Origin of the sequence: Microbacterium sp. TWP3-1-2b2 (genome assembly GCF_049896145.1) — a bacterium.
GTDB lineage: Bacteria > Actinomycetota > Actinomycetes > Actinomycetales > Microbacteriaceae > Microbacterium.
Window position 1 is genome coordinate 2397713 of record NZ_JAFCTS010000001.1, and the last position, 111612, is coordinate 2509324.

Genomic DNA, 111612 nt, shown 5'->3' on the forward strand with positions numbered 1-111612 from the left:
TCCTGGTGCGCCGCCCGAGCTGATCGAGAGGAGTCGTCTACGCGTTACGAGGTCGAGCACATGCTGCGCGGAATGCAGGGCCCCGCATCGGCAGTTTCGCCAACGGTCCGAGCAGGCAGAAATCGAACACAGCTGACGCGAGGAAGAGCAGCCCCGGGGCAAGCAGGAGCAGCCACCACTGGCCCGCGATCACACCGACCGCGCCCAGAGCAACGCCGAGGATGCCCCGCACCCAGCGGCCAGCGGTCGATCCAAGAAAAGCGATAACAGGCATGAGACGACTCCGATTCCATACCCCCGTGGGTATACAGCTGAGAGTAGCGCACATCATGAACCGCAGGGTGGCAACTTCTGTCGAGAATCTGCAGCAGGGATCACCGCGCGGTCGACACGACAGGGATCAGCGATGATCCGCCGCCTGACTTGGACCTGCGTAGCAGTAGCCGCAGTGCTGGTGTTGACGGGATGCACGAGCGAGCCGCTGGGAGCGTCCGCCGGGAAGGTCTCGGCCGCGAGTGACACCGTCGTCTTCGATCGGTCCCCCACCCGGTTCGGCGATGGCCTTGTGGCCGTCCGCTATCCGAGCGCACAGTCAGCGGAACTCACCTTCGTCGTGACAGACGGAGAACAGCAGTGGGAAGCACGCACGAATCCTGCCTGCACGGGGTTCGCTGTCACGCGAGTCGATGGGGAAGACCTGCTCGTCATCCTCGATTCCGACGCAGCCTTGCACGACGGTGTCATCGCCACAGAGACCACGGCGACTGCGTTTCGCGACGACGGGGCCGTGGCGTGGGGGCCGGTGAGCGTGAACGGCGGGATGTCCGACCTCGGCCTGATCACAGTCGAGATGCTGGGCGGCGCTCTGACCGATGAGCCGGCATCGGGGACGGCGCTCTCACCGCGCACAGGCGAGGCGATTGACCTGCCCGACACCGAACGACCGGCGTACGCGCACGGCGGGCTCCTGGCCTCGGACACGCCGACCGGGGTGACCGTGCGGGATGCGGCAGCTGACGGGGCTCCTCTGCTGTGGAAGTCCGAGCCCGAAGCGCCACCCGGGGCAAGCGGTCCGGCGCGCGTCGCGGCAGACTCGACGATCCCTGCGGGGGACGTGCTCGTCCTCGAGTGGCCGACGGCCGACGGCGTTCAGTTCTCGGTCCACCGCTTCGACGACGGCACGCTCCTTGCGACTCTCCCTGGCACACCTGCTGCGAGAACCCTCTCTACGCCAGCTGAGGACACGGTTTTCTTCACCACAGACACACCAGCCGGGCGGACTGTGATCGCAGTCTCTCCGTCTCTGGGAGAGCTCTGGCAGGACGAGGTTCCGTCAGCCAGTCAGCCCGTGTCGGCCACCACGGACAGCGTCTGGTTCACCGCCTCGAGCGGATACATCAGACGGGATGTCGATGCCGCAGCCTTCGTCGATGACCCCGGCCCCGCACCCACACTCGCGCTGCGCTCGGGTGCCGTTCTCATGGCGACGACGCAGGCGACCGAGTTCACGCTCGCACCGCCGCCTTGACATGCATACCCCTGGGGGTATGCTGGTGTGAGGTTTTCGAAGGGAATGTCATGCTGTTGGAACGCTTCTATGATGAGGATCTCGCTCAGGCCAGCTATCTGATCGGCTGCCAGGCCACGGGGGAAGCCGTCGTGGTCGATCCGCGACGGGATATCGGGATCTATCTCGATGCGGTGAAGAAGCACGGGCTGCGCATCACAGCCGTGACGGAAACCCACATTCACGCGGACTACCTCTCCGGCACGCGCGAACTGGCGCACGCAACCGGCGCTGATATCTTCGTCTCCGGCGAGGGTGGGGCCGACTGGGAGTATGGCTTCCCCGCGAACCGCCTGCACGACGAAGACATCATCACGGTGGGGAACATCCGGGTGCAGGCACGGCATACGCCCGGGCACACCCCTGAACACCTTGTCTTCCTGGTCACCGACGGTGCGTTCGCTGACGAGCCGGGATATGTGCTGTCCGGTGACTTCGTCTTCGTCGGTGATCTCGGGCGACCCGATCTCCTGGACGAAGCCGCCGGCGGGGTGGACACCCGATTCCAGGGTGCGCTGGATCTGTTCGACAGCCTGCGCACGGTCTTCCTCGCACTTCCTGATCACGTGCAGGTTCATCCTGCGCACGGTGCGGGAAGTGCGTGCGGAAAGGCGCTCGGCGCCATTGCGTCGACGACCGTGGGCTACGAACGGCTTCACGCCTGGTGGGGGCCGTATCTTGCCGCCGGCGACAGGGACGGATTCGTCGCAGAGCTTCTGGACGGGCAGCCTGATGCGCACGCATACTTCGCGCGGATGAAGCGGGAGAATCGGGATGGCCCCTCGGTCCTCGGACCGCTCTCCGACCTGGTCGAACTCGACGCGAACCGCACGGCGGGTGCCGTCGATGCCGATGAAGTCGTATTCGTCGACACCCGCACCCCTGACGCCGTGAGGGCGGGCTCCGTTCCCGGCGCATTGGCGATCCCGGCCGTGGGTAAGACGGCGGCATGGGGCGCGTGGGCGGTGGATCCCGAACGCGAAAAGCGCCCACTGCTGCTCTTCGTCCACGACGGGCCGCAGGCCATCGAAGTCCGCGATCACCTCATCCGGGTCGGGATCGACTCGTACGCGGGGTTCGTCACCTCGCTCGGCGACCTTCCCACGGTGCCCTCGGACACGATCGCTCCAGAGTCGGTGGCGAACCTCGAGGACGCGTTTGTTCTCGATGTCCGACAGGCGAGCGAGTATGCCGACGGGCATGTCCCCGGTGCGACCCGGATCGGCGCCGGGCGGGTGCTGTGGGACAGTGATGAGCTTCCCGCGGATCGGACGATCGTCACCTATTGTCAGAGCGGTGCCCGCAACATCGTCGCCAGTCAGGCGCTGCGTCGAGCGGGGATCCCGGTCGTCGAGCTCGAAGGCAGCTACCTCGGGTGGGTGCGCGCCGGCCAGCCGGTGGAGACACCCGTAGCCTCCTGATCCTCCATCAGTCGTGAAAGAAGCGTGGACATGAACGAGATCTCTGTAGACGAGCTTGCCACCATCCCTTCCGCAGTCATCATCGATGTGCGCGAACCGGATGAGTACGGGGACGGCCACGTGCCGGGTGCCCGCAACATCCCTCTCGGCGAGGTGAGAGATCACAGTGCCGAGATAGACACGACGGGTGCCGTCTACGTGATCTGCCAATCCGGGCGTCGAAGCGCCAGAGCGTGTGAGGCGCTGGCGTCCGCCGGCATCCGGGCAGTGAACGTCACTGGGGGCACGTCGGCCTGGATCGAGTCGGGCCGGCCGGTGCAATCGTGAGCGAGCAGCACATGCTTCTGATCCACGCCTTCGGCTCTGACCCCGCGGTGATCACCGGCGCACTGCGAGTCGCTCGCAATGCGAGCCACGGGCTTCCGGAAGCACGCATCCGCGTGGTGGTGCAGGGGCCGGCCGTAGCGGGACTTGTCAGCGGCGCAGGTTTCGACGAGGACCTCGCCGACACTCTCCGAGGCATGATCGACGTCGCGGCATGCGGCAACAGCATGGAACGTGAACGTATCGAGCAGGACCAGCTGACGGAGGGCGTCACCGTCGTGCCATCGGCCGTCATCCACCTTGCGGAGCAGCAGTGGGCGGGCGCCGCCTACGTGCGCGTCTGAGGTGATCTTCCTCGTCATCGCCCTCGGCGTCGTCGTGGGCGCCGTCATGGGACTGGTCGGCGCCGGCGGCGGAATCATCTCCGTGCCCGTGCTCGTCGGCCTGGTCGGAGTCCCGGTCGCGGACGCCATGACCGCATCTCTCGTCATGGCGATCGCCTCCGCATCCACCGCAGTAGTGCCGCGCCTTCGCGGCGGCGTTGATTGGCCGGTCGCGGCGGCCGTGAGCGCGGCGGGCATTCCGGCAGCACTCGTGGGTACCGCCGTGAACGCCCTGCTCTCGCAATCGCTGCTCTTGATCGGATTCGGCGCGCTCATGCTCGTCGCGGGCGTGCGGATGCTCCGACCGATCGCCGACAATGCATCCCGGGGAGAGCGGCACCCGCGCTGGCTCATCCACGCGATCCTGATCGGTCTGGGCGTGGGCATGCTCACGGGTCTGTTGGGCGTCGGCGGGGGGTTCGTCATCGTTCCCGCCCTGGCCCTCCTCCTGCGCCTCCCGATGAAACTCGCGATCGGCACCTCGCTTGTCGTGACGGTCGCGAACTCGCTGGCCGGTGCCGCCGCACACGCAAGCATCGGCGGCATCGACGTTCCCCTCACCGTGGCCTTCACCATCCCCGCGATGATCGCATCGCTCTTGGGTGCACGTCTGGCGGCCAAGCTCCCGGGCAAGGGACTGCAGATCGGCTTCGCCGTGCTCGTGCTCGTCATCGCGGTCGTCACCCTCGTGGCGACCATCATCCCTCTGACCTGAATGCCGTCAGTCCTTCAGCACTGAATGCTTCGAGCCCCGCGGCGGGGGCGTGTAGGTGCACGTATCCCCGGCGCACAGCTCCGGCTTGCGGCGTGAAAAGCGTCGCGCCAGAGCGCACCCCGCGCAGAACCCGAACGCCGTCTCCAGATACAGAAGAAGCAGGCATCCGCCACAGATCGCCTGAGCGACCACCGCGGGAAGCCCGAGCCAGCCGAGACTGACGCATCCCACCAATGCCATACCCAATCCGAGGCTCCACGCCAGCACCTTCGAGCGAGCCTCAACCCATTCCGGACGTTGCGCACGGGTGAGCAGAGTGCCCAGCAGCAGAGTCGGGGTGTATGCCGTTCCGACGACGAGCCGGATCAGCATCTCCACCGCGAAGACCATGCCGAAGGCGCGCATCGGCTGCAAGTCCCCGGTCGCCAACGCCCACATCCACGCAGCAAAGCCACCAAGGAACAGGATGCCGGCCGATGCTCGGACGGCACGCTCGTTCACAACCGGCACATCCACTCCGGTCACCCACTGTCCGATCGTCGGGCGTTCAGGCATCTCAGAGGAGGAGGGCATGAAGACATAATACCCTGGGGGGTATAGTACGATTGTCGATGATCCCGAAAGAAGGAGACAGAGATGTGCGCGAGAGTGACGTGCGACGTGTGCGGCAAGGCCACATGGGAGGGCTGCGGGCAGCACGTGGAAGAAGCGCTCCACGGGGTTCCCGTGGAACAGCGCTGCCCCGGTCACCTCGACACGGCAGCGTGACCGAATGAGCACCACAACGGTGACCGGCACTGCACTGCGCGAAGTGATCGAGGGCACCGATATCGTGATTCTCGACTTCTGGGCCGCCTGGTGCGGCCCGTGCCGCGCCTTCGCGCCCGTGTTCGAATCCGCATCGAGCGCGCACCCGGACATCACGTTCGGCAAGGTGGATACCGAAGCCGAACAGGAGCTCGCAGCCGCGTTCAACATCCGCTCGATTCCTACCCTGATGGTGTTCCGCAGCGGGATCATCGTTTTCTCGCAACCAGGGGCGCTCAACGAGGCTCAACTCGACCAGGTCATCACTGCCGTCCGCGGGCTGGATATGGATGATGTGCGTCGGCAGCTGGACGAGTCCTCCGCGGGCGGATCGGAATGACAGTCCTCACCGACCCGCTTCCGGCCGGCAGAGCGGACTCTGGCGCTCAGCGGCGCGTGGTGCACCGCTTGCGACGCGCGCGGGGGCAACTGGACGCGGTGATCGCCGCGGTCGAAGCCGACGCGGGGTGTCGGGATGTCGTCATCCAGCTGGCAGCGGTGACGAGCGCCTTGAACCGTGCGGGCTTCGTGATCGTCGCCGACGCTTTGAAAGAGTGCCTCTCCGTGGATGACGCGGACAAGGAACCGACCGATATGACCACGGAAGAGATCGAAAAGCTCTTCCTGATGCTCTCGTAACAACGATTGAAGGAGACCCCATGTGCTACCAAGTGACCTGCAAGAAGTGCGGCAAGGCGACGTGGAAGGGGTGCGGCCAGCACGTCGATCAGGTGATGCGCGGCATCCCTCGGTCGCAGCGCTGCGACGGACACGCCAACGAACCGTCCACGGGGTTCTTCGCCCGACTGTTCAACCGGTAGGCGCGGTCATTCACGCGAGGGTGAGGAACAGCTTCTCCAACTCGTCCGGTGTCAGCGACTCACTCTCCGGGTCGGCCACGCAATTGCGCATCGCGGATGCGACGATCGCATACCCGGCACGATCCAGCGCCTTCGATACTGCGGCGAGCTGAATGACGACATCGCGGCATTCACCGCCGGACTCCACGGCGGTGATCACCGCAGCGAGCTGCCCCTGAGCACGACGCAGACGGTTGACGATTTTCCGCTGCTGCGCAGCTCGAGCGGCTCCGGCCTCCTCGGACATGACGGTGTCCTCGGAAACGCTGGATTCCATGGTCTCGATCATTCGGGCACCCCTTGCTTCTCACGTCCCTGATGGACGACGCCCTTTCAGTATCCCACGAGTCCGCATACCCAGGTGGGTATGCGGACTCCCTGGGACTATAGTTGCGCGGTGTGCGCATGAGTATCCCCAGCCCTGATCCGAACTGGGCCCAGTTCGCCATCGGCCCCCTCACCATCCACACCTATGCCCTGTGCATCATCACGGGAATGATCGTGGCGGTGATCCTCACCCAGCGTCGACTCGCCCGTCGAGGCGCGGAGCCGGGCGTGGTCATCGATATCGCCTTGTGGGCGGTGCCGCTGGGCATCATCGGCGCCCGGTTCTACCATGTCTTCACCCACGTCGGCGACTACTTCTATCCCGGTGCGAATCTCGCAGACATCTTCGCGATCTGGGATGGTGGCAACGCCCTCTACGGGTCCTTGATCGGCGGCGCGCTCGGCGCGTGGATCGGCTGCCGACGAGCCGGAATCCGCCTCTGGTCGTTCGCCGACGCACTGGCGCCCGGCCTGCTCATCGCTCAAGCGATCGGCCGTATCGGCAACTACTTCAACCACGAACTCTTCGGCCTACCGACAACGCTGCCCTGGGGACTCGAGATCGAATCCACGAACGCGAAGTTCCCCGACGGTCTCGCCGACGGAGCTCTCTTCCATCCGCTGTTCCTCTACGAGATCCTCTGGAACCTCGCCGGTGTCGCGATCATCCTGCTCCTCGAGCGCAGAATCGCCCTCCGATGGGGTCGCACGTTCGCGCTCTATCTCATCTGGTACGGCCTCGGCCGCAGCTGGTTGGAAGCCATCCGCATCGACCCGACCAGCGACGGCTTCTGGGGCATTCCCGCCAACGTCTGGGCGTCGTTCGTTGCCGTCGCACTCGGCGTGGCGCTGTTCGTGATCCAGTCGATCCGTCATCGCGAGCCTGAGACGAGCATCTACCGACTTGCGCGAGAAACCGATTCCGGCGAATCGACTCCGTCACCTCGCCGGTCAGTCAGCAACGCGAGCGTGGAGGAACGCGAAGCCAGCCGACCAACGATTCTGGGCCACTCCCAAGGACCATCGTCCCGCTCGGCGGCACCGTGAGCGTGGCCTACTGGCGCTGTTGTTCACCAGGTGCCGTGGTGGCGAACTCCGCCGCCTCCGGGTGGTTCAGGTCGAAAGCGGGCCGCTCGCTGCGGATGCGCGGGATCGACGTGAAGTTGTGACGCGGCGGCGGGCACGATGTCGCCCACTCCAGCGATGAACCGTAACCCCACGGGTCGTTCACCGTGACCTTCGGTGCCCGGCGGGCCGTGATCCACACGTTCAGGAAGAACGGGATCATCGACGCCCCCAGGATCATCGCGCCAATAGTGGAGACCTGGTTCTGCCAGGTCCAGCCGTCTGCGGCGGAGTAGTCCGCGTAGCGTCGCACCATGCCGTCGACGCCCAGCCAGTGCTGGATGAGGAACGTCATGTGGAAGCCGATGAACAGCATCCAGAAGTGCACGTATCCGAGACGCTCGTTGAGCATGCGTCCCGTCCACTTCGGCCACCAGAAGTAGAAGCCGGCGAACATCGCAAAGACGACGGTGCCGAAGACCACGTAGTGGAAGTGCGCGACCACGAAGTAGGTGTCAGAGACGTGGAAATCGAGCGGCGGGGCCGCCAGAATGACACCCGTCAGACCACCGAAGACGAAAGAGACCAAGAAGCCGAGCGCGAACACCATCGGCGTCTCGAACGTCACGGAACCTCGCCACATCGTTCCGATCCAGTTGAAGATCTTCACACCCGTCGGCACTGCGATGAGCATCGACATGAGTGCGAAGAAGGGCAGCAGCACGGATCCGGTGACGTACATGTGGTGCGCCCACACCGCGACGGACAGGGCCGCGATCGCGATCGTCGCATAGACCAAGGTCTTGTACCCGAAGATGGGCTTACGGCTGAACACCGGGAAGATCTCGGACACGACGCCGAAGAACGGCAACGCGATGATGTACACCTCGGGGTGACCGAAGAACCAGAACAGGTGCTGCCACAGCAGGACCCCACCGTTCGCCGGGTCGAAGATGTGCGCACCGAGGACTCGATCGGCCGCTGCGGCGGACAGGGCGGCCGCGATCACCGGGAACGCGACCAGAATGAGGAGGCTCGTGATGAGGGTGTTCCAGGTGAAGATCGGCATGCGCCACATCGTCATGCCCGGCGCGCGCATCGTGATGATCGTCGTAATGAAGTTCACTGCGCCAAGAATTGTGCCGAAGCCACTCAGCACGAGCCCCAGCATCCAGAGGTTACCCCCGACGCCTGGCGAGAAGCTGGCGCCAGCGAGTGGTTGATAGGCGAACCAGCCGAATGAGGCCGCTCCCTGAGGGGTGAGGAATCCTGCGATGACCATGGTTCCGCCGAAGAGGAAGAGCCAGAACGCGAATGCGTTGAGTCGGGGGAACGCCACATCAGGGGCGCCGATCTGCAGAGGAAGGAGCGCGTTGGCGAACCCGGCGAAAAGAGGTGTCGCGAACAGAAGCAACATCACGGTGCCGTGCACCGTGAACAGCTGGTTGTACTGCTCCTTCGTCGGAATGATTTGCATCCCCGGAGCGAACAGCTCAGCGCGGATAACGAGGGCCATCACGCCACCGAGGAGGAAGAACATCATCGACGCGATCAGATACATGTACCCGATCGTCTTGTGATCAGTGGAGGTGATCCACTTCACGAAGACGTTGCCCTTCTGCTCGACACGGGAATGGCTCATCAGAGCCGCCTGGCGAGTGGGAAGCTCGGTCGGACGTGCGCCCACCGGTGGGATATTCGTCGTGGTCATCTGCTCTGCTCCGAATCCTCATAGAGGCCCACCCGACGCTCAACCGAGTCGGCAACATCGACGAACAAGTACATGATGGCCAGCACCACGAAGCTGCCGAAGAACACCACCACACCGGAGACCACGGAGAACCCCCACGCCCGCGTGGCCATCAAGGTGACTGCCGCGAAGAACATGCCAGCCAGAGGCGGCAATATCACCAGCGGGCGTAGCAGGCCGTCAACCGAATGATGGGACATACCGAGAATACCCCTACCCGTATCGATGGTTCGAGGGGTTGACATCCCCGTCCATCCTCGACAGTTGCCGTCGCCGAGCGGTCGATCAGGCCGAGGCGGCGAGCGGTGCTACACCTTGGCGACCGCGGAGCTTCCGGCCAGATCGCCGATACCACTGGGCGCAGAGAATAGTGATGATCGCGACGTCCACGACGTCGCCGGCGTAATACATCAGCATCGTGCCTGCCTGCGCGTCCAGCCCGTCCACCCCGACCGGCGGGTGAGCGTAGAGCGTCTTTGCGAGGATGCCGTGGGCGGCGAGGGCAAGGACGACGACAGCGGTTCGGAGCGGGAATCCGGCACGATGCGGCGCGGGATCGATCGGGATGATCGCCGCTGTGAACAGGTATCCGGCGAGTAGGAAGTGGGTCATCACGATCAAATGGACGAGGAAGCTCGCTCGCATCGCGTCGTAGAGAGGTGTGGAGTACAGCACCCACATCCCGCCGACGTTGAGGATAGAGGCCACGACCGGAGCGGTGAGGAACCGGGCGGGCCAGCTGCTCAGAACATGGGACAACCGACGCGCGGAACCAACGTGCATCGAACGCAGCGCCAGTGTGACGGGGGCGCCGAGAACCAGCAACAGCGGCCCCAGCATTCCGACGAGCAGATGCGACCACATGTGTGCGACGAAGTCTTGGTGGGCGGCTGCCGCAAGTGGCCCGACGAATCCTGCTGCGGCTGCGATGACGCCGACTGTCCAGGAGGCGCTGCGGTACCAGGGCCAGGGCTGGCCGCACCGCCACTGGATGATCGCGCAGCCGCCGTAGAAGGCGAGTGCGAACGCGAACGGAAGGGCAATGATGAGATCGGGACTGATCCCCGATCCGGAGGTGTGATCGTGCACCGGCTCACCCGGCTGGAATGCCACTGCGCCGGGTGCGGACAGTGAGGATGACTCCGGCGACGATGAGCAGGACGGCGATGATGTTCCAGGTGAGGTCATACGGGAGCACATTCTCCACATAACGGATCTGGTGAATTCCCCACCACTTGTGCTGCACCGTGCCGTCGTACAGCTGGAAGCTCCCCGCGCCAAGGAGAACTCCGCCCCACCACCGCATCTGCCAGAATGCGGCGCGCCTGCGCAGATCCGCGAGCAGGAAAAGGCCGCCGATTGTGGCTGCCCAGCTCAGGGCGTGGAAGAAACCATCCGACACCAGTCCGATATCAGGCGTTGCCAGATCGTAGAAGTGATGCCAGTGCAGCAACTGGTGGAAGACGGTCTCATCGATGAAGGCCACCAGGCCCACACCGAAGAGGATGCCCGACCACAAGTTGCGCTTCGAAAACGTGGCCCTCGCTCGGTAGTCGATTCGCGTCGATGATGAATCCGTGATGGTAGCCATTCGTGTCGCTCCCTCGTCATCGCAACCGCTCGGTAGACGCAGGACAATAGAAAGGAAGCGTCCGCGGCGCGACGGGCTTGACATGTGAGCTCGCCCGTGGTCCAGGACCGTGACAAAGGTGTGGGCGCATTCCCCACCGAAACGTCCAACGACCGCAGTTGCGGTGCACTTTTTTGGACTTCGACACAGCTGGGCGTGGATCGCTGCGCCGGAACCATCACTTTCGGCATGCCCTTCGTTGCGCGCGTGAGGCCTCGAACCAGGTCGATCCGTCGCTCTAGAGCTGTCCGAGCAGTTGCACGAACTCGTCGGCCATGGCGAGCTGCTCCGTGAGCTTCTGACGGCGCTGGTCGGCGCCGTCGCGGATGTCGTCGATCCGGGCGCGCAGCGCGACATCGCTCGGGTCGACGGTGAGGGCATCGACGACGTCGAGAAGTTCGCGCATCTCGTCGAGGGTGTATCCCAGCGGCTTCATCCTGCGGATGATGAGGATGCGTTCGACGTCCTTCTCGGTGTAGAGCCGGAACCCGCCCTCCGTGCGTGCGGACGGCTGCACGAGCCCCACGTCGTCCCAGTGTCGAAGCGAGCGGAATGAGAGCGCTGTGCGCTCGGCCACCTCGCCTATCCGCATCGTCGCGACGCTCGCGTGTTCGTCTTCCATTGCTTTCCCCACAACACTCACGTTACGTTAGAGTCTAGATCGGCGCGGTTCTCGCGCCTGCTCCCCTCATCTTCCCGTGTCGGCCTGACCGACGCCTGCGCACTGCTGCGCTCCTCATCGTTTCCCGCGCTCTCACGAGAGAGCCCAACACCCCGGAGGGCACATGACTGCCGTCACCCCCACCCGCGACTCCGCGTCGCGTCACCGTATCGAACCCACCGTCATGCAGGCGCTGCGCAGCCCGCGCCTGCTCACCCGGGAAGTCCTCGCCGGCCTCGTCGTCGCACTCGCCTTGATTCCCGAGGCGATCGCGTTCTCGATCATCGCTGGCGTCGACCCGCGCGTCGGCCTGTTCTCATCCTTCATCATGGCCGTCGCGATCGCCTTCCTCGGCGGACGCCCCGCCATGATCACCGCCGCCACCGGAGCGATCGCGCTCGTCATCGCACCGGTGGCCCGCGAGTACGGCATGGACTACTTCATCGCCACCGTGCTCCTCGGCGGTCTCATCCAGATCGTGCTGGCTCTGCTCGGTGTCGCGAAGCTCATGCGGTTCATCCCACGCTCGGTGATGGTCGGATTCGTGAACGCTCTGGCGATCCTGATCTTCACCTCGCAGTTCCCGCAGTTGATCGGGGTTCCTTGGCTCGTCTACCCGCTCGTCGCGGTGGGTCTGCTGGTGATGTATCTCATGCCGCGGATCACGAAGGTCATCCCGGCACCACTGGTCGCCATCGTGCTGCTCACCGCCGCAGTCGTGGTCTTCGCCTGGAACGTCCCGAACGTCGGCGACCAGGGAGAACTCCCCGAGAGCCTCCCAGCGCTGTTCATCCCGAATGTGCCGCTCACCTTCGAGACGCTGCAGATCATCGCCCCCTATGCTCTAGCGATGGCCGTGGTCGGCCTGCTCGAGTCGCTGATGACCGCGAAACTCGTCGACGACATCACCGACACCCACTCCCGCAAGACCCGCGAGGCTCTCGGACAGGGCGCCGCGAACGTTCTCTCCGGCGCGTTCGGCGGCATGGGCGGCTGCGCGATGATCGGCCAGACCATGATCAACGTCAAGGCCTCCGGCGCACGCACGCGTATCTCGACGTTCCTCGCCGGTGTCTTCCTGCTCGTCCTTGTGCTCGCGCTCGGCGACGTGGTGGCGATCATCCCCATGGCGGCGCTCGTCGCCGTGATGATCCTCGTCTCGATCGCGACCTTCGACTGGCACAGCATCCGTTGGAACACCCTCACGCGGATGCCGAAGAGTGAGACGGCCGTCATGCTCATCACCGTCATCGCCACCGTCTGGACCCACAACCTCGCAGTCGGCGTCATCCTCGGAGTCATCGCCGCGATGATCATGTTCGCTCGACGGGTCGCACACTTCGTGAGCGTCACCCGCACCGTCAACCCCTACAGCGCGACGGCGCACTACGCCGTCGACGGGGAACTCTTCTTCGCCTCCAGCAACGACCTCACCACACAGTTCGAGTATGTCGACGACCCCGACACCGTGATCATCGACATGAGCCGGTCGCACGTCTGGGACGCCTCCACCGTGGCCGCCCTCGACGCCATCGTCACCAAGTACGAAAACCACGGAAAGACCGTCACCATCCAGGGCCTGAACGACACAGCGGCAGCATTCCATGGCCGCCTCACCGGAAACCTCGGTGCCGGCCACTGACCCACGATCACGCACGAGCGAGGGGCGGCCTTAAGGCCGCCCCTTTTCTTCCGCTATCCACTGAAGTGCCGCCGGGACCGTCTATCGAAACTAGCTTCCGGTGCACGCTTGCGGCACCACCAGTAGAACCGAATGCGAAACCACGCCCCAACCGATCGTGTACGGCGGGCGGCACCGAACCGTGAGGTTGCTCAACATTTTCTTGCGAGAGGCGAGGGGAAGTCTGCAATGTCGGACATATGAGGGATCGTGGTGACTATGAGCTGACCAGGATCGTGAGGGAACGCTATGACCGGTAACGACGAGCCCGAAGGGCATTCGTCCCCCGATGGCGTTCCTACTCTCAGCGCGTGGGCAACGGATCAGGCCTGGCTGGCCGAGGCAGACCGCGATCGCGCCGAGGAACGTTTCGACCGGCTCGCTGGAGACCGCGAACTCGCGACCGCACTCCAGGCCAGCGGATACCGTGGCCGGAACTACGATCTGTTCGCGAATGAGATCGCGAAGTACGGGTGGGCTGTCATCCGCGGGTGGATCTACAAAGGGCAGATTCGTGGCGAGGTGAAGCGAAAGGGCTTCGGTGCACTGGAGCCTGAGCCCCGCCCGGGATCGATGATCGAAGAGGCCGAGAGCCTGGCGGATGAGACGATCGTGCTGGCCCTCACCGCGTTTCGAGACAAGGTGCTCGTCCCGGGCAAGTGGGACCCCGCCAAGGGCGCGTCCCTGCGCACTTTTTTCGTGGGCCAGTGCCTGCTGCAGTTCAGCAACGTCTACAAGCGTTGGCGTCGAGAAGAGTTGCGTTCTTATGCGGAGCCGCAGACTCCGCCGCCCGCAGCGGCCTGGGCCGATGACTTCGAGGAGGGTCCGTCGACGTCGGCGGCTCCCGACGCGAGCGAGGCGGCGCACATCAAGGACGAGCTGCGCCGTGCATTCGGGAGCATCAAGGACGAGCGTGTCCGCTCAGCCTTTTATCTGAACGTGACGCATGGCTTCACGCACGCGGAGATCGGCGAGAAGCTTGGCATGACCGCGAAAGCGGTGGAGTCGGCGATCGCGCGCGCACGTCAGCAAGTACGACAGAACCGGGAGTCCGCATGAGCAGTGAATTTCGAGGCAAGATCGAGCGCTCGTCCTTCGGGACCCAGAACGCGAAGGCGGCACGCCGAACCGTTTCCGCCAACAAAGCGCAGTCGCTCGTCTCGCGATCGATGACGGGCAAGACTCAATCGAAGCAGTTGAGAGGCCGCGAGGGGAAGTGACCAGCGGCGGACATATACCGAGATGTCGGGATCACAACGGAAAAGAGCCGCCCCGCGGTAACGGGACGGCTCACAAGCCCTGAGAAGGTCAGGTCTCATCCAGAGCACTGACTGTACCGGAGTTGGCAGCCGCAGACTAGCGGCGCTCCATCTCATGGCACCCCCGGCACCAATCAGTGAAGGAGTTCCCATGGGAACCGTTCGTCGCTCTGCATCCACCGGTCGTTTCGTCTCCAAGGCCGCTGCGGCCCGCTGGCCCGGAAAGACCACCACCGAACGTGTCGGTTCCGGCACGAGCAACTCGGCCACGGTGCACCGCTCCGCGTCGTCGGGCCGGTTCGTCACCGAATCGACCGCCAACCGCAACCCGGGCGGCACGATCAGCCAGCGCGTCTAATCGAACCTGAGGGCCTGCACGTGCACACGTGCAGGCCCTCGTTGTGTAAGTCGAGGGCCTCCAGAACCCCGTCGGTGGCGGTCAGTAGTTCACCTTGTCGATGACGAGGTTCCCGTCGAGCATCTCGTGCGGGACGGGTCCTGCACTGGGGGAGCGGGATGGTCAGTCTCGCGAGGTCGGCGTCCGCAACGGTGTCCGCGGACGCCAAGGCGTGAGCGCCCGGGACGGCAACGCCGACCGGCATCTCAATGTCTGCCGCAGCGCCGGAGCCGGCAACGTTCACCCGGAACCCGGCGGCGAGTACTGTTCACCCGAAGGCTAGTGGGGGAGCTTTCCCATCGTTTGTTCAAGTCTGGCCTTGCGTTGCCTAGACCTTGCGACGGAAGCCGGTGGAGTCCCGAGTGACATCGGGCGCCCAACGATGCGGTTCTCGCTTCACGTCGGGCCACTCGTGATCAGATCGAACGATATCCGGTCCGCGCCGGTGTGTCGGAAGCCCGTCGAAGCCGACCGGGCTGATCCTGGGCGCAGGCGACGAAGATGTGCCTACCGGCACTCCGCCTCCCTCCGGGAGTGATGATGAAGCCAGCTGAGATCGCACGGATGATCGCTCGTCGACGGTTCTCGAAAGAGTCGGAGCTGCACTGGGTGCCGCGTGATCATCGTTCGGAGACTGGCTATGCGAACAACACCTCGTTCGCACCGGTCGACCGAAGTCTCGGCCGTTTGGATTGGTCGGTCATCGACCCCATGAAGGTTCGAGTATCGAAGGGCGCCAGCCACTTCTTCACGGGATCTGAGTACTTCTGGAGCCGCACCCGCAGTCACGTCTGGTGCGAGTCTCAGTTCGAGCGCGACGAACTGATGTGGCTCGATTTTGGCGGACAGGTCGAAAGGGTGTGGTCGCAGCCGTTTGGCGTGGTGTTCGGCGTCCGCTCGCCGATGGCCGGTCATTGGCATGTGCCGGATTTCCTGTTGCAGATGTCGGACGGCTCTTACGCCGTTCGGGACGTGAGGCCAGAGGAACTCATCGACGAGTATGCGCAACTGCAGTTCGATGAGACGGCGCGAGCGTCGGCAACGCTCGGCTGGCACTATCAGGTGCTTTCCGGCCACAGCCTTCATGCGACCCGCGTGGTCGAATGGTTGTCGGCGTCGCGTCATGACCGCTGCAGGCCGCCCGCTGCCGTCGAGGACAGGATCCTCGAGGCGGCAACTCTCGGCAAGACTCGCCGGGAGCTATGCGAGCTGGCATCACCAGATTGCCCACCTCTTGCTTGCGCTTGGATTGACAACCTCGCCTGGCGCAGGCTGCTCGAGGTCGATCTGTCGGCGGTCTTCAACAGCAACACGCTACTGACTACCGCCCATCGGGAGAGAACGGACGCGATCGGTGTCTGACGAGAAGAAGCTGAAGCTCGGAGACACTTTCGACATTGACGGCGAGAGCTGGGTCTGGGTCCACATCATCCCTGGCCTAGAGGTGAAGCTCCGATCTGAGACCGCACCCCACCGACACCTGATCATGTCCGTAGACGAGTTCCTGCTCCAGGCCGGAACAGCCCAACGGGATCGCATCGTATCTCTTCGGCCGGACGGGGATGCATGGCCGACCGACGTATGCGATATGGAAGCCCATCTCCTTGAGGCCTTCACTGGCAAGCCGATGGATCCGTTGGCCTCCGCTCCTCGGGCACAATATGACCCTGCGCTGACAACTCAGAACGCACGTATTGACGCGAAGCTGCTCGAGCTAAAAGGCACTTCACTTGGGCGAGCGCGCAGCACCTTTCACCTCCTGTGGAAGACGTACCAGCAAGGCGGTGCAGCCGGACTGAATGCCCGCATGCATCGCAAGGGCGAGCAGCGACTCGCCATCAGCCGAGCAGACCCACGGCTGGTGACGATCATCGATCGATTCCTCGATCGTCAGACGGACAAGTCTACGAGCAGCAAACGCCGGTGCGCTGTCTTGGTGAGGCGAGCGCTCGAGACCACCTACCCCGGCGATCCTTTATGTGAGATCAAGGCTCGCACCCTCCAGGGCTACATCAACGAGCGGGCTGCCGGCCGTTACAGCTTCGACAAAGCGACCACCCGGCGAAACACCGACAACAGCCCCAAGCGTCAGTACTACTCCGGGGCTGCCTATCAACTTGGGGAGCGATGCGAGATCGATTCAACGAAACTCGACGTTCTCGTCTGGGATGAGAACAGTGAGTTCCGGCCGACACTCACCGTGCTTCTCGATGTCGCAAGCCGGGTACCGCTCGCTTGGGCGATTCACGCGGACAGCCCCGGCGGATTCGACCATGCGCTCCTGCTCGCCCGGGCTGTCATCGGACGCAAAGCCGTACCTGGTTCAGGAGCAGCCACCCTCGCAGGGTCAGCCACGTTGCCGTCCAACCTGATGAAGCAGGTGAACCCCTTCCTCACCGACGATTCTCTGGCCGTCCCATGGATCTTCCCGCGATCGATCACTATCGATGGTGGAGCAGATTTTCGGTCCCGCACGTTCAGAGACGCCTGCAGTGCGTACGGAATCCACAGGGAACTTGCCCCCTCCAGAACACCGACGGTAAAACCACACGTTGAACGCAACTTCGGCACGCTCTCGACAGACTTCGCCGCATGGCTGGCTGGATTCGTGGGGAACTCCGTCGCCCATAGGGCCGCCAAAGACGACCCCACGCTCACCCTGGACTCGCTTCGCCTCATCCTCGACAGCTGGATAACGAATATCTACCTGAACAGGCCTCACCGTGGCTTGAGATCGATGAGGCATCCAGGGCGCATCTTCACCCCGAATCAGATGTACGCCGAACTGTTCGCTGTAGGACCCGGCGTTCCGGTGCCTTTCGGAGTTGAGGAGTACCTCGCACTCTTGCCCACCGAACGACGCATGATCGGCCGTGCAGGGATCGAACTCCACAATCGCCGCTACGACTCACCCCATCTGGAAGATCTGCGCAATCGCTCCCTCACGGGCGCTGAACCGGGATCCGCGAAAGCCAGGAAATTCCCAGTGAGCTTCGACCCCTACAACGCCAATGCCGTCTGGGTGCGTCACCCAGAAACCGGTATGTGGATCGAGTGCTGGGACATCGCTCTGCGGGAAAAGACAGCACCGATGGTCGCCGAGATAGACATGAAACTCCTTGCCCGATACCCCGACGCCGCGATCGACGATCCCGACCGCCGTCGCGAGTGGATTGATCGTGTCGAGAGTCGGGAACGAGGAGACAAACGGAAACGCACCCAGCACAAGCGAGAGCAACAGCGCCTCAAGGTCGAAGCTCAACGCGAGTCAGGCCCCTCGACAACGACGCCGATCCCATTACGGCAATGGGCCAAACCCGTCGACATCAGCACCATCGATTGGACGTCCCCCGACATACATCTCGCGCAAGCAGAGGAGCTTGATTCATGAAGATCACCCCACTCGTCCTCCACCATGACCGCAAGACCAGCCTTGCAGGGCTTCGAGAAGCATTCGACGCCGAGCCCGCATCCCCGCCGAAGATCACCTTCCGGCAGTACACAGATCTGGACAGTGAAGCCCGAGAGCTATACGACCAAGCTCGCGAAGACTTTCTCCGGCTGACGTTGAGGGTGAAGACACGCGAGCAAGCGGTCTGCGCTCGCATTCTGGAGGACCTCATCCGAATCAACCCTCGGCTGAAGAACTCGCGGCGCGGGCTGATGATATCCGCGCCGATGTTCTCCGGCAAGACAGAGCTCGCTCTCCTGTTGGCCCGATCCGTAGAACGCAGACACGCAGCCCAATACCCCGACTACCTCAGAGACGGAGACGCACCGGTCGTCTGGGTGGAGATGACCGAACACTCGACCGGAAAAGCTCTCCTTGCCCAGATCATGGAGTTTCTCGCCCCCACGATCGTTCTCCCCAAACAGATTGCCACCGACCGGCTGCGGAAGCTTGCCGTCGAAGCCCTCCATCGACATGGCACGAAGCTGCTGGTGATCGACGAAGCGCACAAGCTTGGCGGGACCGAACCCTCCAGTGTCATCAAGGCTCTCCAGAACGAGTCCTGTGCGACCGTCGTCCTGGTTGGAATCAATCTCGACCAAGCATTCAAGACGGGCGACGGCCTGCAAGTCAGCGCACGCTGCGACTTCGTCACACTCGACAAGATCGACCCCGCCGTCCAAGAGGACTTCGAACAATGGATCAAATGGGTCGCCACCTTCGACAGCTTCCTACCACTATGCGGGCACGTCCACGGCCTTCTCACCCGCAACGCCGGCACGCTAGTCCACGCCGCCGACGGGAAACTCGCCGTTCTCGCGATGATCGTGGACCGCCTAGTCGCGTCCATCTTGCGCGACGAATCGCGCACCTCGGAGACCGTAACCCGCGAGCGACTCTTCGGGGTTCTCGACACTCTCCGGCGCACCACGCTCAACACACACAACGTCACCCTGGACGACTTGGTGGACGCCGCATGATCAGCACGCAGGCGTGGGCGAAACGACCCAAATGGCATCATCTTGAGACGCCACGCTCCTACGCGCAGCGGCAATGCCACGCCGCAGGAGTGCCGTTCGATTTCGCCGAGAGGGCACTGACCAGCCGAGCGCAACCGAACATCCACCGTGTCTGGATCGACGACGAAACCGCCGCTCGGGTGGTCGAGGCGACGGCAGGGCGCCCGGCCGGCCACTACCTCCGTATGAAACGTCTAGCGCAACCGGACTCCACGCGGGCCTACCCGCAGCGCTTCCTGTGCCGCCTATGCAGTGCCGGGGAGACGATCGAGCAGATTCCCCACGATCGGGAAAACTTCTGTCTCCGACACCCGGGGCAGATGGTGTGGGTCGGTCCCGGAACCGAACCCGATACCCAGGTGATCGTTCCCTTCGGCCCCGCTCTCCGGAACGCGGAACTCTCCTTCCGTCGACTCGTCGCGACAGGGCGAGTCACCACGCAACTGCACGGACAAGTGTGGGCCATGGTGCGCGACAACGACACGCTCTCCGCCCAGAACGGAGAGACCGCGCAGAATCCGTCCTTGATGAGCGCGGTACGCGAGATCGATCGCCGCGCACATCTGTACCGCTCGACGGTGCGCGTTCTGCAGATCTTGTCCAATCGTTCGCACTGCGCACGCTGGCGCACTCAGTCGGCGGCAGATCTACGACTCGACATCAACACAACGTTGGGCCTCGCCAACAGCGACATCCTCGTCGAACGGGTGATTCTCTGGCTCCGCCCCCTCCGCCGCCACACCATCCCCACGAAGTTCCGCCCCCTGGAAGCCGCCCTCGACACCGTCGACGTCCCCCGCATCCTCGACGCCACCGCCAACTACCCGCTATGGATCCTCCGACACCCGAAAGCCATCTCCGAATGGGACTGGGATCGCAACCCGCCCACCCGAGACCCCTGGTCGGGAGTCGATGTCTCCCACAAAGCCTGGTGGTTATGCGAAGAGGGGCACTCCTGGGAAGCCAGCCCCCACGTGCGAGGCTTTGCAGAGACGAACTGCTCCTACTGCATCGGCATGGACTTCTGGCCTGGACATACCGACCTCGGCACCCTGCGGCCAGACATTGCCGCGGAATGGGACACCACCCCAGGAGCCAACCGCGGGGACCCCCATCACGTCAGCGTCACCTCCGCCCGAAAAATCAACTGGCGGTGTGCGGCTCGGGAGCACACTTGGCCTGCCCAGGTGCGCTCCCGCACCACGTTAGAAAGCGGCTGCCCCTATTGCGCCGGTAGCCGGGCGATACCGGGTGAAACAGACTTAGCCACTCTTCACCCAGGCCTTGCATCAGAGTGGGACTACCAACGCAACGACAGTTCCATCACTCCGGAGACAGTCACCCCCGGATCAGACCGTGTCGTCTGGTGGCACGGCCCCTGCGACCATAGCTGGGACGCGGCTGTCGGCAACCGCTGCTCAGGACACGGGTGCCCGTACTGCTCCAACCAACGCACCCTCGCCGGCTTCAACGACCTCGCCACCACCCACCCTCAACTCGCCGAACAGTGGGACCACGTGAACTCCAAGACTCCTTGCGAGGTCACCGCGGGTTCGGATTTCCCCGCAGTATGGCGTTGCGCGCTGGGTCACACGTGGGAACTCCCCGTCTGGGGCCGCACGACGGACAAGACGGGCTGCCCCGTGTGCGCGAATCGCGTCGTCTTGGCAGGATTCAATGACCTGGGAACTCTCGACCCTCACTTGGCTTCGGAATGGGACCACAAACCAGGCGCGAACGACCGGACACCGTCCGAAGTGACCGTCAGCAGCCAATACGAAGCCCGATGGAGCTGCGTGAAGGGTCACACCTGGCCAGCGACAGTCGCCAACCGACACGCCGGCTCAGGTTGCCCCTCATGCTCCGGCCGCGTTGCCATCCCGGGTACAACCGACCTCGCAACGCTTCGGCCAGACATCGCCGCTCAATGGGATCCCAGCAACGACTGCTCACCGAATCAGGTCACAGTCTCATCCCACGTGAAGGTGTCATGGATCTGCCATCGCAACCACTCGTGGCCGGCGACCGTCAAGAATCGAACGTGCGGCCACGGCTGCCCCTACTGCGCAGGAAAGCTGCCCATCCCTGGCGAGAACGACCTTGCGACTCTGCGCCCCGACCTCGCCAAGCAATGGGACCCAGCGAACACCCTCTCTCCTACCGAGGTCACCGTCGGGTCGGGTCGAAAAGTCATGTGGATCTGTGCGTGCGGATATTCGTGGCCGTCCAAGATTCAGACCAGAACCCGCAGACCTCACGCCCACTGCCCCGAATGTCGCAAGTAGCAACAGGACCCGATGCGAACCTCGTCTGGGCTTATTGACCTGTGGCGCTGAGTCCTCCTCGAACACAGCGCTAGCTCACAGTCTGGCGCTGACGCTGACGCGAGCGAATCGGGATAGATCGAGAGACTCGAGCTCCCGATTCGATCACTGACGAAAGCACCCCGGATCGGCGAGCACGTTCCCCTCGTTAGACGAGCTCACTCACCAGCTGCTCGATTCGCGCCTTGATGTCGTCACGGATGGGGCGCACAGCGTCGATGCCCTGGCCGGCGGGGTCGTCGAGCTTCCAGTCCTCGTAGCGCTTGCCGGGGAAGAACGGGCAAGCGTCGCCGCATCCCATCGTGATGACGACGTCGGAGGCCTGCACGGCCTCGGTCGTCAGGATCTTGGGCTGCTCGGCGGTGATGTCGATCCCGAGTTCATTCATCGCTTCGACGGCGGTCGGGTTGATCTGGTCGGCGGGCATGGAGCCGGCGGAGCGGACTTCGATGCGGTCGCCGGCGATATCGCGGAGAAAGCCTGCGGCCATCTGCGAGCGTCCGGCGTTGTGGACGCAGACGAAGAGAACGGAGGGCTTGGTGGTCGTGTCAGTCATGGTTGCTCCTGGTGCGAGGGGTTGGTCAAGGGAGAAGGTCTTCGACGAGCGCGCGCACGCGGCCGGCGATGTCGTCACGGATGGCTTCGACACCGTCACGCGATGCGAGAGCAGGATCGCCGACTGCCCAGTCGTCGTAACGGACGCCGGGGATGATCGGGCAGACATCTCCGCAGCCCATCGTGATGACGACGTCCGCCGCACGGACGGCATCATCGGTGAGCGGCTTCGGAAAGCGCTCGACGGCAGCGTCACCTTCGATCTCGGCGAGAATCGACCGGACGTGAGGATGGATGACGTCGGCAGGAGCCGATCCTGCCGAGCGAGCCACGACCTTGCCGCCCGCCAGCTTGTTGACGAGCGCGGCGGCGAGCTGCGAACGCCCCGCGTTGGCGACACAGACGAAGAGCACCTGGGGCACAGCAGAGTCGCGGTCCCGTGTGAGGTCGGCGAGTCGCTGACGTGCGAAGCGTTCGGTCAGTGGCACGAGTGCTGAGGTGACTCGCGCGGTGCGGGCGAGGGCGGTGTAGGACTCGCGGACGATGGTGAGCACGACATTGGGGTCGAGCTCGGGGACCTCTGCCGCGAGTTCATCTGCGAGATGGGTCACCCGCGCGTCGAAGTCGGGCCGCGGCTCATCGCGGCCGTCAGAGACACTCCACGGTGCGAGCGTCGCGGGCGCGAAGGATTCCAGCAGTGCCGTAACGGCGCTGCGCCGGTTCGGGTTGATCCGATACCAGACCCAGGTTCCACGCCGCTCCGAGGTGAGGACATCGACGTCCTTGAGCACCTTCAGATGGTGAGAGACCGTCGGCTGGGAAACCTCGGCGAGCTCGGCGAGATCGCAGACGCACGACTCCCCTCGAGGGTCGGATGCGATGGCAGACAGCATCCGAAGACGGAGCGGATCCGACAGCGCCTTCAGAGTAGAGGCGACCGAGGTGGCCGCATCGACGCCAATGGCGTGGCTGGCGACGGGACTGCAGGTGTCACCCTGGGTGGTCAGCACGGCGTTCATGTCTACATCCTTTCAGCGGTGAATGGATCGGTGTGGAACCAGCGTCGGGCTGCCCAGAGCGAGACATAGACCAGTCCGACGAGAACAGGCACTTCGATGAGCGGGCCGACGACCCCGGCAAGGGCCTGGCCGGAGGTCGCGCCGAAGGTGCCGATGGCGACGGCGATGGCGAGCTCGAAGTTGTTGCCCGCTGCAGTGAAGGCCAGCGTCGACGAGCGGGCGTATCCGAGCCCCAGCGCCTTGCCCGTGAAGAGGCCGATAAACCACATGATCCCGAAGTACGCCAGCAACGGGAGTGCGATCCGAGCGACGTCCCAGGGGCGGCTGGTGACCTGTTCGCCCTGGAGCGCGAACAGCAGCACGATGGTGAAGAGGAGACCGTAGAGGGCCCAGGGGCCGATCTTCGGGATGAAGCGGTCTTCGTACCAGTCGCGTCCCTTCGTCCGCTCCCCGATGAAGCGGGAAGCGAATCCGGCGACGAGGGGTATGCCGAGGAAGATCAGCACGTTCAGCGCGATCTGCCAGACCGAGATCTCGAGCCCTTGGGAGTCGAGGCCGAGCCAGCCCGGGAGAACCGTCAGGTAGAACCAGCCGAGCAGCGAGAAGGCGAAGACCTGGAACACCGAGTTGATGGCGACGAGCACTGCCGCGGCCTCGCGGTCGCCACATGCGAGGTCGTTCCAGATCACGACCATGGCGATGCAGCGGGCAAGGCCGACGATGATGAGCCCGGTGCGATACTCAGGCAGGTCCGGGAGGAGCGCCCAGGCGAGAACGAACATGAGCGCCGGTCCGACGAGCCAGTTGAGAACCAGGGAGGAGATGAGTAGCTTCTTGTCTCCGGTGACCGCGGCGACCTTGTCGTAGCGGACCTTGGCGAGAACCGGGTACATCATCACCAGTAGGCCGAGGGCGATGGGGATCGAGATTCCACCGACCTCGAGGTCGGCTAGGAGACCGGAGACTCCGGGGATGAAGCGACCGATGACGATGCCGCCGACCATGGCGAGACCGATCCAGAGCGGCAACCAGCGGTCGAGGGTCGACAGGCGGCGCGTGGTGGTCGGGACGGTGGTAGGTGCGGTGGCGGTGCTCATGCGAGGAGAGCCTCCATTTTCGTGGCGATGATGGGCTTCGGGTGGGCGCCGATGAGTGTGTCGACCCGTGTGCCTCCCGTATAGAACCCGAGTGTGGGAATGGACGTGACACCGACTGCGGTCACCGTCTCAGGGTTCTGGTCGGCGTCGAGCTTGACGATCTTCACACGGCCGTCGTACTCGGCGGCAAGCTGATCCAGAAGGGGTGCGACCTGCTTGCACGGCCCGCACCAGGTGGCCCAAATGTCGACGACGACGGGGATCTCGGAGTCGATGACCTCGGCCTGGAAGGTGGCATCGGTGACAGTGATGGGCGCGCTCATGCGAAGACCTCCTCGGTCTCGGTCTGTACCGATGCGGTCTCGTCGAGCGACGCGAGGTAGTGCTGGGCGTCTTGTGCTGCGGCGCATCCGGTGCCTGCGGCGGTGATTGCCTGACGGTAGGTGTGGTCGACCAGATCACCCGCGGCGAAGACCCCCGCGAGGTTCGTGCGCGTGGACGGATGCTCGACGAGCACGTAGCCGTCGGAATCCGTATCGACGAGGCCGGCGACGATCTCGGAGCGCGGGTCATGGCCGATGGCGACGAAGACTCCAGTGGCCGAGATCGTCCGCTCGGCGCCTGTGACGGTGTCGCGTAGCGTGACGGCTTCGACCTTCTCGGCGCCCACGAGGCCGGCGACCTCGCTGTTCCAGGCGACCTCGATCTTGGGATGGTCGAGCACACGCTGCGCCATGATCTTCGAGGCCCGGAACTCGTCACGGCGGTGCACGACGGTGACCTTCGACGCGAAGCGGGTGAGGAACAGTGCCTCCTCCCTCGCAGAGTCTCCGCCGCCGACGACGACGATCTCCTGCTCACGGAAGAAGAAGCCGTCACAGGTGGCGCACCAGGAGACGCCGTGACCGGTGAGTCGATCCTCGTCCGGCAAGCCGAGCTTGCGATAGGCGGAGCCCATCGTGAGCACGACGGCACGGGCGAGGAAGGTCTCCCCAGCTCCGGTCTCGACCGTTTTGATGGTCGCGTCGAGGTCGACGCGGACGGCGTCGTCAAGGAGGATCCGGGCACCGAAGCGCTCAGCCTGAGCGCGCATCGACTCCATCAGGTCAGGCCCCTGCACGCCGTCGACGAAACCGGGGAAGTTCTCCACCTCGGTCGTGGTCATCAGCGCGCCGCCCGCCGTCACAGAACCGGCGAGGACCACAGGAGCAAGACCTGCACGCGCGGCGTAGACCGCGGCGGTGTAGCCCGCAGGCCCGGACCCGATGATAACTAGCTCAACCTCTTGAATCGACATGTGTCTATATTGACATCTGTCGATACCTAATGCAACTGTTGCTGACGGAGTTCACCTGCTCTTCACCTGGCGAACAGATCATGCAGGTGGAGCATTCGAGACAGTCAAGAGATCAGAGGACCACAGATGACCCAGCCCAAGACGGTTCTGTTCATATGCAAGCACAATGCAGGGCGCTCCCAGCTCGGCGCCCATCTCCTGACACACATCGGCGATGCGCGACTTGTCGCGACGAGTGCGGGAATCACCCCAGCCGAGACGATCAACCCGGCCGTCGCGGCATCGCTGCACGAGCTCGGAATCGACACGTCAGCGGCCACGCCTCGGGCGGTGACAGCGGAAGACCTCGACGCGGCCGATGTCGTGGTCCTGATGAAGCCGGGCCTCTCGCTGCCTGGTGCGGTGCGTGGAGAGCTGATCGAGTGGTCATTCCCGGATCCCTCGAACTGGGAGGCCGACGGGGTGCGCGAGCTCCGCGACGCCATCGACGCGAAGGTGCGTGGCTTGGCGGCTCGGCTCGTCAGCTAAGTGCTGAGAGGTGGGGCTCGGTTCGGAAGCCCCACCCCTCATGAGTTGCAATCAGCCGACACTGACGGGCCGCGCGCCGATCTGCAGGGTCTGGGGGGCTGCGCAGCAGCTCCCCGCATTGTCATCGAAGTCACCGGATCCGCCGCACACACCGGTGTCGGGGAGAGAGAGTTCGTTGCGTGCGGCCGCCTCGTGGTCGCCAGCGAGGTGAGCTGCGACGCTACGGACCTGCTCGAAGCCAGTCAAAGCGAGGAACGTTGGGGCTCGCCCGTAGGACTTCACTCCGACGATGAAGAACCCTTGCTCCGGCTGCGCCAGTTCTCTCGCGCCCGTCGCGGACACCGATCCGCAGGAGTGGATATTCGGATCGATCTCGGAAGCGATGCTTGCGACCGCCTCGAGAGTGGGATCGAGGTCGATCCTGAGCTCTCGCAGCATCCCGGTGTCAGGGCGGAAGCCCGTGAGTGCGAATACTCGCCCAACATTCGTCACCTCGCGCCCATCTTCGGCGACGAGTGTCAGACCATCGACTCCGTGCTGGAACTCGGCGACACGGAACCCCGTCACCAGGTCGACGACCCCGTCGTCGATCACCTTGCGGGCGCGGGAACCGAGCGCGGCACGCTCCGGCAGCTCATCTCCGATTCCGCCGCCGAAGACGTTGGCGGCGCTCCCTCGGCGTAGCAGCCAGGTCACGCGCGTTCCCGGCGACCGGCGGGCCAACTCACTCAGACGCAGCACGGCATGCGTGGCTGAGTGCCCCGCACCGACCACCACGACGTGCGAACCGGCGAGGTCCGACACATCGGATGGGATGCGGTACGAAATCAGATCGGACGCGGCGGCTTCGCCGAGGGCCGGGAACCCATCCGCCCCGGCGGGATTTGGCAGGCCCCAGGTGCCACTGGCATCGATGACCGCACGGGCGAGGAGGCGGGATTCGTTGCCCGCGGCATCTACGGTGTGGACGACGAACGGCTGGCTCCGGCGGCCTGCGTCGACGACTTTGTCGCGGCCCTGGCGGGCGACTCCGGTGACAGTCGTCGCGTAGCGGATCCGCTCGCCCAGGACATCCGCGAGTGGCGCCAGGTAGTCGCTGACCCACTGCGCGCCGGTCGGATACCCCGAGTCGGGTGCGCTCCACCCCGTGGGCTCGAGCAGGCGGCGCGCAGCGGCGTCCGTGAGTTCTGGCCACGCTGAGAACAAGCGCACGTGTCCCCACTCGGAGACTGCAGTTGCTGGGCCGTGCCCGCGCTCGACGACGAGGACATTCTCGTCGCGTTCGACCAAGTGTGCCGCTGCGGCGAGGCCCTGCGGCCCTGCTCCGATGACGACGACGGGAAGCTCAGACATCACATCTCCTCAAATCGAAAAATTTCAATATGAAGACTGTCGCCTATCTATCGAAGATTGTCAATACGTGCCAGACTAGTCCCGTGAGCCTGCCAACGACAATCGAATCGACCAGCTGCTGCGTCCCGCCAATCACCCCCTCCATGACCGTCGCGGATGCCGAGCGGGTTGCACGCGTGTTCAAGGCGCTCGGCGATCCAACGCGGGTGAGGCTCCTGTCCCTCATCGCCGCCGGGGCTGGCGGCGAGGCATGCATCTGCGATCTGACCGAGCCTGTCGGGCTGTCGCAGGGAACCGTGTCGCACCACATGAAGCTCCTCGCCGACGCCGGCCTCGTCACGCGTGAACAGCGCGGCAAGTGGGCGTACTTCGCTCTCAATGGCGACGCGATGGATGCCGCTGCCGACTCTCTCCGCGCGGTGTGACCTCAGCGAGTACCCCTCCGCCACACCTGGGCGGCCGGCTAGCCGCGCTGTCGGTGGGGCAGATCATCAGCTGGGGAATCCTGTTCTATGCACTGATCGTCGCCTCTCCCGCGGTCGCGGATGACACCGGGTGGCCGGTGGCGCTGGTCACACTGTCATTCTCGTCGGGCCTGGTCGCCTCCGCCCTCGCTGGCGTATTCGTCGGGAGATGGCTCGACGAGCGGGGGCCGCGCCTCATCATGACTGTTGGCAGCGTCGTCGGCCCGCTCGGCGTCGTGCTCGTCGCTCTCGCACCGAACCTTGCAGTCTTCACCGTGGGGTGGGTCATCGCGGGACTCGCACAATCGGCAGTGCTCTACCAAGCGGCGTTCACTGTCATCGCTCGCCGGTACGGGGCTCGACGCCGCGGGGCGATGACGATCTTGACGTTGGCCGGCGGGCTCGCATCGACGATCTTCGCTCCGATTGTCGCCGGACTGCTGGGGGTAACCGACTGGCGGACCATGTTCCTGATACTCGCCGGCTTCCTGCTTCTCATCACCGCGCCGCTGCACTGGTTCAGCCTGGAGCGCACCTGGTCACCCGTTCGCCACGACGACGCCGCAGAGGTCCATACGGTGAGCACGGTCGTGCGCACGCGGCGATTCTGGATGCTCGAGTTCTCCATGTTCGCCCTCGCCGCTGCGCTCTTCAGCGTGACCCTCGCGCTCATCCCGCTCTTCACAGAGAAGGGCATGAGCTACGAGCTCGCCGCCTGGGCCCTCGGACTCCTCGGCGCCGGTCAGGTGATCGGGCGACTCCTCTACGTCGCCGGCCCGCACACTGCCCCACCATGGGTTCCCCTCACGGTGACCGCCGGCCTCAGCGTTGTCTCCCTCACCTTGCTGGCCCTGATTCCCGGGCCTCCGTGGCTGCTGATCTCTATAGGTATCGCTGCGGGTGCCGTGCGAGGCGCTCAGACGCTTGTCCAGGGTTCCGCCGTCGCGGATCGCTGGGGCACCCAGAACTACGGCGCCATCAACGGGATCTTCGCTGCTCCGATCACGCTCGTCGGAGCGTTCGGCCCGGCACTCGGTCCGCTTCTCGCAGTGGCCACCGGCTCGTACTCGACCATGGCCCTCATCGCCGTCGGGCTCGCGGCGATCTCGCTCGCCTTCGCTCGGTTCTCCTAGGCGGTCAACCGAGCGATTGCCTGCGACCCGCGGGAGTTCTTCCGAGTCCGTTAACCTCACGTTCACATAGATGACCTTCTATCAATACGTCGAATAGATCACCATCTATTCGAGGCGGTCTATCGGCCGCCTGTCACGAGTCTGAGATGAAGGAAGCAATCGTGCGAAAGACCACAGCAAAGATCTTCGCCTCCACAGCATTGGTCATCGGCGTTCTCGCGCTGAGCGCCTGTGGCGGGCAGCCGAGCGCAGGCGAATCCACCGGCTCCGGTGAAGGATCGGGCGGATTGACCGGTTCGGTGAACACCGACGGGTCGTCGACAGTCGCCCCTCTCACGGAAGCCGCAGCCGACCTGTTCCGCGATGAGGAGTCCGGAGTGAACGTCTCTGTTGCCACCTCGGGCACCGGTGGAGGCTTCAAGACCTTCTGCGCGGGCGAGACAGACATCTCCAACGCCTCCCGCGCCATCAAGGACGAAGAAGCCGCCGAGTGCGAGGCCGCCGGCATCGAGTACACCGAGATCATCGCCGCCAACGACGGCCTGTCCGTCGTCGTCAACCCCGAGAACGACTGGGCTGAAGACCTCACCGTCGAGCAGCTGAACAAGATCTGGGGCCCCGAGGCCGAGGGCGAGATCACTAACTGGAACCAGGTCGACTCGAGCTTCCCCGACCAGGCGATCACACTCTTCGGTGCAGGCACCGACTCGGGAACATTCGACTACTTCACCGACGCCATCAACGGCGAAGAGGGCGCGATCCGCACCGACTACAGCCCCTCGGAAGACGACAACATCACCATCCAGGGCGTCGCAGGCGACGTCGGTGCCATCGGGTTCCTCGGGCTCAGCTACGTCGAAGAGAACGAGGGCGTCATCAAGGCCGTCGCGGTCGACGGCGTTATGCCGAGCACCGAAACCGTCCAGGACGGCACCTACACGCCGCTCGGGCGCCCCCTGTTCATCTACGTGAACAACGCCTCGTACGTCGACAAGGAGCCGGTGAAGGCGTTCGTCGACTTCTACGTCGCCAACTCGCTCGACATCGCCGAGCGCGCCCTGTTCGTGCCGCTCACCGAGGAGCAGGTCACCACTGCCTCGGACGAGCTCGCGTCCCTCGGCTGAACCACTCGCTCAGGACGTCACCATGACCACCGTCACTGAGCGGCCCGGGGGCCCGGCTACCGGCCGGGCCCCCGCCCCCTCCTCGTCTTTCGCAGGTCGCCGCCGGCCCGGTGAGTTCCTCATCAAACTCTGTCTGCGCCTTGCCGCAGCCATCACGGTCATCACGACCGTGGGCATCGTCATCGCGCTCCTGGTCCCGTCCCTGAGCTTCTTCGCAGAGGTCTCACCGTTCGAGTTCCTCTTCGGCACGCGCTGGGCCCCGCGATTCGCGGACGCCTCCTTCGGCGTCCTCCCCCTGGTTACGGCAACCCTGTGGACCACGGTCATCGCGCTCCTTGTCGCCGTTCCTTTCGGCCTCGGTGCCGCGATCCTCCTCGCGGAGTACGCGAAACCGCGAGTGCGGAAGGTGCTCAAGCCTCTGCTGGAGATCCTCGCGGGTATCCCGACCGTGGTCTATGGGTTCTTCGCCCTCCAGTTCGTGCAGGGCACCGTCCTCCGTGACTGGCTGCAGCTCCCCACCGGGGCATTCAGCGTTCTCGCGGCCGGCCTCGTGATGGGAGTCATGATCATCCCGACCATCGCCTCAATTGCAGAGGACGCAATGTCTGCTGTCCCCAGCGCGCTTCGTCAGGGAAGTGCCGCTCTTGGTGCCAACCGCATGCAGACCACTCTCCGCGTGGTCTTCCCCGCCGCGCTGTCTGGCATCGTCGCCGCCGTCGTTCTCGGAATCTCCCGAGCCGTCGGAGAGACGATGATTGTCGCAATCGCTGCGGGCAGTCAGGCACAGCTCGTGAGCAATCCGCTGGAGCAGGGGCAGACGATGACCGGCTTCATCGCGAACGCCGCCCTCGGCGACTCCCGCGTCGGAAGCCTCGAGTACAACACCCTTTTCGCTGTCGGACTGCTGTTGTTCCTCATCACGCTGCTCATCAACTTCATCAGCATCCGATTCGTCCGCCGATTCCGGGAGGCCTACTGATGTCCGCGCCCACCATTCCCGAGTCCCGTGTGCTTAACGCGACCCGGCCGCTGAATACCGGCCGAAACGGCGAACTGCGTCCCACCGCGCTCATCTTCCTCGTACTTCTTTGGCTGTCGCTCTTCGTCGCATTCGCTGTGCTCGTCACTCTGCTGATCACGATCTTCATCACTGGACAGAACAAGCTCACCTGGAACCTGGTGACGAACTTCCCCTCCGCAGACCCGGAGGAAGCCGGAGCTCGTCCCGCCATCCTCGGATCGGTCTGGGCGATTGGGGCCACCGCCGTGATGACCCTCCCCCTCGGCATCGCCGCTGCCGTGCACCTCGAGGAGTTCGCCGACCGGAAGCGCTGGTTCAACCGATTCGTCGAGCTCAACGTTCAAAACCTCGCCGCTGTCCCCTCAATCGTCTACGGTCTCCTCGCTCTCGCCTTCCTGTCGATGCTCGGAGTCACCAACAAGAACATCGTCATCGGTGGAGCATTCGCGCTGACGCTCCTCATCCTCCCGGTCATCATCATCGCCACCAGGGAGGCGCTGCGCGCCGTACCCCGGGAGATCCGCGACGGCTCGCTGGCGCTGGGAGCCACCCAATGGCAGACGACGTGGAGGCAGGTGCTTCCCGCGTCGGCCCCAGGCATCGCGACCGGCTCGATCCTCGCGCTGTCCCGAGCTCTCGGCGAAGCAGCTCCATTGCTCGTCCTCGGTGCGCTCGTCTACATCACGTTCGATCCGAACGGGCTGCTCAGTGGATACACCACGCTGCCCATCCAGATCTTCAACTGGACCGGGCGCCCGCAGGAGGGATTCCACGAGCTCGCCGGCGCCACGAGCCTCCTCCTGCTCGCCGTCCTCATCCTGATGAACGCCCTCGCCATCTTCATCCGCAACAAGTTCCAGAAACGGTGGTAAACCCATGAGCACCTCCACGAGCACCTCCACGAGCGCAGCGGCGCCGACGGCGGCCCACACCCACTTCCAGGCCGCAGACTCACGGCGGGTTGCCGAAACCCCCAGCGGACTCATCCGTTGCGAAGACGTCAACGTGTACTACGGCGACTTCCGGGCCGTCACCGGCGTCAACCTCGAGTTCGGACGCAACGAGATCACCGCGCTCATCGGCCCCTCCGGATGCGGCAAGTCCACGCTTCTGCGTTCCCTGAACCGGATGAACGACCTCGTCGACGGCGCACGCGTCGAAGGAAACGTCATCTTCCAAGAGGAAGACATCTACGCGAAGGGCGTCGACCCCATCGAGGTTCGACGACGCATCGGGATGGTCTTCCAGAAGCCCAACCCGTTCCCGAAGTCGATCTACGACAACATCGCCTACGGCCCTCGCGTCACCGGGATGAAGGTCGACAACATGGATGACCTCGTCGAGGAGGCGCTCACACGCTCAGCACTCTGGGGCGAGGTGAAAGACAAGCTCAAGCAGTCGGCGTTCGGACTCTCCGGTGGACAGCAGCAGCGTCTGTGTATCGCTCGCACCATCGCGGTGCAGCCCGACGTGATCCTGATGGATGAGCCGTGCTCGGCCCTCGATCCCATCGCCACCTCGCGGATCGAAGACCTCATGCACGAGCTGCGCCAGGATTACACGATCATCATCGTCACCCACAACATGCAGCAGGCTGCACGAGTCGCCGACCGCACCGCATTCTTCACCGCCCTGGCCGACGAGACGACCGGGGACCGCACCGGAGTCCTGGTGGAATACGACCTCACCAAGAACATCTTCGAGCAGCCGCAGGACCAGCGCACGGAGGACTACATCAGCGGACGATTCGGATGACCTCCCCGTCTGGTGGTGACCCGCGGTTCGTTCTGCACGGACGCAGTTCGGAGATCCTTCGTGGAAGCTTCGCTGAGTTCAGGCATGCAGGCGTCCCGATAGCGGTGCACGCTGAGATCGTCGATGCGCTGGCAGACTTGGCCCACGACTACGAGGCGTCGCTCGTCCTCGCCGGCGGGGAGTCAGTTGACCGGCTGGCGGCCATCGTGCAGATCGCCGAGCCGGTGTGCGGAGGACCGATCTTCTTCGGGGTGAGCGAAGACACGGAGACGTCGATGATTGAAGCCGCGATGCGGGCAGGAATGCGTGGCACCATCCGCCTCCCCATCACCCCCGACCGATTGCGTGAATTGGCCCGCTTGCACCCACGGACAGGGCCGCTGGACCGCACCCTCCGATTCGGGGAACTGACCCTCGACATCACGCACCGCAGCCTCCGTTGGCAGAAGCATGCGCTGTTGCTTCCTCCGCGCGAATTCGAACTCCTGCATCAGATCATGCGCGCGTACCCGGAGAGCGTGAGCATTGACACACTCGCCCTCGCCTTCGGCTCCGACCTTGAGGATCCGCACGCCTCTGTTCGCGTCGCCATGACGAAGCTGCGCGCACGGCTGGCGACTTTCGCCCCCGCACAAGCCCTCATCGAGACGGTGCGAGTCGCCGGCTACCGGCTCGCGTCCTGAGGCTCCACTTTGAGCTCGACCAGGAGTTGTAGCACCCGGGCGCGAATGTCGTCTCGAACGCCACGAAGACCGTCTTGGTCGAGCTCCAACGGATCCGGTAGATCCCACTCCATGTAGCGGCGCCCAGGGAAGACGGGGCACGCATCCCCACACCCCATCGTGATGACGTAGTCGGCGGCACGCACCACTTCATCGGTCAGCGGTTTCGGGAACTCTCCCCACAGCTCCACGCCCACTTCCTCGAGCGCAGCGGCAACACGAGGGTGTGCACCCTCCGCCGGTGAGGAACCTGCGGTACGCACGTGCACCCGGCCGCCCGAAAGATGACGTAGCAGGGCTCCAGCCATCTGCGACCGCCCCGCGTTCTGAACGCACACAAACAGGACCTCAGGAGTGTCACGGAGAACCAGGCCCTGACTAGTCGCCAGTGCGTCCAAGCGGTCGGCCGCGTACCGAGCGGTCATCGTCAACAGGTGCTCACGCACTCGCGTTCGCTGGCTCAGCAACAGGTAGCTTTGGGCGACATAACCGGCCACTGTCTCGCGGCTGAAGGTTGAACTGAATCTGTAAGAGAGGTCGTCAACGACGGTGGCCACAGCGCGTGGGAGAGCCGTGACGGGAGCCTCGGGGGTTGTCGGCTCAATCGACTCACTCAACAGCAGTCTCCCGAAACGGACCCAGGCATCGACGGTCGGCACCCAGACATCGTCATCGCTGCGGATGAGATCGACGAGCTCCAGCGAGTGGATTGCTTGCTCGACGACCGAGAGATCGGCATTCAGCACAACCGCTATGTCCGGCGCTTTGATACCGGAAGCAAGCGCGCTGAGAACACGGAGCGTGTCGGGGTTACCGAGAACCGACACTTGACCTGCGCGCTCCCGGGCAGCACGCTCGCCGAGAGGGCTTCCCACTCGGTGCTGCGACTCCTCGCTCACCGCAGAAAATCCTCAACGGCGCTGCGGCGCGTCGGGTGCACGGAGAGCCAGCCGAGCTTGCCGTCCTGCTCACGTGCCAGGAACCCGTCGTCCAAGAGAATGCGGACGTGATGGGTCACTGTCGGCTGCCGCAGCCCCAGCGCCTCCGTCAGTTGACCTACGGTCGCCCGTTCATCAGCCGAGCCCAGCACGATACTCAAAATCTGGAGACGAGTCGGATCAGCGACCGCCCTCAGCGTCCGCGCCAGCTCTTCGGCCGCACCACGATTGAGCGCAGCTCCGACCCGAGGCTTCGGTGCAGGCTGAGCGGTCATGCCAGGATTCTAGTTGCCGAACCTTGCGACCCCCTCAGACGTGCCGGTGCTCGAAACGTGCGGGACTGAGACGCGACTACTTCGCGAACATGTCGCCGCGAAGCTTCGACGCGGCGTGCAACCGAAGTAGCTCGATACTGAGGGCTGCGCTTGCCGGACTGCTCTGCGACAAGCTCTTCGCAGCAGCTGCAAGGGCGGGACGAGCGGCATCCCGCTCAAGAGCAATCAGCATGTCGACCGAGACTCCGAGCGAACGTCCCCGCCAGACAGCACCAGGCGTCTGCAGTTGCTCGACAAGGAGGAGGACCTCCGCCGTCGGGTTGGATGCCCGGGCGAGAGCGCGTGCGAGGATCGCCGCATCAGCGTGGATCGGTCCGGGTTCGGGTCTGATGTATTTCCGCCCCTCGGTCAAGGTCGTTCGTGCCTGCTTGGCGAGATCTGACATACCGGCACTATTGTCGCTCAATGCGCGGGTGGCGAGGTTTGCAGGGTTCTCGCGGCTGAGCTCGTGCAGGGCTTCAAGCACGATGGCCTGCTCTCGCTCGCCTTGCTCCAACGCAGTCGCCAGAAGGTTCGCAACGCCGGCCGGCATGCCATCAGCGAGATCTGCGAATTGGTTCACAGCGGCGCTGAGGAGTTTGCGTCGTGTCGCCGGGAACTCGATCCCGAAGTTGTCGAGGTAGAGGTCGCCGGCGAGGCTCGCGCCGAGGGCTGTGATCGGCGACTCGGCGGCTTGAGTGTCGTATTGAACGACGATGTTGATGAGGTCATCGATGAGGTGCTCTCGACGCTTCAGCAGGCGGCCCGCCGCGAGCAGCCACGTGTTGCGCCAGTGACTTGATGGAACGAGTTCGCGCAGGTTCTGCAAGACGACCTGTTCGTCACCATCGGTGATCGCGCGAGCCGCCATGTATTCCTGCAGCGATCGCACCTCGAACTCATACTTCGATGTCTTCGGGGAGACGAGCATGACCAGTCGCTCCGTCGACAGTTTGAGGAGAGTCGTCGCGATCGACTCCGATTCACTCTCTTCGAACCCAGCCGCGCTCAGCCGGCGGCATAGGATACGGGAGATCTCGGCTTTCGTGAGGATAGCGTCCGAGTTACCTGGTCGCTCAGTTCTTGCTTGCAGCTTGAGCCCGGCCTGTTCGTGAAGATGGTCGATGTGTGGGCGCAGCGACTTCAGTTCCGTGAAGGCTTCACTTTTCGCCAGTTCACGGTCGTAGACGACGCGATAGTACCGGTCGAACAGCTCGAATCGATCCGTCGGAAGGTCGACTGCTTCTTCAGCGAGAGCAGTCATGATCGTCACCTGCAACGGTGTGGTCATCAGTCGTTGCGTCACTCGTTCATGGACGGCCGTGATGAGCCTTTGTGCAACCTGCTCGGCGAGGTCCGGATCGTCGACCGCCCGCAACGCGGTGAGTGCTTCCGAGTAGCTAATCGCTTCTGTCTCGGTGAGTTCAGACAGGATGATCTGCGTGCAGGGAAACGCATCGTCGAACTCCCGCCGGTATCCCTGTGGGCGTGTTGTGGCGACGAAGAGCACGTCCGCCTTCTCAGAGCTGAGCTCGCTCACTAGCGCTGTGACGGCCTCGATGAGCCGGCTGCGGATCTTCGCGTCAGGCACCTCGTCAAGGCCGTCGAGCACGAGGCATGACGGCCAGGTGCGCAACCAGTCCAGCAACGCCCCTGGGTCCGACTTCTTCCCCCGAATCAGGATGGAATCTGCAATGTAGGTGAGCAATGAAAACGTCGACGGGGAGGATGCGATTGCGGCCCCCGCCTTTGCCAGCTCGATCACGAACGGCCACCGACGTTTCTGCGGGTTCGGGATTCCCGCCTTTCTGAGCCGTGCGTCGAGGCCATCGAAGGCGAGCTGCGCCCTCTCGCCGTACTCCGCGACGTTTGTGTCAGCGAGGAAGGCGACACGATACGTGTGGGCGATCACTTGGGCGATCGTGCTCTTGCCCTGACCTGGGCCTCCAACGATGACCACCCCGCGAGGCCCCCGCCCTGAGACGGTCGACAAGTGGAGGTCTCCGATTTGCACCGTCTCGGCCGCGGTCATCAACCGCAGGTGGCCCTCCTCGCCCGCGCGCGCCTCCGCAGTGAACGGCAAATCGATAGCGATGTCCGCGAGCCTCACCTTCGACGCGTCGTTGTACCCCGCGTCGCCCGTTCGAACCCATTGCCTGTTGATGAGCTCGGCGACTGCATGCCCAGCAAGCCGGTCCACCTCGAGAGCTGTCTTTTCCGGGAGCAGTTCGGCGACTTGCGCAAGAAAGTCGCCGGTGACGATCTGCTCCAGGTATCGCTGTCGAATGGACGTGTGGGTGTCGAGCATGACGCGAATCTCGTCGTAGTCCCACACGTACCACCCACGCAGCCCCAAATCTTCCGCGTTGGCTGCAAGAAGCTGGTCGAACTGGTCGCGGCCGCCCGTGTCTTTGGTCCCGGTCAGCACAACGTTGGTGGAGAACAGCAGGTACTCCGGCGTCTTCTCGCCGACCCTCCTCTTTACGAGCCAACCACGCAGCTCGGAGCGGACCTCGTCAAGGAACCAACGCCAGTCAGCCGTCGTCGATACAGGCTTCTCGTTGTACTTCATTTGAATGACGCCGTAGCCATCCCACTTCGCGCCCGCCCCGACCGGGAAGTCGACGCGGCCGTCGAACGTGGCGTCGCGCTGCGCGTCGCGACCTGACCCAAACGGCCGGACACCATTGCCCAGCTCAGCCTTTGCAAGCGCTTGGAGCATGTGCTCGAACTGCTGCCAGCCCATTCGATTGAGGTTGTAGTGGCCCACAGAGTCCCTCCGGGTCAACGTCGACGCCTATGAGGCGCATTAGAGACATTCTGTACCAGTGCTGCTGCCTATCCGGCTGAACCGGCGAGCGAACGCGTTCGACCGTACGGGGTTCTCCCGGCGACGAGAAACGATCCCAATCCGATCACCAGCGCGCACATTTGAGCCGAGTAGGGCGAGGCCTGAGCTCCGCCCGCCTGCCATTGAACCGATCGGATCCTCGACGTCAATGCCCAGGGAACCCTCCCCTTCCGGTGAAGGCTCATCTACGCTGTCGCACATGGATGAAACCGATGGCCAGCCACGGCCCCGCCCTTGGCAAGCACAGCCATCCACCGATGTGATCGCCGCGTTCACTGACGCCGTCGCTCGGTTGAACGCCGACGGGGACTTCATCGTTCGAGCGCTGACTGACCAGCTGCTCGCAGAGCGACCGATCGCGGACCAGGAAGAGCTGACGCCGCAGGAGATCAGCTATCTCACCCGGTCCAAGGCCTTCACGCCCGAGTCGTTCGAGAAGACATCGACTCGGGTTGCTCGCGGCGGTCTTCTGGCGAGCGAAGCGAGCACCCTTCTGACGGGCGTGCTTCAAACCATGTCCGCGTCCGCAGCCGCTGCCTTCTTGAGTATGGACGAGGACTCGCTCTTCGCCGCCGCCGATCGTGGCGAGTTGTACGCCGTCGATGTTGCCCACTCCAGACGGTTTCCGTCGTGGCAGTTCAGTCTCTCGTCGCCAGGAAAAATCCTGCCGCACCTGACCGAGATCATCGACATTGTGAAAGACAAAGGATGGGTGTCGGTATCGGCTCTCATGGCGACGCCCCAGTCGATCATGGTCACCGACGGGCACCAGAGCCCTGTGGAATGGTTCAGGCGCGGCGGCGACGCGGAGACCCTGGCTCGGATCATCGAGGCTCAGAAGTGGCGATAGAGCTCCTGCTGGGGACGTGAATTCGTGCGCGCCGCCGCTCTCGCATGTCACCTACGGCGTTTGGCCTCGAGCTGCGAGAAACTCCGTCGCCGTCTCAACCCGATACCGCTCGTCGACGTAGTTTGCCGGAGTGAGATTTCGGGTTACGAAGAGCGTGCTCAGGCGAAACTGCTCGCCTTCAGGCGGGTCCCCGAGTCCGAGGCGCGTCGCAATGCTCGCGACGTGGGGCGCTAGTTCGCTCTCCTTGCGGGCTAGCTGCGTGGCGTAGCAGGGCTTGGCCCCGCGGTCTCCTACCTGGTCCCGGAAGAAGGTGCGCAGTTGGCGTGCCGTCTCAGCGAATCCGTGCACCGACGCAGGATCCTTCGCCTCGATTAACCAGATGGTGCTATCGCCAGGGCGTCCGCACACGAGGTCAACTTCGGTCGTGAGAATCGGCACGCCGAGTCGCGCGTGGTCGTTGGGTTTCACGCGGGCGACCGTGGTGTAGCCGAGTTCCTCTAGCCGGTCTTGAAGGAATCTTTCGAACCGAATATTGCGGCGCGCACGGCGATCCGCAAGCGCGTTGCTGACAGGCTGGGGAACGTCTCCCGCCCAGGGAAGAACTCCTTGGAGGAGGTGGCGGTAGTAGACCTGGAAGGACGTCAGTAAGTACTGCGGGCTGATAATGAGTCGTCCGTCCGAGTCTTGCACCAGCGGTTGCACGAGGAGCCGGTGACGCCGTGTGCGCGTTTGCCAGGGTTTCCACTCCACGGCTTGCATCTGGACGGCCGTGCTGGTGAGCATCCGAATAGCGGCGTCAACACGCGTTCTCTGCGACTCATCCGCGTCCGGGCCCAGCGCGTCACAGACCCATGCTGTTGCCTCGGCCACGGTGACGTGCGCGGTCGTCCTGCTTGGCTCGAACGTTTCCCACTTTGCGAGGGTGGCGAGTGCGGCGAGCATGTCCTGCGACGTCGCTCCCCATGCCGGCTGGAACGCATCTTCGACGTCGTCTTCTTCGTTCGCCTGTTGCAGCGAGTCGTCGTCTTGAGTGCCGTGCAATCGGACGCTCGCAGCTGCACGGGTCAGTTCGTCGTTTCGCAGGCCCCACGCCGATGCGTCGGGATGCGGATCGTCGTCAACTGCCAGCTCGTACATCGGGCTGAGGTTGATGACTGCGGGCGCGACTTGGTGATACATCCGCTCACTCAGCGTGGTCGCGGTGAGGTACGCATCTGCGGCGGCAAGAAGACCGCTCCACTCCTGAGGAGTGATCGGCTTCACCGCCGCCGGATTGCCCAGGATGCGCAAGGCAGCCTCCACCACGATCTCGTTACACTGACGAAGCTGAAGTGTCTCCGCCGAGAGCTCGGCCGTGCGGGTGAGCGGATCCCATTCGGTCGCGAGATTCGCTGCGACTCGGGATAGATCGTCTTGCTGATGAATGGCACTGTCCATCACCCTCGCCAGCTGCTCCATCCCCGTGAGCACCACCTCGCTCACGTCGTGTCTCTTGATTCCTTCAGTCAGGGTCTCGAGAGCAAGGGGCGCAAGATGCTCGCGGATGAGTCGATTCGCGTCGTCCGCTCGGTACTCTCCCGGTTGAACGCCGGCGTCGTGGAGTCGTCGTCCCAAAGCCGCAACCATGCGGCTCTCATCAGAGGGTCGTAGACGCCACGGATCAGGCAGGTGATTGAGAGTGGTCCGGGCCTGCTTCATCTCCAAGATGAGAAAGGGTCTCGCTGTGCGCCACTGGTCGCGGAGCGCCGCTCCGGTGTCGATATCCATGCCGCCCGCGCGGAGCAGATCGAACACTGCATCCGCTGTTAGGAGATTCGCCGCGTGCGGATCTCCATTCGCCGAGTCTGCGAATCCCTCGACATCGATGCGCCACAAGAAGTTGACTGGTTCGTCGACGGCACGCGCGTGCGGGTCGAGATACGGCGTGACCACACCGGGCGGTTCACCCGAGACCGTTTCCGATGCGTGGAGGTAGAGGACGTATCCGGGCACATCGATCTCCTGGTGCGCGAAACGCCATCGATCACCAAGCGCAGCGAAGCCGTAGATTAGCCCGCCGCAGAAGTCGAAGAAGAACCGTCGGTGGTCGGCAGATGCTTCCTCCAGGCTCGCCCGTGCCACGGCAACGGGAGGTTCGGTGAGAGCGAGAGACCACCCGTCAACACTCGGCGCGATGTTGACACCGCGGGTGGCGTCGTACATGGGGTCACCTGCGATCATCGCGACGTTTGCGACGGGCCCCGGGGCGACTTCTGCCGCTCGGAGGTCTCGAATCGGGGGAAGCCCAACCCTGAGGAGCGCCACTTCGAGATCCGATAGCTCTACCGCTCGATCCCACTCGGCCTCGCCCGCGTGCGCTTCAAAGTAGACGGCATTGGGTACCACGCCACCCTTGAAAAAAGACTTGCCATTGGCTTTCCATGGCTCCCAGTAGTTGATCGCTTCCCATCCGAAACTCTCAGGGAAATCGGGAGCGCTCAGGTCCCGCGTGAATGCGTAGAGATCATCGTCGGACGTAGCCGTTTCCGCGATCCAGGTCAGGTCTTCGAGCGCGAGTTTTGCTTCGCCGACCGCCTGCGGCACAGCGATGTGACCGGGCGCAGCGAACACCGTCAACGGGATGACCTCCGCGCCCGGCCTGACGGTTCCTCGTCGCCCGCCCGCCATCCGCACCGGCACAGGGTCTGATTGCGACCTCACCTGTTTCGCCAGCTCCACTGAGCCGATGTATGGCGCCGGCGCGGCCCCCAGGTCGGGGACGTAGATGACTGAGACGGCGATGAAAGTGGACGGGTTCACCGGCACCAACCACTGAACGTCAATCCCGCGAAGCGGGGAATCGAGGCCTTCGCTGTTGGGAGGAGCTTCGATCAAGCTGTTGGAAAAGCGCCATAGGGACTGGCGAATCTGGTTCAGGCAAGAACTCCGGAGGGCTCGTCGTGCTTGCCCGTCCCGGTCGAGCGCAGACACCAGTTCTCGTACGGCATGGGCCATGATCTCTGGGATGAAAAGTGGCGGCACCCATCGATGTGCACCCGCCGAGTCAGCGAAGCGAAGGTACCTCCCGAACGGGCTGGAGAGACTCTCCGCGTCGAACGTGGCCCGACTTGCGGAGTTCGTCATCCATTCCAACGCCCTTTCATCAGCTTCACCGAGTTCGATGTGGTCGAGCGGGTTCAGGTTGAGGAGGGCCCGCGTCGCTTCGTACTCCGCGTCCGGCAGGGAGACCTCGTCGTTGAGCGCGAGGTCCGGGGCTGGTACCCATGCGTCTGCAAGGTGGCGGGCGCAGAAGTCGCCGTACTTCATCGCCACGTTCACCACGTTTGCGATGCCGAATTGAAATCGTCTGTGAAGCCGACCGTCTACCGCTTCCGCCATTCTGAGCGCACGCGTGAGGTCGGCGACCGGCCGTTCGGTGAGGCCAGGCACCGCGCGCAGCGGCTCAGAGCCGACCGCGAGGAAGACAGTTCGAGTCGGGTCGGTGGGGATGAAATCTTCACGCGCCGGGCCGATCCCATAGGTGGTAGCCGCTAGATCGGACAGTGCTTGGATCGAAGGCAGCGGCTGGTATTCGTCTGGCGCCGGAGCGGCGGAGGCTCGTAGCGCAGCCGCGAAGCTGCTCCCCAATGTCACCGACCGATGCCTGTTGCCGGGGGACGTGGCGGCGGCGAAAATCAGCGTCCAGAGCTCGTCCGGATCGTACGCTGAAAAGGCCAGTTCGAGTGCGTCGGGCTCCCGTCGCGCGGCGCTCACCGCCCGCGGTTGAGATCGAGACCGCTTGCTTCTCCGAGTTTTCTTGCTCTTTCCCACGCAAGCATTCAAGCGTAAGCCAACGACATCCGCACTGATTACTGAGCGTTGAAAGCGTTGCGCCGGGGAGGAAGGTGGCGAAGAGTTGGGGTGCCGCCTCGAACGCGCGGACGACAGGTCTCCTTCAACGCCGCTGCTCCCGGGCCAGGGAGCTCTTGACCGCTCTCACCTCGTCACCTCGCGGGGGTGCATACACGCAAAAGCGCGCGTAAGATATTGCGTGTACGCGCTAACCAGATGACGACACGAGGAGGCAAGATGGCCGTGAAGAAAAGTCGCACTCGTGCCGCCTCCGCTCGCGAGGCGACTGTGAACCGCGGCACAGTGACAGGTCGATTCCTCAACGGGAACCCGAAGCTCGTCGTGGCGACCAAAGCCCCCGCAAAGACCGACGTACAAGCCGGTGTCGAGCGCCTTGCGCAGGTGGCGAAGACGTCAAACGTCGACGTATCCGTGTTCAACGCACTCATCGACGAGCTCGCCGATGCCATGACCGACCGTCAATCGACCGAGCTGGGCCTCACAGAGCAGGAAGCCAACTTCCTGATCGAGTCCGGCGATTTCACTCCGGAGGAGCTCGCCGAGGCAGCCGCATTCGTCACCAGCGGTGGGATCGCCAAGCTCGAGCGCGAGACTCACGTGCGCGCCCTAACCAACACCTACACCGCATCCGAGGTCGCAGCGCTCCTCGGCATCGATGCCTCCAGTGTGCGTCACCGCCAGAGCAAGAACACCTTGTACGGCTTCCGGGCAGGAAGGATCCGCCTCTACCCTCGATGGCAGTTCATTTCCGGCGATAGGGTCTCGACGATCCCCCACCTCCCGCTGCTCGTCCGAGCGATCCCGTCCGACTGGGATCCGGCCGACGTCGAAGGCTTCATGACAACACCTCAAGACGACTTGCGGTCGAGCGATGAGTCTGTCGACCCCCAGGAATGGATGACGCCGATCGAGTGGCTGGCTGCCGCGAAGGATCCTGCACCCGTAGTGGACATCCTCGAAGACGCCGACATCACGTGAGCCCGTCGAACGCGAAAGTCCCCGCAACACCCCCGGCGCCGCTCACACTCGACGCGAGTGAGCACCTGAGATCATTCGATGGGATCCTCTGGCGGGTCTTCGCTACGAGAGGTGCTCACCCACAGGCGTGGGATGAGCTACGGCACTTCGGGCCGATCAGAACCATGCGCTTTGACCCGCATCCCGAGCCGCAGCAGCACCATGCCGATTATGGCGTGATGTACGCAGCTGCCGGATCTACAACAGCTCTCGGCGAGGTGTTTCAGAAGGGCCGACTAATCAATCGGCGCGTTCGTGGAAACACCCTCGCGGCTTGGCGGCCGACGCGTGAGCTTCGGTTACTGGATCTCACCAGCAACTGGCCCGTGATCAACGGGACGACCTCTTCGATCCAGATGGGGCCTAAGCGATACACGCGGAACTGGGCGAATGCGATCCATGACCAGCTTGGGTCGAGCATCGACGGGCTCTACCATGTGTCATCGATCGACTTCGGCCCGATGGTGACGCTGTTCTCGTCCGCCGAGGGCTCGTTCCCGCCGCTGCCGTTGGTGCACACCCGACTGGACTCATCCAGTGCGAACGTGTACCTCGCGAAAGCCGTGAAAAGGCTCGGCTACCGCGTTAAGAAATAGAACCGCCCCAGGACGGCAGTCCGCGATTCTCGGATTATCAGATGACGCTCGATCCACCCGTACTCTCAGTGCTATGCCAAAGCGTTCCACATTGCAGACTCTCGGCGGTGCTGTCGAAGGATTCCGGGACTTCGCGGCGGCGATCAAGAGTGGAGTGCCCACGGTTCGAAAGGGGTCAATGGCGGAGGAAGATCAAGCCCTCGCAGGAAACATCGTCATCCCTCATGCCATAGTCTCCGGGCTCGTCCTCACCGCTGCGGACCACGTATCCGCCTGGGCGGAGCTTGCCGCTAGCCCCGAGGAGAACGTGTTGCTCCTTCATATGCAGGCTGACTACACCTTGTTCCGTCCTGTCTTGGAGGGGCTCGCGGAGCTCATCTGGATCCTGGACGGCACCGATTCCTCGAGTCCGCAGGGCGCTCGAGATCGCCCGCATCGAGTACAGGCACGGGCTGAAGCTGACGAACGCTCTGCGCAAAGCTCAAACACCAGATGACAGAACGGAACAAGGAATAGCCGCGCTGGGGCGTTTCCTTAGGACCACCGCGACCAACCTCGGGTCCGATCCAGAGGACGTTCTCAGTGCGCCATTGATCGATCCCTCCTCGATCACAAGGAAGATTGCGAGTCGCGTTCCAGGCCCCACGTTGCGGACCTTCAACTATTGGGCGATAACTTCGGCCCACGCGCACGGGCAGTTCATCACCACTCTGCGCCACGCGATCGAGACGCGCCCATCTACACCTCAGATGGGCAGGACTCTGTACGAACCAGACGAGGAGTTGATCGCAGACCTCATCGAGTTCATTGGGACGCTGCTCGAGATCGCAATCAACCTCCTTAACGAACAGGGTTACGAACTTCGACGCTAGAGCTGTCCTGCTTGGCCGATCGGGGAGCGCTGGGTCGCCGAGATGCGCGCCATGGGGATTCAGAGCTCCCTGAGGCGAGATGTCCGACCCCATCCGTATGATCGAATCAGCCCCTTCGTGAGGCGGTTCGGTGAGGGAGTGGGCTTCGCGCTTTACATCGGACTTAGTCCGATTTCATCGCGATTCTGACATTTGTTGTCGCGCGAGGATCGCCGCGCCGGTCAGCGTGGCGTTCACCGCGAGTCCCGCCGGCACGATGCGGGCGCGAGATGGTCCTGGCATCGCCGCCGCACGGTAGCTCGCCTCGACAGCGGCCAGGTACCGCGCACCGATCTCGGCGACGCCCCCGCCGATCACGATCGTGTCGACGTCCAGCAACGCATTGGCTGACGCGAGCGCTCGACCGAGGAATCGTGCGCCCTCCTCGATCACCAGGGCAGCAACGGCATCCCCACTCTGTGCGAGCGCGTCGATCTCACGCAGGCTCGCACGCACACCGGTCCTCTCGAGGTAGGTCTGCTCCATCGCCGGACCCGAGGCGACGGCTTCGACATGCGCATGGCCACCGCACGGGCAACGTCGCGCCGCCAGCGAATCCGGCATGGCGACCTCCACATGCCCGAGCGATCCGGCGGTGCCCGTGGCCCCTCGGCGCAGTCCGTCGGCGAACACCACGGCACCGCCGATGCCCGTGCCGACGGCGACCATGAGGATGCCGTCGCGCCCGGCCGCTGCGCCGACCCGCGCCTCTGCAACAGCAGCGGCGTGCACGTCGTTCACGACCGCGACGCGGATCTCAACGCCACTGCTGCCGGTCACGGCATCCGCCAGCGCCGCGCGAAGCCGGAAGCCCACCCAACCGGCGATCGCATCCGTCGCCGAGCTGATGGTGCCATCGCTGCCGACGACGCCGGCCGTCCCGACGCCGATCGCGGTGATCTGCGACGCATCCGACAGACCGGCGATCAGCTCGGAGACGACCCGCACGACCGCAACGCCACCGGCCGCGGAGGGGGTGGCCGCAGTGCGCACGTCGGTCGACATCCTCAGGCGGGCGGAATCATCGGCCACGAACCCTGCGACGGCGATCTTCGTACCCCCGATGTCGACGCCGATGATCATGCACGCGCTCCGGCTGTGAGGTCGACGAAACGCCTCGTGATCGCTATCGGATCGGTGATCGCGCCGCCGACGACGGCTGCGAGCGCGCCGGCGTCGAACGCGGCGGCGACCTGTGCCGGCGTCCGATAGCGACCCTCCGCCATAGTCGGGATGCCTGCCGCGACGAGTTCAGCGACCAGTCGCAGATCCGGGTCCTGTGTCGCGCCCGTGCGCGCTGCACTCCGCGACTCCGGGGTGTAACCGGAGAGGGTCGTGCCGACGACCGATGCACCGTTCTCCCACGCCAGGACCCCCTCCTCGAAGGTCGACACGTCAGCCATGACGGGTCGCTGGGTCGCATCCGCGATCTCCTGCAGCACGTCGAACCGCGCGCCGAGCTGCTCGACCGTCGCATCGACGGCGATGATGTCGGCGCCGGCCTCGGCCAGACCGACCGCGAGACCGATCTCGGGCGTGATGATGTTGCGGACGCCGTTGTGCACCTTGTGCAGACCGATGATCGGCAGGTCCGTGACCGCCCGGAGGCGCCGAACATCGTCCGGGCCGTTCAGACGCAGCCCGTGCGCTCCGCCGATCAGCGCGGACTCGGCGAGCGCGGCGATGACCTCCACGTTGCGCACAGGTGTCCCGTCATCCGCCTGCACGGAGACGACCAGGCCGCCTGCGAGCGCCGCGAGAGCAGGGGGAAGGGGATGTGTCATTTCAATGCTCCTGCGGTCGCGCCGCCGATGAAGAACTTCTGCCCGATGAGGAAGATGGCGACCGCCGGGAGGGTGAACAGCACGCACGCCGCCATCAGCGGTCCCCACGCGACATCGTTCTCACCGAAGAACGCGTACAGCCCCAGCGACAGCGTATAAGTGGACTCGTCGTTCAGGTAGATGAGGGGGTTGAGGAAGTCGGTCCACGCCCAGACGAACTGGAAGATCGCCGCCGTGATGATCGCCGGACGAGCCAGCGGCAGCACGATGGTCGCGTAGGTGCGGAACTCGGATGCCCCGTCCAGACGGGCAGCCTCGATCAGTTCATCCGGCACCGCAAGAAGGAACTGCCTGATCATGAAGATGAAGAACGGCGTGCCGAGGAACGCCGGAACGATCAGCGGCAGGTACGAGTTCGTCGCACCGAGTCCGTTCCAGACGAGGAACAGCGGGATCAGCGTCACCTGCGGCGGCAGCATCATCGTCGCGAGGACGAGGATGAGCAGCGGCCGCGATCCGCGCCAGCGCACCTTGGCCAGCGCGTAGGCGACCAGCGGGCACGAGATGACCGTGCCGAGGATGCTCATCCCTGAGACGAACAGGGTGTTGCCCAGGTATCGCCAGATCGGGATCTGATCGAACGCCTCGGCGAAGTTGTCGAGGGTCCACTCCGCCGGAAGCAGCGTCGGCGGCGAGGAGAAGATGTCCGTCGGCGTCTTGAACGCCGTGGACAGCATCACCAGCAGCGGGAACAGGAACACCAGCGCGAGCAGCGCGACCGAGATCTGCTGTCTGATCCGCCGCGTGAGATGCCGCCGCCGTGGTCTGCGTGAGGTCGTGTCAATTGCTGCCATCATGCACCCACTTCTTCGACGTCGCGAGCACGATGAGGCTCACGGCCAGCGTCACGAGGAACAGCGTCCAGGCCATGGCCGAGGCGTATCCCATCTTCAGGAAGACGAACGCGTTCTGGTACAGGTACATCGCATACGAGAGCATCGACTGACCCGGTCCGGAGCTCGCCTGATTGAGTCGCTCCTGCGCCATGATGTACGGCTGAGCGAAGATCTGCAGGAAGCCGATGATGCTCACGATGACCTGGAAGAGCGTCACAGGAGAGACCGTCGGCCACGTGACGTTCGTGAAGCGACGCCAGATCCCCGCGCCGTCGAGTTCGGCCGCCTCGTACAGTTCCTTCGGCACCTCCTGCAGCGCAGCGAGGTAAATGATCATCGTCCCACCGACAGTCCACAGCGACAGGAAGATGATCGACGGCTTGGTGAAATCGGGATTCTGCAGCCACGCCGGCCCTTCGATCCCGAACCACGAGAGGAAGAAGTTGACGAACCCGTACTCCGCATTCAGCATCCACCGCCACAGGTATCCGCCGACCACGACCGGGACGATCGAGGGCAGATAGATCAGTGCGCGATAGAGCGGCTGCCCGCGCACCGGCGTGTTCAACAGATGCGCGCCGGCGAGCGCGATGCCGATCGACAGCGGCACGCCGAAGACGGTGAGGATCGCCGTGTTCGCGAGCGACTTCCAGAACACGCCGTCGTTGAACATCTGCACATAGTTGGCGAGACCGACCCACTCCGGGGACTGGAAGAGGTTGAAGTCGGTGAAGCTGTAGAACGCGGATGCTGCGATCGGGTAGGCGAACAGGAACAGGAATCCGACGATGAACGGTGCGGCGAACGCGAGACCGATGAGGGTCGACCGCCGCCGGCGAGGCCGGCGACCGCCGCCGGATCCGGCAGGGCGCGTGCCCTGCCGGATCCGGCTCGAGACTGTGGTGGCTGTCATGGTGCGAACGTCACTTCTGGGAGTAGTTCGCCATGCGTGATTCGACCGTGGCGATGGCATCCTCCGGCGTCGACGTCAACCTGACGACCTCGTCGAATGCCGTCTTCAGGTCAGCCGCGTACTCGGCACTGTACGGAGCGCTCGCGAGCGACTGCGCATTCGGCGACGTGGCCGCCTCAGCCCAGACGCCGAAGTTCTCCAGGTCGGCATAGGCATCGCTGCCGGTGAGGGATATACGACCGGGCAGGTTGCCGAGCGCGAGGCTGAACTTCTCCATCGGCTCCTCGCTCACGAGGTAGGCCAGGAACTTCGCCGCCTCCTCCTTGTGCTTCGAGTTCGCCGGGATGAACAGGGTGCTGGCCGTCACCTGCGTGCTGTTCTCCAGATCGGGCGAGGCAGCCGGGATCGCGGTGACTCCCCAGTCGAGCTCAGGTGCGACCTTTCCCGCACTGGCTGCGCGCCATTCGCCGTCGATGATCATCGCGACCTTGCCGCTGAAGAACGGATCCTGTGCCGACAGGTACTCGCCCTGCCCCGAGACGAACGTCGAGAGTGCTTCAGCGCCGACGGGCTCGACGATGTTCTCCTGGTACCACTCGAGCGCCTCGAGGTTGCCGGCATCGGCGGGAGTCGGGCCGTCCTCGCCGTCCCACGATCCGCCGAACGCGAAGCCCAGTGTTGTGAGCGTGGTGCTGTCGTTGGCCGATCCGAGCCCGAGCTGCGAGATCTTGCCCGAGTCGACGACGGTGAGCTTCTGCGCCGCTGCGGCGAGCTCGTCCATCGTGGTGGGCGGCGTGATGCCCGCCTCGTCGAGCAGCGTCTTGTTGTAGAGCAGCTGGAAGCTGTGGATCGCGATCGGCAGCGCGTACGTCGTGCCGTCGTAGCTCATCTGGTCCATCGCGCTGGGGATGAAGTCGTCGACGTCGATTCCCTCCGCCGCGATCGCCTCGTCCAGCGGAGCGAGAACGCCCTTCGACGCCCACGCGCCGACGTTGTTGCCGAAGTTGTCCGAGATGTCGAACGAGCCACTCGATGACGACATCGAGGTGAGCTGCTTCTGCTGGTCAGGGCTGGAGACGCCCTTGACGACGATCTCGTCCTGGCTCTCGTTGAAGTCGGCGATGATCTCCTCCAACGCCTCCGCTTCCGCTCCGCCCCACAGGTACGAGAACGTGATCTCGGTCTTGCCGTCGGCGCCTGCCCCGCCTCCCGCGCATCCGGCGAGCGCGGCGACGGTCGCGGCCGTCAGGGCTCCTGCAACGAGAACCCGCCGTGTCTTGTGCTGCTGCAACTGCATCGAAGAACTCCACTCATCTATGAGGATCCCGCGATTGGTGTAGTCCAATTGCAGGTGTTGATCACAGAGATTGACACACAACCCTGGTTGTCGTCAAGATTGGGTTAGTCCAAAGGGAGGGCGTGCAATGACTTCAGCCGAAGCTGCCTCGAAGCACGAGCGTGTGCGGATGCACGTCGAGCAGATGATCACTCAGGGGCTTTCACCCCATGAGAAGCTGCCGACCGAGCGCGACCTCGCCGAGACACTCGAGGTGAATCGGCAGACCGTGCGACGCGCGCTCGACGACCTCGAGCGCGAGGGCGCCGTGTACCGGATGCAGGGCGCGGGCACCTTCGTCAGCGAGACGCGGATCAGCAAGAGCTTCGAGCTGACGTCGTTCTCCGAGGACATGCGCGCGCGGAACATGCGCCCCGGCTCGAAATCGGTCGAGGTCGCGGTCGAAGCAGCAGGCCAGACGGTGGGTTACGCACTCAACCTGAGCCCCCGAGACGATGTGGTGCGCGTGCGCCGAGTGCGCACCGGCGATGACATCCCGATCTGCCTGGAGGAGTCCTCGTTCGCGGCGGGATCGGTCCCCGGCCTCGAGGACGGGATCATCGGCGATTCCCTCTACGACGACCTCCGCAGCCGGTTCGGACTCGTCGCCGTGCGCGCCGATCAGGAGATCCACGCGATCGTCCTCGACGAAGTGCAGGCCGCGGCTCTGGACACACCGCCGTTCTCCCCCGCTTTTCTGGTGAAGCGCACGACATACGACGCGCGCAGCCGGCCGATCGAGTACGCGGAGTCCGTGTACCGCGGCGACCGCTACTCGTATCAGCTCTCGATCTCCCGCCCCTGACTTCCGACCCCCTGTGAAAGGCCTCCCGAACGTGTCAGAGCAGACTCCTCCCGCACGCCAGCGCATCGCGCTGCTCCCCCTGGATGATCGGCCGGTGAATGTCCTCCTGCCCGGCGACGTCGCCAGGGTCGCCGGCATGACGCTCGACGTGCCGCCGGCGGACATCCTGCCGTCATACCGCACGGCAGGCGATGCGGATGCTCTGGGCGCCTGGCTGCGGGAGAGGGCTGCCGATCCCGCGACCGTGCACATTCTGGTGTCGATCGACATGCTGCTGTACGGCGGCCTGATCGCGAGCCGCACCAGCGCCGACACCACCCGCACCGTCCTCGCGCGTCTGGACACCCTGCGCGAGATCCACCGCATGCGCCCCGAGCTGCCGATCTCGGCGGTCTCGCTGGTCACCCGCGCGAGCAATTCCAACTCGGCAACGGAAGAACCGCTCTACTGGAACGATCACGGCATGCAGCTGCACGCGCTCGGCGGCGATGCGCATCGGCTTCTCGGCGAGGCAGAAGTGCTGCCGCTGGACGAGCTGACCCCCGTGCCGGCCGATGTCGTCTCCGACTACTCCACGCGCCGCCTGCGCAATCACATCGTCAACCTCGAGACGCTCGAACTGGTCGAGGACCGCACACTCGACTTCCTGGCGATCACCGCGGACGACACGGCACCGTTCGCTGCCGGCAGCGCCGAGCAGGTGTGGCTGCGTCATTGGATGCGGATGCTGCCCACAGGCCGTCAGGTGCTCATGTACCCGGGCGCAGATGAGGTGGGCGCCGTTCTGGTCGCGCGTGCGATGGCGACGAACGCTCAAGTCACAGCATCCTTCGCCGTGGTGTGCGCGGATCCGGAAGGCCCGACGCGCATCCCGCCGTACGAGAACATGCCGCTGTCCGCATCCGCTAGTCGTCAGATCCGCGCCGCAGGCGCGGTCGAGGTGACCGAGGACGCCGATGTGACGCTGGTGCTGCATGCGCCGGATCCGGACCGCCACGACATGTTCCGCGGACGTCCGGACGCGGTCGATGAGGATGCCGTGCGCGCCACCGTCGATCTCGTCCGTGCGCGCGTGGATGCCGGCGAACGCGTGGCGCTCGCCGACGTGAGGTACCCGAACGGGTCGGACGAGGCGCTCGGGCGCGCCCTCGCCGCGGCAGGTCTGCTCGAGAAGCTGGATGCCTACGGCGGCTGGAACACTGCCGGCAACACTCTCGGCAGCGTCGTGGCGCTCGCGGCGGCGGGTGTCGTCGGCCGTGCGAACGGGACCTATGACGCGAAGGCGGCGCGGATCGCTCTCCTGACCCGCCTGCTCGACGACTTCGCGTACCAGGCGGTCGTGCGCGTCGACAGCGGCCCGTCGCTGTTCCCCGACCGGTTCCCGATGTCGGATGCGGGGCTCGTGGCCGAGGCCGAACGCGCGCTCCACGCCGAGCTCACGACGTTCCTCGAATCCATGCTCCCCGCCGATGGTGCGCGCATCACCGAACTGACGCTGCCATGGCGACGCTCGTTCGAGATCGGGATCACGCTGGAGCGGTGACCCTACCGCCGCCCGACTCCGCCGAACAGCGCGTACAGCAGCGGAATCGCCGACGACCCCATCAGCACGATTCCGAGCGGCGGAGTCGGGCCGAGCAGCAGCGCTCCCCCGATGAGCAGCCCGCCGAACAGCAGCGCCGCCACCGCGCGGCGCCCGATCCGCATCAGCGAGTCGAGGCGGCGCTCCAGCCGCGACGTGTCGAACGTCACTGTGCCGTCGTCGATGCGGGTGATCACATCATCGATGCGCTTGGGCAGACGCCAGGTCGTTGCCGCGGTGGACATCGCCTGCTTGCCGAACTCCTGGATGACGTTGCCGCTCTCGTCACGGATCAGGCGGGCGGCATACGGCTCAGCGGCATCCCACACGTTGAAGGCGGGATCGAGCCCGCTGCACATGCCGGAGGTCAGCGAGACCGCGCGGATGAGAAGCAGCATGTTCTCCGGCAGCTGCAGCGGCAGGGACCGAACGGTGTCGCCGAACTCGTTCGCGAACCCCGTGAACTCGCTCGGGTCGACCTTGCTGAGTTCGACGAAGCCCATCCCGCCGAAGCGATCGAAGAGCGCGGCGAGGGCCCGCTCGAGCTCGAGCGTGTCGGCCGATGGCAGCAGCACGCCGATCTCCTGCGCCGCCACGACAAGGCCCTTGCTGTCACGACCAGCGACGGCGACGAGCAGCGTGCGCAGTCCGTCGCGCAGTCCGTCAGGGACCTCGGCCATCATCCCGAAGTCGACGAACGTCAGTCGCCATGTCAGCCGGTCGCTCACTGAGCCTGTCGAAGCGCGCGCAGCATCCGCATCCCGCGCCACCGGCGTCACGAAGATGTTGCCGGGATGAGGGTCGGCGTGCACGAAGCTGTGCGTGAACACCTGATCGAACATGACCTCTGCGAAGACATCCGCCACCTGTGACGGATCGATCCCGGCGCGTCGCAGCGCTGCCGTGTCGTTGATCTTGATCGCCGTGACGTCCGACAGGGTCAGCACTCGGCGCGTGACACGCTCCCAGACGATCTCCGGCGTCCCCACCCGCGGGTCGGATGCGAAGTTGTCGGCGAACCGCTCGGCGTTCGCGGCCTCATGCAGGTAGTCGATCTCCTCCAGGCAGGTCGCAGCGAACTCCTCGACCAGGGCAGGGGCGTCGACGCGATCCGAGACGAGGCGGATCCGACGCAGCCAGCCGGCCACGCGCCGAAGCGCAGTGAGGTCGGTCGCGACGATCTCGTCGATACCAGGACGCTGCACCTTCACGACGACATCCCGGAGCCCGGTGTCTGCCGCGTCGAGGTCGGAGAGGCGTGCGCGATGCACCTGACCGAGGGATGCCGCGGCAAGAGGCCGCTCGTCGAACCAGGCGAAGGCGCGATCGAGCGAGACTCCGAGTTCGGCTTCGGCGAGCGCCTTGATGTCGGGGAACGGGACCGCAGGCACTTCATCCTGCAGCCCGGCGAGCTCCTGGGTGATCTCGGGCGGCAGCACGTCGAGGCGCGACGACATGAACTGGCCGACCTTGATCATGAGTCCGCCGAGTTCGACGGCGAGAGCGTGGAAGCGCCGCGCGAACTGCTGCATGCGCGGTGCTCGGGTGCGCTCTGAGACGCCGGAGAACCCGAACCTGGGCAGGACGAGCTCGAACCACCAGATCTTGATGAACTCGCGGGCGGCGAATGAGATGATGCGGCGGTAACGGGCGCGATGAGTCGTGCGTGCGGCATCCGTCATCGCGTGGTCCTCTCGCCCCGATCAGGCAGGACGCCCGACCGGGCGGTGCGGGGCGAGTCAGTCCTGCGCAAGGATCGCGTACAGCCTACGACGCGCTTCGTCGAGAACGGTCACCGCTTCCTTCACCTGCTCCGGCGTACCGGTGCGGGCGACCTGGGCTGCGGCGCCGGCGAGGTCCATGCCCGCCTTGGGCAGTGCAGTGAGGTGTCCGCTCTCGCGGGACGAGAACGCCTCCCACGGTGCCGGCTTGTCGGCGGCGATCTCTGCCTCTTCGCGACCTGCTCCGGTGAGCGAGTAGGTCTTGCGGCCGTTCTGCTCCTCCGCCGTGATGAGACCCTCGTCGGCGAGCAGCTGCAGGGTCGGGTAGACGGATCCCGCGCTCGGCTTCCACGAGCCGCCCGAGCGCTCGGCGATCTCGTTGATGATCTGGTAGCCGTGCATCGGCTCTTCCGCCAGGAGGGCGATGACCGCTGCCCGCACGTCACCGCGGGCCATGCGAGACGGCCCGCCGGTTCGCTGCTCGAACGACTTTCGGAGCTGGTCCATAGCGTCGAAGATCGCGGATGCCGGGCCGCCTGGTCCGCCGAACAGCGAGCCGCCGCCCTGGCCGGAGCCTGAGCCGCCGAACGCGCCGGTGGGGAATGAATTGTTCATGGTGTCCTCCAGAGTCGAACGGGACGATGGTGCGTTAACGATATATCGTTCGGTGTCGTTCGGGAAGGGGTCGGGGGCGGTTCCGGCGGGGGGGTCGGTGCGGGGCGGGCCCGGGGCGGGGGCGGGCGGTTCGGACAGTTCCCGTTGCGGCTCGGGATGAGGTGGCGCTCGTTGTCGCTTCCCGCGACGCTAAGCGGCAATGAGCGCCACCTCCCCGCTCGGGCCTCCGTGAAGGGTGTCGCAGGTTGCCGCATCCGCCCCCTTTGAACCGACCACGAGCGCCACCGAAACCCACGTCACCGACACCGAGTCACCGACACCGAGCGCCACCGAACCCGCGTCACCGACACCGAGCGCCACCCGAAACCTGCGCCGCCTCTCGAACACCGGCGCCGGAGCAGCATCGCACCGGCCCGACCCGCCGTACGGCGCGCCTCAGAGCTTGGCGAGCCGCATCGTCGCGGTGGCGCTGTGCGCAGCCATACCCTCGGAATCCGAGATCACCTGAACCGCATTCGCCACCGCCGGTGTCGCCTCCCGCGCGACGCGCTGGTAGGTCAACGGCTTGAGGAAGCGCGAGACCGACAGCCCGGCGCTGTGCTTGGCGCCACCCGCGGTCGGCAGCACGTGGTTGGTGCCGGCCATCCCCTTGTCCGAGTATGCGACCGTGCTCCACGGCCCGATGAAGATCGAACCGTAGTTGCGCAGGTTGTCGTGGAACCACGCGTCGTCCGCCGTGAGCAGCTCGAGGTGCTCAGGGGCAAGATCGTCCATGAGCGCCGCGACGGTCTCGCGATCGTCTGCGACGGTCACGACGCCGTAGTCACGCCATGCCGCACCTGCGATCGACGCCGTCGCCAGCGTCTCGAGCTGACGCTCCACGGCGTCGATGACGGCTCGCCCGTGCTCTTCGGATGTCGTCACGAGCGCAGCCGGGGAATTCGGGCCGTGCTCGGCCTGCCCGAGCAGATCGGCAGCCACGAGCTCCGGGTCAGCGGTCTCGTCGGAGATCACCGCGACCTCTGAGGGGCCGGCGAGCAGGTCGATCGCGACCGCACCGAAGAGCTGTCGCTTGGCCTCGGCGACATAGGCGTTGCCCGCCCCGACGAGCATGTCGATCGGCAGCTCGCCGAGCAGCCCGTAGGCCATCGCGGCGAGCGCCTGCACTCCACCGAGAACGAACACCCGATCGACCCCGGAAAGGTGAGCCGCGTAGACGACCGCGTCGTTTGCTCCACCGTCTGGCTGCGGCGGCGTGCAGGCGATGACAGTGGGGACTCCGGCGGCCTTCGCGACGCCGACCGTCATGAACGCGCTCGCGGTGAGGGGGAATCGGCCCGCCGGGAGGTATGCGCCGACGCGCGACACCGGAACGTAGCGCGCTCCGGTCACGACCCCTGGGACGAGTTCGGTCTCGAAGTCGGACAGGTGCGCCCGCTGTTCCCGCGCGAACGCTAGTGTGCGCTCCGACCCGAGCTCGATCGCCTCGCGAAGATCTGCGGGAATCCGGTCGCCGCTGGTCGCGATCTGTTCGGCGCTCAGTTCGACGCTCCCGCCCTCGTAGCGATCCAGTCTGCGGGCGTAGTCAAGCACGGCATCCATGCCCCGCGACTGGATGTCGCTGAGCATCGCGGACACGGTCTCGATCACTGCCGGATCGCGCTGCGCCGCCGGCGCGTCGATCAGGGGTGTCTTGAGGTCGTGGAAGGAGCCGTTGAGGCTGTCGAGGACAGCGGGGGTGTAACGCATGCAAGCAGGCTAAGCGCGCTCCGACCATCCGACAAGGCGATACCATCCTGGACTTGCCATCGGGTTTACCATTGGCTGTGACCATCAGCCAGCTGCGCGCATTTCTCGCCGCTCTCGAGCACGGCTCCTTCACAGCGGCCTCAGTGCATCTCGACCTCACTCAGGCGTCCGTGTCCGAGCTGGTCTCGCGGCTCGAGCGCGAGCTCGGCGTCGCTCTGTTCACACGCGGCAGCCGCCGACTGGTGCCCACGCAGGCGGCGATCGAGCTGCGCCCGCACGCCGCGCAGGCGGTGAGCGCCGTGCGCAACGGCATCGACACGATCGACGCCTTGACATCCCTCGAGCGCGGCACGTGCACCTTCGGCGTCCTCCGCAACGCTGCCTACTACGACCTCGCCGACCTGGTGGAGAACTTCCACCACCGGCATCCGAATGTGCGCGTCCGTCTCATCGGCATCAACTCCGCTCTCGTCGCACGCTCGATCGCGGACGGCGAGATCGAAGCGGGTCTGCTCGTCCTGCCGATCGACGAGGCAGGTCTGGAGGTGAAGCCGCTCTTCCGCGACGAGGTGCTCTATGCCTCCAGTACGCGCGACCTCGACGCCGGGCCGGTCTCGATCGCGGAGGCGGCGGCGTCGAAGCTGGTGCTCTACGACGCCTTCGCCGGCTGGGACGACCCCACCCGCCGCCAGCTGCGTGAGCGCGCGCGTTGGAGCGGCCTGGCCATCGAGCCGGCGATCGAGGTCGAACACGTCGAGACGGCGCTCAGCCTCGTCGCGGCCGGCGCGGCCGACACGATCGTGTCACGCACCATCGCCGAGTCCGCCGGTTTCCCGGACACGATCCGGACGGCGCCGTTCGCCGAGCCGATGCACGACACGATCGCCCTCGTGCAGCGCGAGGGCGTGCTGCTGTCGCCTGCGACGAAACAGTTGGCAGAGCTGGCAGAGCGGATGCTGCGCGAACGCATCGACGAACACCAAGGTCGCAGCAGCGTGGCGTGAGCGGTCGGATCAGTACAGCTCGGGCCGTCGGTCGGCGAAGAGATCGTTGTGCGGCGGGAGCCCCTTGTCGCGCGCGACCTCGAGAGACACCGCCGCGAGGGTGAGACCGGACCGGAACGCCTCGACCACCCACCCCTGCTCGTCGACGATCGCGGTGCCGCCCGTCCATTTCACGTCGCGCTCAGCGCCGTGCCTGTCGGCGATCACAGTCGGCAGTCGCGACGAGCGTGCGGCAGCCATGGCCTGGATGAGCTCGGGCGGATGCTCCCCCTCCGGCCGCGAGACGAGCGGCCAGTTCACCGGGAGTGCGAGGATGTCGGCTCCGCCGAGGGCGAGGTTTCGCGGCACCTCGGGGAACTCATTGTCGTAGCAGACGGCGACGCCGAGCCGACCGAAACCCGCGTCGACCAGGATGCCGGCGGCATCACCCGACGTGAAGATCAGACTCTCCGCCCCCCAGAGGTGTGCCTTGCGATAGTCGGCCAGGCGCGCGGTGGAATTCAGGACCGCCGCGCTGTTGAACAGATCGGCTCCCGCCGCCTCGCAATATCCGACGACCACGACGACGCCGTCGGGGATCCCCGCGTGCACGGCATCCCAGCGCTCGTCGTCCCTGGTCAGCGCGAGCGACTCGGCCTCGGCGCGATCGGCGAAGACGTATCCGCTCGTCGCCAGTTCCGGGAACACGATGAGACCGGCGCCGCAGCCTGCAGCATCCTGGATCCCCCGCACGATCCTTGCCAGGTTCCCGTCGAGGTCGCCGATGCGGATCGTCGGCGAGACCGCCGCAACCGTCAGCATGCCCATGACACCCGCCCTTCCCTCCGTCACGACGAAAGGGTGCGAGACGACGATTGCCGCCTCGCACCCTCACAGTGTTCTCAGTCGTCTTCTGTCGCGGTGACCATCACGCCGAGCGGTGCGAGATATCCGTTCGGATCGATCGTCAGGTCAGCGGCCTCCGCCGCCGCGATGACCTCCGGTGCCCACTCGAGGTAGACGCGGTCGTCACCGCCGTTGATCACGAGGATCTCACCAGGGCCGGCCTCGCCGTCCTCGACGCAGACGTAGGAACGCCAGCTGCCCTCCGGCACCGAGAACGAGTCTCCAGCGCCGAGCGTGACCGTGGTGGACGGGTCCCCGTTGAGGGTGATGTCCCAACGACCCGACTTGATCAGCAGCGCCTGGGTACGCGAGTGGCGGTGCTGCAGAACACCCTGTCCTGCCGTGGCCCTCACCCACGCGATGTTGAACGAGTGCGGCTCGTGGATCGACGGCACCTGACGGCGGTTCTCCGTCATGCCGTATCCGATGACGAGCGCGACGTCGACCGCGCCGCCGTCCACGCCGGTGCACAGCAGCGCGTGCGAGGAGTACTTGCGATCCCCCGGCTGGATGACGCGCGAGCGCAGCTCCTCGACCGAGTACGAGGTCAGCTCATCGATGTAGTGCTGCTTCATCGGGGTGATGAGGGGCACGTCGTCGGGGATGACATCGCCGGCGACGGTGTCGATGAGCTGGTTGTCCGCGGTGAGGTGCAGTCCGTACGACTCCGCCTCACGCAGGACCGACGGACCCCAGATGATCCCACCGGTGTCGTCGCGACCGAGAACCGTGTACAGGATGCCCTCATCCGGGCCCTCGTTGGTGAAGCCGCGGAAGATCCAGGTCGGAATCGAGATGATGTCGCCATCGTGGCTGACGTACTCGCCCTGTTTGCCGTCGACGCCCCAGCGGAGCCGGAACTCGCCGCCGAGGTTGATGAAGACCTCGGCGGTGAAGTGCATGTGCAGGTTGTTCGAGATGCCGTTCGGCATTCCTGCCGCACCGGTATTGAACCCGTGGTTCTCGGTGAGGTTGATGTACTGGCTGGCGTTCTGCGACACCCCGACCCCGATGAAGGAGTAGTTCTCCTTCTGATCCGAGCCAGGGGTACGGCAGTCGATGAATGCCGAGTTGCAGGGCACCCAGTCCGAGCGTCGGATGGTCCGACGCGCGATCTCGGTGTCGTCGACGATGACGTCGCTCATGATTGGTGTTCTCCTTGTTCGATCAGTAGATGTTCGACGGGCCGACAGGCTCGTCGCCGCGCGATCCGGCGATCTGCGCACGCAGCGCGATGTCGTCCCAGATGCGCACTTCCTTGACGATGGCTCCCTGATGCAGCGTGAACTGCGAGATTCCGAGGAGGTCGACCGGCTTTCCCGTCAGCGGCCCGTAGTTCGGCACGCCGTTGTAATCGCCGACGAACTTCCAGGTGACGGCGACGCGGAGACCCGCGTATCGGACGTCGTAGTTGGTCTGGATGTCGCGGATCTCGAACTGTCCACCAGGGAACGATTCGAGCAACCGCAGCAGCGCACGCCGGTACCCCTCGGGTCGGATCACGACGCGGTTGCCGACGGTCTGCAGCACGAGATCGCGGTGGAAGAACCGCTCGACCTTCTGCAGGTCGCGATCGTTCCATACCGTCTGGATCATCTCGAGGACGGTCTCGACCTCTGATCGGTACTCGTCCTTGCGGGGTCCGGAGTCGCCGACGGCGATCGGGTCGACCGGGGCGGGATCGGTCCACGACCCCGTGTATCCCCGGAAGGCCTGCGCCCTGGCCAGCTCTTCGAGGTCGTCACCGTTCTCGAGCGCGCCGGCGAGCGTGTCACGAACGACCCACTCCTCGACCATGCGCCCACGTCGGTACAGGCAGTTGGCGATCGTGCGGCTGTACTGCGAGGTGAGCAGGTGCCCCGAGAGCACGAGGTGCGAGCTCAGGAAGGCATCGTCTCCGCGCGCCTCCCAGATGACGTCCTCTGCCTGGCCGGTGCGATCGGGAGTCGCGGAGATCCGCATGAGCGTTCCCTCGATGACCTCGTCGCGACTGGTCGAGGTGCCGTACGCGCCGTGCACGATCGAATCCGGCTCGTAGTTCTCGCGGATATAGCTGATGGATCGGTCGACCCAGATGAGGTCTGTGACTTCACGGATGAAATCGTCGGGATCCTTGTATGGCTGGTATGCGACCGGGTCGAGAGGCACGCTGTTTCACTCCTTAGACATCATCGCTCGTGATTCTTCGATGATCACGTGTCGATGTAGGCAGTGTATGCGTATGCACAACTAGAAGCAACAGTGGACTTCGAGACACACGGGTGCCAACCGGCGGCGTCAGCCTTGCGTCAGCCCTGCTTCGCTTGTGCGAGCGTCCGGCGGGGCGTGAACGTCGACTCGAAACGCCGATGCTCGACCGGGGCATCCGCATCCTGAATGCGACGGACGATGAGATCAGCCGCTGCCCGCGCCATCCCTTCGATGTCGAATCCGATGGTCGCCAGGTCGATGATCGGCCACTCCGCCTCGGGAAGATCATCGAAGCCGATGATGGAGACGTCGTCGGGCACGCTCATTCCGGCCCGGTGCGCCGCGTTCAGGGCGCCGTAGGCGACGACGTCGTTGCCGCAGAAGAGCAGGGTCGGGGCATCGGACTGGGCCAGCAGCTCCGCCGCCGCTTCTTCACCTGCGGTCGCACTGAAGCGGCAGCGTCGCACATCGCGTTCGGCGAGCGAGATGCCGTGGGCGGTCAACGCCGCGCGCAGCGCGCTCTCGCGACTCTGCGCCGTGCTGGTGTTGCTCGGCCCGAGCACTGCTCCGACATGACGGTGGCCGAGTTCGACGACGCGCGACACGGCCTCCGCGTATCCGGGGACGGGGTCGACGATCGCTGCATCGGCGTCGACGAACGACCCGGTGCGGTTGAAGTACACGAACGGAAGGCCGCGGTCCTTCAAGCGCACAGGGGCGACGGATTCGATCAATGTCGTCGCGAGGATGACGCCGTCGAGCCCGTTGGCGACCAGGCGCTCGGCGATCGTCTCGTTGTCCGCCGACTCGGTGTGCAGCATCAGCTGATAGCCGAGCTTCTCCAGTTCGCGGTGCACCGGAGCGATGATGTGCGAATAGAACTGGTTGTCGACGTCGGTGAGCAGCAGGCCGATTCGACGCGTTCGGCCGGACGAGAGCGCGCGGCCCGCCTCGCTGGGCACGTAGCCGAGTAGTCGTGCGGCGTCGCGCACACGGTTCTTCGTCGCCTGCGACACGCGCGCGTCATCGCGGAGCGCGCGCGACACCGTCGGCTGCGAGACTCCCGCCAGCCGTGCAACATCCCGACTTGTGACCACTGTCGATCGCCTCCCCCTGGATTCATGGGATTCTAGCGGCCTTGACCTCCGTATGCATACGCGGTCATAATCAGAACATACGTATGCAATGAAAGGAACGGACATGCCCCTGCATCTGAAGAGCGCGCCGAGGAAGACATTCGCCGACACGGCGCAGAAGGATGTCGCGGAACGCGTCGGAACCATCATCGACGACATCCGCAGCAACGGCGATGATGCCGTTCGGCGTTATGCGCAGCAGTTCGATGACTGGAGTCCGGAGTCCTACCGTCTCTCCGATGAACAGGTCGAACAGATCATGGCCACCCTCGACCCTCAGGTGATCACCGACATCGAGTTCGTCCAGGCACAGGTGCGGCGCTTCGCCCAGGCTCAGCGCGATTCGCTCGTCGACCTCGAGGTCGAGACGCTTCCCGGCGTCCTGCTCGGGCAGAAGCACGTTCCGGTGCAGGCTGCGGGCGCCTACATCCCCGGCGGCAAGTATCCACTCACAGCATCCGCCCACATGACGATCATCACGGCCAAGGTCGCCGGCGTCCCCCGGGTCATCGCCTGCACCCCGCCGATCCGCGGCGAGATCCCCGCCGCGACGATCGCAGCGATGAAACTCGCCGGTGCAGACGAGATCTACGTCCTCGGCGGCGTTCAGGCAGTGGCCGCGATGGCGATCGGCACCGACACCATCGATCCCGTCAACCTCATCGCCGGCCCGGGCAACGCCTACGTCGCCGAGGCGAAGCGGCAGCTGTTCGGCGAGGTGGGAATCGATCTGTTCGCTGGACCGACGGAGATCCTCATCGTGGCCGACGAGCACGCCGATCCGTTCTTCACTGCCGTCGATCTGCTGTCGCAGGCCGAGCACGGCCCTGAGTCGCCGGCGGTGCTGGTCACGACCTCGACGGCTCTCGGAGAAGAGGTCATGGATTGGATCGAGCGCCTGCTGCCGAACATGCCCACGCGTGACTACGCAGAGCCCGCGTGGCGGGACTGGGGGCAGGTCATCGTCGCCGACGACCTCGAAGAGGCGTACCGCATCGCCGACGATTTCGCGTCTGAGCACGTGCAGATCTTCACCCAGAACCCTCGCGAGGCTCTCACGAAGATGCACGACTACGGCGCGCTGTTCCTCGGCGAGAACACGTGCGTCTCTTACGGCGACAAGGTGATCGGAACCAACCATGTGCTGCCCACGCTCGGCGCCGCTCGGTACACCGGTGGCTTGTGGGTCGGCAAGTACCTGCGAACGGTGACGTACCAGGAGGTCGTGAACGACACCTCGTCCGCCGAGCTGGGTGCGGTCTGCGGGCGCGCTGCGCGGGTCGAGTTCTTCGAGGGGCACGCACGCTCCGGCGATGCGAGGGCCTGGCGCCACGCCGGCACGAGCTTCGACTGGATCGACGAGAGCCACGCAGTGGAGGCGACCGCACGATGACCGACATGACCGGACGAAGCGCCGTCATCACCGGCGGCGGCAGCGGCCTGGGGGCGGCGATCGCCCGGTCGCTGCATTCGCAAGGCGCCGAGGTCATCCTCGTGGGCCGTGACGAGGCGAAGCTCGCCGCCGTCACGGCCGGCCTCGGGTCGCGGGCGCGCTGGCTGACGGCGGACGTCTCGGATGCCGCATCCGTCGACGCTCTGCGCGAGGCACTCGCCGATACCGAGGTGTCGATCCTGGTCAACAACGCCGGCATTCCCGGACCTGTCGCGGCGCTCACCGACATCGAGGTGGGCGACTGGGACGAGGTGTTCGCCGTCAACGTGCGCGGAACCTACCTGCTGTGCAAGGCGTTCCTGCCCGGCATGATCGAACGGGGCGACGGCGACGTCATCAACGTCGCATCCGTCTCGGGCAAACGACCGCTCGCACACCGAACCCCGTACTGCGCGTCGAAGATGGCGGTGATCGGTCTCACGTCCACGCTCGCCTTCGAGGTGGGTCCGTCTGGTGTGCGGGTGAACTCGCTCTCACCAGGGCCTGTCGCAGGTCCTCGCATGGAGCGCAACTTCCGGCTCGAAGCGGCGCGGTCCGGGTCGAGCGTCGACGACGCCGAACAGGCGTTCGTCTCACGTGCCGCGTTGGGACGCATGGTCACCGAGGATGAGGTCGGCGCTGCCGTCGTGGCGATGCTCGGGATGCCCGGGATGTGCGGCGCCGACGTCGATCTCTCCGCGGGGATGGTGGCGTGATGGCGTCTCTGCGGGAGCGCGCGCGACGCGGCGATCGCCTCATCGGGGCGCTGCTGCGGATGCCGTCCGAAGAGCTCGTCGAGATGAACGCCATCGCGGGGATGGACTTCGTCCTCATCGACTGCGAGCACGGTCCAGCCGACCTGATCGCGCTGCGACAGCACATCGCCGTCGCGTCCGTGCACCGGGTCCCCGTGATCGTCAGGGTCGGCGAGAACGATCCAGGACAGATCCTGCGGGTGCTCGATCAGGGCGCCGAAGGCATCCTCGCTCCCCACCTCGACACCGGCGCGCAGGCAGACGCTCTCGTCGCCGCCACGATGTACCCGCCGGTGGGCAGGCGCGGCTTCGCGACCTACAGTCGTGCCGGGCGATTCGGCGAGGTGGACCCCGAAGCCCACCGCGACTGGTATCTGGAGAACACGCTCGTCCTCGGGATGATCGAGTCGCCGCTCGGCGTCACGAACGTCGCCGAGATCGTCGCGAGTGCGCGCCTGGACGGCATCATGATCGGCCCGGCCGACCTCGCCGCCTCCACTGGCGCGGACGACCTGCCGGTTCCGGATGCCATCGCCGCTGTCAACGCGGAACTGCGGCGCGCGGGGTCGATGCGGATGGACATCGTCGGCACCCGCGCAGCGGCAGAGGCCTCTTTCGCGGACGGTGCGACATTCGTCGTCTACAACCTCGCGTCATCCCTGATGGCGCACCTTCGAGGGCTCGCCGCGCCGGTCGATTGAGCAGTCCGGCATCCTGCGACCGGCATCCGGTCACACCCGGTGCTTCTCGCGCCACGAGGTCAGCAGCCGACCGAACTCTCGTGGTTTCTCCATCGGGAGCAGGTGTCCGGCCTCGAACGACACGAGTCGCGCACGGGGGAGCGCTGAGGCGATCTCGGTATGGAAGCGCGGCGGGCAGATCCCGTCGTCGAGTCCCGACACCACCAGCGTCGGAGTCGCCAGAGCGGTCAGCCTGCCGAGCAGGTCGACTCTCGTTCCCTGCATCCGCAGTTGGGCGCGCAGCGCGGCGCGATCCGTCATGCGCCCCATGGTTCGCACGCGATCCGCGATGACAGGATGCTCTCGCATCGCGTCGGGGGACAGCAGCGCGGGAAGGATGCTCTCCTGTAGGGCTTCCGGATCTTCACCGGCGTCGAGTCGTGCGATCCAGTCGTCCCACCCCTCGCGTTGCGCAGGAGTGGGCGCCTTCGCATTCGTCGACACCAGACACATGCCCACGACGCGATCCGGAGCCGCAAGCGCGACGGCCATCGCGACGATGGCTCCGAGCGAGAGTCCGGCGATCACGAACCGGTCGGGCAGCGCGCCGAGCACCGCCCCGACCTGAGCATCCATGCTCTCGTGCTCGAGGGACTGATGGATGGCATCGCCGAGGCCCGTGCCTGCCCAGAGATCGTCGGTGCAGTTCATGCCGGACAGCAGCACGAGCGGATGCACGTCAGCCCTTCACGGCGCCGTCGCTGAGTCCTGCGACGAGATACTTCTGCGCGACGAACGCGATCACGAACACCGGGATGGTGAGAAGCATCGAAGCCGCTCCCGCCTGTTGCAGCATCGGCAGCGTCTGCCCGAGCTGAGTGGCGATGAACACCGGCACGGTCTTGGACGAGGTGTCGGTGAGCACGAGCGCGGTGAGGTACTCCTGGAACGCGAACAAGAAGACGAAGATGCCGGCGGTCAGGATGCCCGGACCCATGAGCGGGATCATGACCTTCCGCAGCATCCCGATCCTCGTGCATCCGTCGATCATCGCGGCCTCATCGAGCTCCTTGGGGATCTCGGCGAAGAAGTTGCGCAGCAGCCAGATGGTGAAGGGCTGATTGATGGCGACCAGTGCTATGGCGAGCGCGAACGTCGTGTCGTAGATGCCCAGCGCCCTGCTGATGTCGTACATCGGCAGCACGACCGCGAAGCGGGGAAGCGCACGGAAGATGAGGGCGAGGATCAGCAGGAGCGCGGACACGTAGCTCGGGAATCTCGAGAGCGCGTACGCGGCGGGGATGCCGATGATCAGCGCCACGACGGTGGACACGACGGCCACCACCAGGGTGTTGACGAGATAGTCCGCGAAGTACGTCGTCTCCCACAGATCGACGAACGCCTGGAATGTGGGCTCATACCCCCAGAGGACCGGCGGGTTGGAGAAGGCGACGTCGGTCGGCTTGGTCACCGACAGGGTCATCCAGATGAACGGGCTCAGGGCCACGAAGCAGAGGATCGCGAGAAGGATGCCGGTGATGATGGGAGGGCGACGCTGCGACCTGGTGCGTCGCTTCGAGGATCCTCCGGTGACGATCGCCCTCGTCGAGAGCTCGGTTGAGGTGAGACTCATCGTTCGGCCTTCGCTTCCTTGAAGATGCCCCGGATGAACGGGATCAGCATGATGAGGATGAGGATGATCGTGAGCACGTTGATCGCACTGCCGAGGCCGAGCTGCTGCGCCCCGTCGGCGAAGGCGACCGAGTAGACGTACATCATGATCGACTCGTTGCCTATCGCCTGCGCCTGCGGCGACAGCGGGATGAGGTTGTCGAACATCCGCAGGACATCCATGATCGTGATCAGCGTGACGAAGCCGAGCACGCCGCGGATCGTCGGGATGATCACGTGCAGATGCGTCTGGAGCGCGTTCGCGCCGTCGATGCGAGCTGCTTCCTTGAGCTCCTGCGGAACGCCTTGGAGCCCGGCGAGGATGATGAGCATCGCGAACGGGAGCATGTGCCAGACCGTGTTCGCCGTGACAAGGATCGCGTTGGGCACCTGGTCGGTGAACCAGAGCACCTGTGTTCCGCCGAAGAACCCGATGATGCGGTTGACGACGCCGCCGAAGTTGTCGTCGAACAGCCACGAGTACGCGACGGCACCGACGAGGTTCGGCAGCACGTACGAGACCAGCATGATGCCGAGCACCAGAGGCCGAGATGTCGTGATCCGGTTGATCCCGGTCGCGACGATGTAGCCGAACACGAGCAGGATCACCGTCGTGACGACGGTCACCGCGACCGTGAACAGCACCGCCTTGCCGAAGCGCACATCGCTGAGCGCTGCGGTGAAGTTGTCGAGCCCGACGAACGTGCCTGGTGTGCCGTAACGGACCTGCTCGAGACTCCACTGCACCGTGCGCACCAGCGGGAGCACGAGGAGTGCACCCATCACCAGCAGACTCGGGAAGAAGAGGATCCAGAACTCACGTGCCTTCATGTGCGTCCCTCCTGGACGGACTGTGGCCTGAACAGCGCGCTCAGGCCACAGTCATCATCTGATGTTCGCGGGTCAGCCGGCGACCTTTTCGCCAGCGGCCTGCATCTGCGCGAGGCCCTCGTCGACGGAGACGTTGCCGCCGAGGACCTGCACGAGGATCGGACGGATCTCGTTCGTCACCGTGGCCTGGATCGGAGAGACGACCGGCGGCATCGCCGTCGCCATCGATTCGTTCGCCGCGGCACCGTACGGCGAGTTCTCCTCGGTGACCATGCCCTCGCGTGCGGGGTATGCCGCGGGAACGGATGCCTCGGAGGCGTCTTCACTGACGGCGGATGCCATCATCACGAAGAGCATGTCGTGGTCGAGCTTCGTGTTGAACGGGATCGACCACCCGTCGATGGAGAGTCGGTTGTAGGAGTACTCGGCGTCGGCGGTGACTTTCGGAGCCGGCGCGAAGCCGATCGAATCGAACAGCTTCGAGTTGGACTCCATCGTCAGGTCAACCATGCGTCCGGAGAACATGACCGACATCGCGGCCGTGCCGTTGAACATCTGCTGCTGCACCTTCGGCTGGTCGAAGGTCGTCACCTGCGGGTCCATGTAGGGCTTGAGCGCCAGCAGCGACTCCAACGCCTGCTTCGCCTCCGGGGTGTCGAGCGTGACCTCTCCGTCAGCGGTGACGAAATCGGAGCCGAGGGAGTTCATCGCTGCCTGGTAACTGGTCGTGACATCGCTGGTCGCAAGCCATGGCAGGGCGATCGGGTAGTCCATCACACCCGCCTCTTTGATGGCCTCTGCCGCGTCGATCATCTCGTCGAACGTCGTCGGCGCCTCGAGCCCGAGGTCTTCGAAGACGTCGGTGCGGTATGCCATGACATACATCTGCGCCTGCATCGGCAGGGCGTACAACTCGCCGTCGTAGGACATGCCCTCGCGCATCGACTCGCTGATCTCGTCGAGGCCGTAGTCGGCGGCGTACTTGTCGTACAGGTCGTTCAGGGGGATCAGCTTCTCCTCCTCGGCGAAGCCGGGGATCACGAACCCGTAGGTCTCGAGGATGTCGTACGTACCCGTCTCGCCCGCGAGGGTCGCCGTGGTCTTGGTGACCTGTCCGCCGAAGTCGATCGGATCGTGCTTCAGCGTCACGTCGTCGGTCGAACAGCTCGAGACCATCGTGTCGGTGAAGGGATCGATCGCCGACGAGTTGTACGCCAGGACATTGACCGTCGTGCTGCCTTCGGGAGCGGTGTAGTCGCACGACACCGTTGTCGCGTTTTCGTTTTCGGTGCGGGTACCAGCACCACAGCTGCTGAGGGCGACGACGCCCACGGCTGCGAGTGCGAGAACCGGCAATGCCCGATGCTTCATGTGTGCCATGCCCTGATGGTATACGTATGCACCCAGATTAGGGAAGCCTATGTTCTAGGAATTATGCATCGTAGACATACGTATACGAGTTTGATGCATCGGTGCGGGATCGTGCTCTCCATTCTCTCGCGTCGTTCGGCTCCGGACGACGCTGCGGCACAGGGCGACGCGGGTGCTGCGATGTCAAGGCCACGGCGAAGAATGGGTGACAGACGTATGGTCGAGGAGAGCGGACCGGCCGAGAAGCTCTCCCGGTGCAGTGCTCGCTCGGAAGGAGCCGACTCATGGCTCAGTACGACGTCGCAGACCGCTCGGCCATCATCACAGGGGCAGGCAGCGGAATCGGAAAGTCCGCCGCGATGCTGCTCGCGCAGAACGGCGCATCCGTGGTCGTGAACGACCTGAACGCGGAGGCGGCCCAGGGCGTGGTCGACGAGATCCGCGCTGCAGGCGGGGTCGCCGAAGCATCCGTCGGTGACGCGACCGACACCGCGTGGATCGCCTCATCGGTCGAACTCGCCAACTCGCTGGCACCCCTGCGGATCGGGGTGAACAACGCCGGCATCGGTGGCGCAGCCGCGCCGACAGCAGAATACGGAGACGACGACTGGGACAAGGTCATCGCGATCAACCTCAACGCGGTCTTCCGGAACATGAAGGCGCAGATCCCGTCGATCCTCGGCAACGGTGGCGGCTCGGTGGTGAACATCGCGTCGATCCTCGGCAGCGTCGGGTTCGCCACCTCCCCGGCGTACGTCGCCGCGAAGCACGGTGTCGTGGGCATGACCAAGACGGCGGCGCTGGAGTATTCCGCGCAGGGCGTGCGGGTGAACTCGGTGGGACCCGGCTTCATCGACACTCCCCTGCTGGCGCAGATGGATGCTGACGCGAGGGAGTTCCTGGTGTCGAAGCATCCGATCGGTCGGCTCGGACAGGCGGACGAGGTCGCCAACCTCATCGTCTTCCTCGCGAGCGACGCCGCGAGCTTCATAACCGGCAGCTACCACCTCGTGGATGGCGGATACACGGCGCCGTGATGCGGCGACCCTCATCCTGACGCGGCGAACCCGATCGTGACGCGGCGATCCGGTTCAATGTCCGCCGCAGGGCATACTCTGATCCCGTCTCACCGATGAGGCAGTCTCGACACTGAGATGAATGGCATACGGAACCGGAGTGAAGAATATGAACGAGACCACCCTCACGATCGTGGGTAACCTGACCGCCGAGCCAGAATTGCGCCAGACGAGTTCTGGCGTGGCTGTGGCGAGTTTCACCGTCGCCAGCACGCCGCGCAACTTCGATCGGCAGGCGAACGAGTGGAAAGACGGCGACGCGCTGTTCATGCGCTGTTCTGCGTGGCGCGACCTCGCGACGAACATCACCGCGTCTCTGACGAAGGGCAGCCGCGTGATCGTCACCGGCCGCCTGCAGCAGCGCAGCTACCAGGACCGCGAGGGCAACAACCGTGTGAGTCTCGAACTGCAGGTCGATGAGGTCGGGCCCTCACTCAAGTACGCGACCGCGCAGGTCGTTCGCGGCGACCGCTCGGGTGGCGGCGGCGGCGGCGCTGCGCCGGTCGCAGCCACCGGCGGTGCGGCTGCGCCCGCGACCGCTGATTCGTGGTCCACGCCGAACGCGGATTGGTCGACGGCCGACGAGACACCGTTCTGAGCTGAAGAGCGTCGACGCATTCACGCGACGCGAGAGGACTCACTCCGCGGCTGTGCTCTCGCGCACGACAAGTCTGTGAGGCGCGACGATCTCGGTCGCCGGCAGTGTGGGGTCTTCGATCCGATCGATGATCCGGCGCACTGACTCGCGCGCGATGAACTGCGTGTCAAGCGAGATCGTGCTGAGGGATGGGCGGGAGTAGCGCCCCTCGTCGACGTCGTCGATTCCGATCACTGCGACGTCCTCCGGCACGCGCAGCCCTGCATCGAAGACTGCGCGCATGGCACCGAAGGCGAGCAGATCCGAGAAGCAGAAGATGGCGTCGGGGCGAGGATCGAGCGCGAGCAGCGCCCGGCCAGCCGAATACCCGTCGGCGCGGCTGTAGTGCGCGGCCGTGACCACGTACTCCGGGCGAAGATCCAGCCCAGCGTCAGCCAGCGCGGCCTCATATCCGGCCGAGCGCTGCAGGGGAGTCGCATATTCTTCGAGCGGCTGCGAGCCGATCGAAGCGATGCGCGTTCGGCCGGTCTCGATCAGATGGCTGACCGCATCCCGCGCCGCCGCCACATTGTCGATGGCCACGTGGTCGTAGCGTCCGTCGAAATCGTGCTCGCCCAGCAGGATCAACGGCATCCGCGTCGCGCCGTGCATGTCGAGGAGCTCGGACTTCGTGACCAACGGACTGAACAGCAGGCCGTCGAACAGCATCGTGCGGTCTTCGCCGGTCAGCAGCTGCCGCTCCCGCTCATGATCATGGCCGGTCTGATCGATCATCACGCGATAGCCGACCTCGGCCGCAGCATCGATGACGTCACGTGCGAGCTCGCTGAAGTACGGCACATCGATCTCGGGCACGACCAGCGCCAGCATTCCCGTGCGACCGGTGCGCAATGTTCGCGCCACCGGGTTCGGCCGATAGTCAAGTTCGTCGATCGCCGCGAGCACCTTCGTTCGCATCCGCTCGCTCACGTGCGTGTACCCACTCACCACGTTCGAGACGGTGCGCATCGACACCTGTGCACGCTCTGCGACGTCGCGAAGTGTTGCCGGCATGACAGCATCCTATCGTTTGCAACGTGTGCAAACGTGCGTTACAGTTTGCATACGTTGGCAAACAACGTCCACCGCACCCGACCCCGCACCTCGACACAAAGGAGTGTTCATGAACAGCAACCCGAAAAAGCGGGCCCTCCGCCTGGCCGCAGTCGGCGCCACCGCCGTCACGGCGCTGGCGCTGACGGCCTGCGGACCGGACATCACGGCGGCACCCGGCGACGACGCGGCGTCCGATCGGCTGCAGGCACCCACCGCAGAACAGCCCGAAGGTGAAATCACGATCTGGGACCGCTCCGGCGATCTCTTCGAGGTCTTCGACGACGTCATCGACGACTTCAACGAGAAGTACCCCGGCATCAAGGTCAACCACGAGGCCGTCGACATCAACGCGAAGCTGCAGAACACGCTCATCACCGGCACCGACGTCCCTGATGGCGTCTTCCTCGACGACGCCATGATCGGCGGCTTCGCCGATCACCTCTGGGACCTCAGCGACGTGCTCGAGCCGTATGCAGACGACATCGCGCCGCAGAAGATCGACGCGACGACGGTGGGCGGTGGCATCTACGGCGTTCCTTACGACCTCAACCCCGGACTCCTCTACTACAACGCCACCGCGCTCGAGGCGGCCGGAGTGGATGCCACGACGATCGAGACCTATGACGACTTGCTCGCCGCCGCTCGCGCGTACCAGGAGACGAAGCCAGAGGCTCACCCGATCCACCTCGAGCAGAGCGCGTTCCTCGGCCAGCTCCAACTCGAGATGTACGCGAGCCAGCTCGGCACCTCCATCGCGGATGCCGATGGCGAGCTGCGGCTCGACAGCCCCGAGTACGAACAGATCCTGACGTTCCTCGACACCGTCCAGTCGGAGGGTCTCGGCACACGCGCCGAGTACCTCACCCCGACCGACATCGCCGAACTCGAGAACGGCAACCAGGTTTTCTACCCCTGGGCGATCTGGTTCGACTTCGCCCCACAGCAACTGCTCCCCGAGACGAGCGGTGACTGGCGCGCCATGGAGCTGCCTGCCTGGGAAGACGGCGGAGCCCGCAGCGGTGCGATGGGCGGTTCATCGTTCGTTCTGCCCAAGGAGGGCGAGAACTCCGATCTCGCGTGGCTGTTCTACGAGTTCCTCATGTACGACGAGGCCGGCTACAGCGCCGTGTGGGGTGTGAACGACATCTACCCGACCGGCCTTAACACGTCGATCCCCGCCTACCTGCCGGCTGCAGATCCCGCCAAGCCCCTCTTCGACCCGATCGAGGCTCTGGGAGGACAGGACCTCTGGAAGGTCGCGACGACCGCCGGTGCGCAGATTCCGAGCGGCACCTCCATCCCGTCGTGGTGGAGCGGCGCAGTCGACTATCTCGGCAACGACATCCAGAAGATGCTCGACGGCGACATGACTCCCGCCGAGGTCATCAGCGACTCGACCGACAGCATCCAGACGAACCTCATCGATAGGCAGTGATGACGACCACAGCCCTCCCCTCCGCGGCATCCCAGCGCGCACGCAACCGAACGGCGCGATTGAAGCGTCGCTCGGCGCCGTACCTCTTCGTGCTGCCGTTCATCGTGATCTTCCTCGCGTTCAGCGTCTACCCGCTGATCTTCACTGCGCGATTGAGCTTCACGAACTGGCGCGGCTCAGGTGCCGCGGAGTGGGTGGGCTGGGGCAACTACACGTACCTGCTCACGAGCGAGGCCTTCTGGAGCTCGCTCGGCAACTCCGGGGTGCTGTGGCTGCTGATCGTCCCTATCCAGATCGTGCTCGGTGTGATCGTCGCGGTGCTGCTGAACTCCGCCAAACTCAAGCTGCGCGGGCTCTACCGTGTCGCGTTCATCGTGCCGTTCGTCACGCCACTCGTCGCCGTCGCCCAGATCTGGGTCGTGCTGTTCGATCAGCAGTACGGTGCCATCAACGCGATGCTGGGCGTCTTCGGCATCCCGGATATCGGATGGCTGACGACGAGCGAGTGGGCGAAGCCGACGCTCGCCCTGCTGTTCCTCTGGAAGACGACAGGGTTCATCGTCATCATCCTGCTCTCAGGGCTGCAGTCCATCGACAACTCGATGTACGAGGCTGCCGAGCTCGACGGGGCATCCAAGCTGCGGCAGCTCTGGAGCATCACGGTACCGCTGCTGCGCCGCACCATCATGTTCGCCGTCGTGCTGCAGACGCTCGCCGTGTTCCAGATGTTCGCCGAACCGTTCGTCGTCACGCAGGGCGGTCCGTACAACTCCACGACGACGGCCGGCTACTACCTCTACAACCACATCACCCGTGGAGACCTCGGCACTGGGGCCGCGAACTCCTTCCTGCTCGTCATCCTCGTGATGGTGCTCTCGCTGTTCTTCGTCCGACTGCTGAGAGCGAAGGACTGATCATGACCGACACCCTCATTCGTCCCGTGACAGATGCCGAGGCATCCGCGCCCGTCTCTCGAAACGCGCGCAGACCGAGCCTGCGTCTCGGCACGCATCTGTTCCTGACGATCCTGCTCGTCGCGTTCCTCGCACCGGTGGCGTGGGCGATCGTGTCGTCCTTCAAACAGCCGAACGACATCATCCGTGATCCGCTGGGCTTCGACCCCGCCACGTTCACGCTCGACAACTTCGCGGCGATGTTCCAGGACGTGCCCATCGCGAACGGCTTCCTCAACACCGCGATCGTGCTGGTGGTGAAGGGCGGCATCACACTGTTCTTCGCGCCGCTCGCGGCATTCGCGTTCGCGAAGTACGACTTCATCGGCAAGAACCTGATCTTCGGCACGGTGCTCATCACCCTGATGCTGCCGACGATCGTGCTGATCATTCCGCTGCTGCTCGAGATGAAGGCCCTCGGCTGGGTGAACACGTATCAGGCGCTCATCCTGCCGGGAGCCGTGGACGCGTTCGCCATCTTCTGGATGCGTCAGGTCATCAGCGCGGTGCCGGACGAACTGCTCGACGCCGCGCGCGTCGACGGATGCAGCGAGTTCGGGATCTTCTGGCGTGTGGTCGTGCCCGTCATCCGTCCCGGTCTCGCAGGTCTCGCGGTGCTGACGATCATGAACATCTACAACGACTTCGTCTGGCCCGTGATCGTCGCGAGCTCCGAGCGGATGGCGACGCTGCAGGTCGTGCTCTCGACGCTCGCGCAGAACATCACCGGCAACCGGATCGGCGCCGACTACGCGACGGTCACCGGCGAACTCCTCGCCGCGAGCTCCATCGCCCTCATCCCCCTGCTGGTGCTCTTCATCGTGCTCCAGCGTCACTTCATCAACGGCATCCTCGCCGGCAGCGTGAAAGGCTGAACGTGTCTCTTTCCACTACCGAATCCACCACCGGATCCACCACCGACTCCCCCGGCGCGGCGACGCGCTCTGAGGCGCTTCCCCGCCCCGAGTACCCACGCCCCGACCGTGACCGCTCCGAGCACTGGCTGAACCTCAACGGACGCTGGGACTTCGAAGCCGACGGCATCCGGTCGCTCATCACGGTGCCGTTCGCCTGGGAGAGCGCGGCTTCCGGCGTGCGTCGCACCTGGCTCGAACGCGGCGTCTACCGCCGGCAGGTCGTCGTGCCTGCGGAATGGGCCGGCCGCCGCGTCGTGCTGAACTTCGGCGCGGTGCACCACCGCGCGGTCGTCCGGATCGACGGCAGCCTCGTCGGCGAGCACGTCGGCGGTTACGAGTCGTTCGAGTTCGACGTCACGGATTTCGTCATGCCCGGGGTCGCCTCTGAGCTGAAGGTCGAGGTCGACGCTCCGGCAGACAAACGGCAGATCGCGCACGGCAAGCAGCGCTCCATTCCGCGCGACGACTACGACGGAGTGTCTTTCACACCGACCTCCGGCATCTGGCAATCGGTGTGGCTGGAGGCACGCGGACGCACCTACGCACGCGCCGTGTCGCTGCGTGGCGACAGCCTGACGGGGATCGACGTGGCTGTTTCGCTGGAGGGCGACGCCGCCGCCTGCACCGTCGTGCGCGCGCAGGTGTCGGGCACTGAGGTCGAGATGACGACGGATGCCGACGGGCACGCATCCGCTCGAATCGAGATCGCAGAACCGCGGCTGTGGTCGCCGACCGACCCGCATCTGTATCGCGTCGAGATCGTGGTCGGCGATGAGGATGCGGCGGATCGTGTGATCGCCACCACGGGACTGCGGCGCATCGAGACGCGTGGTGAGGAGCTCGTTCTCAATGGATCCCGCCTGTACGTGCGTGGCGTGCTCGACCAGGGATATTGGCCCGATACCGGCCTCACCGCCCCCGACGCCGAAGCGTTGCGGCGCGACATCGCGCTCGCTCGTGAGCTCGGTTACAACCTGGTGCGCAAGCACCTCAAGTTCGAGGACCCGATCTGGCTGCATGAGGCGGATCGCACCGGAATGCTGGTGTGGGCGGAACCCGCCTGCCCGAGTCGCTTCTCGAAAGCTGCGGCCGAGGCCTTCGAAGCCCAGCTTCCGGCGATGGTGGAACGCGATGGCAACCACCCGAGCATCGTCATCTGGGGTCTGTACAACGAGGAGTGGGGCCTGGACTGGGACATCCCGGGGAGTGCGTCAAGGACGCAAGCGGCCGAGCGTGCGTACGATCTGCTGCGCGCCCTGGACGATTCTCGACCGATCGTCGAGAACTCCGGTTGGGCGCACGTGCGCAGCGACCTGATCGACTGGCACTACTACGAGCCGGACATCGCGACGTGGAAGCAGGTCGTCGCCGATCTCGCTGACGGCACGCGCGAAGAGTTCCCCGTGCGGCTCGGCCCGGACTTCACCGTCGACAAGTCTTTCTACGGGTCATCTTCCTTCCCGCGGACAGGTGTGCCGATCCTGAACAGCGAGTACGGCGAGGGCTTCACGAGTCTCGAGCGCGCGTGGCATCTGCGGTGGGAGACGCAGGAGCTGCGGCGGCACGACCGCTATTCCGGGTACGTCTATACGGAGTTCTCCGACGTCGAGCACGAGTGCGCCGGCCTGCTGACCGAGGATCGCCGCACCAAGGACTGGGGCGGATGTAACCCCGCCGACGTCAACGCAGATACGGTGCTCGTGCTCGACCTCGTGCCAAAACGCGCTGGCGCAGACCTCGCGCTTCCGGTGACTGCGTTCGACCTCGACGTGCATGTCTCGCATCATGGGGACTCAGCGCTGTCGCTTTCAGTTCACGGCGCCTGGGTCTCGACCGGTTCGCCGACGGACATGCTGCCTTCCACCGACACTGCTCCTTCTACCGGAACGGCTCCTTCTACTGGCAGCGCTCCTTCCGCCGATGTCATCTCGACGTCGCGTATCGATGTCGCGCCTTTCGTGCTTTCGGATTCGGTGCAGCTTGCGGTGCCCGCGCACGATGGCACCGGCCGCTTCTTGATCTGGGCGACGGACGTCGATGGCAAGGTCGTCGCGCGAGCTTACCTGGATGCGGCCGAGGTCGAGCCCCCGAACCGACGCGGTGCGCGATCCGGCGAGTTCGTCGATGTGGAGCAACCCGGGCAGCGGTAGCCGGGCCACCGACTCACAACTCCTCGGCGATCTCCTTGATCGCAGCGAGGCGACGATCCCAACCGCGACCTATCGCGTCGAGACGCTGAGCAGTGGCGCTGAGCTCGGCGCCGATCACGCGGAACCGCAGTTCTCGCCCCGCCCGTACCGGCTCGACGAGACCGACCTCCTGCAGTACGGCGAGGTGCTTCGCGATCGCCTGGCGACTGACGGGGAGGCGCCCGGCGAGGGCGGATGCCGAAGCATCCCCCTCTCCGAGCGCCTGCAGGATGCTCCACCGCGTCTCGTCCGCGAGCGCCGCGAACATGGGAGCCAGGGTGTCTGCGCTCACTCGTCAGCCTCGCCCTTTTCGACCAGAGCGACGAGCTTGTCGAGCTCCTCGTCCCACCCTGTGCGGTGGCTCTCGAGGTTCACGCGCGGATCGGACGTGTTCTCGAATCCGCTCTCGACCACGTCGAGCCGCGTGCCACCATCGATCTCAGCGAGGGTGAACGTGAAGACGGTCGAGCCCTTCTCCTGGACGCCTTCGGGGAGCTCCCCGAGCGCATCGTCGTTGTTCCAGCGGTACGTGACTCGGCGTGGCTCTTCCCATTCCTCCACCCGCAGCGGGATGGATCCGTAATCCGGGAAGGTCATCGTTCCGGTCGCGCCGACGCCGACGCCGTCGAGTACGGTGCGGCCGAACCAGCGTGAGATGTACTCGGGCTGGGTGACGGCCTTCCACACTTTCTCGACGGGTGCAGCGATCTGGATGGTGCGTCGCACCGTGAACGCGCCTTCATCGACGACGGATGCCTGGTTTTCGGTCATGCTCACCATGATGGTTCCTCTCGAGATCTTTCGCTGGCCGGTCGACCAACTGCAATCCCATGGTTGCACTACCTCGACAGTACTGCAACCCCTAAGTTGCAGTTGAGAGAGTGAGAATCTCCGCACCATCATCGGTGATCGCGATCGTGTGCTCACTGTGTGCCGTGCGGCATCCGGTGGCGCTTCGAAGGGTCCACCCGTCGGCGTCCGTCACGAGCTCCGCAGTGTCAGCCATCACCCACGGCTCCAGAGCGAGCAGCAGCCCCGGTCGAAGCTTGTATCCACGCCCCGGTCGCCCGTCATTCGCGACATGCGGATCCTGATGCATGGTCGATCCGATGCCGTGGCCGCCGAACTCCATGTTGATCGGATATCCGGCATCACTGAGCACGGACCCGATGGCATGAGAGAGATCACCGATGCGAGCCCCTGGCCTCGCCGCGGCGATGCCTGCGGCGAGCGAGCGCTCGGTCGCGTCGATCATCGCCACATCTCGCGGAGTCCGCGCTTCGCCGACGATGAAGCTGATGGCGGCATCCGCCGAGATCCCGCGGAGGGTGACGGCGAGGTCGAGCGTCAGCAGGTCCCCGTCGGCCAATCGGTAGTCGTGAGGCATTCCGTGCAGCACGGCGTCGTTGACCGCCGTGCAGATGTAGTGTCCGAAGGGACCGCGTCCGAACGACGGCGCATAGTCGACGTAACAGGACTGCGCACCGGCATCCGTGATCATCTCCTTCGCCCAGCGGTCGATGTCGAGTAGATTCACGCCGACCGCGCTACGAAGCTTGAGCGCCTGCAGGATGTCGGCGACGAGCGCGCCGGCGTCTCGTGCGCGGGCGAGTTCGGCGGAGTTCAGGATCTCGATCATCCAATAACTATACCGGTCTTGTTATACCGGTATTAGAATCGGAACCATGATGGTCAGGATGCCGCTCTCTGCTGCGGAGATCGAACGAGGAGAGCGCCTCGGCGCCATGCTGCGTACGGCAAGAGGTGCACGGACCATGCTCGACGTCGCACTCGACGCCGGAGTGTCACCCGAAACGCTGCGCAAGATCGAGTCCGGTCGCGTCGCCACGCCCGCGTTCCCGACGATCGCCGCGATCGCCGACGTGCTGGGGCTCTCACTCGACACCGTGTGGGCCGAGATTACTGGGCCCGAGCCGACGCGTCGCGCCGCACGCCAGCCACTCGCGTCCTAGCGCCGCGCACAGCACGGCGCGGCGCGCACGGCCTAGATCAGGTCGGCCCGAACATGGGCGAACCTGTCCCCGGCGAAGGTGACGTCGAAGGTGCCGCCTGTCTGCCCTCCGGGGAAGTCTCCGGTGAAGTCAACCTCGACATGCAGGATATCGTCGCGCGGCTCCGTGCTCGCGAGTCGCGTCTGCGTGTTGTAGCCGATGAAGTACGAATCGAAGTATCGCCCGACACCCTCGTGCCCCTCGAAGGCTTCACCGACGGAGGGGTCATCGAGCACGGCATTCTCAGCGAAGAACGCCACGAACCGCGCCGCATCGTGACTGTTCGCGGCAGCGATCCAGTCGGCGACGATCGCGTCGTGATCGATTGTTGTTTCTGACATGCGGTTCTCCTCTGAGGTCGTCGAGATGATCGATTGATCACGTCTGACTCCGACTTTGACCGCGACCCGCGAGCCGCACCAGGGAGCAGTGCACCCTGGTTGCGAGGAGGCCGGCGGGGGATGCTGTTGATAGTCCCCCCACAACCCTGATGGAGCCCGATATGCCTGCCGATTCCCCTTCACTCTCGACCGCCCGTGCTAAGGCTCTCGAGGTCCGTGCGCTCTACGAGATCCTGGAGGAGCGTTTAAACGGCAAGACCTGGTCGCTGCACGAGCTGATGATCGGCTTCAGCAACGACGTCGGCTACATCGGCCGATTGCTGCTCGCCGACGAGGGCACCTGGGGCATCGACGGCGACCCGCGGGCCGAGCTGAAGCACAAGCTCGCCGAGTCGATGTGGTGGACGTTCGTGCTCGCCGACAGGCTCGGCATCGACATGGACGAGGCCTACGGCGACACGATGTCGAGCATCCGCACGAACCTCGAAGCCACCGTCGCCCGCACCACGAGCTGACGCGACTAGCGTGGGCAGCATGGCAATTCCCGCGGGCGCGCTCGGAGAGTTCCTGCGCGCGCAGCGGGCTCGCATCACACCGGCGGATGTCGGCCTGCCCGATGTCGGCGGCAGGCGGGTGAACGGCCTGCGGCGCGAAGAGGTGGCAGTGCTCGCCGGTGTCAGCGTCGACTACTACGCCCGACTCGAGCAGGGCAGAGAGCGCACGCCGTCCGCGCCGGTCGTCGAGGCTCTGTCCACCGCGCTGCGCCTGAGTCCGGACGCCAGGAGTCATGTGTTCCGTCTCGCCCGGCTCGCACCAGGAGCACAGCACGACCCTGGTCCTGTGAGCGACGAGCTCATGCAGTTGATGGATGCTTTCCCGCAGGCGGCGGCGTACGTCATCGATCCCGGATTCCGCATCATCGCCGCGAACACGACCGCACGGGCCCTGCTGGGAGAGACGCAGCTCACCCATGGGGCCATGGACTTCGTCTTCCTCGACCCGTCCGCCCGGCCGTACTTCGAGAACTGGGATCTGGTCGCCCGCGCCGCAGTCAGCGCGTTGCGGCTCGCAGCAGGCTTCAGCTCACCGCATCCCGCCGTCAGGCCGCTCATCGCGAGGCTGCGCGCAGAATCTCCCGAGTTCGGCGGCTATTGGGAGGACCACACGGTCGCCGGACTGAGCATGACCGAGAAGACGGTCAATCACCCTGACGTCGGTCGGCTCACGCTCACCTATCAGACCCTCGATGTGCGGGATGCCCCGGGTCAGCAGCTCACGGTCGCCACGGCCACGCCGGGCAGTCCGAGCGCAGACGCGCTGGCGCTGCTCGGAACGCTCGAGGCGACGCGGAGTTCGCACGGCTGACGACCAACACCTCTCCGGACAGCGGATCAGGCGCCTCCACCCCGGGCGTCAGCTGGGAACGCTCCGCACCACCCGTGCGGGTGAGCCCACGACGACAGACCCCGCCGGCACATCCTTGGTGACGACGGAAGCGGCCGCGACGACGGCGTCATCGCCGATCGTGACTCCCGCGAGGATGGTGGCGTTGGAGCCGATCCAGACGTTGCGGCCGATCGTGACCGGGGCGGGATGCATGTCTGCGCGGCGGCTCGGTGCGAGATCGTGGTTGAGGGTCGCGATCACGACGTTGTGACCGATGAGGCAGTCATCGCCGATGACGATACCGCCCTGGTCTTGGAACTTGCATCCGGCGTTGATGAAGATGCGCTTGCCGAGAGTGATGTTGCGCCCGAAGTCGGAGGAGAAGGGCGGGAACAGGGTCACGGTGTCGTCGACGGGCGTGCCGATCAGGCGGGTCAGCAGCGCACGCACCTCTGTCGGCTCGTGGTACCCGCCGTTGAGTTCCCCTGTGATGCGCATCGCATCCTGACTCGTACGATGCATGATCTCGTGCAGAGGCGAGTCTCCCGTGATGGTGCGACCGGAATTCAGTTCGGCCAGAAGATCTTCAAGTTCCATATCGTGCCTCCTGCGTTGCGTCTGTGATGATCAGTCTGGATCGTGCGACGCGGGATTGCGACCGCAACCGGCGCCTCACGAACCGGTCAAGCGGTTCGTCGCCGCTCCAGCACTCCCGCGCACACGATCGCCACCACACCGGCGATCGGCACGACGAGCAATCCCGCGCGCAGCCCGGCATTGTCGGCGATGAACCCGACGAACGGCGGCGAGAGCAGTAACCCGAGTCGCAGCAGCCACGACACGATCGTGAGGCCGGCGCCGTGGCGAAGGCCGGGCAGGGCATCGGCGGCCTGCAAAGCAGCGGGAATGAGAGTCGCGCTGCCGAACCCGGCCACCGCGAAGCCCACGATCGTGCCAGGGACCGTCGGGAAGGCCAGGGCCGATCCCATACCGACGGCGATGAGAAATCCACCGGCGCGAGCGATCGTACGCTGCCCGAAGCGGTCGACCATGCGATCGCCGATCATCCGTCCGACGAACTGCGCGCCGACGAGGGCGATGTATCCGGTGGTCGCGATCGCCGCAGGGGCGGCGAGATCGGCGCCGAGGTACAGGGTCGCCCACGACATCCCGGCATCCTCCACGACAGCGCCGGCGATGGCGAGCAGCACGAGAACGACGATGATGAACACGGTCTTCCTGGTGATTCCACGCCGCAGTGCCCCACCGATCTCCGAGCCGCCGGCGATCGCCTCCTCTTCGGTGACGTCGTCGCGGCCATGCAGGCACATGCGCAGCGCGACGAGTGACACGATGCCGAACACCATCGTGGAGATGCCCAGATGGATGCCGAGGGGCAGAGCCAACGCGATCGCCACCGCCGACATCGATCCGCCGAGCACCGCGCCGATCGACCAGATCGCGTGGAAGGAGTTGATGATCGAGCGTTCGTATCCGCGCTGCACGCGAAGGCTGTGCGCATTCTGACCGACGTCGGTGATGGCATCCGCTGCCCCGCCGAGGAACAGCCCGAGCGCGAAGAGAAGTGCCGAGGGTGCGAGGCCGGCGGCGAGGATTCCGAGGCTGGTGAGGATGGTACCGACCACCGCCACCTTCGCCGATCCGAAGCGGCGGATGAGCACCGCGGCTCCGAGCCCTGCGACCATCGCGCCCGCCGGGAACGCCGCGATCGCGAGTCCGTAGGTTGCAGCATCCAGTCCGAGCTGGGCCTTGATCTCGGGGTAGCGCGGCAGGATGTTCGCGAACAGCGCGCCGTTGGTGAGGAACAGCAGCGCGACGCCGACGCGTGCGCGACGCACGGCCGGGTCGACGGTGGTCGTGCTGGGCATATGCACCAGCCTAGGTCGGGTGCCGGAGTCGAACCGCCCACTAGCCTGTCAGCATGAGTGCTGAGCGACTGACCTTCGAGACGACAATCGGCGTAGACGTCAAGGGCGAGACGTGGAGTTGCGTCGAGATCCCGGAGTCAGCGGAGTTCTTCGGCACGGGTAAACCCGTCAAAGTAGATGCGACGGTCGACGAGGTGACTCTTGAGAACGTCGGCGCGATGCCCACAGGTACCGGCGGGCACATGGTGTCGCTGAACGCGAAGATCCGCAGGGCCCTCGGCAAGGACGTCGGCGACAGAGTCAGCGTCACGATCGTCACGCACTGAGCGTCTTCGTTTGCCCCGGCGCACGCGATGATGCTGATCGGATGCTGCGCCTCAGAGTCACCTCGGTGGCATGAGCGCAGCGTCCCGTCAAGGGTCGCGCCTCATCGTCGAGGTACCCCTACGGTGAGGCGACATGGACACCTTCATATTCCTCGGTTTCGCCGTCGCATACCTCGCGCTGCTCATCTGGGGCATCTCGTTGGTGGTGGCGCGGCGCCGAGCAGTCGTCTCCGATCTCGCCTTGCTCGTCGTGCTCGGCCTCGTCTACGACAACACGGTCATCGGGCTCGGCACCATGATCGGCGAGGGCGCCGCGCTCGAAGGGCTGAACTCGGCGCGGTACTGGATGCACGCGCTGCTGACACCATTGCTCGTTCTTGTCGCCTGGCATGTGTTGATCCGCGCACCGGCCTCCGCTGGGCGCGCACCGCATGGGCAGCAGTGCTGGCGATCGGCGTGACCGCGGCGCTCATGGTCTACGAGATCATTGTGGGCGCACTGCCGATGCAGCTCGTGGCCGATTCGGAGTACGGCGCGCTCAGTTACGGCAACGAGAACGCTCCCGGTGGACCTCCGCTCATGGTTCTCGTCGTCGCCGCGGCTCTGCTGACGGCGGGCATCGTCGTCTGGGTGCGCGAACGCTGGCCGTGGCTCACCGTGGTGACGCTACTCATGTTGGCAGTCAGCGCCGTCACACTGCCGGTGCCCAGCGCGGCGATCGTCAACGCCTTCGAACTGATCCTGCTCATCGGAGTCGTCACGACGGTCGCACACCAGGATCGAATCTCCGCTCGCCCCGCGTTCGAGACCACGCATTCGAACGGTTGACGGCTCAGGCCGGGCTCTAGCCCCGCAGCACCGAATCCAGCAACCCGGGGAACAGCGCATCGAGGTCGTCGCGCCGTAGCGTCAGCATCCGTCGGCGCCCGTTGGGTTCGTTGCGGATGACGCCGGCTTCACGCAGCACCTTCATGAAGTGCGACTTGGTCGACTTCGGCAGGTTCGGGTCGGTGGCGTGGCAGGCGGCCATGTCGAGGGGGCCGTCGGCGAGCTGGCGCGCGATCGCGAGACGCTCGGGGTCGCTGAGCGCGAAGAGCACGTCCGTCAAGTGGATATCGGAGCGCTCCGGATGCTGGAGATCACCGGGCATGGTTCGATAATAGTTGAACAATTAACGAAGGGCGAGTACGCTCCGATAGTTCGATGATTCTCGAACCGATCGCGAACCGACACATTCTCGAACCGACGAGGAGCGCGCATGACCACGACCGAACCGATCGCCGTTCGACAGACCGGCACCACCGCCGCGCCGTACACGCGCACGGCCCGCGCACGCTTCGGGTTCGCGTTGGCGGTGGTCGCGCAGATCCTGATGATGACCGGCGCGAGCGCCCCGTCACCGTTCTATCCGGTGCTCGCCGAGCAGATCGGCTTCGCTCCGATCGTCATCACCGCGGTGTTCGCGGTCTACGCCATCGCACTGCTGCTCACGCTGCTCACGGCCGGATCGCTGTCGGACCATGTCGGCCGGCGCCCGGTAGTGATCGTCGGGTTCGTACTGCTGGCCGGCAGCATGCTGCTCTTCGCGCATGCGGATTCGGTGGCGCTGCTCGTCGGTGCACGCATCATCCAGGGCATCGCGAGCGGTCTGCTGCTCTCGGCGCTCTCGGCAGCCGTGCTCGACCTCGCGCCTCCGGCTCGTCCGGCGACGGCGGCGTTGTGGAACGCTCTATCTCCGGGCATCGGCCTCGCGACGGGCGCCGTCCTGTCCGGAGTCGCGCTCGACATCATGGGCGAGCCGCTGCTCGACGTGTTCGGACCGCTGACCGCGGCGTACGGAATCCTCGCGGTGCTGTTCTTCTTCACTCCGGAGACGGCACCGAAGAAGCCAGGAGTGTGGGCGTCGCTGCAGTTCCGCCTGTCGGTGCCGGCGAGCATCCGCGCGGATTTCTGGCGCGCAGCCCCCGCCGTCATCGCGGGCTGGGCGACCGGTGGCCTGTTCCTCTCCCTTGGCGCGAACATCGTGCGAGGCGAGCTCGGCGGCGTCGCTCACATCTGGCAGGGGCTCGGAGTGGCGCTCCTGGCCGGCGTCGGGGCGCTCACGGCGTTCACCCTCCGGCGACGCTCACCCCGGACGATCACGATCTTCGGCACAGCGGCCCTGGCCGTCGGCACGGCAATGTCGCTCGGAGCACTTGCGTTGGGGTCGCTTCCGGCCTATCTCATCGCGGCCGGCGTGACCGGAATGGGCTTCGGCACCGCCTTCTCCGGCGTGATCGCGTCACTCGCACCGCGCATCCCCGCGACTGAGCGCGCCGACACGTTCGCCGTGATCTATGTGCTCGCGTATCTCGCGTTCGGCGTACCAGCCGTGATCGCCGGCATGCTCGTCGGCGTCGTCGGTCTCGGCGCGGTGTGCGTCGGCTACGGCGTGGTCGTCATCGCGCTCTCTCTGCTCGCGCTGGTGTTCCGGGTGCGACGGGCGGAGTGAGGATGCCGGGAGGTTTCACCTCCCGCGCAGGAACTCTTCGACCTCGTCCGCGGTCGGAGCCGTCGTCGGTCCACGACGCGTGACCTTGATCGCGGCCGCGGCGTTGGCTCGGCGGCACGCGTCAACCCACGTCGACCCACCGGCGATGCCTGCGAGCAGGGCGCCGGTGTGGGTGTCGCCCGCGCCGTTGGTGTCGACCGGTGTCTGCGGAAAGCCCGGGACATAGGTGCTTTCTCCGTGCGCATGCACCGCACACCCTTCGGCGCCGTCGCGAACGATCGTGACCGCCCCGGCGCGCATCAAGGGTGTCAGCGCACGGGCGTGTCCCACGATCTCGCGTTCGGACTCGTCGACCGATGCCTCGACTCGATCAGACCGCACGGCTAATAGGTCTGTCGCCTCCTCTGCGTTGCCGGTCCACACGTCTGTGCGGGCGAGCATCGTGTCGCGCACGTCGGCAGGCAGCGCGGCGAAGGCGGCCCCGGGGTCGAGGACGACGACAGCTTCCTCGGGAAGAGTCGCCAACCAGGCCAGCATCGGATCGCGGGTCTGCGCGACGGCGAGCGAGTATCCGGTGACGCAGACGAGGTCGCCTGATTGCACGTCGGAGCTCGCGAGCGATTCGACTGTGATCTCGCGCTCGGCGCCCAGTGTGGTGACGAAAGTGCGCTCTGCAGTGGGTTCGATCAGCACGACGCACACGCCGGTGTCCTGCGTGGTCACCGGAGGGGCGGATGCTGCGATGCCGTCGGCATCCAGCGCTTCACGGATCAGGTCACCGTACGGACCCGTCCCGATCGCTCCGGCATGCAGGCACCGGGCGCCCACCCGCGCCGCTGCGAGCAGCACTGTCACGGAACCGCCGGCATACTCCGCGACCGAGTCGGCCATCAAGTTCTGCCCGCGCGCGGGGAGGTCTGCCACTTCGATCACCAAGTCGACCAGAGCCTGTCCGGTGTGGATCACCCGTGGTCGGTGCGCATCCTGCGCGAGTCGGTCATCGGCCTCGGCACGGGTGAGCATGCGGACAGCCTAGCGATCAGGGCGCGCCCGCCATGGGCCACGGGCCAGGGGCAAAAGCGCCAACGACCGGCGTTCTTAGCCGCGGCTCGCGGGATCGACTGCAGGATGCGCCTTGGAACCACCCGAACGTTCACTTCTGCGTGGCTTCCGGTTCATCGTGCGCTCGTACATTGAGTGCGGCCGCGCGACCGCGGTCACGAAACAGTCAATTCTTTGTACATTAAGCACAATCCAGGGGTAGTGTCAGATCGATATGCCTCGAAGGCGAGAAAGGACGACCATGGTCGACATGCGAAAGAAGCGCTGGCCCCTGATCGGGATCACGGCGATTGCGGCAGTTGCGCTCAGCGGCTGTGCAAGCGGCGAAGACTCGACCGGCGCTGACGGCGGCGAAGAGGGCTCCGACGGCACACTGATCGTCTACACGAACTCCAACAGCGACGGCCGCGGCGAGTGGATCACCGAGCAGGCGGCAGAAGCGGGCATCGAGATCGAGATCGTCGGCCTCGGCGGCGCTGACCTCACCAACCGCATCATCGCCGAGAAGAACAACCCCGTCGGCGACGTCGTCTTCGGTCTCAACAACATGTTCTTCGAGCAGCTCAAGGCCGAAGAGGCGATCACCGCCTACGAGCCCAGCTGGAGCGGCGAAGTTCCCGCCGATGCCGGCGATCCCGCAGACGGCGCCTACTGGCCGCTCGTCGAGCAGGCCATCGTCACGGTCTACGACGAGAGCCGCATCACCGACGCACCCACGGACGAAGAAGATCTCTGGACCGAAGAGGACTACGCCGGCCGCTACGAAGTGAACCCAGCCCTCGGCCAGGCCACGCCGCAGCTCGTGCTCGCCAGCATCCTGACCCGCTACCTCGACGAGGACGGCGATCTCGGCGTCAGCGACAAGGGCTGGGAGATGGTGGAGTCTTACTACGCCAACGGCTCCCCGGCCGTGGAAGGCACCGACCTCTACGCCCGCATCACGCGCGACGAGATCGACTACGGCGTACTGCCCTCCAGCGGCATCGAAGCCCGCGACGAGGAGTACGGCACCACGACCGGCATGATCGTCCCGGAGTACGGCGTGCCGTACGTGACCGAGCAGATCGCGCAGATCAATGGCTCGGGCAGTGACGAGCAGGCACAGGAGTTCATCGACTGGTTCGGCAGCGCCGAAGTGCAGGGTGAGTTCGCCGCCGAGTTCAACGCCATGCCCGTGAACGAAGAGGCCGTCGCACAGGCGAACCCCGACGTCGTCGCCCTGCTGGAAGAACTCCCCCGTCAGGAGATCGACTTCGGCTTCGTGAGTGAGAACCTCGGCCCGTGGGTCGAGAAGGTCACCCTCGAGTACATCGGCTGATAAGAAGGACACCCGAGAACACCATGATCCGATTCGAAGATGTCGACGTCGCGTTCGATGAGCACCGCGCGGTGTCGCACCTCGATCTGGAGATCCAGGAGGGTGAGTTCTTCACCCTCCTGGGTCCGTCCGGATGCGGGAAGACCACAGCCCTGCGCGCCCTCGCCGGCTTCGTCGAGCCGACCGGCGGGCGCATCCTCATCGCCGGCCGCGACGTAACGCGCGTGCCGAGCGAGAAGCGCGAGGTCGGCATGGTGTTCCAGAACTACGCGCTCTTTCCCAGCATGAACGTGCGCGAGAACATCGCGTTCGGGCTCACGGTACAAAAGCGAGGGCAGAAGGGGTCGGCGACGGTCTCGAAGGCCGAGCAGAACAGGCGCGTCGACCAGATCGCCGACCGCACGGGACTTGCCGCATCCCAACTCGACAAGAACGTCTCAGAGCTCTCGGGCGGACAGCAGCAGCGCGTCGCCATCGCCCGCGCACTCGTGCTCACACCCCGCATCCTGCTGCTCGACGAGCCGCTGTCGAATCTCGACGCGAAGCTCCGTGTGCAGCTGCGCGAGCAACTCAAGGAACTGCAGCACGAGGTCGGCGTGACCACGGTCTACGTCACCCACGACCAAGAAGAGGCGCTGACGCTCAGCGATCGCATCGCGGTTCTGGATGCCGGACACCTCCAGCAGGTCGGAACCCCTGAAGAGATCTACGACCGCAGCGCCACCCCGTTCGTCTGCCGCTTCATCGGCGAGAACAACCGCCTCAGTCCCGCCGTGCTGAACAGCCTCGGCGGCACGCTGGACTTCACCGCCGAGAGCTACGTGCGGCCGGAGAAGCTGCATCTCGCGGCACCCGCTGATGCGGCCTCTGCCCCAGCATCCCTCGACGGTTCCGTCGTCAACCGCACCTATCACGGCAGCCACAGTGTCTACACGATTGCCGCGGAAGACTCGACGCTCCGCGTGAGCGTTCCCGCCGGTGCGAGCGCGCACCAGTGGGATACCGGAGATGCCGTGCGCGTCGACGTCGACCCGCGCTGGATCCTGCAGTACCCGGCGGCGTGACATGACGGCCTCCGCACCTCTTCCTCCGCCGTCGGCAGGGCTCCCCGGCGAAGCCGGCGCTCTGACCGGCACGGCATCCGCTCCGGAATCCGGCAACGGCAAGAAGCGCACGCGCGGCACCATCCGCGTCATGCTCCGCTCGCCGCTGGCGTGGGTTACCGGCATCGCCGTCATCTGGTTCGCGGCCGCTTTCCTCGTGCTCCCGAACGCCGCACTGCTCGCGACGACGTTCTTCCCGGATGGACAGTTCAGCATCCGCGCCGTCGAGAAGCTGCTCGGCAGCGAGCGCGCGCTGAAAACGCTCGGCAACAGCTTCCTGCTTGCAATAACGCTGTCGATCACCGTCAACGTGGTCGGTGTGTTCATCGTGCTGGTGACGCAGTACTTCAAGATCCGCGGCGCCAAGATGCTGTGGCTCGGGTACGCGACGACGCTCATCTACGGCGGCATCGTGCTCGCCGCCGGCTACAACTTCATCTACGGCAAGTTCGGGTTCATCACGAACATGTTGGTCAACTCGTGGCCTGACATGAACCGCGACTGGTTCTCGGGCTTCTTCGCCGTAGCTTTCGTGATGACGTTCGCCACGACGACCAACCACATGCTGTTCCTGTCGTCGTCACTCGGCAAGGTCGACTACGCGTCGATCGAGGCAGCGAAGCTCATGGGTGCGTCGTCGTGGACGATCCTGCGCCGCATCGTGCTGCCGGTCATGAAGCCGATGCTGTTCGCCGTGACCGTGCTGACGTTCCTCATCGGCCTCGGCGCTCTGACCGCACCGCTCGTGCTCGGCGGTCCGGATTTCCAGACCGTCGCGCCGCTGATCATCGATCTCTCGCGGAGTCCGATCACGCGTGACATCGCCGCACTGCTGGCGATCGTGCTGGGCGTGGCGACCATCATCCTGCTCGCGATCATGAACCGGGCAGAGAAATCGGGCGTCTACTTCTCGGTGGCGAAGGTGGCCACGCCGATCCAGAAGCAGGCGATCCGCAATCCGTTCGCGAACGTCGTCGTGCACGTCATCGCTTACCTGCTGTGGGTCATCTACCTGATTCCCGTGGTGCTGATCGCGGTGTTCTCGTTCGTGGATGCGCGGAGCATCCTCGCCGGCACCATCACGCTCGACAGTTTCACGCTCGACAACTACATCACCGTGTTCAGCAGCGCGGAGGCGATCCGACCGTTCATCGTCAGCGTCGTCTACAGCGCGCTCGCATCGGTCATCGTGGTCGTCGGGCTGCTGTTCGTCGCGCGAGTGCTGCAGAAGTATCGAAACGTCTTCACGACCGCGCTCGAGTATGTGCTGCACATCCCGTGGATCCTGCCGATCGTCCTCATCGCGCTCGCGCTGGTGATGACGTTCGACACCCCGCTGGCCATCGTGGGCAACGTCGTGCTGACCGGCACGCCAGTGCTGCTGCTGATCGCGTACATCTGCGTGAAGATCCCGTTCACGCTGCGACTGCTGAAGGCGGCGTTCGCGTCGGTTCCCGACTCGCTGGAGGATGCGTCGCGCATCCTCGGCGCCGGGTCGCTGACGGCGTTCCGCCGGGTGCTCATCCCGCTCGTGCTGCCGACGGCGGCGGCGATCACGGCGCTGAACTTCAACAGCCTGCTCGACGACTACGACGCAGCGATCTTCCTTTACCACCCGCTGTTCCAGCCGTTGGGTGTGGCGATTCAAGAGAGCACGCGCGGCGAGAACAATCTCGACGCGATGCCGATCACGTTCGTCTACACGGTTCTGCTCATGATCATCATGGGTGCGACGATGTATCTCGTGTACGGACGTGGATCGCGCTCTGGGACCCCGCGCAAGCGACGGAAGTCGCGCACCGCATGAGCGCTCAGGATGCCACCACCCCCGCCTTGCGGGTGACGATCAGCGATGTCGCAGCCGAGGCAGGAGTTTCGCGGGCGACCGCGACGAGGGCGCTGAAGGGCGAGGGGCGGTTCGCCCCTGAGACGCGCGATCGGATTCTCGAAGTGGCCGAGCGGCTCGGATACGTGCGGAACACGATGGCTGCCGAGCTCGCCGCCGGGCGCACTGGCACCGTCGGCCTGATGCTGCGCGACGCGAGCAACCCGGCCTACGGTCTGCTCTTCTCGTGCCTGCAGGACGAAGCGCATCGCCGCGGTCTGGACCTGGTGACGGTGACGATCGGCGCCGACCCTGCGGGCGCGGAGCAGGTGAACGCGCTTCATCGGCTGCTCGGTATGCGGGTGGCAGGGCTGATCGTCGCGACAGGTGGCATCACCGCCGAGCAGCTGGAGCCGTTCGCCGACCAGGTGCCGATCGTCCGTGCGGGTCGTGTGGAGCCGGCAGGCCGGATCCACAGCGCGCACTACGACGATCCAGCGCACGGACGGATGCTGGCGGATCATGTGCTGTCGCTCGGGCATCGCCGGGTGACCGTGCTCGCGGGCGGCCCGGAGGCGTCGTACCCCGAGCATCTGCGCGGGCAAGCGATGCGCGAGACGCTGATCGCCGCGGGCGCGTCGGTGACGATGATCTCGACCGGCGCTCGGCCGGATGAAGGTGTGTCCGATGCAATGCAGGCCGTGGAGTTGGGAAACACCGCGGTCATGTGCGCATCGGACTATCGCCAGCTCGCAGTGATGCGGGCTGCGCGGACCGGAGGGCTCGACGTGCCCGGTGACGTGAGTGTCACCGGGTGCGACGGGGTTCTGCCCGGTGCGGATCTGTTGGGTCTGACGACCCTCCGGATCCCAGTGGAAGACGTCGCCGCGGCCGCTGTGCAGACGATGCAGGAGCTGCTGAGTTCCGCAGATCCTGATGCCATTGTTCGGCGGGCCTTCGCGGGTTCGCTCGTCGCCGGCGCCACGGCTGCTCCCGTCTGACCGATTTCGTTTGACCGTTCGCTGACCAGGAAGTGACATGATCCTCACCGAACACCCCCGTCCGTCGCACACCTTCGTGCACATCTCGGATACGCATCTACCCGGCGAACGCTCGCCGCTGTACGGTAGCGGAACGGATGCCGACACCAACCTGGAGCTGATGCTGTCGAGGCTGGTGGCTTCGGGGTTGCGGCCCGATGCGCTGCTCATGACCGGCGATCTGGCCGACCGCGGTGACGCGTCGGCCTACCAACGGCTTCGTCCCCTCGTAGAGGATGCCGCGGCGGCCTTGGAGTGCGAAGTCGTGTGGGCGGCCGGGAACCACGACGACCGCGCGGCGATGCGAACCGAGTTGCTGGCGGGCGCCGGCGTGGCCGGGGTAGCCGACGGACCTGCGGTTTCCGGTACCGGCGGTCTTGTCGGCGAGGAGCCGATCACCGAGGTGCGCTGGTTCGGCGAACTGCGCGTGATCGTGCTGGATTCCACCGTGCCGGGTGCGCACTGGGGGTCGCTGGATGAAGCTCAGCTTGAGTGGCTGGCGGCGGAGCTGTCGACCCCTGCACCGGCAGGAACACTGCTCCTCATCCACCATCCACCGCTGCCGGCAGTGCTCGATACGGCGGTGATGGTGGAGCTGCGCGGTCAGTCTTCGCTTGCTGCGGTGTTGCGCGGGTCGGATGTGCGGGGGATCCTGTCTGGCCACGTGCACCACCCTTCCTTCGGGATTTTCGCCGGGGTGCCGGTCACGGCCGCGTCGTCGAGTGCGTACGGCCAGGATCTGACGCAGCCGCCAGGGGCGACTCGTGGTCAGGATGCTGCACAGGGGTACAACCTCGTCCACGTGTACGCGGAGACGATCGTGCACTCGGCAGTATCGCTGCAGCGGGGGGATGACGTCGGGGAGGCGGTCGCGGCCGAGGAAGCCGAGAGGCGGATCGCCGGACGCGGGATCGGGTGGCGCGAGCGCGTGTGAGGAGGGGATGATGCCATGGCCGGATGCTTTCGGTGAGACAGCGTCGTCACATCACCGCCCGGCGAGCATCTCCCGCAGCTCCGCCGCCTCATCCGCCGGCATCGAGTACCCGTGCTCCGCCGCCGGGTACGCACCCGAACGCACTTCTTCTGCGTACGCCGCGACCCCGGCGACAGCATCCGCCCGCAGCTCCGCGTAGCGCTTGACGAACTTCGCCGCTCCCCCGTCGTACAGGCCGAGCAGGTCGTGGAAGACGAGCACCTGGCCGTCTGCATCCGCCCCCGCGCCGATCCCGATCACGGGGATGTCGAGCAGCGGCATCAGCGCCTGCGTCACCTCCGACGGCACGGCTTCGACGACGAGCAGCGAGCATCCGGCATCTTGCAGGGCCAGCGCGTCGTCGATCACCGCACGCGCGGCGTCGGCGGTGCGACCCTGCGCACGGTAGCCTCCGAGGGCGGTGGCGGTCTGCGGGGTAAGGCCGACGTGACCGACGACCGGGATGCCCGCCGCGACGAGAGCACGCGCACGGTCGACCGACGTGCCGCCGCGCTCGATCTTCACGAGGTCGCAGCCGGCCTCCTTGATGAAGCGCTGGGCCGTGGCGATCGCGAGTGAATCGGATGCCTCGTACGATCCGAACGGCAGATCGCCGACGAGCAGCGGAATCGTCAGACCCCGCCGTACCGCGCGAGTGAGCATGAGCATCTCGTCGACCGTGACCGGCACGGTGCTGTCGTAGCCGAGCACCGTCATCGCGCCCGAGTCGCCGACGAGCACGACGTCGACGCCGGCCGCCTCGACGATCTGCGCGCCGGGGTGGTCGTAGGCGGTGACCATGACGATCGGCTCACCGGCGTCCTTCTTGCCAACCAAATCAGCCAGGGTGACCCGCGTGCGCGCCGTCGCGTGCACGCTCACGCGTCGACTCCGGTCAGCAGCCGGTCCACGACGTCGTCGACCTGGATGATCGCGTTCGCACGATCGACGTGCACGACGACGGGTTCGTAGGTCTCGAGGTCTTCGCGCGAGTAGTCGGCGTAGGAGATGACGATGATCGTGTCGCCGGAGTGCACGAGGCGGGCAGCGGCGCCGTTGACCTGGATGACGCCGGATCCGCGCTCTCCGGCGATCGTGTAGGTCTCGAAGCGTGCACCGTTGTTCACGTCGACCACGTGCACCTGCTCGTGGGCGAGGATGTCTGCGGCCTCGAGAAGGTCGGGGTCGATCGTGATCGAGCCGACGTAGTTGAGGTCGCTGCCGGTGATGGTGGCGCGGTGGATCTTCGACTTCAGCATGGTGCGGCGCATCAGGCGCTCCGTTTCAGGATGTGGTTGTCGATCAGTCGGGCAGCGCCCACTCGGGCGGCGACGGCGAGGAGGGCGTCGTCTTCTACACGGGTCACGGTCTGCAACGTGAGAGCGTCGCGGAGCTCGAGGTATTCGGGTGTGATGCCTTCGTCCGCGAGCACGCGACCGGCTGCCTTGAGGATGCTGTCGCCGTCACGCTCGCCCGATTCATGCAGTGCCGCTGCCGCATCGAGCGCACGGTTAAGGACGGTCGCCTGCGCGCGGGCGGCGGGGTCGAGGTAGACATTGCGCGAGCTCATGGCGAGCCCGTCTGCTTCGCGCACGATCGGGCTCGCCTCGATGCGCACGTCGAGGTCGAGGTCGCGCACGAGGCGGCGGATGACGGCGATCTGCTGCGCATCCTTCTGTCCGAAGTAGGCGACGTCGGGGCGGACGATGCCGAACAGCTTGGTGACGACGGTCGCGACGCCGTCGAAGTGGTGCGGTCCACGGCTCGCGCCGTCGAGCATCTCGGTGACGCCCGAGACGTGGATGCTGGTGGCGAAGCCGTCGGGATAGATCTCCGCCGCGTCGGGGGCGAAGAGGATGTCGACCCCCTCCTGCTCTGCGCGCGCGGCGTCTGCGTGCTCGTCGCGGGGATAGCTGCTGAGGTCTTCGTTCGCACCGAACTGGGTCGGGTTGACGAAGAGCGAGACGACGACGAGGTCGTTGTTCTTCCGTGCCTCGCGCATCAGTGAGACGTGGCCGTCGTGGAAGGCGCCCATGGTGGGGACGAGCCCGACTCTGTGGCCCGCGTGCCTGGTGTTCTCGACGACGGCGCGCACTTCGGCGATCGTGCGGAGGATTCTCATGCCGCTGCCTTCTGGCAGGCGATGGCGCGGGTAGCGGTGGCGAGTTCGTCGAAGAGGCTCGTCAGTGCGGGGTCGGCTTCATCGACGGCCGCGCGCTGACGAGCAATCGTGACCTCGTCGCCGCGGGCGATCGGGCCGGTGAGGGATGCTGTCGCGCCTCTGCTCTGCCAGTTGTCGACGGTGCGGCTGAGGAGCGGGGCGAGCAGGTCGCGTGCCTCGCCGCCGCGGATGCCGGCGGATGCGGCGAGCTGCTCCGCGGCGTCGAGCACAGTGAGGACGAAGTTCGAGGCGAAGGATGCGGCGGCGTGGTAGCCCGCGCGGTGGGCGTCGTCGAGCTCGAACGGAAGGGCGCCGAGTGTGTGGGCGAGCCTTTCTGCGAGGTTCTTGTCTGCTGGAGTGCGGCCGGCGATGGCGGCGCCGATGCCGTGGAAGATGTCGGGCGATTCGGTGCCGGTGAACGTCTGGAGCGGATGGATGCTGAAGTCGACGTCGTCCAGCGGGGTGGCGCCGGAGGCGTGGCCGATTCGGGTCGCTGTGCGTCGGGCGGAGGCGGCTGCTTCGGGGATCGCGGAGTCGGGGACACAGAGCAGGGCGACGTCTACTGCGGGGATGGCGTCGCCGCGGCGGAGGGGTCCGTACACGGTGAGGCCTGACGCGCGGAGCGCTGTCGCGAGCACGCCGCCGAGGCGGCCGGCGCCGATGATGGCGATGGTCGTTTCGGGCGCGAGGGTGACGGGTGATGTCATGGTGGTTCGGGGCCGGGATTGAACGGCTCAGATGCCACGAGTATCCGCCCGCACGGCGTGTCGCGCCAAATCCGGGAGCATCCTGACCAATCTGCTATCCATTTTGCTGGGCGAACTGATGTATCTGTCGCTTATATGCTTAGCAGATCGCATTTCTCGATGTCTGGCGAGATCGTTCCCAACTGGTCGCTGAGCCTGTCGAAGCGTCCGCCTCGAGAGGCCTTCACGCATGGCGTCGGTGTCGACTGCCGCGTCACCGGATCGATCGGATGTTGCAGACTGAAGGCATGAGCGACATCCTCGACATGCTTCCGTCGGATGCCACGCATCGTGATGCCGAGCGCGTGTTCACCGAGGCGGGCTGGACGCCGAGCGGAGCCGGCGACTGGGCGATCGCGCTGCGCTCTCCCGACGGAACGATGGCCGTGCGGATCAGCCCCTTCGACCCGACCGGCCCGTACACCGCGCAGCTCTATCGCGAGGCTGCGCACACGCGCCAGGTGCCGCAGCTTTTCGCTCATCGACGCCTCGTCGGCGGAGGCGATCTGCAGGTGATGGAGTGGCTCGACGCCGTGGACGAGCAGGACGCCGTCGAGTTCCACCAGGCCATCGAGAGCCGCGACGATTCCGTTGCCGGGCTGGTCGACATCATCCGACGCATCCACGAGCGAGCGCTGCAGGAGCTGCCGTGGTGCGGCCCGTTGGACCAGAACCCGTCAAACGTGATGTGGGGATCCGACGGCCGTCTCGTGGTCTGCGACCTGTTCTACGCCGACGGACCGGATCTATATGCGACGGCTGCCGCGCGTCCCGAGCTGGTCGCCGAGCGGATCCCCGAGAGCCAACGACGGTTCATGACCGAGATTCCGCTTGCCGTGTCGGGCCCGTGGGATGCCGCGGACCGGGAGGCGATGCGCCAGGGTTTGACCGAGGCGGATGGCCGACCCGACCTCAATGGTGCCGGCTGATCGCCGCCGTCTCCGCCGCGGTGTACGTCCCTTCCGGATACAGATCGGGGACATGCGTCGTGACGAAATCGCTGAGTTGTTTCACCACGCGCCGGATGTCATCGCCCGCGTAGTGCGTGCGCTCCCACCCTGCATAGAGCGCGGCGTTCATGGCCGTTCCTCGGTGCATCAAGGGCCGGCTCACCAGCCCGAACCGAGGCGGCTCGACGACGACGCACGGCCCGTGCCCCGCAGCAGATCGTGCTTGGATGATCGGCGCGTCCGCTCCAAGGCTCACCATCTCCAGCGACCAGCCCTCGCCTTCGGCGACCTGCTGGATCTGCGCCCACGCCGCTGACCCGCGACCCGAGGTGAGGAAGGGGCCCGCGAGCAGGTCACTCAACTCGACATGCTCTCCCTCGGCGAGCGGATGGGAGGCCGGCAACTGGCAGAGCAGCGGAAGCGTCAACACCCGAGTGCCGCGCAGCCTCGAGGCCGGCGGGCTGGTCGTCACCGCGAGGTCGGCGCCGGTTCGCAGCCGGTCGTACGTCTCGGCAGGCGTGGCGATCATCACGTCGGAGATCGGACCACCCTGAGCGATGAACGGCGCAAGGACGAGCACACTGGTCATCTCGGGTGCCGAGGCGACGAACGACCGCTGCTCCTGCACGATGCCGTCCATCACGCCTCGCGCGCGACGACCACGGCGGACGAGGTCGCGGGCCATCGGCTCGAGCCGCTCACCGGCGTACGTCGTCACCATCCCGTTCGGCATCCGCCGGAACAGCGCGGCGCCCACCTGCCGCTCCAGGGAGGAGATTTGCCGCGACACCGTCGGCTGCGTGCGGATGAGTCGTTCAGCCGCCAGGCTCACCGAACCGCTGTCGATGACCGCGACGAATGCTTCCAGTTCTCGTTCCCCGTACATGCACAAAGCGTATAGCGACACCCGCTTTTCTCATTGGACGAGCATGGATGCGTGCCGTCAAGATGGCCTGAACCCGATCCCCGAAAGCTCTTCCCCGATAGAGAGGGCCGATCATGGCCGCTTCGCATACTGAGATCTCCCCTTCCCGCCAGCGACGATCGATGGTGGGCGCCTTCGTCGGCACCGCGATTGAGTGGTACGACTTCTACATCTTCGGCACCGCTGCCGCGCTCGTGTTCGGACGCGTCTTCTACCCGGATGTCGCCCCCGGCGCGGCGCTGCTGGCATCTTTCGCGACCTTCTGGGTCGGCTTTCTCATGCGTCCCGTCGGAGGACTCGTCTTCGGACACTTCGGCGACAAGCTCGGGCGCAAGAACGTGCTCGTCATCACCCTCGTGATGATGGGCGTGGCGACGACCCTGATCGGCCTGCTGCCGACGTTCGCGCAGATCGGGATGCTGGCGCCGATCCTGCTCGTCGTGCTCCGCGGCCTGCAGGGCTTCGCCGTCGGCGGCGAGTGGGGAGGGGCCGTGCTCCTGTCCACCGAGAACGCCCGGCCGGAGAAGAAGGGCCTCGCTGGCGCGTGGGTGCAGCAGGGGTCGCCCGCGGGATCCATCCTTGCCACCCTGATGTTCCTCCTCGTAGGACTGCTGCCCGACGAGCAGTTCATCTCGTGGGGCTGGCGCATCCCGTTCCTGCTCTCCGCGATCCTCGTCGTCGTCGGTCTCGTCATCCGTCTGAAGGTCGAGGAGTCGCCCGACTTCGTCGCGGCGAAGCAGAAGCAGGAGGTCGTGAGCGCGCCGGTGCTCGTCGCCCTCCGCACGGCCCCGATCTTCATCGGGCACGGCGTCCTGGCATCCGTCATGGGCATCTCGAACGCCTACTTCTCGAACACGTTCCTGCTGTCCTGGACGACCGGGTCGCTGGGCCTTGACCGTCAGCTGATGCTCAACATCCTGCTGGGCATGGCCGTGCTGCAGTTCATCTGGCAGCCGATCGCCGCGAAGATCGCCGAACGCTTCGGCATCGCCAGGGTCATGCTCACCGGGCTCGTGTTCAGTGTGCTGTTGACCGTCCCCTACTTCCTGGCCATCCAGGCGGCGTCTCCGCTTTGGATCACCGTCACGCTGTACGCCACGATCCTCGGCAGCACGGCCTATTACGCGCTGCTGGCGACCTTCCTCGCCTCGGCCTTCCCCGCGCGCATCCGATACTCGGGCGTCTCGCTCGCCTACCAGCTGTGCGCCACGGTGTTCGGCGGTTCGACGCCGCTGGTCGCGCAGTGGATCCTGAACTCCAGCGGCGGCAGCGTCTGGGCGGTCGCGGTGTTCTACGCCGTGATGATCCTCGTCACCATCGCCGGGGTGTGGGGTCTGCAGCGTCAGATCGTGCGCCAGGTGGAGCGCGAGGCCGCAGCCTGACATGCACATCGACGCGATCTTCACCAACGCCCGCATCCGCACGCTCGACCCCGAGCGGCCGTTCGCACACAGCATCGGCACGCTGGGCGGCCGCATCGTCGGCTTCGATGACGACCTGCACGGCCTCGATGCCGACCGCATCGTCGACCTCGGCGGACAGCCTGTGCTCCCCGGCTTCCACGACGCGCATCACCACCTCTCGCTGACGGGCTTCCGGCTCGCCTCACTGAACCTGCGCCCTGGAGCGGTGAACTCGCTGGCTGAGCTGTACGACGCGGTCCGCGAGCATGCGGACGGTCTCGCACCGGATGCGTGGGTACGAGGGGCCGGATACGACCAGAACTTCCTCGAGGATCATCCGACCGCCGAGGCGCTGGATCGGGCTGCGGGTGGGCGGCCGGTCCTTCTGGAGCACGTCTCCGGGCACATGCTCGTGGCCAACACGCGTGCGTTCGAGCTCGCCGGTTACCCGCGCAGGGAGGGGTATCCGGACATCGCCGGTGGCAGCATCCCGCGCGATGCCGACGGACGGCCGCGGGGTCTGCTCCAGGAGTCGGCGATGGGCCCGATCAATGCGCTGGTGCGGCCCGTCGAGCTGGACGAGGTGCAGCGGAATCTGCAGCTGGCGAGCGATCAGGCGCTCAGCTACGGGCTCACGTCGGTCACTGAGCCCGGGGTCGGCGAGATCCGGGTGGTCGGCAACAGCCCGCTCGACTACCACGCGTATCAGACGGCGGTCGAGCAGCGGATGCTGCGGGTGCGAACGACCCTGATGCCGTACATCACCGTCTTGCATCCGTTCGAGGATCTGCCCGATAAGGATGTGTTGGGGCTGGACCTCGGCATCCGCACCGGGCTCGGCGACGACATGCTGCGCGTCGGCCCGGTGAAGATCGTGGCCGACGGTTCGTTCATCGGGCGGTCGGCCGCCATGCACGCGTGCTTCCACGGCGAGGCCGACAACTTCGGTGTGCTGCTGCACGAGCCTTCCCAACTTCGTGATTACATCGTCGGCGCGCATCGCGTCGGCTGGACGGTAGCGACGCACGCGATCGGCGACCGGGCGATCACCCATGTGCTGGATGCTGTCGAGGAGGCGCAGCGCATCGCGCCCAGGCCCGACGTCCGTCACCGCATCGAGCACTTCGCGCTGGCCAGCGACTTGGATATCGCGCGCGCTGCGCGTCTCGGGGTGATTCCTGTGCCGCAGGGCGTGTTCCTCTCGGACTTCGGCGACGGCATGGCCGCCGCCGTGGCGGAGGACCGTCGCGACGACATCTACCGGGTGAAGTCGCTGGCGGATGCCGGGATCGTTCTCAACGGCTCGACCGACTCCCCCATCTCGGATGCGAACCCGCTCGTCTCACTGCGCGACATGGTGCTGCGGCGGACTGGTTCTGGTGCGGTACTCGGCGAGCGCGAGCGGATCTCGATCGACGAGGCCGTGCGCGCATACACGTACGGCTCGGCGTATGCGGTCGGTCAGGAACTCTCGAAGGGGACTTTGAAAGTAGGGATGCTCGCGGATTTCATCGCGCTGAGCGATGACCTGTACTCGATTCCGGCGGAGCGGATCGCGGAGCAGGAGGTCACGGCGACCGTTGTCGGTGGTGCGGTGGAGTTCGGGGACGTCGGCTGAGAGCGGTGCCGGCTTGAGCCTGAGGGTGAAGCGCGGCGAGGTCGTTGCGATCGTGGGCGAGTCCGGCTCGGGCAAGAACACAATCGCGCAGACGATCATGAATCTTCTCGCGCCGAACGCCGAGCCAACCGGCGGGCGGGCGGATAAAGCTCGACGGCGAAGATCCGCATCAGTTCTCGGACGGCATGAAGCATGCGTGCACTGATCGCCCGCGTGCTGGCCGCACAGCCGAGCCTGATCATTGCCGACGAGCCGACGAGCGCGCTCGATGTGACGGTGCAGAAGCAGATTGTCGATCACCTCGGGTCTGACATCTATCCTTGGCATCAGCAGGACATCACCGACGCCGGAGGGCAATGTGGGAACCAGAGACGACGAGCGTGCGTTTTTAGAAAGAGCCTCGCTGGTGAGCAACTCTGAAGTTTGCTTCCTTCCCACTGCAACAAATGAGACCATCGTACTTCTTGCCGCTATCCGCGACTCTGACTCTTGGAGTGCGAGCGACCGTCCAGACTTCTACTCGGAAACGCACGAGCTTGCGATCGAGGTGATGCGAGTCGACGATCACCCACAGGTCGGCAAGATCACCAATCCCACTCTTGCACGAGAGAGGGAGGCGGAGCACGAGGTCCGCGCGGCGTTCCCGACGCTTGACTCCAGTGTGAAGATGACGGTGATCGCGGACACCGGTCTACCGAGCGCGCAGGACCACAGCTTCGATGCGCACCGCAAAGCGTTTGCGCGAATCGTGGAAGGTCACACCAAAAAGGTCACAGCCTACAGAGAGAGTCATCCTGGATACGGTTTGGCGATGATCATCCACGACGAGTCGTCCGCATTCGTACAGGCAGAGCACGCGGCGAGCCCGCTTGCGAAAGGCGAAATAGCCGCCGGTCAACCACATTTGTGGTTCCTTGATACCTACTTCACGCGCATCATCGCCGCGTCGAAGGCCGACTTCGTGATCTGGTCCACCCCGTACAAGCACACTTGGCATCTCGATGCTTCCGGGAGGCGCGCAAAGCTCGACCTGCCCACCTTGGCGATCTATGACATCGCAGCAATGCTCGGGTGGGAAGCTCCTTTGGCCTACGACCCAAGCCGCATGCTCAGCTTAGAAGAGTGAACCGTTGGGCTCCTGACGTAGGCAACGCGGGTGCTCGTTTGATCGACCCGCCCACTACGCAGGCGCAATAAAACACATGACTACACTTCTAAAACGAGCAAGATAAGTATTGCTGGACCATTTCTCTGTGGCGACAGCGCCTACAGCTGGTGAAGACGCTCAAACCGATATTCCAACTCAGCCCTTCGATAAACCGAATAGTCTGAGCTCAGATCTCGCCCCCCACTCCCTTGAATTTTTCGACGAACGCGGCGACCTTCTGGAAGACGCTCTGCTTTTTTGATAGGTACTCCGGATTAAGTGGGCTCATTCTGGGAAGAAGCGCATTAAGTTCGGTGCCGTTCTCGCTGGCAAATTCACGCCTGAGGGAGTTACTGATGTACCGTCGAGCTGCTTCAGCATTTAGCGCTTCATCGTCGATCAGCTCCCGGGCTTCACGCAGCTGCTCTGCCTGGGCAAAGCCGAAAAATGCCTCTATTACGCTGGCCTTATCTGCCAGCGTGTCCAAGTCAGTCTGGTTGATGAAGTCCACCACAAGGGTTTCTTTCGCCCGGTTGCCGAGACTAGCGCGAATCATCCGGCGCACTTCCTCGATCAGAGACAACTTGTCCTTGATCTTCTTGTTCTTCTCGAAGATCAACTCCAGGATGTAGTCAAGATTGATTTCCTGCGACTTGAGCAGATCCACTTCGAATACGACATCATCCCAGTCAATACTGGAATCTACTTTCTCCACCGAGGCTTTCTCGCGACGTAGCCAGTCGCGGATGTCGTTGTAGGTGGAGCGGTAATCCTGGAGTACTCGATCGGAGGGAACCTGGATCTGCTGCAATACAGCTAGGTCGTCGTCGCTCAGGTAGTGCTTGGTCATGAAATCATCGATTGCCTGCGGGTCGCTCATGTCGATGCTCTGCAAGGCCTTTAGGCTGGAGAATTCATCGTAGTTTTGCAGCACGTTCTCTACGCGCAGGTACTCACCGAACAGCTTTACAAATGCTTTCCTATCGGACTCTTTGACGATGTCCGCGGGATCAGGAAACCTCTTCTCGAGTTCATTCACCACGTCGACGAATCCGCGCCGGGCATCTCCTGTGATTACGTCAGTGAAGCCTTCCATGTACTCGGTATAGCTCTTCTCGAGCACCACATTGCGGGTGTTCTTGTCGCCGAATAGCGTTATGGCGTCGATGGTCGCATCTTCCAAGTCTCGGAAGGTAACGACGTTGCCGAAGGTCTTAGTGGAGTCAAAAATGCGGTTGGTACGCGAATAGGCTTGAATCAGGCCGTGGTAGCGCAGGTTTTTATCCACAAACAAGGTGTTCAGCGTGGGCGCATCAAAGCCGGTCAGGAACATCCCGACAACGATCAGCAATTCCACGTCCTGGTCTTTCACGCGCTTTGCCAGGTCACGGTAGTAATTCTGGAAGCCTTTGCTGTCCACGCTGAAGCTGGTTTTGAACAGTGCGTTGTAGTCGGCAACGGCTGCGTTCAGGAACTCTTTGGCGCTGGTGTCCAAGGCTGAAACTTCAAAGCCTTCATCCGCGATCTCACCTACCGCGTCCTGCTCCTCATTGGCAGCGTACGAGAAAATGGTCGCAACTTTCAAAGGCCTATCGCTGTCCTTCTGTAAGGTCTTGAAAGCTTCGTAGTAGAGCTTCGCCGCGTCCACACTGCTCACGGCGAACATGGCATTGAAGCCCTTGGCTCCCGCTTGTAGGCGGTGAGTTTTCCGTCGGAAGTTGTTCAGGATGTACTGGGTGATTTCACGGATGCGGTCCGGGTGCAGCAACGCCTGCCGGTTTTCCGCGGCGCTGAGCTTCTTCTCGTCCTGCTCACTTTCGATGACCTTAAATTGCGGACGAACGTCGCTGTAGTCCACCTTGAACTTAAGAACTTTCTCGTCGCGGATGGCATCCGTGATGACGTATGAATGCAGTTCTCGACCGAACACGCTCGCTGTGGTATCCGCGCCCAGCGCGTTCTGTGGGAAGATCGGGGTACCGGTGAAACCGAATTGGTGGAACCTTTTGAATCTCTTGGTCAGGTTCCTCTGCGCCTCGCCGAACTGGCTACGATGGCATTCGTCAAAGATGAAGACCACTTGCCTGCCGTAAATTGGCAGATCGTCTTCGCTCTTCATTAGGTTGTTGAGCTTCTGGATAGTGGTGACGATGATCTTGTTATCATCCTTGTCCAGATTGCGTTTCAGGCCCGCCGTGCTGTCTGAACCGTTCACACTATCGGGCGAAAAGCGCTGGTACTCCTTCATGGTCTGGAAGTCCAGGTCCTTGCGATCCACTACGAAGAATACTTTGTCAATGAAATCAAGCTCAGTCGCAAGACGCGCGGCCTTGAAGCTGGTCAGGGTCTTTCCCGAACCAGTTGTATGCCAAATGTAGCCACCGCTCTCGGTGCTGCTCCAGTGTTTGGCCTGAAAGGCACTCTTGATCTTCCACAGAATACGTTCGGTGGCGGCAATCTGATAGGGCCGCATCACTAGCAGCGTATTGCCTGCATCGAACACGGTATAGCTCAGCAGCACACTGAGTAATGTGTGTTTCTGAAAGAAGGTGGCGGTAAAGTCCTTCAGGTCTTTGATCGGGCTGTTATCTGCCTGCGCCCAGTTCATGGTGAAGTCAAAGCTGTTCTTGTCACGCTGGGTTGTGTTGGCAAAGTAGCGTGTGTCGGTACCGTTGGAGATTACGAACAGCTGCAAGTATCGGAACAGGGAGTGCTCGCCGTTGAAGCTCTCCTTGCTGTAGCGGTGCACCTGGTTGAAGGCCTCGCGGATGGCCACGCCACGCTTCTTCAGCTCTATCTGGACTAGAGGCAGGCCGTTAACCAGAAGGGTCACATCGTAGCGGTTGGCGTGGCTGCCGGCTTGCTGGAACTGTTTGATCACCTGGATCTTGTTGCGGGCAATGTTCTTCTTGTCGAGCAGGTAGATGTTCTGGATGCGACCATCGTCGAAGACGAAGTCATGGACGTAATCGTCGTGAATCTTTCGAGTTCTCTCGACGATGCCATCACTCGGCTTATCCAGCCAGGCGTCCACGAAACGCGCCCATTCGCTGTTTGAAAACTGCACGCCGTTCAATGCTTGTAACTGCTCACGGACGTTGGCAAGCAACGATTGAGGTGTTCTCAGATCTGGGAGGTATTCATACCCCAGGCCGATAAGGTCCTGGAGAAACTCGCGTTCCAGATCAGCCTCGCTTTGGTAGCTTTCCGCCGTCGTCGATCCTTTGACGTACTTGTCAAGAACGATGAAGTTGCTGGATTCGGCGATGGGCTTCGTGTACTCAACCATTCTGTTGCTCCTGCCGGTAGCCGTAATTATTGATCAGATTGTCCAGGAGGAACTTAATCGTCTGCTTCTCTTGCGGTGTTGGCTCGGCTACCGCTTCGTTGGATAAAGTGCTATGACTCGTGAACTGGATGATGCGATTTAGGTAAGCTTGCTTGTCGTCGGGAAGAAGTTCCGACCAGGTCGAATGACCTAAGAAGCTCGCAGTTTTTTCGTAAATGTTGCGCAGTAGGGTGAAGTGATATCGCTCGAGTTGATTGGTAGAGATCGCCTGTTCAAGGGTTTTCCTGAGATGCAGGTGGTAAGAGAAACTGCTGTTGGAATCCCCGTTCTTGGCCTCGAGGGCGAAAGTACCGTTGTCGAGCCGCTCCAGCAAGTAACAAGTCTTGGCGTTGAGTTCGTTGAACAGCACGTTGTAGAACAACGGGCTGTGGGTAGTGACGATAAACTTCAGGCCAGGTGGGCTTGCCTTGATCAATCCCGCAAGATTCACGGCCAGCTCGATCAGATGGTTTTCGTCCAAGGAACTCACCGGATCGTCGATGAATACATATTCAAGCTGATCAAACTGGCGAGTTTCGCGATCTTCCGCTTCGGCAACGTTGAGCGTGCTTATGGCTTGGTCTAACAACGTGTAGAAGACACTCCAGATGAAGTTGCTTTCTTCACCTTTTGAAATCTTGAGGCTGCCGGAGCTTTCATCGTCGCCACGCTCCAGCGAGAAGGTGATTTCGGAGAAGTCTTCGTTGAAATGCGGGGTCAGTTTGTCGTTGGCATAGCGCTGAAAGTATTTGACGATATTTCCATCTTGCCCCAGCTCTCTGAGCAGTGCGAGCAACCACCCAGTAAACGAGTTGGGCTGGATGATGAGCTTCGGAGCAGCATCCATTTCGAGGTCATTGTCCCAATAAAATAGGTCCTCGGTGAAGGCACTGTAGTATAAAATTCTCGTGCGAGACGGTGCGGTCGTACCGAAGGTACCTTCTTCGGTACCCGAGTCCTTCGGAGCGATAAGGTGCTTGAACTCACGCGAGAGACGCGTTTTACCGGTGCCATTGAATGCGTAGATTAGCTGCACCTTTTTATCAGTGTCTCTCAGCTGCCTTGCGACCTCTATAAGCGTCTTGCCCATGTTAGGTCGTGCCCTCCTTCAATGCCTTGAAGGTGAGTAACCTGTCGCGGTAGTACTCATACTGCTTCCGTCTCGCCGCGAGCTCGTCAGGGAGACCAACACTGAGATTATTGAAGAGCACCTCGAATGATCGAAGTTCAGCGGCAATGCGACGTTGTTCTTTATACGAAGGAAGCGGAATTCTCCACGCGAATAAGTCCTGCGAATTCACAGCAGCCATCGAGCCATCTGTACGCACGCACTGTCCACGGATCTCCTCGCTGCCAGCCCTCATCGCTTGATAGACGTATTCAGCATCGACACCCTCTCGTGGGATAAGTGCACGCACGTCTTGGTTCACCGTTGTGTCGACCATAACCAAGCCGATAGGAAGTCGACGGCGCAAGATGTTCGAACGCATAACCACCGCAACAGATGGAGCGGGAACGATCTTGAGCGATGTCTCTCTCAAGGCGGCTTCAGTCACCCGCCCTCGAATGTCCTCCGTGGACTCATCGCTGATATCCATCGACGCGAGCCAAGGAATGTCTCCGTCTGTCCAGTAGCGGAGCTCGCTCTTGGAAGGGGTGATACCGCCCTGCCACTTGCCTAGGCTCGCTAGCGAGGCACTCTCCGCGCGAACACGATTCAGCTTCTCACGGCGATAAAAGTCAAACTGCTGTCGGCGAGCTTCCAGCTCCGCTTCCAGTTCGACTTCCAGCTCCGCTTCCAGCAGGCTGAACGTGTCAAGAGTTTCCACAATCGCTCGCTGCACCGGAAGGGGTGGTAAAGGGAACTTGAACCCCCTGAATCCACTCATATCGACCGAGGCAAAGCTCGACGTAGTCGTATTATTGCGGCACCAGTCGTCGAGTACGAAAGCGTAGTAATAGGCGAACTTCATGTCTAGGCGGCGGGAATATATTTCTTTGGGTGAGAGCGAAGTGAATCTCTGATTAGAGAGGTGCGGCACAGTCACTAGCGCATGCTCACCGATCGTTGCTGAGGTCGCGACCAGTAGCGAGTTCGCGGGAAAGATCTTGCCGCCTTTCACGGCAACCTCAGGGATCTGCTGCAGAGCTGTTGTGAGAATTCCACCGTTTTCGCGGATGTCTTCCATCCGAAACCAGGGAACACTTCCGCCCTCCCAGTAGAGGGGGTTAGCTTTGGAAGGCGTGTAGCCGTTCCGGAGATCGAACAGATCTTCGATTGAGAGAAACTCAACGCCCTCGGGACAGTACTCCGCAATCAGTTCGTCGATGTAACTCACCTCGAGCCGTCCAGGTCAGCAACGATCGCGTCGATAGAAGTACGCAGTTCGGCCTGACGACCAACGATCCGCTCGATTCGCGCGTTCAGTGCAACGATGTTGATGACCTCGCGAGTATCTTTTGCATCCACATAGGTACTGACCGACAGGTTGTAGTTTTCGCCAGCTATGCACTCATTATCCACTGACCTGGCGAAGTGATCTACGTCAGTTTTGCCGTCGAACGCACGCATAATCTGCTGTATGTGCCCTGGACTATCCTCACTATCGTGGTCAGTGAGAACATTGTTGTTCGCTGCTTTTTTGAACAGCGTACTAGCGTCGATAAACTGCGTCTTAGTATCGGTCTTGTGCTTGGATAAGACCAGGATATTCACGGCGATTGAGGTGCCAAAGAACAGGTTTGGCGCCAAAGCGATCACGGTTTCTACATAGTTGTTGTCAACCAAGTACTGGCGAATCTTCTGTTCCGCCCCGCCCCGATAGAAGATCCCCGGGAAGCAGACGATAGCTGCGCGACCTTTGCCGGAGAGGTAGTGAAGCGCATGCAGCACGAAAGCAAAGTCGGCCTTGGACTTAGGGGCTAGCACACCAGCAGGGGCGAAGCGCTCATCATTAATGAGGGTGGGATCATCTGAGCCGATCCACTTCACCGAATACGGCGGATTGGAGACAATGGCATCAAAAGGCTTTTCATCGCCAAAATGTGGCGTGCGCAGCGTATCGCCCAACTGGATATTGAACTTGTCGTAGTTGATGTTATGCAGGAACATGTTCATCCGCGCCAGGTTGTACGTGGTGTGGTTGATTTCCTGACCAAAGAACCCGTCTTCGATAATGTGGGAGTCGAAGTGCTTCTTAGCTTGCAGCAGTAGAGACCCGGAGCCGCAGGCCGGGTCGTAGATCTTATTGACGTGGGTTTGGCCGCGCATGGCCAGCTGCGCGATGAGTTTGGAGACATGCTGCGGGGTGAAAAACTCGCCACCCGATTTGCCGGCGTTGGCGGCGTAGTTGGAGATGAGAAATTCGTAGGCGTCACCGAAAAGGTCAATGTGGCTGCCCTCGAAGTCGCCGAAGTCTAGCTTTGCCACGCCCTTAAGTACTGAAGCCAGGCGGGCGTTCTTCTCTTTAACGGTATTGCCGAGACGGTTGCTGGTCGTGTCGAAGTCAGCGAACAGGCCCTTGATATCGAGCTCGGACGGGTAGCCACTAGCCGAGCCTTCGATGGCAGCGAAAATATTGGCCAGGTCAGTATTCAGGGCGTCGTTGGCTGGGGCAGCGGCGGCCACGTTGGCGAACAACTGGCTAGGGTAGATGAAGTAGCCCTTGGTCTTGATCGCATCGTCCTTGACATCATCGGTGATGATTTCGTCGGACAGTCGGGAATAGTGGATGCTGTCATCACCACCCTCGATGTAACTGGAGAAGTTCTCACTGATGAAGCGGTAGAACAGGGTGCCGAGCACATATTGCTTGAAGTCCCAACCATCGACTGCGCCGCGCACCTCATTGGCGATCTGCCAGATCTGGCGTTGCAGGGCGGCGCGTTGCTGAGTTACATGCATAAGACCCAAGCCTACTTTGCGCACCCACGCTCACCCTCGGCCCGCGCGTCGCAGGCTAGGGCGCCGCTCCTGGTCCGACTGCCGGTACCACTGGAGAATCCGCGCATCTCCTCGTTTAGAGCCTGGAGATGCTCACGTTAGCGTTGACATCGGATGCTTCCGGGGCAAGCTCCGCCGTGCAGTGTTGAGTTGACCGTCACTTCTGATCTCGGGAACACCCCGTCAACTCGCTCTCCCAAACGCGCGCTCTAGAAACTCGGCTGTGACGGCGTCTGGCACATCGATTCTCGCCCTTTCTACCAGGAGACCAACGATGACCGCTCTACCGGCGAGCACTGCCATCTGTCGTGATCCACCCCCACTGCTGCCCGGTAGTCGTCAGGCCCACGAAGTCGCCTTGCTCGCGCGGCTCGTCGGCATCTGCGGGGATGGCGATTCCGATCACCATAATCCTTTCTCCTCACGAGGTGTAGCAGGCCGAGAGGGTCTGCGCGAGGATACGGAAGACCGGCCCTCGCCGAAACGAGCGGACGAGTGCCTCGAACGTTCTATCCGAGCAATCAAGCGTTACGGGCTCCGGCAGCAGAACGGCAAACGCTGAGTCGAGCATCGCCTTACAACCTGGCGTGAAGCAGCTGCAATCCTCAACGAAACCTGATTCGCTCGCTGGTGTTCGAGCGCGACCCACTCACTCTTCGATGCGGTCTTCCACCACAACAAGTTGTTCGGGCTCCCGGACATCCCAAGACACTGGCGGCGCACCGAGGTTCTTGCGCATTGCTTTGATTACGAACCTCCCAAAGAGGTGATTGCCTCCAGCGCCAATGCCGACGCCGATGAACATCGGAATCTGTTTGCCGAGAACGAGGATGCCCTGCCTGGTGCCGTATTTGGTGATGAAGTTAGGCCCGAGCACCTTGTTGGCCGCTCTGATCGCAGGCATCGGTATCTTTTGAACAATCTTCTTGCCCCAGTACGGTGCCGTACGCGCGAGAAGCGGATCGACGGTCGCCGTCATCGCGGAGTTCCCAAGGAGCGCGGCCATGACTAGGAATCGTCGCCGTTCGACGTCCTCAACATCGACGCCGTAGATCTCCCCAACTGAGAGCGTGTAAACGACCGAAGCCTCCAGGAAAGTAAGAAGATCCGCAACAGCCACCGGCACCTGCAACCAGCCGTTCGGAACGATCGCTGCTGCGCCGGCGCCAGCGCCGGTCGTCGTGACCGCGCCCAGATAGAAAGTGTTCAAGAGCGAGATAAGTTCGGCCGGCGACTTGTTCGGATGCACACGGCGGAGACGCGCGACATTGTCAACAGCAAAGGGGTACTGAGCCTCCAGCGCCTTATTAAGCCCTGCCTCTGCCAGCGCCTGCGGATTGAACTTCTTTTCTCCTGCCACGTGTCCATTATGGGTAGGGTGACGGACATGCCTGAACCAGAAGACTGGATTGCAGCCCGAGGCGCGTGGGCAGTCACCGATGAGCCGGGTGGCACGCCGCTCCCAGATCATCTGCTGGCCGATCCCGACCTCTCGCTAATGGCAAAGGGAATCCTTGCGCTGCTTCTCGCCGAGCAAGGGCATCCGGTCAATCCGTATGAGGACGCCCATGAGGAACCGGCTGACATCAAGGCCGCTGTTGAAGAGCTAGTCGCGGCAAACCTCGTTGCGCGAGTGACGCGGTGAGTGAGTTGATCGGCTACCAGGAACGCACGGTCTGGATGCGTGAGGAGATCCTGACGCTCGCAGATATTTGGCCGGGCAGCCCCAAAGCCATGATTGTCGGCCTCAATCCGGCCCCGACGAGCGTCGAGGCCGGCCACTACTACCAAGGAAGAGCTGGCCAAGGACAGCTCCGCAAGCTTGCCGCAGCGGGACTGTTTGCTCTGCCGACCGGTCATCATTTCGAGGAAGCGGCGCTTGCAGCACGGATCGGTTTCACCGACATCGTCAAGCGTCCAACGACGGGCGAGAGCGGCGTCACGAAAGCCGAAATTGCACACGGCTCGCAGCTGCTTGCCGAGCACCTGAGCGCCCGCGACGTGGGGCTTGTTGTCTGTGTCTTCCGCCACCCGGTGAAGGCGATCCTCGGCATCGAAGGCGTCCCGGGTATCCAAGAAAAGCGCACCTCGTGGGGTGCGCAGGTGTTTCGAATGCCCGGGCCGTATGACAAGCGCGAGACGGTAGAGGAGATACTGGCTGAGCTCACGGAATCGCTACGGGCTAACTAGCCCTGCGTCGCTGGCACGAATCAGCATTTCCGGGAGATGCGGAAACCGACCTGGTGCGCGATCAATGGGCCCTCGCACGTTCAGGGGCCCGCGCGAATCGTCGGAACCGATCTCTATGATCTCGACCGCGATGGAGACGGCATCGCTTGCGACTGAGGTCGCGAGACGTGATACAAGACGGGTATGTCGACCATCATTCCCCCGCCTCAACTCCTCTTATCGAACGTCCCTCGTTCGATAGCAGCGTCCAGCCAGTCGAAGTGTCCATCCACGGCCTTCATCGCCCTAGACGGATCACCGTCCCGCACGGCCTCGTAGATCTCGACGTGCAACCCGTGCAGATGGTCACGCTCGTCCAGGGGTACTTCACGCACCGTCGCAGTGAGGATGTTCCGCAGAATCTCACCGAAGAACTGCAGACCGGGCACGCCAGACGCCGCAACGAGCGCATCGTGGAAGACCTTGTCGGCCTCACGGAACCCGTGATCGTCGGCGCTTTCGCGCATTGTGTCGAGAGCGACCGCCATACGAGCGAGGTTGATGTGGTCACCACGCTTGGCCGCCTGCCGCCCGGCCTCGCGCTCGAGCCCCACGCGAACGGGCATCATCGACCCGGGGTCGAGGTTGTTGGCCATCATCCCCATCGCGAGGGTGTCGCCCGTCATCGGCGACGAGAGGCCGCGCAGGTATGTGCCAGAGCCCGAACGGCGCTCGACGACGCCGATCGCCTCCAGCCTCATCAGGCGATCGCGCAGCGCGGTGCGGCTCACCCCGAGCG

The 111612-nt window shown here is 64.4% G+C and carries 114 protein-coding genes (2 of these 114 only partly in view); 60 read left to right on the forward strand and 54 right to left on the reverse strand.

All coding sequences use genetic code 11. From position 1 onward, the window contains the following. From ACP7AR_RS11795 to ACP7AR_RS11820, 6 genes are all read left to right on the forward strand, one after another. Nucleotides 1-23: the end of a class I SAM-dependent methyltransferase gene (locus ACP7AR_RS11795; RefSeq protein WP_319031367.1), read on the forward strand. Its footprint begins 619 nt before the window's first position; only the last 23 of its 642 coding nucleotides appear in the window; the start codon falls outside the window, past its left edge; the stop codon is at nucleotides 21-23. Nucleotides 24-448: 425 nt separating this feature from the next. Beyond that, nucleotides 449-1528: a hypothetical protein gene (locus tag ACP7AR_RS11800; RefSeq protein WP_426185922.1), complete on the forward strand. Its 1080-nt coding sequence runs from the start codon at nucleotides 449-451 to the stop codon at nucleotides 1526-1528. A 50-nt stretch (nucleotides 1529-1578) separates the two neighbouring features. Then, nucleotides 1579-2988, forward strand: coding sequence for an MBL fold metallo-hydrolase (locus ACP7AR_RS11805; protein ID WP_426185924.1), 1410 nt, complete (start codon nucleotides 1579-1581; stop codon nucleotides 2986-2988). Nucleotides 2989-3018: 30 nt separating this feature from the next. Continuing rightward, complete coding sequence (locus tag ACP7AR_RS11810; RefSeq protein ID WP_319031364.1) at nucleotides 3019-3315, forward strand: rhodanese-like domain-containing protein; 297 nt, start codon at nucleotides 3019-3021, stop codon at nucleotides 3313-3315. Next, the gene (locus tag ACP7AR_RS11815) at nucleotides 3312-3656 is read left to right on the forward strand and encodes a DsrE family protein (protein WP_319031363.1); all 345 of its coding nucleotides are present in this window, start codon (nucleotides 3312-3314) and stop codon (nucleotides 3654-3656) included. The genes ACP7AR_RS11810 and ACP7AR_RS11815 overlap by 4 nt, the downstream gene beginning before the upstream one ends. Before the next feature lies 1 nt (nucleotide 3657). Beyond that, entirely contained in the window at nucleotides 3658-4410 is a 753-nt protein-coding gene (locus ACP7AR_RS11820; protein WP_319031362.1) for a sulfite exporter TauE/SafE family protein, read from the forward strand. Between the two features lie 6 nt (nucleotides 4411-4416). On the opposite strand, the gene ACP7AR_RS11825 is transcribed toward ACP7AR_RS11820, so the two are convergent. Then, a complete protein-coding gene (locus tag ACP7AR_RS11825; RefSeq protein WP_319031361.1) occupies nucleotides 4417-4983 on the reverse strand; it encodes a DUF4395 family protein in 567 nt (188 codons plus the stop codon). A 199-nt stretch (nucleotides 4984-5182) separates the two neighbouring features. Here ACP7AR_RS11825 and trxA (ACP7AR_RS11830) point away from each other — a divergent pair, with 199 nt between their 5' ends. Genes trxA (ACP7AR_RS11830) through ACP7AR_RS11840 form a run of 3 tightly spaced genes read left to right on the forward strand, consistent with a single transcriptional unit; the run spans nucleotide 5183 to nucleotide 6038 of the window. Then, entirely contained in the window at nucleotides 5183-5557 is a 375-nt protein-coding gene (gene trxA, locus ACP7AR_RS11830) for a thioredoxin (RefSeq protein ID WP_275093373.1), read from the forward strand. After that, on the forward strand, nucleotides 5554-5856 hold the full coding sequence (locus ACP7AR_RS11835) for a metal-sensitive transcriptional regulator (RefSeq protein WP_275093372.1): 303 nt from the start codon (nucleotides 5554-5556) through the stop codon (nucleotides 5854-5856). Before trxA (ACP7AR_RS11830) ends, ACP7AR_RS11835 begins: the two co-directional genes overlap by 4 nt. A gap of 20 nt (nucleotides 5857-5876) precedes the next feature. Beyond that, nucleotides 5877-6038 (forward strand): hypothetical protein, encoded by a 162-nt coding sequence (locus tag ACP7AR_RS11840; protein ID WP_165875491.1) that lies wholly within the window; start codon nucleotides 5877-5879, stop codon nucleotides 6036-6038. A gap of 10 nt (nucleotides 6039-6048) precedes the next feature. On the opposite strand, the gene ACP7AR_RS11845 is transcribed toward ACP7AR_RS11840, so the two are convergent. Next, on the reverse strand, nucleotides 6049-6324 hold the full coding sequence (locus ACP7AR_RS11845) for a metal-sensitive transcriptional regulator (RefSeq protein WP_319031539.1): 276 nt from the start codon (nucleotides 6322-6324) through the stop codon (nucleotides 6049-6051). Between the two features lie 158 nt (nucleotides 6325-6482). Here ACP7AR_RS11845 and lgt point away from each other — a divergent pair, with 158 nt between their 5' ends. Further along, the gene (gene lgt, locus ACP7AR_RS11850; RefSeq protein WP_426185928.1) at nucleotides 6483-7451 is read left to right on the forward strand and encodes a prolipoprotein diacylglyceryl transferase; all 969 of its coding nucleotides are present in this window, start codon (nucleotides 6483-6485) and stop codon (nucleotides 7449-7451) included. 7 nt (nucleotides 7452-7458) lie between these two features. On the opposite strand, the gene ctaD is transcribed toward lgt, so the two are convergent. The 5 genes from ctaD to ACP7AR_RS11875 form a co-directional block, all read right to left on the reverse strand. After that, nucleotides 7459-9180 carry a cytochrome c oxidase subunit I gene (gene ctaD / locus ACP7AR_RS11855; protein ID WP_426185930.1) on the reverse strand — a complete coding sequence of 574 codons (1722 nt, stop codon included), beginning with the start codon at nucleotides 9178-9180 and terminating at the stop codon, nucleotides 7459-7461. Beyond that, on the reverse strand, nucleotides 9177-9464 hold the full coding sequence (locus ACP7AR_RS11860; protein WP_426185931.1) for a hypothetical protein: 288 nt from the start codon (nucleotides 9462-9464) through the stop codon (nucleotides 9177-9179). The genes ctaD and ACP7AR_RS11860 overlap by 4 nt, the downstream gene beginning before the upstream one ends. 40 nt (nucleotides 9465-9504) lie before the next feature. Continuing rightward, on the reverse strand, nucleotides 9505-10308 hold the full coding sequence (locus ACP7AR_RS11865) for a cytochrome c oxidase assembly protein (RefSeq protein WP_319031358.1): 804 nt from the start codon (nucleotides 10306-10308) through the stop codon (nucleotides 9505-9507). A 4-nt stretch (nucleotides 10309-10312) separates the two neighbouring features. Further along, nucleotides 10313-10810 (reverse strand): DUF2243 domain-containing protein, encoded by a 498-nt coding sequence (locus ACP7AR_RS11870; protein ID WP_319031357.1) that lies wholly within the window; start codon nucleotides 10808-10810, stop codon nucleotides 10313-10315. Between the two features lie 277 nt (nucleotides 10811-11087). Beyond that, a complete protein-coding gene (locus tag ACP7AR_RS11875) occupies nucleotides 11088-11471 on the reverse strand; it encodes a MerR family transcriptional regulator (protein ID WP_319031356.1) in 384 nt (127 codons plus the stop codon). Nucleotides 11472-11634: 163 nt separating this feature from the next. Between ACP7AR_RS11875 and ACP7AR_RS11880 the strand changes: the two genes are divergently transcribed. From ACP7AR_RS11880 to ACP7AR_RS11910, 7 genes are all read left to right on the forward strand, one after another. Beyond that, on the forward strand, nucleotides 11635-13152 hold the full coding sequence (locus tag ACP7AR_RS11880; protein ID WP_319031355.1) for a SulP family inorganic anion transporter: 1518 nt from the start codon (nucleotides 11635-11637) through the stop codon (nucleotides 13150-13152). 288 nt (nucleotides 13153-13440) lie between these two features. Further along, nucleotides 13441-14250 (forward strand): RNA polymerase sigma factor, encoded by an 810-nt coding sequence (locus ACP7AR_RS11885; protein ID WP_426185935.1) that lies wholly within the window; start codon nucleotides 13441-13443, stop codon nucleotides 14248-14250. 351 nt (nucleotides 14251-14601) lie between these two features. Next, nucleotides 14602-14808, forward strand: coding sequence for an ABC transporter ATP-binding protein (locus ACP7AR_RS11890; protein ID WP_426185937.1), 207 nt, complete (start codon nucleotides 14602-14604; stop codon nucleotides 14806-14808). Between the two features lie 576 nt (nucleotides 14809-15384). Continuing rightward, nucleotides 15385-16209: a TnsA-like heteromeric transposase endonuclease subunit gene (locus tag ACP7AR_RS11895; RefSeq protein ID WP_426187737.1), complete on the forward strand. Its 825-nt coding sequence runs from the start codon at nucleotides 15385-15387 to the stop codon at nucleotides 16207-16209. Continuing rightward, a complete protein-coding gene (locus ACP7AR_RS11900) occupies nucleotides 16202-18238 on the forward strand; it encodes a Mu transposase C-terminal domain-containing protein (RefSeq protein ID WP_426185938.1) in 2037 nt (678 codons plus the stop codon). Before ACP7AR_RS11895 ends, ACP7AR_RS11900 begins: the two co-directional genes overlap by 8 nt. After that, nucleotides 18235-19278 carry a TniB family NTP-binding protein gene (locus ACP7AR_RS11905; protein ID WP_426185940.1) on the forward strand — a complete coding sequence of 348 codons (1044 nt, stop codon included), beginning with the start codon at nucleotides 18235-18237 and terminating at the stop codon, nucleotides 19276-19278. Before ACP7AR_RS11900 ends, ACP7AR_RS11905 begins: the two co-directional genes overlap by 4 nt. After that, nucleotides 19275-21602, forward strand: a complete 2328-nt coding sequence (locus ACP7AR_RS11910; protein ID WP_426185942.1) for a zinc-ribbon domain-containing protein — start codon at nucleotides 19275-19277, stop codon at nucleotides 21600-21602. The genes ACP7AR_RS11905 and ACP7AR_RS11910 overlap by 4 nt, the downstream gene beginning before the upstream one ends. 187 nt (nucleotides 21603-21789) lie before the next feature. Here the strand turns inward: ACP7AR_RS11910 and ACP7AR_RS11915 are convergent, their stop codons facing one another. From ACP7AR_RS11915 to trxB, 5 genes are read right to left on the reverse strand one after another with little or no spacing between them, the layout of a single operon-like run. After that, nucleotides 21790-22197 carry an arsenate reductase ArsC gene (locus ACP7AR_RS11915; RefSeq protein ID WP_029264080.1) on the reverse strand — a complete coding sequence of 136 codons (408 nt, stop codon included), beginning with the start codon at nucleotides 22195-22197 and terminating at the stop codon, nucleotides 21790-21792. Between the two features lie 25 nt (nucleotides 22198-22222). After that, complete coding sequence (locus ACP7AR_RS11920) at nucleotides 22223-23215, reverse strand: metalloregulator ArsR/SmtB family transcription factor (protein ID WP_275093356.1); 993 nt, start codon at nucleotides 23213-23215, stop codon at nucleotides 22223-22225. 2 nt (nucleotides 23216-23217) lie between these two features. Then, complete coding sequence (gene arsB / locus ACP7AR_RS11925; RefSeq protein ID WP_426185945.1) at nucleotides 23218-24312, reverse strand: ACR3 family arsenite efflux transporter; 1095 nt, start codon at nucleotides 24310-24312, stop codon at nucleotides 23218-23220. Further along, the gene (trxA, locus tag ACP7AR_RS11930) at nucleotides 24309-24635 is read right to left on the reverse strand and encodes a thioredoxin (protein ID WP_292765925.1); all 327 of its coding nucleotides are present in this window, start codon (nucleotides 24633-24635) and stop codon (nucleotides 24309-24311) included. Before trxA (ACP7AR_RS11930) ends, arsB begins: the two co-directional genes overlap by 4 nt. Next, the gene (gene trxB / locus ACP7AR_RS11935) at nucleotides 24632-25609 is read right to left on the reverse strand and encodes a thioredoxin-disulfide reductase (protein ID WP_426185947.1); all 978 of its coding nucleotides are present in this window, start codon (nucleotides 25607-25609) and stop codon (nucleotides 24632-24634) included. Before trxB ends, trxA (ACP7AR_RS11930) begins: the two co-directional genes overlap by 4 nt. A 126-nt stretch (nucleotides 25610-25735) precedes the next feature. Here trxB and ACP7AR_RS11940 point away from each other — a divergent pair, with 126 nt between their 5' ends. Continuing rightward, on the forward strand, nucleotides 25736-26137 hold the full coding sequence (locus ACP7AR_RS11940) for a low molecular weight phosphatase family protein (RefSeq protein ID WP_426185949.1): 402 nt from the start codon (nucleotides 25736-25738) through the stop codon (nucleotides 26135-26137). 51 nt (nucleotides 26138-26188) lie between these two features. Here ACP7AR_RS11940 and ACP7AR_RS11945 read toward each other — a convergent pair whose 3' ends face one another. Next, a complete protein-coding gene (locus ACP7AR_RS11945) occupies nucleotides 26189-27490 on the reverse strand; it encodes an NAD(P)-binding domain-containing protein (protein ID WP_426185951.1) in 1302 nt (433 codons plus the stop codon). Between the two features lie 29 nt (nucleotides 27491-27519). On the opposite strand from ACP7AR_RS11945, the gene ACP7AR_RS11950 reads away from it, so the two are divergent. From ACP7AR_RS11950 to ACP7AR_RS11980, 7 genes are all read left to right on the forward strand, one after another. Then, nucleotides 27520-27915 carry an ArsR/SmtB family transcription factor gene (locus tag ACP7AR_RS11950; protein ID WP_426185953.1) on the forward strand — a complete coding sequence of 132 codons (396 nt, stop codon included), beginning with the start codon at nucleotides 27520-27522 and terminating at the stop codon, nucleotides 27913-27915. A 53-nt stretch (nucleotides 27916-27968) separates the two neighbouring features. Then, entirely contained in the window at nucleotides 27969-29087 is a 1119-nt protein-coding gene (locus tag ACP7AR_RS11955) for an MFS transporter (RefSeq protein WP_426185956.1), read from the forward strand. Between the two features lie 161 nt (nucleotides 29088-29248). Next, entirely contained in the window at nucleotides 29249-30211 is a 963-nt protein-coding gene (locus ACP7AR_RS11960) for a PstS family phosphate ABC transporter substrate-binding protein (RefSeq protein ID WP_426185957.1), read from the forward strand. Nucleotides 30212-30233: 22 nt separating this feature from the next. Then, nucleotides 30234-31190, forward strand: coding sequence for a phosphate ABC transporter permease subunit PstC (gene pstC / locus ACP7AR_RS11965; RefSeq protein WP_136054606.1), 957 nt, complete (start codon nucleotides 30234-30236; stop codon nucleotides 31188-31190). Then, nucleotides 31190-32104, forward strand: coding sequence for a phosphate ABC transporter permease PstA (pstA, locus tag ACP7AR_RS11970; RefSeq protein WP_426185958.1), 915 nt, complete (start codon nucleotides 31190-31192; stop codon nucleotides 32102-32104). The genes pstC and pstA overlap by 1 nt, the downstream gene beginning before the upstream one ends. A gap of 112 nt (nucleotides 32105-32216) precedes the next feature. Continuing rightward, entirely contained in the window at nucleotides 32217-32987 is a 771-nt protein-coding gene (gene pstB / locus ACP7AR_RS11975; protein WP_120230266.1) for a phosphate ABC transporter ATP-binding protein PstB, read from the forward strand. Then, complete coding sequence (locus ACP7AR_RS11980) at nucleotides 32984-33670, forward strand: winged helix-turn-helix domain-containing protein (protein WP_026049690.1); 687 nt, start codon at nucleotides 32984-32986, stop codon at nucleotides 33668-33670. The genes pstB and ACP7AR_RS11980 overlap by 4 nt, the downstream gene beginning before the upstream one ends. On the opposite strand, the gene ACP7AR_RS11985 is transcribed toward ACP7AR_RS11980, so the two are convergent. The 3 genes from ACP7AR_RS11985 to ACP7AR_RS11995 all read right to left on the reverse strand — a co-directional run bounded on the left by ACP7AR_RS11985 (nucleotide 33652) and on the right by ACP7AR_RS11995 (nucleotide 37707). Beyond that, entirely contained in the window at nucleotides 33652-34608 is a 957-nt protein-coding gene (locus tag ACP7AR_RS11985) for a low molecular weight phosphatase family protein (RefSeq protein WP_270366663.1), read from the reverse strand. The two genes, ACP7AR_RS11980 and ACP7AR_RS11985, sit on opposite strands and share 19 nt — an antisense overlap. After that, the gene (locus ACP7AR_RS11990; protein ID WP_040568244.1) at nucleotides 34605-34922 is read right to left on the reverse strand and encodes an ArsR/SmtB family transcription factor; all 318 of its coding nucleotides are present in this window, start codon (nucleotides 34920-34922) and stop codon (nucleotides 34605-34607) included. The genes ACP7AR_RS11985 and ACP7AR_RS11990 overlap by 4 nt, the downstream gene beginning before the upstream one ends. 76 nt (nucleotides 34923-34998) lie before the next feature. Next, on the reverse strand, nucleotides 34999-37707 hold the full coding sequence (locus ACP7AR_RS11995) for an NACHT domain-containing protein (protein WP_020372869.1): 2709 nt from the start codon (nucleotides 37705-37707) through the stop codon (nucleotides 34999-35001). Between the two features lie 304 nt (nucleotides 37708-38011). Between ACP7AR_RS11995 and ACP7AR_RS12000 the strand changes: the two genes are divergently transcribed. Next, nucleotides 38012-38662 (forward strand): hypothetical protein, encoded by a 651-nt coding sequence (locus ACP7AR_RS12000; protein WP_151460108.1) that lies wholly within the window; start codon nucleotides 38012-38014, stop codon nucleotides 38660-38662. A gap of 51 nt (nucleotides 38663-38713) precedes the next feature. Here the strand turns inward: ACP7AR_RS12000 and ACP7AR_RS12005 are convergent, their stop codons facing one another. Next, entirely contained in the window at nucleotides 38714-42472 is a 3759-nt protein-coding gene (locus ACP7AR_RS12005; protein WP_151460109.1) for a hypothetical protein, read from the reverse strand. 258 nt (nucleotides 42473-42730) lie between these two features. On the opposite strand from ACP7AR_RS12005, the gene ACP7AR_RS12010 reads away from it, so the two are divergent. Together ACP7AR_RS12010 and ACP7AR_RS12015 are read left to right on the forward strand one after the other, a co-directional pair. Continuing rightward, nucleotides 42731-43492, forward strand: coding sequence for a hypothetical protein (locus ACP7AR_RS12010; RefSeq protein WP_017201976.1), 762 nt, complete (start codon nucleotides 42731-42733; stop codon nucleotides 43490-43492). Beyond that, a complete protein-coding gene (locus ACP7AR_RS12015) occupies nucleotides 43408-44127 on the forward strand; it encodes an RES domain-containing protein (protein WP_302794278.1) in 720 nt (239 codons plus the stop codon). The genes ACP7AR_RS12010 and ACP7AR_RS12015 overlap by 85 nt, the downstream gene beginning before the upstream one ends. Nucleotides 44128-45173: 1046 nt before the next feature. On the opposite strand, the gene ACP7AR_RS12020 is transcribed toward ACP7AR_RS12015, so the two are convergent. Genes ACP7AR_RS12020 through ACP7AR_RS12040 form a run of 5 tightly spaced genes read right to left on the reverse strand, consistent with a single transcriptional unit; the run spans nucleotide 45174 to nucleotide 49928 of the window. Beyond that, complete coding sequence (locus tag ACP7AR_RS12020; protein WP_426185963.1) at nucleotides 45174-46121, reverse strand: ROK family protein; 948 nt, start codon at nucleotides 46119-46121, stop codon at nucleotides 45174-45176. After that, nucleotides 46118-46822 (reverse strand): N-acetylmannosamine-6-phosphate 2-epimerase, encoded by a 705-nt coding sequence (locus tag ACP7AR_RS12025; RefSeq protein WP_426185965.1) that lies wholly within the window; start codon nucleotides 46820-46822, stop codon nucleotides 46118-46120. Before ACP7AR_RS12025 ends, ACP7AR_RS12020 begins: the two co-directional genes overlap by 4 nt. Then, nucleotides 46819-47679: a carbohydrate ABC transporter permease gene (locus tag ACP7AR_RS12030; RefSeq protein WP_426185967.1), complete on the reverse strand. Its 861-nt coding sequence runs from the start codon at nucleotides 47677-47679 to the stop codon at nucleotides 46819-46821. The genes ACP7AR_RS12025 and ACP7AR_RS12030 overlap by 4 nt, the downstream gene beginning before the upstream one ends. Further along, nucleotides 47663-48631, reverse strand: coding sequence for a carbohydrate ABC transporter permease (locus tag ACP7AR_RS12035; RefSeq protein WP_426185969.1), 969 nt, complete (start codon nucleotides 48629-48631; stop codon nucleotides 47663-47665). The genes ACP7AR_RS12030 and ACP7AR_RS12035 overlap by 17 nt, the downstream gene beginning before the upstream one ends. Before the next feature lie 10 nt (nucleotides 48632-48641). Continuing rightward, entirely contained in the window at nucleotides 48642-49928 is a 1287-nt protein-coding gene (locus tag ACP7AR_RS12040) for an ABC transporter substrate-binding protein (RefSeq protein WP_426185971.1), read from the reverse strand. Between the two features lie 127 nt (nucleotides 49929-50055). Here ACP7AR_RS12040 and ACP7AR_RS12045 point away from each other — a divergent pair, with 127 nt between their 5' ends. Both ACP7AR_RS12045 and ACP7AR_RS12050 read left to right on the forward strand, forming a co-directional pair. After that, complete coding sequence (locus tag ACP7AR_RS12045) at nucleotides 50056-50772, forward strand: GntR family transcriptional regulator (RefSeq protein ID WP_426185973.1); 717 nt, start codon at nucleotides 50056-50058, stop codon at nucleotides 50770-50772. 31 nt (nucleotides 50773-50803) lie between these two features. Continuing rightward, complete coding sequence (locus tag ACP7AR_RS12050) at nucleotides 50804-52315, forward strand: DUF4127 family protein (RefSeq protein ID WP_426185975.1); 1512 nt, start codon at nucleotides 50804-50806, stop codon at nucleotides 52313-52315. A gap of 2 nt (nucleotides 52316-52317) precedes the next feature. On the opposite strand, the gene ACP7AR_RS12055 is transcribed toward ACP7AR_RS12050, so the two are convergent. The 3 genes from ACP7AR_RS12055 to hisD (ACP7AR_RS12065) all read right to left on the reverse strand — a co-directional run bounded on the left by ACP7AR_RS12055 (nucleotide 52318) and on the right by hisD (ACP7AR_RS12065) (nucleotide 56439). Beyond that, nucleotides 52318-54036: an ABC1 kinase family protein gene (locus ACP7AR_RS12055; RefSeq protein WP_426185977.1), complete on the reverse strand. Its 1719-nt coding sequence runs from the start codon at nucleotides 54034-54036 to the stop codon at nucleotides 52318-52320. 57 nt (nucleotides 54037-54093) lie between these two features. Next, nucleotides 54094-54690, reverse strand: coding sequence for a PadR family transcriptional regulator (locus tag ACP7AR_RS12060; RefSeq protein ID WP_426185979.1), 597 nt, complete (start codon nucleotides 54688-54690; stop codon nucleotides 54094-54096). Nucleotides 54691-55125: 435 nt separating this feature from the next. Beyond that, complete coding sequence (hisD, locus tag ACP7AR_RS12065; protein WP_426185981.1) at nucleotides 55126-56439, reverse strand: histidinol dehydrogenase; 1314 nt, start codon at nucleotides 56437-56439, stop codon at nucleotides 55126-55128. 77 nt (nucleotides 56440-56516) lie between these two features. Here hisD (ACP7AR_RS12065) and ACP7AR_RS12070 point away from each other — a divergent pair, with 77 nt between their 5' ends. Further along, on the forward strand, nucleotides 56517-57443 hold the full coding sequence (locus tag ACP7AR_RS12070; RefSeq protein ID WP_426185983.1) for a LysR family transcriptional regulator: 927 nt from the start codon (nucleotides 56517-56519) through the stop codon (nucleotides 57441-57443). A gap of 9 nt (nucleotides 57444-57452) precedes the next feature. Here ACP7AR_RS12070 and ACP7AR_RS12075 read toward each other — a convergent pair whose 3' ends face one another. The 4 genes from ACP7AR_RS12075 to ACP7AR_RS12090 all read right to left on the reverse strand — a co-directional run bounded on the left by ACP7AR_RS12075 (nucleotide 57453) and on the right by ACP7AR_RS12090 (nucleotide 61615). Beyond that, a complete protein-coding gene (locus ACP7AR_RS12075) occupies nucleotides 57453-58274 on the reverse strand; it encodes a nitrilase-related carbon-nitrogen hydrolase (protein ID WP_426185985.1) in 822 nt (273 codons plus the stop codon). Nucleotides 58275-58324: 50 nt separating this feature from the next. After that, nucleotides 58325-59473 carry a cupin domain-containing protein gene (locus ACP7AR_RS12080; protein WP_426185987.1) on the reverse strand — a complete coding sequence of 383 codons (1149 nt, stop codon included), beginning with the start codon at nucleotides 59471-59473 and terminating at the stop codon, nucleotides 58325-58327. A gap of 22 nt (nucleotides 59474-59495) precedes the next feature. Then, nucleotides 59496-60476 carry an ester cyclase gene (locus ACP7AR_RS12085; protein ID WP_426185989.1) on the reverse strand — a complete coding sequence of 327 codons (981 nt, stop codon included), beginning with the start codon at nucleotides 60474-60476 and terminating at the stop codon, nucleotides 59496-59498. Nucleotides 60477-60616: 140 nt separating this feature from the next. Further along, nucleotides 60617-61615 carry a LacI family DNA-binding transcriptional regulator gene (locus ACP7AR_RS12090; protein ID WP_426185991.1) on the reverse strand — a complete coding sequence of 333 codons (999 nt, stop codon included), beginning with the start codon at nucleotides 61613-61615 and terminating at the stop codon, nucleotides 60617-60619. A gap of 103 nt (nucleotides 61616-61718) precedes the next feature. Between ACP7AR_RS12090 and hisD (ACP7AR_RS12095) the strand changes: the two genes are divergently transcribed. Genes hisD (ACP7AR_RS12095) through ACP7AR_RS12105 form a run of 3 tightly spaced genes read left to right on the forward strand, consistent with a single transcriptional unit; the run spans nucleotide 61719 to nucleotide 64542 of the window. After that, nucleotides 61719-63047, forward strand: a complete 1329-nt coding sequence (hisD, locus tag ACP7AR_RS12095) for a histidinol dehydrogenase (protein ID WP_426185993.1) — start codon at nucleotides 61719-61721, stop codon at nucleotides 63045-63047. A 5-nt stretch (nucleotides 63048-63052) separates the two neighbouring features. After that, nucleotides 63053-63802 carry an SDR family NAD(P)-dependent oxidoreductase gene (locus ACP7AR_RS12100; RefSeq protein ID WP_426185995.1) on the forward strand — a complete coding sequence of 250 codons (750 nt, stop codon included), beginning with the start codon at nucleotides 63053-63055 and terminating at the stop codon, nucleotides 63800-63802. Further along, nucleotides 63802-64542, forward strand: coding sequence for an HpcH/HpaI aldolase family protein (locus ACP7AR_RS12105; RefSeq protein WP_426187739.1), 741 nt, complete (start codon nucleotides 63802-63804; stop codon nucleotides 64540-64542). The genes ACP7AR_RS12100 and ACP7AR_RS12105 overlap by 1 nt, the downstream gene beginning before the upstream one ends. 30 nt (nucleotides 64543-64572) lie before the next feature. Here the strand turns inward: ACP7AR_RS12105 and ACP7AR_RS12110 are convergent, their stop codons facing one another. The 4 genes from ACP7AR_RS12110 to ACP7AR_RS12125 all read right to left on the reverse strand — a co-directional run bounded on the left by ACP7AR_RS12110 (nucleotide 64573) and on the right by ACP7AR_RS12125 (nucleotide 68403). Then, a complete protein-coding gene (locus ACP7AR_RS12110; RefSeq protein ID WP_426185997.1) occupies nucleotides 64573-65259 on the reverse strand; it encodes an alpha/beta fold hydrolase in 687 nt (228 codons plus the stop codon). A gap of 1 nt (nucleotide 65260) precedes the next feature. Beyond that, nucleotides 65261-66154 carry a carbohydrate ABC transporter permease gene (locus ACP7AR_RS12115; protein WP_426185999.1) on the reverse strand — a complete coding sequence of 298 codons (894 nt, stop codon included), beginning with the start codon at nucleotides 66152-66154 and terminating at the stop codon, nucleotides 65261-65263. Next, nucleotides 66151-67023: a carbohydrate ABC transporter permease gene (locus ACP7AR_RS12120; protein WP_426186001.1), complete on the reverse strand. Its 873-nt coding sequence runs from the start codon at nucleotides 67021-67023 to the stop codon at nucleotides 66151-66153. Before ACP7AR_RS12120 ends, ACP7AR_RS12115 begins: the two co-directional genes overlap by 4 nt. Before the next feature lie 72 nt (nucleotides 67024-67095). Beyond that, complete coding sequence (locus ACP7AR_RS12125) at nucleotides 67096-68403, reverse strand: ABC transporter substrate-binding protein (RefSeq protein ID WP_426186003.1); 1308 nt, start codon at nucleotides 68401-68403, stop codon at nucleotides 67096-67098. 275 nt (nucleotides 68404-68678) lie between these two features. Here ACP7AR_RS12125 and ACP7AR_RS12130 point away from each other — a divergent pair, with 275 nt between their 5' ends. Beyond that, nucleotides 68679-69431 (forward strand): SDR family NAD(P)-dependent oxidoreductase, encoded by a 753-nt coding sequence (locus ACP7AR_RS12130; protein WP_426186005.1) that lies wholly within the window; start codon nucleotides 68679-68681, stop codon nucleotides 69429-69431. 148 nt (nucleotides 69432-69579) lie between these two features. After that, entirely contained in the window at nucleotides 69580-70068 is a 489-nt protein-coding gene (locus tag ACP7AR_RS12135; RefSeq protein ID WP_426186007.1) for a single-stranded DNA-binding protein, read from the forward strand. A gap of 39 nt (nucleotides 70069-70107) precedes the next feature. Here the strand turns inward: ACP7AR_RS12135 and ACP7AR_RS12140 are convergent, their stop codons facing one another. Continuing rightward, on the reverse strand, nucleotides 70108-71121 hold the full coding sequence (locus ACP7AR_RS12140) for a LacI family DNA-binding transcriptional regulator (protein ID WP_426186009.1): 1014 nt from the start codon (nucleotides 71119-71121) through the stop codon (nucleotides 70108-70110). Between the two features lie 109 nt (nucleotides 71122-71230). Between ACP7AR_RS12140 and ACP7AR_RS12145 the strand changes: the two genes are divergently transcribed. The 4 genes from ACP7AR_RS12145 to ACP7AR_RS12160 are packed head-to-tail and all read left to right on the forward strand — an operon-like array spanning nucleotide 71231 to nucleotide 76618. After that, nucleotides 71231-72598 carry an ABC transporter substrate-binding protein gene (locus tag ACP7AR_RS12145; protein ID WP_426186011.1) on the forward strand — a complete coding sequence of 456 codons (1368 nt, stop codon included), beginning with the start codon at nucleotides 71231-71233 and terminating at the stop codon, nucleotides 72596-72598. Then, nucleotides 72598-73512, forward strand: coding sequence for a carbohydrate ABC transporter permease (locus tag ACP7AR_RS12150; protein ID WP_426186013.1), 915 nt, complete (start codon nucleotides 72598-72600; stop codon nucleotides 73510-73512). Before ACP7AR_RS12145 ends, ACP7AR_RS12150 begins: the two co-directional genes overlap by 1 nt. Before the next feature lie 2 nt (nucleotides 73513-73514). Next, complete coding sequence (locus ACP7AR_RS12155) at nucleotides 73515-74426, forward strand: carbohydrate ABC transporter permease (protein WP_426186015.1); 912 nt, start codon at nucleotides 73515-73517, stop codon at nucleotides 74424-74426. A gap of 2 nt (nucleotides 74427-74428) precedes the next feature. Further along, nucleotides 74429-76618, forward strand: a complete 2190-nt coding sequence (locus ACP7AR_RS12160) for a glycoside hydrolase family 2 protein (RefSeq protein ID WP_426186017.1) — start codon at nucleotides 74429-74431, stop codon at nucleotides 76616-76618. A 13-nt stretch (nucleotides 76619-76631) separates the two neighbouring features. Here the strand turns inward: ACP7AR_RS12160 and ACP7AR_RS12165 are convergent, their stop codons facing one another. The 3 genes from ACP7AR_RS12165 to map form a co-directional block, all read right to left on the reverse strand. After that, nucleotides 76632-76949: an ArsR/SmtB family transcription factor gene (locus tag ACP7AR_RS12165; protein WP_426186019.1), complete on the reverse strand. Its 318-nt coding sequence runs from the start codon at nucleotides 76947-76949 to the stop codon at nucleotides 76632-76634. Then, entirely contained in the window at nucleotides 76946-77428 is a 483-nt protein-coding gene (locus ACP7AR_RS12170; RefSeq protein WP_426186021.1) for an SRPBCC domain-containing protein, read from the reverse strand. Before ACP7AR_RS12170 ends, ACP7AR_RS12165 begins: the two co-directional genes overlap by 4 nt. A 91-nt stretch (nucleotides 77429-77519) precedes the next feature. Then, nucleotides 77520-78296 (reverse strand): type I methionyl aminopeptidase, encoded by a 777-nt coding sequence (map, locus tag ACP7AR_RS12175; RefSeq protein WP_426186023.1) that lies wholly within the window; start codon nucleotides 78294-78296, stop codon nucleotides 77520-77522. A gap of 49 nt (nucleotides 78297-78345) precedes the next feature. On the opposite strand from map, the gene ACP7AR_RS12180 reads away from it, so the two are divergent. Beyond that, complete coding sequence (locus ACP7AR_RS12180; protein ID WP_426187741.1) at nucleotides 78346-78630, forward strand: helix-turn-helix domain-containing protein; 285 nt, start codon at nucleotides 78346-78348, stop codon at nucleotides 78628-78630. 32 nt (nucleotides 78631-78662) lie between these two features. Here the strand turns inward: ACP7AR_RS12180 and ACP7AR_RS12185 are convergent, their stop codons facing one another. Beyond that, nucleotides 78663-79010 carry a nuclear transport factor 2 family protein gene (locus ACP7AR_RS12185; RefSeq protein WP_426186025.1) on the reverse strand — a complete coding sequence of 116 codons (348 nt, stop codon included), beginning with the start codon at nucleotides 79008-79010 and terminating at the stop codon, nucleotides 78663-78665. A 161-nt stretch (nucleotides 79011-79171) separates the two neighbouring features. On the opposite strand from ACP7AR_RS12185, the gene ACP7AR_RS12190 reads away from it, so the two are divergent. Together ACP7AR_RS12190 and ACP7AR_RS12195 are read left to right on the forward strand one after the other, a co-directional pair. Further along, nucleotides 79172-79525 (forward strand): hypothetical protein, encoded by a 354-nt coding sequence (locus tag ACP7AR_RS12190; protein WP_426186027.1) that lies wholly within the window; start codon nucleotides 79172-79174, stop codon nucleotides 79523-79525. Nucleotides 79526-79544: 19 nt separating this feature from the next. After that, the gene (locus ACP7AR_RS12195; protein WP_426186029.1) at nucleotides 79545-80375 is read left to right on the forward strand and encodes a helix-turn-helix domain-containing protein; all 831 of its coding nucleotides are present in this window, start codon (nucleotides 79545-79547) and stop codon (nucleotides 80373-80375) included. 48 nt (nucleotides 80376-80423) lie between these two features. Here the strand turns inward: ACP7AR_RS12195 and ACP7AR_RS12200 are convergent, their stop codons facing one another. Beyond that, complete coding sequence (locus ACP7AR_RS12200) at nucleotides 80424-80993, reverse strand: DapH/DapD/GlmU-related protein (protein WP_426186031.1); 570 nt, start codon at nucleotides 80991-80993, stop codon at nucleotides 80424-80426. Nucleotides 80994-81079: 86 nt separating this feature from the next. Continuing rightward, nucleotides 81080-82285: an MFS transporter gene (locus tag ACP7AR_RS12205; protein WP_426186033.1), complete on the reverse strand. Its 1206-nt coding sequence runs from the start codon at nucleotides 82283-82285 to the stop codon at nucleotides 81080-81082. 53 nt (nucleotides 82286-82338) lie between these two features. On the opposite strand from ACP7AR_RS12205, the gene ACP7AR_RS12210 reads away from it, so the two are divergent. The 3 genes from ACP7AR_RS12210 to ACP7AR_RS12220 all read left to right on the forward strand — a co-directional run bounded on the left by ACP7AR_RS12210 (nucleotide 82339) and on the right by ACP7AR_RS12220 (nucleotide 83439). Then, complete coding sequence (locus ACP7AR_RS12210) at nucleotides 82339-82611, forward strand: DUF1905 domain-containing protein (RefSeq protein WP_426186035.1); 273 nt, start codon at nucleotides 82339-82341, stop codon at nucleotides 82609-82611. 133 nt (nucleotides 82612-82744) lie between these two features. Further along, nucleotides 82745-83071 carry a hypothetical protein gene (locus ACP7AR_RS12215; RefSeq protein WP_426186037.1) on the forward strand — a complete coding sequence of 109 codons (327 nt, stop codon included), beginning with the start codon at nucleotides 82745-82747 and terminating at the stop codon, nucleotides 83069-83071. Next, the gene (locus ACP7AR_RS12220) at nucleotides 83068-83439 is read left to right on the forward strand and encodes a hypothetical protein (RefSeq protein ID WP_426186039.1); all 372 of its coding nucleotides are present in this window, start codon (nucleotides 83068-83070) and stop codon (nucleotides 83437-83439) included. The genes ACP7AR_RS12215 and ACP7AR_RS12220 overlap by 4 nt, the downstream gene beginning before the upstream one ends. A 16-nt stretch (nucleotides 83440-83455) precedes the next feature. On the opposite strand, the gene ACP7AR_RS12225 is transcribed toward ACP7AR_RS12220, so the two are convergent. Continuing rightward, nucleotides 83456-83761 (reverse strand): ArsR/SmtB family transcription factor, encoded by a 306-nt coding sequence (locus ACP7AR_RS12225; protein ID WP_426186041.1) that lies wholly within the window; start codon nucleotides 83759-83761, stop codon nucleotides 83456-83458. Between the two features lie 108 nt (nucleotides 83762-83869). Between ACP7AR_RS12225 and ACP7AR_RS12230 the strand changes: the two genes are divergently transcribed. Continuing rightward, a complete protein-coding gene (locus tag ACP7AR_RS12230; RefSeq protein ID WP_426186043.1) occupies nucleotides 83870-85102 on the forward strand; it encodes an MFS transporter in 1233 nt (410 codons plus the stop codon). A gap of 15 nt (nucleotides 85103-85117) precedes the next feature. Here ACP7AR_RS12230 and ACP7AR_RS12235 read toward each other — a convergent pair whose 3' ends face one another. Beyond that, nucleotides 85118-86125 (reverse strand): PfkB family carbohydrate kinase, encoded by a 1008-nt coding sequence (locus ACP7AR_RS12235; protein ID WP_426186045.1) that lies wholly within the window; start codon nucleotides 86123-86125, stop codon nucleotides 85118-85120. Between the two features lie 280 nt (nucleotides 86126-86405). On the opposite strand from ACP7AR_RS12235, the gene ACP7AR_RS12240 reads away from it, so the two are divergent. Genes ACP7AR_RS12240 through ACP7AR_RS12260 form a run of 5 tightly spaced genes read left to right on the forward strand, consistent with a single transcriptional unit; the run spans nucleotide 86406 to nucleotide 92384 of the window. Then, nucleotides 86406-87482: an extracellular solute-binding protein gene (locus tag ACP7AR_RS12240; RefSeq protein WP_426186047.1), complete on the forward strand. Its 1077-nt coding sequence runs from the start codon at nucleotides 86406-86408 to the stop codon at nucleotides 87480-87482. Nucleotides 87483-87505: 23 nt separating this feature from the next. Further along, nucleotides 87506-88546 (forward strand): ABC transporter ATP-binding protein, encoded by a 1041-nt coding sequence (locus ACP7AR_RS12245; protein ID WP_426186049.1) that lies wholly within the window; start codon nucleotides 87506-87508, stop codon nucleotides 88544-88546. A gap of 1 nt (nucleotide 88547) precedes the next feature. Beyond that, on the forward strand, nucleotides 88548-90392 hold the full coding sequence (locus tag ACP7AR_RS12250; protein ID WP_426186051.1) for an ABC transporter permease: 1845 nt from the start codon (nucleotides 88548-88550) through the stop codon (nucleotides 90390-90392). Then, the gene (locus ACP7AR_RS12255) at nucleotides 90389-91411 is read left to right on the forward strand and encodes a LacI family DNA-binding transcriptional regulator (protein WP_426186053.1); all 1023 of its coding nucleotides are present in this window, start codon (nucleotides 90389-90391) and stop codon (nucleotides 91409-91411) included. Before ACP7AR_RS12250 ends, ACP7AR_RS12255 begins: the two co-directional genes overlap by 4 nt. 37 nt (nucleotides 91412-91448) lie before the next feature. Further along, nucleotides 91449-92384 (forward strand): metallophosphoesterase, encoded by a 936-nt coding sequence (locus ACP7AR_RS12260; protein WP_426186055.1) that lies wholly within the window; start codon nucleotides 91449-91451, stop codon nucleotides 92382-92384. A gap of 51 nt (nucleotides 92385-92435) precedes the next feature. Here the strand turns inward: ACP7AR_RS12260 and panB are convergent, their stop codons facing one another. From panB to ACP7AR_RS12280, 4 genes are read right to left on the reverse strand one after another with little or no spacing between them, the layout of a single operon-like run. Next, the gene (gene panB, locus ACP7AR_RS12265) at nucleotides 92436-93305 is read right to left on the reverse strand and encodes a 3-methyl-2-oxobutanoate hydroxymethyltransferase (RefSeq protein ID WP_426186057.1); all 870 of its coding nucleotides are present in this window, start codon (nucleotides 93303-93305) and stop codon (nucleotides 92436-92438) included. Continuing rightward, complete coding sequence (gene panD, locus ACP7AR_RS12270) at nucleotides 93302-93694, reverse strand: aspartate 1-decarboxylase (RefSeq protein ID WP_426186059.1); 393 nt, start codon at nucleotides 93692-93694, stop codon at nucleotides 93302-93304. The genes panB and panD overlap by 4 nt, the downstream gene beginning before the upstream one ends. After that, nucleotides 93694-94545 carry a pantoate--beta-alanine ligase gene (gene panC / locus ACP7AR_RS12275; protein ID WP_426186061.1) on the reverse strand — a complete coding sequence of 284 codons (852 nt, stop codon included), beginning with the start codon at nucleotides 94543-94545 and terminating at the stop codon, nucleotides 93694-93696. The genes panD and panC overlap by 1 nt, the downstream gene beginning before the upstream one ends. Further along, nucleotides 94542-95291, reverse strand: coding sequence for a DUF2520 domain-containing protein (locus ACP7AR_RS12280; protein WP_426186063.1), 750 nt, complete (start codon nucleotides 95289-95291; stop codon nucleotides 94542-94544). The genes panC and ACP7AR_RS12280 overlap by 4 nt, the downstream gene beginning before the upstream one ends. A 287-nt stretch (nucleotides 95292-95578) precedes the next feature. On the opposite strand from ACP7AR_RS12280, the gene ACP7AR_RS12285 reads away from it, so the two are divergent. Next, complete coding sequence (locus tag ACP7AR_RS12285) at nucleotides 95579-96259, forward strand: hypothetical protein (RefSeq protein ID WP_426186065.1); 681 nt, start codon at nucleotides 95579-95581, stop codon at nucleotides 96257-96259. On the opposite strand, the gene ACP7AR_RS12290 is transcribed toward ACP7AR_RS12285, so the two are convergent. Continuing rightward, nucleotides 96243-97166 (reverse strand): LysR family transcriptional regulator, encoded by a 924-nt coding sequence (locus ACP7AR_RS12290; protein WP_426186067.1) that lies wholly within the window; start codon nucleotides 97164-97166, stop codon nucleotides 96243-96245. The genes ACP7AR_RS12285 and ACP7AR_RS12290 overlap by 17 nt on opposite strands. Before the next feature lie 113 nt (nucleotides 97167-97279). On the opposite strand from ACP7AR_RS12290, the gene ACP7AR_RS12295 reads away from it, so the two are divergent. Genes ACP7AR_RS12295 through ACP7AR_RS12315 form a run of 5 tightly spaced genes read left to right on the forward strand, consistent with a single transcriptional unit; the run spans nucleotide 97280 to nucleotide 101352 of the window. Further along, nucleotides 97280-98587 (forward strand): MFS transporter, encoded by a 1308-nt coding sequence (locus tag ACP7AR_RS12295; protein ID WP_426186069.1) that lies wholly within the window; start codon nucleotides 97280-97282, stop codon nucleotides 98585-98587. A gap of 1 nt (nucleotide 98588) precedes the next feature. Continuing rightward, the gene (locus ACP7AR_RS12300) at nucleotides 98589-100226 is read left to right on the forward strand and encodes an amidohydrolase (RefSeq protein ID WP_426186071.1); all 1638 of its coding nucleotides are present in this window, start codon (nucleotides 98589-98591) and stop codon (nucleotides 100224-100226) included. Continuing rightward, on the forward strand, nucleotides 100132-100431 hold the full coding sequence (locus tag ACP7AR_RS12305) for an ATP-binding cassette domain-containing protein (protein ID WP_426186073.1): 300 nt from the start codon (nucleotides 100132-100134) through the stop codon (nucleotides 100429-100431). Before ACP7AR_RS12300 ends, ACP7AR_RS12305 begins: the two co-directional genes overlap by 95 nt. After that, entirely contained in the window at nucleotides 100419-100646 is a 228-nt protein-coding gene (locus tag ACP7AR_RS12310; RefSeq protein WP_426186075.1) for a hypothetical protein, read from the forward strand. The genes ACP7AR_RS12305 and ACP7AR_RS12310 overlap by 13 nt, the downstream gene beginning before the upstream one ends. Next, nucleotides 100633-101352, forward strand: a complete 720-nt coding sequence (locus ACP7AR_RS12315; protein WP_426186077.1) for a hypothetical protein — start codon at nucleotides 100633-100635, stop codon at nucleotides 101350-101352. The genes ACP7AR_RS12310 and ACP7AR_RS12315 overlap by 14 nt, the downstream gene beginning before the upstream one ends. A gap of 208 nt (nucleotides 101353-101560) precedes the next feature. Here the strand turns inward: ACP7AR_RS12315 and ACP7AR_RS12320 are convergent, their stop codons facing one another. The 6 genes from ACP7AR_RS12320 to ACP7AR_RS12345 all read right to left on the reverse strand — a co-directional run bounded on the left by ACP7AR_RS12320 (nucleotide 101561) and on the right by ACP7AR_RS12345 (nucleotide 110004). Further along, on the reverse strand, nucleotides 101561-104662 hold the full coding sequence (locus ACP7AR_RS12320; protein WP_426186079.1) for a type I restriction endonuclease subunit R: 3102 nt from the start codon (nucleotides 104660-104662) through the stop codon (nucleotides 101561-101563). Beyond that, complete coding sequence (locus ACP7AR_RS12325) at nucleotides 104655-105791, reverse strand: hypothetical protein (RefSeq protein WP_426186081.1); 1137 nt, start codon at nucleotides 105789-105791, stop codon at nucleotides 104655-104657. Before ACP7AR_RS12325 ends, ACP7AR_RS12320 begins: the two co-directional genes overlap by 8 nt. A 1-nt stretch (nucleotide 105792) precedes the next feature. Further along, nucleotides 105793-107040: a restriction endonuclease subunit S gene (locus ACP7AR_RS12330; RefSeq protein WP_426186083.1), complete on the reverse strand. Its 1248-nt coding sequence runs from the start codon at nucleotides 107038-107040 to the stop codon at nucleotides 105793-105795. After that, on the reverse strand, nucleotides 107037-108605 hold the full coding sequence (locus ACP7AR_RS12335) for a type I restriction-modification system subunit M (RefSeq protein WP_426186085.1): 1569 nt from the start codon (nucleotides 108603-108605) through the stop codon (nucleotides 107037-107039). Before ACP7AR_RS12335 ends, ACP7AR_RS12330 begins: the two co-directional genes overlap by 4 nt. A gap of 322 nt (nucleotides 108606-108927) precedes the next feature. Beyond that, nucleotides 108928-109053, reverse strand: a complete 126-nt coding sequence (locus tag ACP7AR_RS12340) for a hypothetical protein (RefSeq protein WP_426186087.1) — start codon at nucleotides 109051-109053, stop codon at nucleotides 108928-108930. Between the two features lie 240 nt (nucleotides 109054-109293). Further along, entirely contained in the window at nucleotides 109294-110004 is a 711-nt protein-coding gene (locus tag ACP7AR_RS12345; RefSeq protein ID WP_426186089.1) for a hypothetical protein, read from the reverse strand. A gap of 27 nt (nucleotides 110005-110031) precedes the next feature. On the opposite strand from ACP7AR_RS12345, the gene ACP7AR_RS12350 reads away from it, so the two are divergent. Further along, complete coding sequence (locus ACP7AR_RS12350) at nucleotides 110032-110289, forward strand: hypothetical protein (RefSeq protein ID WP_426186091.1); 258 nt, start codon at nucleotides 110032-110034, stop codon at nucleotides 110287-110289. Beyond that, nucleotides 110286-110834, forward strand: a complete 549-nt coding sequence (locus ACP7AR_RS12355; protein WP_426186093.1) for a uracil-DNA glycosylase family protein — start codon at nucleotides 110286-110288, stop codon at nucleotides 110832-110834. Before ACP7AR_RS12350 ends, ACP7AR_RS12355 begins: the two co-directional genes overlap by 4 nt. 206 nt (nucleotides 110835-111040) lie before the next feature. Here ACP7AR_RS12355 and ACP7AR_RS12360 read toward each other — a convergent pair whose 3' ends face one another. Beyond that, a protein-coding gene (locus tag ACP7AR_RS12360) for a FadR/GntR family transcriptional regulator (protein WP_426186095.1) crosses the window boundary here: on the reverse strand, nucleotides 111041-111612 show its 3' portion. The gene runs 139 nt beyond the window's last position; 572 of the gene's 711 nt are visible here — the last part of the coding sequence; the start codon falls outside the window, past its right edge; its stop codon occupies nucleotides 111041-111043.

Bases quoted from the DNA above. Each gene is read 5' to 3' on its own strand.
- ACP7AR_RS12130 (WP_426186005.1), top strand. From the start codon at position 68,679: ATGGCTCAGTACGACGTCGCAGACCGCTCGGCCATCATCACAGGGGCA.
- ACP7AR_RS11840 (WP_165875491.1), top strand. From the start codon at position 5,877: ATGTGCTACCAAGTGACCTGCAAGAAGTGCGGCAAGGCGACGTGGAAG.
- ACP7AR_RS12020 (WP_426185963.1), bottom strand. From the start codon at position 46,121: ATGATCATCGGCGTCGACATCGGGGGTACGAAGATCGCCGTCGCAGGG.
- ACP7AR_RS12305 (WP_426186073.1), top strand. From the start codon at position 100,132: ATGACCTGTACTCGATTCCGGCGGAGCGGATCGCGGAGCAGGAGGTCA.
- ACP7AR_RS12140 (WP_426186009.1), bottom strand. From the start codon at position 71,121: ATGCCGGCAACACTTCGCGACGTCGCAGAGCGTGCACAGGTGTCGATG.
- ACP7AR_RS12195 (WP_426186029.1), top strand. From the start codon at position 79,545: ATGGCAATTCCCGCGGGCGCGCTCGGAGAGTTCCTGCGCGCGCAGCGG.
- ACP7AR_RS12105 (WP_426187739.1), top strand. From the start codon at position 63,802: ATGGCGTCTCTGCGGGAGCGCGCGCGACGCGGCGATCGCCTCATCGGG.
- ACP7AR_RS11915 (WP_029264080.1), bottom strand. From the start codon at position 22,197: ATGACTGACACGACCACCAAGCCCTCCGTTCTCTTCGTCTGCGTCCAC.
- ACP7AR_RS11995 (WP_020372869.1), bottom strand. From the start codon at position 37,707: ATGGGCTGGCAGCAGTTCGAGCACATGCTCCAAGCGCTTGCAAAGGCT.
- hisD (WP_426185993.1), top strand. From the start codon at position 61,719: ATGCCCCTGCATCTGAAGAGCGCGCCGAGGAAGACATTCGCCGACACG.
- ctaD (WP_426185930.1), bottom strand. From the start codon at position 9,180: ATGACCACGACGAATATCCCACCGGTGGGCGCACGTCCGACCGAGCTT.
- ACP7AR_RS12245 (WP_426186049.1), top strand. From the start codon at position 87,506: ATGATCCGATTCGAAGATGTCGACGTCGCGTTCGATGAGCACCGCGCG.
- ACP7AR_RS12060 (WP_426185979.1), bottom strand. From the start codon at position 54,690: ATGAACAATTCATTCCCCACCGGCGCGTTCGGCGGCTCAGGCTCCGGC.
- ACP7AR_RS12200 (WP_426186031.1), bottom strand. From the start codon at position 80,993: ATGGAACTTGAAGATCTTCTGGCCGAACTGAATTCCGGTCGCACCATC.
- ACP7AR_RS11895 (WP_426187737.1), top strand. From the start codon at position 15,385: ATGATGAAGCCAGCTGAGATCGCACGGATGATCGCTCGTCGACGGTTC.
- ACP7AR_RS12040 (WP_426185971.1), bottom strand. From the start codon at position 49,928: ATGCAGTTGCAGCAGCACAAGACACGGCGGGTTCTCGTTGCAGGAGCC.
- ACP7AR_RS12150 (WP_426186013.1), top strand. From the start codon at position 72,598: ATGACGACCACAGCCCTCCCCTCCGCGGCATCCCAGCGCGCACGCAAC.
- ACP7AR_RS12250 (WP_426186051.1), top strand. From the start codon at position 88,548: ATGACGGCCTCCGCACCTCTTCCTCCGCCGTCGGCAGGGCTCCCCGGC.
- ACP7AR_RS12125 (WP_426186003.1), bottom strand. From the start codon at position 68,403: ATGGCACACATGAAGCATCGGGCATTGCCGGTTCTCGCACTCGCAGCC.
- lgt (WP_426185928.1), top strand. From the start codon at position 6,483: ATGAGTATCCCCAGCCCTGATCCGAACTGGGCCCAGTTCGCCATCGGC.
- ACP7AR_RS12030 (WP_426185967.1), bottom strand. From the start codon at position 47,679: ATGATGGCAGCAATTGACACGACCTCACGCAGACCACGGCGGCGGCAT.
- ACP7AR_RS11905 (WP_426185940.1), top strand. From the start codon at position 18,235: ATGAAGATCACCCCACTCGTCCTCCACCATGACCGCAAGACCAGCCTT.
- ACP7AR_RS12285 (WP_426186065.1), top strand. From the start codon at position 95,579: ATGAGCGACATCCTCGACATGCTTCCGTCGGATGCCACGCATCGTGAT.
- ACP7AR_RS12295 (WP_426186069.1), top strand. From the start codon at position 97,280: ATGGCCGCTTCGCATACTGAGATCTCCCCTTCCCGCCAGCGACGATCG.
- ACP7AR_RS11920 (WP_275093356.1), bottom strand. From the start codon at position 23,215: ATGAACGCCGTGCTGACCACCCAGGGTGACACCTGCAGTCCCGTCGCC.
- ACP7AR_RS12035 (WP_426185969.1), bottom strand. From the start codon at position 48,631: ATGACAGCCACCACAGTCTCGAGCCGGATCCGGCAGGGCACGCGCCCT.
- ACP7AR_RS12235 (WP_426186045.1), bottom strand. From the start codon at position 86,125: ATGCTCACCCGTGCCGAGGCCGATGACCGACTCGCGCAGGATGCGCAC.
- panD (WP_426186059.1), bottom strand. From the start codon at position 93,694: ATGCGCCGCACCATGCTGAAGTCGAAGATCCACCGCGCCACCATCACC.
- ACP7AR_RS12255 (WP_426186053.1), top strand. From the start codon at position 90,389: ATGAGCGCTCAGGATGCCACCACCCCCGCCTTGCGGGTGACGATCAGC.
- ACP7AR_RS12025 (WP_426185965.1), bottom strand. From the start codon at position 46,822: ATGACACATCCCCTTCCCCCTGCTCTCGCGGCGCTCGCAGGCGGCCTG.
- trxB (WP_426185947.1), bottom strand. From the start codon at position 25,609: ATGTCGATTCAAGAGGTTGAGCTAGTTATCATCGGGTCCGGGCCTGCG.
- ACP7AR_RS11810 (WP_319031364.1), top strand. From the start codon at position 3,019: ATGAACGAGATCTCTGTAGACGAGCTTGCCACCATCCCTTCCGCAGTC.
- ACP7AR_RS12100 (WP_426185995.1), top strand. From the start codon at position 63,053: ATGACCGGACGAAGCGCCGTCATCACCGGCGGCGGCAGCGGCCTGGGG.
- ACP7AR_RS11890 (WP_426185937.1), top strand. From the start codon at position 14,602: ATGGGAACCGTTCGTCGCTCTGCATCCACCGGTCGTTTCGTCTCCAAG.
- ACP7AR_RS12320 (WP_426186079.1), bottom strand. From the start codon at position 104,662: ATGGTTGAGTACACGAAGCCCATCGCCGAATCCAGCAACTTCATCGTT.
- ACP7AR_RS11940 (WP_426185949.1), top strand. From the start codon at position 25,736: ATGACCCAGCCCAAGACGGTTCTGTTCATATGCAAGCACAATGCAGGG.
- ACP7AR_RS12300 (WP_426186071.1), top strand. From the start codon at position 98,589: ATGCACATCGACGCGATCTTCACCAACGCCCGCATCCGCACGCTCGAC.
- ACP7AR_RS11825 (WP_319031361.1), bottom strand. From the start codon at position 4,983: ATGCCCTCCTCCTCTGAGATGCCTGAACGCCCGACGATCGGACAGTGG.
- ACP7AR_RS11945 (WP_426185951.1), bottom strand. From the start codon at position 27,490: ATGTCTGAGCTTCCCGTCGTCGTCATCGGAGCAGGGCCGCAGGGCCTC.
- ACP7AR_RS11885 (WP_426185935.1), top strand. From the start codon at position 13,441: ATGACCGGTAACGACGAGCCCGAAGGGCATTCGTCCCCCGATGGCGTT.
- ACP7AR_RS12280 (WP_426186063.1), bottom strand. From the start codon at position 95,291: ATGACATCACCCGTCACCCTCGCGCCCGAAACGACCATCGCCATCATC.
- ACP7AR_RS12335 (WP_426186085.1), bottom strand. From the start codon at position 108,605: ATGCATGTAACTCAGCAACGCGCCGCCCTGCAACGCCAGATCTGGCAG.
- pstC (WP_136054606.1), top strand. From the start codon at position 30,234: ATGACCACCGTCACTGAGCGGCCCGGGGGCCCGGCTACCGGCCGGGCC.
- ACP7AR_RS12310 (WP_426186075.1), top strand. From the start codon at position 100,419: ATGCGTGCACTGATCGCCCGCGTGCTGGCCGCACAGCCGAGCCTGATC.
- ACP7AR_RS12170 (WP_426186021.1), bottom strand. From the start codon at position 77,428: ATGACCGAAAACCAGGCATCCGTCGTCGATGAAGGCGCGTTCACGGTG.
- ACP7AR_RS11880 (WP_319031355.1), top strand. From the start codon at position 11,635: ATGACTGCCGTCACCCCCACCCGCGACTCCGCGTCGCGTCACCGTATC.
- map (WP_426186023.1), bottom strand. From the start codon at position 78,296: ATGATCGAGATCCTGAACTCCGCCGAACTCGCCCGCGCACGAGACGCC.
- trxA (WP_275093373.1), top strand. From the start codon at position 5,183: ATGAGCACCACAACGGTGACCGGCACTGCACTGCGCGAAGTGATCGAG.
- ACP7AR_RS12290 (WP_426186067.1), bottom strand. From the start codon at position 97,166: ATGTACGGGGAACGAGAACTGGAAGCATTCGTCGCGGTCATCGACAGC.
- ACP7AR_RS11910 (WP_426185942.1), top strand. From the start codon at position 19,275: ATGATCAGCACGCAGGCGTGGGCGAAACGACCCAAATGGCATCATCTT.
- ACP7AR_RS11860 (WP_426185931.1), bottom strand. From the start codon at position 9,464: ATGTCAACCCCTCGAACCATCGATACGGGTAGGGGTATTCTCGGTATG.
- ACP7AR_RS12145 (WP_426186011.1), top strand. From the start codon at position 71,231: ATGAACAGCAACCCGAAAAAGCGGGCCCTCCGCCTGGCCGCAGTCGGC.
- ACP7AR_RS12015 (WP_302794278.1), top strand. From the start codon at position 43,408: ATGGATGACGCCGATCGAGTGGCTGGCTGCCGCGAAGGATCCTGCACC.
- ACP7AR_RS12055 (WP_426185977.1), bottom strand. From the start codon at position 54,036: ATGACGGATGCCGCACGCACGACTCATCGCGCCCGTTACCGCCGCATC.
- pstA (WP_426185958.1), top strand. From the start codon at position 31,190: ATGTCCGCGCCCACCATTCCCGAGTCCCGTGTGCTTAACGCGACCCGG.
- ACP7AR_RS11845 (WP_319031539.1), bottom strand. From the start codon at position 6,324: ATGTCCGAGGAGGCCGGAGCCGCTCGAGCTGCGCAGCAGCGGAAAATC.
- ACP7AR_RS12080 (WP_426185987.1), bottom strand. From the start codon at position 59,473: ATGAGCGACGTCATCGTCGACGACACCGAGATCGCGCGTCGGACCATC.
- ACP7AR_RS12010 (WP_017201976.1), top strand. From the start codon at position 42,731: ATGGCCGTGAAGAAAAGTCGCACTCGTGCCGCCTCCGCTCGCGAGGCG.
- ACP7AR_RS11980 (WP_026049690.1), top strand. From the start codon at position 32,984: ATGACCTCCCCGTCTGGTGGTGACCCGCGGTTCGTTCTGCACGGACGC.
- ACP7AR_RS12240 (WP_426186047.1), top strand. From the start codon at position 86,406: ATGGTCGACATGCGAAAGAAGCGCTGGCCCCTGATCGGGATCACGGCG.
- ACP7AR_RS12225 (WP_426186041.1), bottom strand. From the start codon at position 83,761: ATGCCCGGTGATCTCCAGCATCCGGAGCGCTCCGATATCCACTTGACG.
- trxA (WP_292765925.1), bottom strand. From the start codon at position 24,635: ATGAGCGCGCCCATCACTGTCACCGATGCCACCTTCCAGGCCGAGGTC.
- ACP7AR_RS12350 (WP_426186091.1), top strand. From the start codon at position 110,032: ATGCCTGAACCAGAAGACTGGATTGCAGCCCGAGGCGCGTGGGCAGTC.
- ACP7AR_RS11990 (WP_040568244.1), bottom strand. From the start codon at position 34,922: ATGACCGCTCAGCCTGCACCGAAGCCTCGGGTCGGAGCTGCGCTCAAT.
- ACP7AR_RS12230 (WP_426186043.1), top strand. From the start codon at position 83,870: ATGACCACGACCGAACCGATCGCCGTTCGACAGACCGGCACCACCGCC.
- ACP7AR_RS12115 (WP_426185999.1), bottom strand. From the start codon at position 66,154: ATGAGTCTCACCTCAACCGAGCTCTCGACGAGGGCGATCGTCACCGGA.
- ACP7AR_RS12120 (WP_426186001.1), bottom strand. From the start codon at position 67,023: ATGAAGGCACGTGAGTTCTGGATCCTCTTCTTCCCGAGTCTGCTGGTG.
- ACP7AR_RS12215 (WP_426186037.1), top strand. From the start codon at position 82,745: ATGGACACCTTCATATTCCTCGGTTTCGCCGTCGCATACCTCGCGCTG.
- ACP7AR_RS12205 (WP_426186033.1), bottom strand. From the start codon at position 82,285: ATGCCCAGCACGACCACCGTCGACCCGGCCGTGCGTCGCGCACGCGTC.
- panC (WP_426186061.1), bottom strand. From the start codon at position 94,545: ATGAGAATCCTCCGCACGATCGCCGAAGTGCGCGCCGTCGTCGAGAAC.
- ACP7AR_RS12000 (WP_151460108.1), top strand. From the start codon at position 38,012: ATGGATGAAACCGATGGCCAGCCACGGCCCCGCCCTTGGCAAGCACAG.
- ACP7AR_RS11875 (WP_319031356.1), bottom strand. From the start codon at position 11,471: ATGGAAGACGAACACGCGAGCGTCGCGACGATGCGGATAGGCGAGGTG.
- ACP7AR_RS12325 (WP_426186081.1), bottom strand. From the start codon at position 105,791: ATGGGCAAGACGCTTATAGAGGTCGCAAGGCAGCTGAGAGACACTGAT.
- ACP7AR_RS11870 (WP_319031357.1), bottom strand. From the start codon at position 10,810: ATGGCTACCATCACGGATTCATCATCGACGCGAATCGACTACCGAGCG.
- ACP7AR_RS12340 (WP_426186087.1), bottom strand. From the start codon at position 109,053: ATGGTGATCGGAATCGCCATCCCCGCAGATGCCGACGAGCCGCGCGAG.
- ACP7AR_RS12045 (WP_426185973.1), top strand. From the start codon at position 50,056: ATGACTTCAGCCGAAGCTGCCTCGAAGCACGAGCGTGTGCGGATGCAC.
- ACP7AR_RS12260 (WP_426186055.1), top strand. From the start codon at position 91,449: ATGATCCTCACCGAACACCCCCGTCCGTCGCACACCTTCGTGCACATC.
- ACP7AR_RS12190 (WP_426186027.1), top strand. From the start codon at position 79,172: ATGCCTGCCGATTCCCCTTCACTCTCGACCGCCCGTGCTAAGGCTCTC.
- ACP7AR_RS12210 (WP_426186035.1), top strand. From the start codon at position 82,339: ATGAGTGCTGAGCGACTGACCTTCGAGACGACAATCGGCGTAGACGTC.
- arsB (WP_426185945.1), bottom strand. From the start codon at position 24,312: ATGAGCACCGCCACCGCACCTACCACCGTCCCGACCACCACGCGCCGC.
- hisD (WP_426185981.1), bottom strand. From the start codon at position 56,439: ATGCGTTACACCCCCGCTGTCCTCGACAGCCTCAACGGCTCCTTCCAC.
- ACP7AR_RS12155 (WP_426186015.1), top strand. From the start codon at position 73,515: ATGACCGACACCCTCATTCGTCCCGTGACAGATGCCGAGGCATCCGCG.
- ACP7AR_RS12135 (WP_426186007.1), top strand. From the start codon at position 69,580: ATGAACGAGACCACCCTCACGATCGTGGGTAACCTGACCGCCGAGCCA.
- ACP7AR_RS12180 (WP_426187741.1), top strand. From the start codon at position 78,346: ATGGTCAGGATGCCGCTCTCTGCTGCGGAGATCGAACGAGGAGAGCGC.
- ACP7AR_RS12185 (WP_426186025.1), bottom strand. From the start codon at position 79,010: ATGTCAGAAACAACAATCGATCACGACGCGATCGTCGCCGACTGGATC.
- ACP7AR_RS11950 (WP_426185953.1), top strand. From the start codon at position 27,520: ATGAAGACTGTCGCCTATCTATCGAAGATTGTCAATACGTGCCAGACT.
- ACP7AR_RS11805 (WP_426185924.1), top strand. From the start codon at position 1,579: ATGCTGTTGGAACGCTTCTATGATGAGGATCTCGCTCAGGCCAGCTAT.
- ACP7AR_RS11835 (WP_275093372.1), top strand. From the start codon at position 5,554: ATGACAGTCCTCACCGACCCGCTTCCGGCCGGCAGAGCGGACTCTGGC.